Annotated in this window: 69 protein-coding genes, 7 tRNA genes and 1 other RNA gene; 21 read left to right on the top strand and 56 right to left on the bottom strand. The window is 67.1% G+C overall.

The window, feature by feature from the left end:
- Positions 1–10: 10 nt before the first annotated feature.
- Complete coding sequence (argA, locus tag AC3WRI_RS10095) at positions 11–1,366, top strand: amino-acid N-acetyltransferase (RefSeq protein WP_062804647.1); 1,356 nt, start codon at positions 11–13, stop codon at positions 1,364–1,366.
- 77 nt (positions 1,367–1,443) lie between these two features.
- The gene (locus AC3WRI_RS10090; RefSeq protein ID WP_010809445.1) at positions 1,444–1,716 is read left to right on the top strand and encodes an oxidative damage protection protein; all 273 of its coding nucleotides are present in this window, start codon (positions 1,444–1,446) and stop codon (positions 1,714–1,716) included.
- A gap of 68 nt (positions 1,717–1,784) precedes the next feature.
- Here AC3WRI_RS10090 and rpiA read toward each other — a convergent pair whose 3' ends face one another.
- Entirely contained in the window at positions 1,785–2,471 is a 687-nt protein-coding gene (gene rpiA, locus AC3WRI_RS10085) for a ribose-5-phosphate isomerase RpiA (protein ID WP_011615619.1), read from the bottom strand.
- Between the two features lie 158 nt (positions 2,472–2,629).
- On the opposite strand from rpiA, the gene tal reads away from it, so the two are divergent.
- On the top strand, positions 2,630–3,586 hold the full coding sequence (gene tal, locus AC3WRI_RS10080; protein ID WP_010809443.1) for a transaldolase: 957 nt from the start codon (positions 2,630–2,632) through the stop codon (positions 3,584–3,586).
- 33 nt (positions 3,587–3,619) lie between these two features.
- Here the strand turns inward: tal and AC3WRI_RS10075 are convergent, their stop codons facing one another.
- The 3 genes from AC3WRI_RS10075 to rnr form a co-directional block, all read right to left on the bottom strand.
- Positions 3,620–4,390, bottom strand: a complete 771-nt coding sequence (locus AC3WRI_RS10075; RefSeq protein WP_051398485.1) for an SIR2 family NAD-dependent protein deacylase — start codon at positions 4,388–4,390, stop codon at positions 3,620–3,622.
- Between the two features lie 4 nt (positions 4,391–4,394).
- A complete protein-coding gene (gene rlmB, locus AC3WRI_RS10070) occupies positions 4,395–5,138 on the bottom strand; it encodes a 23S rRNA (guanosine(2251)-2'-O)-methyltransferase RlmB (protein WP_010809441.1) in 744 nt (247 codons plus the stop codon).
- A gap of 78 nt (positions 5,139–5,216) precedes the next feature.
- Positions 5,217–7,820 carry a ribonuclease R gene (gene rnr, locus AC3WRI_RS10065; RefSeq protein ID WP_010809440.1) on the bottom strand — a complete coding sequence of 868 codons (2,604 nt, stop codon included), beginning with the start codon at positions 7,818–7,820 and terminating at the stop codon, positions 5,217–5,219.
- 70 nt (positions 7,821–7,890) lie between these two features.
- Between rnr and AC3WRI_RS10060 the strand changes: the two genes are divergently transcribed.
- From AC3WRI_RS10060 to AC3WRI_RS10050, 3 genes are all read left to right on the top strand, one after another.
- A tRNA-Leu gene (locus AC3WRI_RS10060) sits at positions 7,891–7,977 on the top strand.
- A gap of 389 nt (positions 7,978–8,366) precedes the next feature.
- Positions 8,367–8,801, top strand: coding sequence for an Rrf2 family transcriptional regulator (locus AC3WRI_RS10055; RefSeq protein ID WP_010809439.1), 435 nt, complete (start codon positions 8,367–8,369; stop codon positions 8,799–8,801).
- Positions 8,802–8,866: 65 nt separating this feature from the next.
- Positions 8,867–9,478 carry an NAD(P)-dependent oxidoreductase gene (locus AC3WRI_RS10050; RefSeq protein ID WP_010809438.1) on the top strand — a complete coding sequence of 204 codons (612 nt, stop codon included), beginning with the start codon at positions 8,867–8,869 and terminating at the stop codon, positions 9,476–9,478.
- A gap of 48 nt (positions 9,479–9,526) precedes the next feature.
- On the opposite strand, the gene AC3WRI_RS10045 is transcribed toward AC3WRI_RS10050, so the two are convergent.
- The 16 genes from AC3WRI_RS10045 to ndk all read right to left on the bottom strand — a co-directional run bounded on the left by AC3WRI_RS10045 (position 9,527) and on the right by ndk (position 26,985).
- Positions 9,527–10,093 (bottom strand): phosphoribosyltransferase, encoded by a 567-nt coding sequence (locus AC3WRI_RS10045; RefSeq protein ID WP_010809437.1) that lies wholly within the window; start codon positions 10,091–10,093, stop codon positions 9,527–9,529.
- Positions 10,094–10,218: 125 nt separating this feature from the next.
- Entirely contained in the window at positions 10,219–11,559 is a 1,341-nt protein-coding gene (locus AC3WRI_RS10040; protein WP_010809436.1) for an adenylosuccinate synthase, read from the bottom strand.
- Positions 11,560–11,644: 85 nt separating this feature from the next.
- Positions 11,645–12,796, bottom strand: coding sequence for an ATP phosphoribosyltransferase regulatory subunit (locus tag AC3WRI_RS10035; RefSeq protein WP_010809435.1), 1,152 nt, complete (start codon positions 12,794–12,796; stop codon positions 11,645–11,647).
- Positions 12,797–12,996: 200 nt separating this feature from the next.
- Entirely contained in the window at positions 12,997–13,905 is a 909-nt protein-coding gene (gene hflC, locus AC3WRI_RS10030) for a protease modulator HflC (protein ID WP_010809434.1), read from the bottom strand.
- Between the two features lie 10 nt (positions 13,906–13,915).
- A complete protein-coding gene (hflK, locus tag AC3WRI_RS10025) occupies positions 13,916–15,277 on the bottom strand; it encodes an FtsH protease activity modulator HflK (RefSeq protein ID WP_010809433.1) in 1,362 nt (453 codons plus the stop codon).
- A 152-nt stretch (positions 15,278–15,429) separates the two neighbouring features.
- On the bottom strand, positions 15,430–16,692 hold the full coding sequence (gene hflX, locus AC3WRI_RS10020; RefSeq protein WP_010809432.1) for a GTPase HflX: 1,263 nt from the start codon (positions 16,690–16,692) through the stop codon (positions 15,430–15,432).
- Positions 16,693–16,917: 225 nt separating this feature from the next.
- A complete protein-coding gene (hfq, locus tag AC3WRI_RS10015) occupies positions 16,918–17,157 on the bottom strand; it encodes an RNA chaperone Hfq (RefSeq protein WP_010809431.1) in 240 nt (79 codons plus the stop codon).
- A 210-nt stretch (positions 17,158–17,367) separates the two neighbouring features.
- The gene (der, locus tag AC3WRI_RS10010; protein WP_010809430.1) at positions 17,368–18,711 is read right to left on the bottom strand and encodes a ribosome biogenesis GTPase Der; all 1,344 of its coding nucleotides are present in this window, start codon (positions 18,709–18,711) and stop codon (positions 17,368–17,370) included.
- Between the two features lie 220 nt (positions 18,712–18,931).
- Positions 18,932–20,107 (bottom strand): outer membrane protein assembly factor BamB, encoded by a 1,176-nt coding sequence (gene bamB, locus AC3WRI_RS10005; protein WP_011615625.1) that lies wholly within the window; start codon positions 20,105–20,107, stop codon positions 18,932–18,934.
- A 68-nt stretch (positions 20,108–20,175) separates the two neighbouring features.
- Positions 20,176–20,808 (bottom strand): tetratricopeptide repeat protein, encoded by a 633-nt coding sequence (locus AC3WRI_RS10000; protein WP_010809428.1) that lies wholly within the window; start codon positions 20,806–20,808, stop codon positions 20,176–20,178.
- A gap of 68 nt (positions 20,809–20,876) precedes the next feature.
- A complete protein-coding gene (gene hisS, locus AC3WRI_RS09995; protein WP_010809427.1) occupies positions 20,877–22,247 on the bottom strand; it encodes a histidine--tRNA ligase in 1,371 nt (456 codons plus the stop codon).
- A 39-nt stretch (positions 22,248–22,286) separates the two neighbouring features.
- A complete protein-coding gene (gene ispG / locus AC3WRI_RS09990; protein WP_010809426.1) occupies positions 22,287–23,579 on the bottom strand; it encodes a flavodoxin-dependent (E)-4-hydroxy-3-methylbut-2-enyl-diphosphate synthase in 1,293 nt (430 codons plus the stop codon).
- Between the two features lie 38 nt (positions 23,580–23,617).
- Positions 23,618–24,583, bottom strand: a complete 966-nt coding sequence (locus AC3WRI_RS09985) for a RodZ domain-containing protein (protein WP_010809425.1) — start codon at positions 24,581–24,583, stop codon at positions 23,618–23,620.
- The gene (gene pilW / locus AC3WRI_RS09980) at positions 24,576–25,355 is read right to left on the bottom strand and encodes a type IV pilus biogenesis/stability protein PilW (protein ID WP_010809424.1); all 780 of its coding nucleotides are present in this window, start codon (positions 25,353–25,355) and stop codon (positions 24,576–24,578) included. The genes AC3WRI_RS09985 and pilW overlap by 8 nt, the downstream gene beginning before the upstream one ends.
- Entirely contained in the window at positions 25,352–26,506 is a 1,155-nt protein-coding gene (gene rlmN, locus AC3WRI_RS09975) for a dual-specificity RNA methyltransferase RlmN (RefSeq protein ID WP_010809423.1), read from the bottom strand. The genes pilW and rlmN overlap by 4 nt, the downstream gene beginning before the upstream one ends.
- Before the next feature lie 53 nt (positions 26,507–26,559).
- The gene (gene ndk / locus AC3WRI_RS09970) at positions 26,560–26,985 is read right to left on the bottom strand and encodes a nucleoside-diphosphate kinase (protein WP_010809422.1); all 426 of its coding nucleotides are present in this window, start codon (positions 26,983–26,985) and stop codon (positions 26,560–26,562) included.
- Between the two features lie 372 nt (positions 26,986–27,357).
- On the opposite strand from ndk, the gene AC3WRI_RS09965 reads away from it, so the two are divergent.
- Complete coding sequence (locus AC3WRI_RS09965; RefSeq protein WP_010809421.1) at positions 27,358–28,062, top strand: Bax inhibitor-1/YccA family protein; 705 nt, start codon at positions 27,358–27,360, stop codon at positions 28,060–28,062.
- A gap of 69 nt (positions 28,063–28,131) precedes the next feature.
- Here the strand turns inward: AC3WRI_RS09965 and rlmD are convergent, their stop codons facing one another.
- Positions 28,132–29,457, bottom strand: coding sequence for a 23S rRNA (uracil(1939)-C(5))-methyltransferase RlmD (gene rlmD / locus AC3WRI_RS09960; protein ID WP_010809420.1), 1,326 nt, complete (start codon positions 29,455–29,457; stop codon positions 28,132–28,134).
- Positions 29,458–29,687: 230 nt separating this feature from the next.
- On the opposite strand from rlmD, the gene AC3WRI_RS09955 reads away from it, so the two are divergent.
- Positions 29,688–30,542, top strand: coding sequence for an endonuclease/exonuclease/phosphatase family protein (locus tag AC3WRI_RS09955; protein ID WP_058697187.1), 855 nt, complete (start codon positions 29,688–29,690; stop codon positions 30,540–30,542).
- 30 nt (positions 30,543–30,572) lie between these two features.
- Here the strand turns inward: AC3WRI_RS09955 and AC3WRI_RS09950 are convergent, their stop codons facing one another.
- The 5 genes from AC3WRI_RS09950 to surE are packed head-to-tail and all read right to left on the bottom strand — an operon-like array spanning position 30,573 to position 35,161.
- Entirely contained in the window at positions 30,573–31,409 is an 837-nt protein-coding gene (locus AC3WRI_RS09950; RefSeq protein WP_011615627.1) for a 3'-5' exonuclease, read from the bottom strand.
- Entirely contained in the window at positions 31,406–32,584 is a 1,179-nt protein-coding gene (gene rpoS, locus AC3WRI_RS09945; protein ID WP_011615628.1) for an RNA polymerase sigma factor RpoS, read from the bottom strand. The genes AC3WRI_RS09950 and rpoS overlap by 4 nt, the downstream gene beginning before the upstream one ends.
- Before the next feature lie 6 nt (positions 32,585–32,590).
- Positions 32,591–33,451, bottom strand: a complete 861-nt coding sequence (locus tag AC3WRI_RS09940; protein WP_058697189.1) for a peptidoglycan DD-metalloendopeptidase family protein — start codon at positions 33,449–33,451, stop codon at positions 32,591–32,593.
- 8 nt (positions 33,452–33,459) lie between these two features.
- Positions 33,460–34,380 (bottom strand): protein-L-isoaspartate(D-aspartate) O-methyltransferase, encoded by a 921-nt coding sequence (locus AC3WRI_RS09935; RefSeq protein WP_011615630.1) that lies wholly within the window; start codon positions 34,378–34,380, stop codon positions 33,460–33,462.
- Positions 34,381–34,408: 28 nt separating this feature from the next.
- Positions 34,409–35,161, bottom strand: coding sequence for a 5'/3'-nucleotidase SurE (surE, locus tag AC3WRI_RS09930; protein WP_010814245.1), 753 nt, complete (start codon positions 35,159–35,161; stop codon positions 34,409–34,411).
- Positions 35,162–35,368: 207 nt separating this feature from the next.
- Between surE and AC3WRI_RS09925 the strand changes: the two genes are divergently transcribed.
- Complete coding sequence (locus AC3WRI_RS09925; protein ID WP_010814246.1) at positions 35,369–36,343, top strand: NADPH:quinone oxidoreductase family protein; 975 nt, start codon at positions 35,369–35,371, stop codon at positions 36,341–36,343.
- Between the two features lie 205 nt (positions 36,344–36,548).
- Here the strand turns inward: AC3WRI_RS09925 and AC3WRI_RS09920 are convergent, their stop codons facing one another.
- Positions 36,549–37,607 carry a porin gene (locus AC3WRI_RS09920; RefSeq protein ID WP_492293277.1) on the bottom strand — a complete coding sequence of 353 codons (1,059 nt, stop codon included), beginning with the start codon at positions 37,605–37,607 and terminating at the stop codon, positions 36,549–36,551.
- A gap of 220 nt (positions 37,608–37,827) precedes the next feature.
- Here AC3WRI_RS09920 and AC3WRI_RS09915 point away from each other — a divergent pair, with 220 nt between their 5' ends.
- Entirely contained in the window at positions 37,828–38,502 is a 675-nt protein-coding gene (locus tag AC3WRI_RS09915) for a response regulator (protein WP_439668040.1), read from the top strand.
- Positions 38,499–39,917, top strand: coding sequence for a sensor histidine kinase (locus AC3WRI_RS09910; RefSeq protein WP_010814249.1), 1,419 nt, complete (start codon positions 38,499–38,501; stop codon positions 39,915–39,917). Before AC3WRI_RS09915 ends, AC3WRI_RS09910 begins: the two co-directional genes overlap by 4 nt.
- A 78-nt stretch (positions 39,918–39,995) precedes the next feature.
- Here the strand turns inward: AC3WRI_RS09910 and AC3WRI_RS09905 are convergent, their stop codons facing one another.
- From AC3WRI_RS09905 to AC3WRI_RS09855, 11 genes are all read right to left on the bottom strand, one after another.
- Positions 39,996–40,787 carry an ABC transporter permease gene (locus AC3WRI_RS09905; RefSeq protein ID WP_010814250.1) on the bottom strand — a complete coding sequence of 264 codons (792 nt, stop codon included), beginning with the start codon at positions 40,785–40,787 and terminating at the stop codon, positions 39,996–39,998.
- Between the two features lie 30 nt (positions 40,788–40,817).
- Positions 40,818–41,630 carry an ABC transporter ATP-binding protein gene (locus AC3WRI_RS09900; RefSeq protein WP_010814251.1) on the bottom strand — a complete coding sequence of 271 codons (813 nt, stop codon included), beginning with the start codon at positions 41,628–41,630 and terminating at the stop codon, positions 40,818–40,820.
- 133 nt (positions 41,631–41,763) lie between these two features.
- Positions 41,764–42,807, bottom strand: a complete 1,044-nt coding sequence (locus AC3WRI_RS09895; protein ID WP_010814252.1) for an ABC transporter substrate-binding protein — start codon at positions 42,805–42,807, stop codon at positions 41,764–41,766.
- A 180-nt stretch (positions 42,808–42,987) separates the two neighbouring features.
- Positions 42,988–44,004, bottom strand: a complete 1,017-nt coding sequence (locus tag AC3WRI_RS09890; RefSeq protein WP_492293275.1) for a Bug family tripartite tricarboxylate transporter substrate binding protein — start codon at positions 44,002–44,004, stop codon at positions 42,988–42,990.
- Positions 44,005–44,052: 48 nt separating this feature from the next.
- A complete protein-coding gene (locus AC3WRI_RS09885) occupies positions 44,053–45,021 on the bottom strand; it encodes a hydroxymethylglutaryl-CoA lyase (protein ID WP_010814254.1) in 969 nt (322 codons plus the stop codon).
- Positions 45,018–46,214, bottom strand: coding sequence for a CaiB/BaiF CoA transferase family protein (locus AC3WRI_RS09880; RefSeq protein WP_010814255.1), 1,197 nt, complete (start codon positions 46,212–46,214; stop codon positions 45,018–45,020). Before AC3WRI_RS09880 ends, AC3WRI_RS09885 begins: the two co-directional genes overlap by 4 nt.
- A 177-nt stretch (positions 46,215–46,391) precedes the next feature.
- A complete protein-coding gene (locus tag AC3WRI_RS09875; RefSeq protein ID WP_010814256.1) occupies positions 46,392–47,297 on the bottom strand; it encodes a LysR family transcriptional regulator in 906 nt (301 codons plus the stop codon).
- A gap of 76 nt (positions 47,298–47,373) precedes the next feature.
- Positions 47,374–47,988, bottom strand: a complete 615-nt coding sequence (recR, locus tag AC3WRI_RS09870; protein WP_010814257.1) for a recombination mediator RecR — start codon at positions 47,986–47,988, stop codon at positions 47,374–47,376.
- Between the two features lie 8 nt (positions 47,989–47,996).
- Positions 47,997–48,329 carry a YbaB/EbfC family nucleoid-associated protein gene (locus tag AC3WRI_RS09865; protein ID WP_010814258.1) on the bottom strand — a complete coding sequence of 111 codons (333 nt, stop codon included), beginning with the start codon at positions 48,327–48,329 and terminating at the stop codon, positions 47,997–47,999.
- Between the two features lie 70 nt (positions 48,330–48,399).
- Entirely contained in the window at positions 48,400–50,682 is a 2,283-nt protein-coding gene (locus tag AC3WRI_RS09860; protein WP_041687440.1) for a DNA polymerase III subunit gamma/tau, read from the bottom strand.
- 120 nt (positions 50,683–50,802) lie between these two features.
- Entirely contained in the window at positions 50,803–53,286 is a 2,484-nt protein-coding gene (locus AC3WRI_RS09855; protein ID WP_010814261.1) for an adenosylcobalamin-dependent ribonucleoside-diphosphate reductase, read from the bottom strand.
- A 167-nt stretch (positions 53,287–53,453) separates the two neighbouring features.
- Between AC3WRI_RS09855 and ffs the strand changes: the two genes are divergently transcribed.
- Positions 53,454–53,552, top strand: an RNA gene (gene ffs / locus AC3WRI_RS09850) — signal recognition particle sRNA small type.
- Positions 53,553–53,711: 159 nt separating this feature from the next.
- On the opposite strand, the gene AC3WRI_RS09845 is transcribed toward ffs, so the two are convergent.
- From AC3WRI_RS09845 to AC3WRI_RS09835, 3 genes are all read right to left on the bottom strand, one after another.
- On the bottom strand, positions 53,712–57,314 hold the full coding sequence (locus AC3WRI_RS09845) for a UvrD-helicase domain-containing protein (protein ID WP_492293273.1): 3,603 nt from the start codon (positions 57,312–57,314) through the stop codon (positions 53,712–53,714).
- Positions 57,311–60,178 (bottom strand): PD-(D/E)XK nuclease family protein, encoded by a 2,868-nt coding sequence (locus AC3WRI_RS09840; protein ID WP_492293272.1) that lies wholly within the window; start codon positions 60,176–60,178, stop codon positions 57,311–57,313. The genes AC3WRI_RS09845 and AC3WRI_RS09840 overlap by 4 nt, the downstream gene beginning before the upstream one ends.
- Positions 60,179–60,316: 138 nt before the next feature.
- Positions 60,317–60,595, bottom strand: coding sequence for a hypothetical protein (locus tag AC3WRI_RS09835; RefSeq protein ID WP_010814264.1), 279 nt, complete (start codon positions 60,593–60,595; stop codon positions 60,317–60,319).
- A gap of 443 nt (positions 60,596–61,038) precedes the next feature.
- Between AC3WRI_RS09835 and trxA the strand changes: the two genes are divergently transcribed.
- The 6 genes from trxA to AC3WRI_RS09805 all read left to right on the top strand — a co-directional run bounded on the left by trxA (position 61,039) and on the right by AC3WRI_RS09805 (position 67,745).
- Positions 61,039–61,365 carry a thioredoxin TrxA gene (gene trxA, locus AC3WRI_RS09830; protein ID WP_010814265.1) on the top strand — a complete coding sequence of 109 codons (327 nt, stop codon included), beginning with the start codon at positions 61,039–61,041 and terminating at the stop codon, positions 61,363–61,365.
- Between the two features lie 179 nt (positions 61,366–61,544).
- The gene (gene rho / locus AC3WRI_RS09825) at positions 61,545–62,807 is read left to right on the top strand and encodes a transcription termination factor Rho (protein WP_010814266.1); all 1,263 of its coding nucleotides are present in this window, start codon (positions 61,545–61,547) and stop codon (positions 62,805–62,807) included.
- A 125-nt stretch (positions 62,808–62,932) separates the two neighbouring features.
- Positions 62,933–63,784, top strand: a complete 852-nt coding sequence (locus tag AC3WRI_RS09820) for a M90 family metallopeptidase (protein ID WP_010814267.1) — start codon at positions 62,933–62,935, stop codon at positions 63,782–63,784.
- A gap of 201 nt (positions 63,785–63,985) precedes the next feature.
- Entirely contained in the window at positions 63,986–64,246 is a 261-nt protein-coding gene (locus AC3WRI_RS09815; protein WP_010814268.1) for a type B 50S ribosomal protein L31, read from the top strand.
- Positions 64,247–64,492: 246 nt separating this feature from the next.
- Positions 64,493–66,280, top strand: coding sequence for an ArnT family glycosyltransferase (locus AC3WRI_RS09810; RefSeq protein ID WP_492293271.1), 1,788 nt, complete (start codon positions 64,493–64,495; stop codon positions 66,278–66,280).
- Positions 66,281–66,392: 112 nt separating this feature from the next.
- A complete protein-coding gene (locus tag AC3WRI_RS09805; protein ID WP_492293269.1) occupies positions 66,393–67,745 on the top strand; it encodes an MATE family efflux transporter in 1,353 nt (450 codons plus the stop codon).
- A 230-nt stretch (positions 67,746–67,975) separates the two neighbouring features.
- Here AC3WRI_RS09805 and AC3WRI_RS09800 read toward each other — a convergent pair.
- The 7 genes from AC3WRI_RS09800 to gltX all read right to left on the bottom strand — a co-directional run bounded on the left by AC3WRI_RS09800 (position 67,976) and on the right by gltX (position 70,599).
- Positions 67,976–68,052: transfer RNA gene (locus AC3WRI_RS09800), tRNA-Asp, on the bottom strand.
- A gap of 63 nt (positions 68,053–68,115) precedes the next feature.
- Positions 68,116–68,191: transfer RNA gene (locus tag AC3WRI_RS09795), tRNA-Glu, on the bottom strand.
- A 102-nt stretch (positions 68,192–68,293) separates the two neighbouring features.
- Positions 68,294–68,369, bottom strand: a tRNA-Ala gene (locus AC3WRI_RS09790).
- Between the two features lie 198 nt (positions 68,370–68,567).
- Positions 68,568–68,644, bottom strand: a tRNA-Asp gene (locus AC3WRI_RS09785).
- Between the two features lie 63 nt (positions 68,645–68,707).
- Positions 68,708–68,783 (bottom strand) — tRNA-Glu (locus tag AC3WRI_RS09780).
- 66 nt (positions 68,784–68,849) lie between these two features.
- Positions 68,850–68,925, bottom strand: a tRNA-Ala gene (locus AC3WRI_RS09775).
- 273 nt (positions 68,926–69,198) lie between these two features.
- Complete coding sequence (gene gltX / locus AC3WRI_RS09770; RefSeq protein WP_011615640.1) at positions 69,199–70,599, bottom strand: glutamate--tRNA ligase; 1,401 nt, start codon at positions 70,597–70,599, stop codon at positions 69,199–69,201.
- A 246-nt stretch (positions 70,600–70,845) separates the two neighbouring features.
- Between gltX and AC3WRI_RS09765 the strand changes: the two genes are divergently transcribed.
- A complete protein-coding gene (locus AC3WRI_RS09765) occupies positions 70,846–71,766 on the top strand; it encodes a patatin-like phospholipase family protein (RefSeq protein WP_058697198.1) in 921 nt (306 codons plus the stop codon).
- 73 nt (positions 71,767–71,839) lie between these two features.
- Here AC3WRI_RS09765 and AC3WRI_RS09760 read toward each other — a convergent pair whose 3' ends face one another.
- The 5 genes from AC3WRI_RS09760 to AC3WRI_RS09740 form a co-directional block, all read right to left on the bottom strand.
- Positions 71,840–72,520: a C40 family peptidase gene (locus tag AC3WRI_RS09760; protein ID WP_010814273.1), complete on the bottom strand. Its 681-nt coding sequence runs from the start codon at positions 72,518–72,520 to the stop codon at positions 71,840–71,842.
- Positions 72,521–72,909: 389 nt separating this feature from the next.
- Positions 72,910–74,571, bottom strand: coding sequence for an ABC transporter ATP-binding protein (locus tag AC3WRI_RS09755; protein WP_011615642.1), 1,662 nt, complete (start codon positions 74,569–74,571; stop codon positions 72,910–72,912).
- Entirely contained in the window at positions 74,568–75,704 is a 1,137-nt protein-coding gene (locus tag AC3WRI_RS09750) for an ABC transporter permease (protein WP_010814275.1), read from the bottom strand. The genes AC3WRI_RS09755 and AC3WRI_RS09750 overlap by 4 nt, the downstream gene beginning before the upstream one ends.
- Complete coding sequence (locus tag AC3WRI_RS09745; protein WP_010814276.1) at positions 75,701–76,750, bottom strand: microcin C ABC transporter permease YejB; 1,050 nt, start codon at positions 76,748–76,750, stop codon at positions 75,701–75,703. The genes AC3WRI_RS09750 and AC3WRI_RS09745 overlap by 4 nt, the downstream gene beginning before the upstream one ends.
- Positions 76,751–76,789: 39 nt before the next feature.
- On the bottom strand, positions 76,790–78,691 hold the full coding sequence (locus AC3WRI_RS09740; protein ID WP_011615643.1) for an extracellular solute-binding protein: 1,902 nt from the start codon (positions 78,689–78,691) through the stop codon (positions 76,790–76,792).
- Positions 78,692–78,902: 211 nt separating this feature from the next.
- On the opposite strand from AC3WRI_RS09740, the gene fabI reads away from it, so the two are divergent.
- Positions 78,903–79,691 carry an enoyl-ACP reductase FabI gene (fabI, locus tag AC3WRI_RS09735; RefSeq protein ID WP_010814278.1) on the top strand — a complete coding sequence of 263 codons (789 nt, stop codon included), beginning with the start codon at positions 78,903–78,905 and terminating at the stop codon, positions 79,689–79,691.
- A 103-nt stretch (positions 79,692–79,794) separates the two neighbouring features.
- On the opposite strand, the gene AC3WRI_RS09730 is transcribed toward fabI, so the two are convergent.
- From AC3WRI_RS09730 to AC3WRI_RS09720, 3 genes are all read right to left on the bottom strand, one after another.
- Complete coding sequence (locus tag AC3WRI_RS09730; RefSeq protein ID WP_010814279.1) at positions 79,795–81,045, bottom strand: MFS transporter; 1,251 nt, start codon at positions 81,043–81,045, stop codon at positions 79,795–79,797.
- Positions 81,046–81,205: 160 nt separating this feature from the next.
- The gene (locus AC3WRI_RS09725) at positions 81,206–81,376 is read right to left on the bottom strand and encodes a hypothetical protein (protein WP_010814280.1); all 171 of its coding nucleotides are present in this window, start codon (positions 81,374–81,376) and stop codon (positions 81,206–81,208) included.
- Positions 81,373–81,507, bottom strand: a complete 135-nt coding sequence (locus AC3WRI_RS09720) for a hypothetical protein (RefSeq protein ID WP_013957262.1) — start codon at positions 81,505–81,507, stop codon at positions 81,373–81,375. The genes AC3WRI_RS09725 and AC3WRI_RS09720 overlap by 4 nt, the downstream gene beginning before the upstream one ends.
- Before the next feature lie 225 nt (positions 81,508–81,732).
- Here AC3WRI_RS09720 and AC3WRI_RS09715 point away from each other — a divergent pair, with 225 nt between their 5' ends.
- On the top strand, positions 81,733–81,984 hold the full coding sequence (locus AC3WRI_RS09715) for a DUF1488 family protein (RefSeq protein WP_010814281.1): 252 nt from the start codon (positions 81,733–81,735) through the stop codon (positions 81,982–81,984).
- Positions 81,985–82,033: the final 49 nt, after the last annotated feature.

The following is an 82,033-nucleotide window of genomic DNA, read 5'->3' as shown; positions in this document are numbered from 1 at the left end:
GACCTCCCCCGTGCCCGCCGCCCCGGCGCCCACGGCGGCCGAGCCCGAGCGCAGCGGCCCCGACCACCAGCAGTTCGTCGACTGGCTGCGCATGGTGGCGCCGTATATCCATGCCTTCCGCGGCAAGACCTTTGTGATCGCCTTCGCCGGAGAACTGGTCAAGTCGGGCGTGCTCAATGCGCTGGTCAACGACGTCGCGCTGCTGCACGCCATGGGCATGCAGATCGTGCTGGTGCACGGCTCGCGCCCGCAGGTGGAAGAACAGCTGGCGCTGCGCCATGTCGAGTCACAGTTCGTCGATGGCGTGCGCGTCACCGACAACGCCGCGCTCGAATGCGCCAAGGAAGCCGCCGGCGAACTGCGCCTGGACATCGAGGCCGCCTTCAGCCAGGGCCTGCCCAATACGCCGATGGCCGGCGCCCAGCTGTCGGTGATCTCCGGCAACTTCGTGACTGCCCGCCCGGTCGGCATCGTCAACGGCACCGACTACCAGCACACCGGCCTGGTGCGCAAGATCGACGCCGAGTCCGTGCGCATGTCGCTGTCGCACGGCAAGGTGGTGCTGCTGTCGCCGCTGGGCTTCTCGCCCACCGGCCAGGCCTTCAACCTGTCGATGGAAGACGTGGCCAGCGCCACCGCCACGGCGCTCAAGGCCGACAAGCTGATCTTCATCACCGAGGTGCCGGGCGTGCCCGATCCGGTCGGCAAGATGATGCAGGAAATGTCCCTGCGCACCGCCGTGGAGCGCCTGCAAAACAACCATCTGCCGCCGGACGTGGCCAACTACCTGCAGCACCTGGTCAAGGCGCTCAAGGGCGGTGTGCCGCGTGCGCACCTGATCCCCTATTCGCTCGACGGTGCGGTGCTGCTGGAACTGTTCCTGCACGACGGCGTCGGCACCATGCTGTCCGACACCGACCTGGAAAGCCTGCGCGAAGCCACGCTCGACGACGTCGGCGGCATCGTCCAGCTGATCGCCCCGCTGGAGCAGGATGGCACGCTGGTGCCGCGCGGACGCCACCTGATCGAGCGCGATATCTCCAACTTCTCGGTGATCGAGCACGACGGCGTGCTGTTCGGCTGCGCGGCGCTCTACGACTACCCGCGCGAGAACATGGGCGAGATGGCCTGCCTGACGGTATCGCAGGAAGCCCAGGGCACCGGCGACGGCGAGCGCCTGCTCAAGCGCATCGAGCGCCGCGCCCGCGCGCTCGGCCTGGAGAAGCTGTTCGTGCTCACCACCCGGACCGAACACTGGTTCCTGAAGCGCGGTTTCGTCCACGCCAACGTCGACGACCTGCCCGAGGACAAGCGCAAGCTCTACAACTGGCAGCGCAAGTCCATGGTGCTGATGAAAAAGCTCTGAAGCCGTAGGGGCAGGTGCCCCGCTTGGCTACAATAGCGCCAGCGCCGAAGCTCTAACGAACATACCAAGGAGTCCCCATGGCCCGCATGGTCCAATGCATCAAGCTGAACAAGGAAGCCGAAGGCCTCGACTTCCCGCCGCTGCCCGGCGAACTGGGCAAGAAGATCTGGCAAAGCGTGTCGAAGGAAGCCTGGGCTGGCTGGCTCAAGCACCAGACCATGCTGATCAACGAAAACCGCCTGAACATGGCCGATGCGCGCGCGCGCCAGTACCTGCTCAAGCAGACCGAGAAGTACTTCTTCGGCGAGGGCGCCGACCAGGCGCAGGGCTACGTGCCGCCGCAGTCCTGAACCGGACCGGCCAATGACAAAAGGGGTGCCTCAGGCACCCCTTTTTGCTTGGCAGCGGACGACTTTGCTCAGTAGTCAGTGCGCTGCACGCCGTCGCCGGTGCCCAGCAGCAACACATCCGCGCCGCGCAACGCGAACAGGCCCACCGTGACCACGCCCGGCACCTGGTTGACGGCCTGTTCCAGGCCGCGCGGATCGTCGATCTTCAGGCCGGCCACGTCCAGGATCACATTGCCGTTGTCGGTCTTGTAGATGCCGCCTTCCTTGGTCATGCGCAGACGCGGCTGGCCACCCAGGGCCTGCAGCTTGCGCGCCACCGCTGCACGTGCCATCGGAATCACCTCGACCGGCAGCGGGAAGGTGCCCATGGTCTGGACCAGCTTGCTGCCGTCGGCGATGCAGACAAAGCGCTTCGCGACCGAAGCCACGATCTTCTCGCGCGTGAGCGCCCCGCCGCCGCCCTTGATCATGGCGCCGCTGGCGTCGATCTCGTCGGCGCCGTCGACATACACCGGGATCTCGTCGACTTCGTTCAGGTCCAGCACCTTGAAGCCGTGCTGCTGCAGGCGGCGCGTGGAGGCCTCGGAGCTCGACACCGCACCGGCGAAGCGCTCCTTGAATGCCGCCACGGCGTCAATGAAGAGATTGGCAGTGGAGCCAGTGCCCACCCCGAGCACTGCCCCTTCGGGCACTTCCTGCTTCACGTAGTCGGCGGCAGCTTGCGCGACCAGCGCCTTGAGTTCATCCTGAGTCATGACAACAGCCAGATTGCGTTGGGGGAAACGCGTAGTGTAGCGGATTGCGGCGGCAGGTCACGCGGGCGACGGTACAATGGACCGGACCGGGTGCCGTACGCGCACCCCTGATGCCCGCGAACGATTTTGCAGACGCACAAGCAGACGACCAAGCGACCATGAACCAGCTCGAACAACTCAGGCAGTTCACCACGGTAGTGGCCGATACCGGCGACTTCCAGCTGATGAAGCAGTACACCCCGCAGGACGCGACCACCAATCCGTCGCTGATCCTGAAGGCCGTGCAAAAGCCCGAATACCGGCACCTGCTGGAGAAGGCGGTACAGGACCACCACGGCAACGGCGGCGTCGATGCGGTGATGGACGAAGTGCTGATCGCCTTCGGCTGCGAGATCCTGGCGATCGTGCCAGGCCGCGTCTCGACCGAAGTCGATGCGCGCCTGTCCTTCGACACCGAGGCCAGCGTGGCCAAGGCGCGCCACCTGATCCAGCTGTATGAGCAGCGCGGCATTGCGCGCGAACGCGTGCTGATCAAGATTGCCTCCACCTGGGAAGGCATCCGCGCAGCCGAGATCCTGCAGCGCGACGGCATCCGCTGCAACATGACGCTGCTGTTCTCGCTGGTGCAGGCGGTGGCGTGCGCCGAGGCCGGCGCGCAGCTGATCTCGCCCTTCGTCGGCCGCATCTTCGACTGGTACAAGAAGCAGGCCGGCGAGCAATGGGACGCGGCCGCCAATGGCGGCGACAACGACCCCGGCGTGCGCTCGGTGCGCCAGATCTACGACTACTACAAGAAGTTCGGCTACCCGACCGAGGTGATGGGCGCCAGCTTCCGCAGCACCACGCAGATCCTGTCGCTGGCCGGCTGCGACCTGCTCACCATCAGCCCCGAGCTGCTCGAGCAGCTCGCGGCCGGCCAGGGCCCGGTGGCGCACAAGCTGTCGGTGGACCAGGCCCAGGCCGCCAATATCGCCCGCATCGCGGCCGACGAGCCGGCCTTCCGCTGGCAGTTGAATGAGGATGCGATGGCGACCGAGAAGCTGGCCGAAGGCATCCGCCTGTTTGCGGCGGATGCGGTCAAGCTGGAGAAGCTGATCGGCGAGATTGCGAAGTAAGGATGGTCCGGGCGGCAACGCCCGGATCCAGGCTCAGCCGGCCGAGGGCGCCGGCTGCGGCGGCCACAGCAATGGCAGACATGCCCCCGCCGCGGCGGACAGCACGATATCCGCGGTCTGGTCCAGCGCCGACGGCTGCGGATTGACCACGATCACCGGCGCGCCATGCTCGCGCGCCAGGCCCGGCAGCCCCGCCGCCGGATAGACCAGCCCCGAGGTGCCGACCACCAGGCACAGGTCGCAGTGCTGCGCCGCATGCTCGGCGCGGTAGCGCGCCACGCGCGGCAGGTCCTCGCCGAACCACACCACGCCCGGACGCATCAGCGCGCCGCACAGGTTGCAGCGCGGCGGCATGCCGGGCAGCGCGGTCGCCTCGTTGCAGCGTCCGCACCCGTCCAGCCATTTGTTGGCGAACAGGTTGCCATGCAGTTCGATCACGCCCGCGCTGCCGGCGCGCTGGTGCAGGCCGTCCACGTTCTGCGTGACCAGCGTGAAAGGTCTCTGCGCAGCCAGCGCGACCAGCGCATGGTGCGCCGGGTTGGGATGCACGGCTGCGACCAGCTCGCGCCGATGCAGGTACCACTCCCAGACCAGCGCCGGCTGGCGGCGGTAGGCGTCCTCGCTGGCCAGCTCTTCCGGGTCGAACTGCTGCCACAGCCCGGTCATCGCGTCGCGGAAGGTCGGCACGCCGGATTCGGCGGAAATGCCGGCGCCGGTCAGCACGAAGATATTGCCGGCGGCCGCGATCAGCCGGCGTGCTTCCTCAAGCCCCGGCATGTCAAGGAGACCGTAATCAGCGGCCATGGACTTATCGCGGCAGGCGCCGCTGGCGCACGGCTTCGTACAGGCATACGCCGCTGGCGACCGAGACGTTCAGGCTTTCCACACCGCCCGCCATCGGGATGCCGACCAGCTCGTCGCAGGTCTCGCGCGTCAGGCGGCGCATGCCCTCGCCCTCGGCGCCCATCACGATCGCGGTCGGCCCCTTGAAGTCGATGTCATACAGCGATTTTTCGGTGCCGTCGGCGGTGCCGATGACCCAGATGCCGCGTTCCTGCAGCTCACGCAGGGTGCGGGCCAGGTTGGTGACGGTGATATAGGGCACGGTCTCGGCGGCGCCGCTGGCGACCTTGGCCACGGTGGCATTGAGGCCGACGCTGCGGTCCTTGGGGGCGATCACGGCATGCGCGCCGGCGCCGTCGGCCACGCGCAGGCAGGCACCCAGGTTGTGGGGGTCGGTGACGCCGTCCAGCACCAGCAGCAGCGGCGTGCCTTCGATGCCGTCGAGCAGTTCATCCAGGTTCAGCGCCAGTGCCACGTCTTCGGCACGTGCCACCACGCCCTGGTGGCGGTCGGTGCCGGCCATGCCGCGCAGGCGCTCGGCATCGACCGGATGCAGGCGCACGCCCAGGCTTTCGGCCAGGCGCACGAAGTCCTGCATGCGCCGGTCGCGGCGCGCGGATTCGATATAGACATCGGTCACGCCCTTGGCATCTTGGCGCAGGCGTGCGGTGACGGCGTGAAAGCCGATCAGGAGTTTGTTTTTAGCCATGGCGCGATTGTACTCGCCCTCTCGCCCCCGGCAGCAGGCCGGGGGCGAGAGGCGGCGGCATGGCAGCCCCCGCAAGCTTCAGCGCTTGCGCGGGGTGCGCGGGCTCTTGGCCGGCGTCTTGCCCGCGGGCTTGGCCTGGTGCGACTTGGAGGCCGGCTTGTGCGGCTTCTCCAGGTGCGCGGGCTTGGGCTTGGCCGCGCGCTTGGCCGGCTTGCCGCCGGTCTTCACGTGCGGCCTGAGCGGCGTGATCACGGCCTCGAACACCGGCTGCTCCTCGATCACGCGGTCCAGCGTCTCGTCGAACGACTCTTCCGGCTTGGACGAGCCGCCCAGCAGCGCCGCCAGCTGGCGGCCCTTCTTGCGTGCTGGCACCGCATGGGCGGCGGGCACGCGCGGCTGGGTCTCGGTGCCCCCCGCGCGGGCGCGCAGGGTTTTCGCCGACGGCTCCTGCACCAGGCGGAAGTCGATCTTGCGCGCATCCAGGTCCACGCGCGATACCTGCACGCGCACGCGGTCGGTCAGGCGGTAGCGGATGCCGGTGCGCTCGCCGCGCAGTTCGTTGCGGGCCTCGTCGTACTGGAAGTAGTCGCTGCCCAGCTCGGTCACGTGGACCAGGCCTTCCACGTACAGCTCGTCGAGCTGCACGAAGATGCCGAACGAGGTCACGGCGCTGACGGTGCCGGCGTAGTCGCTGCCCAGCTTGTCGCGCATGAAGTAGCACTTGAGCCAGGCCTCGACATCGCGCGAAGCCTCGTCCGCGCGGCGCTCATTGGCCGAGCAGTGCAGGCCAAGCTCGTCCCAGATGGCCTCGTTGCGCCTGGCGCGCGCCGCGGTCAGTTCTGCCTTCTGCTCGGCGTCCTTGGCCTGCAGCCGGCGCGCCTTGGGCGAGATCGCGGTATTCAGCTCGGTCCCGTGCGCAAACGCCGGCTGGTACTTGGTATGTGCCAGCACCGCCTTGATCGCGCGGTGCACCAGCAGGTCGGGGTAGCGGCGGATCGGGCTGGTGAAGTGCGCGTAGGCCTCGTACGACAGGCCGAAGTGGCCGATATTGTCCGGGCTGTACACCGCCTGCTGCATCGAGCGCAGCAGCATGGTCTGCAGCATCGGCGCGTCGGGACGGGACTTGATCTTGTCCATCACCTCGGCGTAGTCCGATGCCTGCGGCTTGTCGCCGCCGCCCAGCGACAGGCCGGCGGTGCGCAGGAAGTCGCGCAGGTTCTTCAGCTTCTCTTCGCTGGGGCCCGCGTGGATGCGGTACAGCGCCGGGTGCTTGAAGCGTTCGAGGAAGTCGGCCGCGCAGACGTTGGCGGTCAGCATGCACTCCTCGATCAGCCGGTGCGCATCGTTGCGCGTGCGCGGCAGGATCTGCTCGATCTTGCCCTGCGCGTTGCAGACGATATAGGTCTCGGTGGTGTCGAAGTCGATCGCGCCGCGCGCGCGCCGTGCCTTGAGCAGGACCTGGAACAACTCATACAGGTTCTGCAGGTGCGGCACCAGCTCGCCGCGCTTGTGCGCCTCGGGGCCCTTGGTGTTGGACAGCACCGACCAGACCTCGTTGTAGGTCAGGCGCGCGGTCGAATGCATCACGGCCGGGTAGAACTGGTAGCCCTTGAGCTCGCCCTTGGCGGTGATCACGGCATCGCACACCATGCACAGCCGGTCCACGTGCGGATTGAGCGAGCACAGCCCGTTGGACAGCTTCTCCGGCAGCATCGGGATCACGCGGCGCGGGAAGTAGACCGAAGTGGCCCGGTCCAGCGCATCCGCATCCAGCGGGGTGCCGGGGCGCACATAGTGCGACACGTCGGCGATCGCCACGATCAGGCGCCAGCCCTTGGCGCGGCCGATCTTGACCGGCTCGCAATAGACCGCATCGTCGAAGTCGCGTGCGTCTTCGCCGTCGATGGTCACCAGCGGGATGTCGCGCAGGTCGATGCGGTGGTCCAGGTCGGCCTGGCGCACCTCGTCGGGCAGCGCGGAGGCTTCCTGGGCAGCGGCCGGCGAGAACGCATGTGGCACGCCGTACTTGCGCACGGCGATCTCGATCTCCATGCCGGGATCGTCGATTTCGCCCAGCACCTCCACCACGCGGCCCACCGGCTGCACGTAGCGGTCGGGGAATTCGATCAGCTCGACGCTGACCACCTGCCCCACCCGTGCCTTGCCCTGCGCCTTGGGCGGGATCAGGATGTCCTGGCTGATGCGCTTGTCTTCAGGCGCCACCACCAGCACGCCGCCTTCACTGAGCAGACGGCCGATGACAAAACGGTTGGCGCGCTCGATGATCTCGACGATCTGCCCTTCAGGGCGCCCGCGCCGGTCGTAGCCCACCACGCGCACCTGCGCGCGGTCGTTGTGCATGGCCTTCTGCAGCTCGCGCTCGGGCAGGAAGATGTCGTCTTCGCCGTCGTCGCGGATCAGGAAGCCGAAGCCGTCGCGGTGACCTTGCACCCGGCCGGTGACGAAGTTCGGCTGATGGGCAAGCTCATAGCGGCCCTTGCGGTTCAGCTCGATCTGGCCGTCGCGCTCCATGGCCGCCAGGCGCTTCTGGAAACCGTCATGCTCTTTGCGCGTGACGGAGAGGGCCTTGGCAATATCGCCGGCCGACTGGGGGGATCCCGACGTTCTCAGCACGCCCAGGATTTCTTCCCGGCTGGGGATCGGATAGTTGTTCTGATTCAATTTTTTCTGGAAACTATTTGACAAAATTCTCGCGCTCTCTATAATGAGCGCTTCGGTTGTTTCGACACCTGCCCAGGTGGCGGAATTGGTAGACGCACTAGGTTCAGGTCCTAGCGGTGGCAACACTGTGGAGGTTCGAGTCCTCTCCTGGGCACCAAGTTACCGGAAAAACCCGCAGCGCTTTCGAGCCCTGCGGGTTTTTTGTTTTTGACGCCTGTTTCGCGCATCAGATCCGGCAACTTGCACTCCTTGCTTGGCGGCCATGCCGCGATGTCATACCTGCGAGCGTACGGGTTTTTTCCCGTCCGTGAAACCGCGCACCGTACCCCGCGCGACAGCCGAACCACAACGGTACGGCAATGTCGAGGAGTGTAACAGCTTCAGTGGCGATTCCGGCATTCCACCGGCCATTGGCTGCCACATCGGCGTATTACCTCCTTCCCTCCCGGTACTCCGCCCTCCTTGCGCTCCTGTCCGTGCTTGACATGCCCGACCATGTGTAACTATCATGGTTTCACATTGCACCTGACATCCCGAGCACAAGCGTTGAGCACAAGCAGCCGGTTCGCCGTGGCAGTCCACATCCTTACCCTGCTCGCCAGTTCGGCCGAGCCGGTGCCCTCGTCGCTGATCGCCGCCAGCGTGGGCACCAACCCGGCGCTGATCCGGCGGCTGGTCGGTCAACTGGCTGAAGCCGGGCTGGTGGCGACCACCATGGGCAGCACCGGCGGCGCCACGCTGGCGCGCCCGGCTGCGTCAATCACGCTGCTCGACGTGTTCCGCGTGGTGGAAACCACCGCGCTGATCACGCTGCACCAGAGCGCGCCCAACCCGGCCTGCCCGGTCGGGCGCGAGATCACCGGTGCGCTGCGCAAGGTCGCGGACCGTGCGCAGGCGGCCATGGACGATACCCTTGCCGGCGCCACCATCGCCAGCATGCTCGCCGATGTCGAAGGCAACAGCCAGCGCCGCAAGCGCTGAATTTTTTTGCCCCGATATGTAACCACAATGGTTTCATATCAACCTGACCGAAAGAAGGAGTGACCATGAAGATCGCAATCATCGGCGCCACCGGCCGTGTTGGCACGCGCCTGACCGACGAAGCCCTGCGCCGCGGCCACCAGGTGACCGCCATTGCGCGCCAGGCCAGCAAACTGCCCGCACGCGACGGCGTGACCACCGCGGACGTGGACGGCGCCGACGGCGCCGCACTGGCTGCCGCCCTGGCCGGCAACGACGTGGTCATCAGCAGCGCGCGCTTTGCGCAGCTGAACGCGCAGCAGGTGACCTCGGCCGTGCGCCAGGCCGGCGTGCCGCGCCTGCTGGTGGTGGGTGGCGCCGGCAGCCTCCATGTCGCGCCGGGGGTGCAATTGGTCGACACCCCGAACTTCCCCGATGCCTACAAGCCCGAAGCCCTCGCAGGCCGCGACTTCCTCAACGCGCTGCGCGGCGAACAACAGATCGACTGGACCTTCCTGTCGCCGTCGGCACTGTTCGAGCCGGGCGAGCGTACCGGAAAGTTCCGCGTTGGCGAGGAAAACCTGCTGAGCGACGCAGCAGGCAAGAGCTGGATCTCGATGGAAGACTATGCCATCGCGATGCTCGATGAGATCGAAAAGCCGGCGCATTCGCGCCAGCGTTTCACGGTCGGCTATTAAGCCGGCCGCCGGGGGCCGCCCGTAGCGGCAGGCCCCGGCACAAGCGCATCAGGCCTGCGCGCCGTCGTCCTGGCTGGCGCGCTTGCCGCGCTTGAGCCAGGCGGCCAGGTTGTGCGGGCGCAGCGTGTCGTACTCTTCGAACGGCTGGTGGATCCACGGGTTCGACGGCAGGAAGGTCACGTGGTAGTCCGGCTCGACCTTCGAGCACGCCTTGTACCACAGCACGGCCGAACGCACCTCGGTCACGGCCGGATAGCGTTCCTTCAGGTGGCGGCCCACACGTTCCAGCGTGATGCCCGAATCCACCAGGTCGTCGACCAGCAGCACCCTGCCCGTCAGTTCGCCGCGGGTCATGGTGATGTACTGAGCGATGTCCAGGTTGCCCTGCTGCGTGCCCGCGGCCTCGCGGTAGCTGCTGGTGGCCAGGATGGCCAGCGGCACGTCGAAGATGCGCGACATCTGGTCGCCCACGCGCAGCCCGCCGCGCGCCAGGCACAGGATCTTGTCGAACTTCCAGCCCGACTCATGCACGTTCAGCGACAGGCGTGCGATCAGGCGATGGTATTCGTCCCAGGAGACCCACAGGTTCTCGTCATCGTTCGTTGGCAGGTTCATCGTTTTACTCTTTGTATCGTCGGGTCGGTTGACCGATATGGCTCGGCCCGCTTGCGCGGGCCGATTTATTTCTGGCGGGCCGCAGCGCTCGTGGCGCCGCAGCCTGGTGGTGGGCTGCTGCCGGGTCAGGCCTTGTACGGATGACGCAGCAGGATGGTCTCGTCGCGGTCCGGGCCGGTCGAGATCATGTCGATCGGAATGCCGACCACTTCTTCCACGCGCTTCAGGTAGACGCGGGCCTGCTCGGGCAGCGCGTCCCACGTCTTCACGCCGAAGGTCGACTCGTTCCAGCCGGGGAATTCCTCGTAGACCGGCACGCAGCGAGCCACGGCATCAGAGCCGCGCGGCAGGATGTCGACGGTCTTGCCGTCGAGCTCGTAGCCCACGCACAGCTTGATGGTTTCCAGGCCATCGAGCACGTCCAGCTTGGTCATGCACAGGCCCGACACGCCGTTGATCTGCACCGAGCGCTTGAGCGCGGCGGCATCCAGCCAGCCGGTGCGGCGCGGACGGCCGGTGACCGAACCGAATTCCTTGCCGACGTTGGCCAGGCGCACGCCGACCGGGTCCTGGCGCGACGGGTTGTCGTTGTCGTACAGCTCGCTCGGGAACGGGCCCGCGCCCACGCGCGTGCAGTAGGCCTTGGTGATGCCCAGGATGTAGTTCAGGCGGCCCGGGCCGACGCCGGCGCCCGCCGCGGCAGCACCGGCCACGCAGTTGCTCGAGGTCACGAACGGATAGGTGCCGTGGTCCACGTCCAGCAGCGTGCCTTGCGCGCCTTCGAACATCAGGTTGCCGCCGGCGGCATTGACCGCGTACAGCTCGGCCGACACGTCGGCCACCATCGGCGCCAGGCGCGGCGCGTAGGCCAGCGCTTCGTCCAGGGTCTGCTGGAAGTCCACGGCTTCGGCGCCCAGGTACTGGGTCAGCATGAAGTTGTGGTAGTCCAGGTTCTCGCGCAGGCGCTCGGCGAACTGCTGCGGATCGAACAGGTCCTGCACGCGCAGCGCGCGGCGGGCCACCTTGTCTTCATAGGCCGGGCCAATGCCACGGCCGGTGGTGCCGATCTTGGCGGCGCCACGGCGCGCTTCGCGCGCCTTGTCGATGGCAACGTGGTACGGCAGGATCAGCGTGGCAGCCTCGGAAATGCGCAGGCGGCTCTGCACCTGCAGGCCTGCGCCTTCGAGCTCTTCGATTTCACGGAACAAAGCTTCGGGCGACAGCACCACACCGTTGCCGATGTAGCAGACCGTGCCGTCGCGCATGATCCCGGACGGGATCAGGCGGAGAATGGTCTTCTTGCCACCGATGATCAGCGTGTGGCCAGCGTTGTGGCCACCCTGGAACCGCACCACACCCTGTGCCTGGTCGGTAAGCCAATCGACGATTTTTCCTTTGCCTTCGTCACCCCATTGGGTGCCGATCACGACGACATTGCGTCCCTGGCCTACTGCGGATGCGGACATATTGCTTTGGTCAATAGGTTAAAAACGTATTCTACTCTTGTTGCCGGGCGATTCTCGATTTTTGGGCACGCCCGGCGCCCAAGCGTCAGCGCGGCACCACGGCCCAGCCGGCATCCTGGCGCACCAGCTGCCGGTCGCAGTTGAATTCATCGAGCTCGTGGGTATGGCCGGGCAGCGACTGGATCACGATCTCGCCGGCCGCGCGCAGCGCGGAAATCGCGGCCCGGAGTGCCGGATCCGCATCCCAGGGCGCAAAAATCGCCTGGGCGCGCACTTCCACGGGCGACAGCGCCGCCACTTCTCGCAGATCCAGCGAGAAACCCGTGGCCGGGCGCGCACGGCCGAAGGCCTCGCCCACCTTGTCGTAACGGCCGCCGCGCGCCACGTAATTGGGCAGGCCAGCAACATAGGCCGCGAACATCACGCCACTGTGATAGTGGTAACCGCGCAAATCCGACAGGTCGATATTCACGCTGGCTCCGCGCACCTGCACCGCCAGTGCCGCCAGTTCGTCCAGCGCGCGGCCGATGGCCGGGCTGGCCGGCAGCGTCGCGCGCGCGCGATCGATCACGTCCACGCCGCCGTACAGCGTCGGCAGCGCCAGCAGCGCATCGCGCTCGGTCTGCGGCATACCCACGGTCAGTTCGCGCAGGGCCGGCACATCCTTGGTTTCCAGCGCGGCAAAGAGCGCGTCCTCGATCTTGCGGATCGACGGCAGGCCCGCCAGCAGCGCTTCCAGGATGCCGGCATGGCACATGTCGATGCGGACATCGGACAACCCCGCCGCCTGCAGCGCGGCCAGCATCAGGTCCTGGATCTCGATGTCGGCTTCCAGGCCGGCATGGCCATAGATCTCGGCGCCGATCTGGATCGGCTCGCGCGTGGCGTGGAAGCCCGCCGGGCGCGCATGCAGCACGTTGCCCGCGTAGCACAGGCGGGTCACGCCCGGGCGGTTCAGCAGGTGCGCGTCGATGCGCGCCACCTGCGGCGTGATATCTGCACGCAGGCCCATGGTGCGGCCCGACAGCTGGTCCACCAGCTTGAGCGTGCGCAGGTCCAGGTCATGGCCGGTGCCGGTCAGCAGCGACTCCAGGTATTCCAGCATCGGCGGCATCACCAGCTCATAGCCGTAGGTGCGGAACAGGTCCAGCATGCGGCGGCGCAGTTCTTCGATCTTGCGCGCTTCCGACGGCAGCACGTCGGCAATGTTTTCTGGCAGCAGCCAATGGTTGGACATAGTGAATCTCTTCTCAGTCAATCTCTTCTCAGTCATTCGGACCACCTCGCGAGGCAATGCCCCAAGGCACCGGTCCTTGACCAGAAACGTCATCGCAGGCGCCACGCGCCCGCGCCATCACCCGGCGAGGATGGCTCCAGCCGGACAAAACCCCGGCAAGCCGGGGTTTCGTCAATTCGCCACACGGACAAGCGACGGTGCTAGCGCTTGCCTCCGGATCCGCCCGAGGCCGCCGCGGCGGCACCACCGCTGGAGCGCATGTAGCGGAAGAACTCGGAGTTGGGCTCAAGCACCAGCACGTCGCGCTTGTCGCGGAAGGTGTTGCGGTAAGCCTCCATGCTGCGCCAGAACTGCGCGAACTGCGGATCGCGGCCAAACGCGTCGGCATAGATCTGCGAGGCCTTGGCATCGCCCTGGCCCTTGATCACCTGGGCGTCGCGGTAGGCCTCGGCCAGCACCACTTCGCGCTGGCGGTCGGCATCGGCGCGGATCTTCTCGCCCTCGGCGGCGCCAGTTGAGCGCAGTTCGTTGGCCACGCGCTTGCGCTCGGCCTCCATGCGGCGGTACACCGATTCGCTGATCGCGGGCAGCAGGTCAACGCGCTTGAGGCGCACGTCCAGGATCTCGACGCCGACCGACTTGGCATATTCAGCCATGCCGTTGCGGATGGCCTGCATCACCTGCTCGCGCTCGCCGGCGACCACGTCGGCCACGGTGCGCTTGCCGAACTCCTCGCGCGCCACCGAGTCGATGCGCTGGGTCATGCGGTCCTGCGCGCCGCGCAGGTTGCCGCCGAAGGCCACGAAGAACTTGCGCGGATCGGTGATGCGCCATTTGACGAACCAGTCCACCACCATGCTCTTCTTCTCGGCGGTCAGGAAACGCTCGTTGGCGGCGACGTCGATGGTCTGCAGGCGGCGGTCCATGAACACCACGTTCTGGAACGGCGGCGGCAGCTTGAAGTGCAGGCCGGGCTCGCGCACCACCTGCTTGATCTGGCCGAAGGCGAACACCACGGCGTACTGGCGCTGGTCGACCACGAACAGCATGGACGAAACCACGGCCAGCAGGATGAAAAAGCCAATCGCGAAGGAAATCAGTCGGTTCATGACGGTCTCCTCAGCGCGAGTCGCGGTCGCGGTTGCGCAGCGCTTCGCGCGAGCGGGCGTCCGTCGATGCATCCGGCGCGGACGCCGGCGGGCTGGCCGCACCCGGTTGGCCCGGCTGCGGCGCAGCGCGGCCGTCGGCCTGTGCCATCAGCTTGTCCAGCGGCAGGTAGAGAAGATTGTTGCCCTGGCGCGCGTCCACCAGCACCTTGGTCGAATTGGTGTAGATCTGCTGCATGGTTTCCAGATAGATGCGGTCGCGCGTCACCTGCGGCGCCTTGGCGTATTCGGTCTGCACCGAACGGAAGCGCGAGGCATCGCCCTCGGCCTGCGCCACCACGCGGGAGCGGTAGGCTTCGGACTCTTCCTTCAGGCGCGCCGCGGTACCCTTGGCGCGCGGGAGGATGTCATTGGCATAGGCCTGGCCTTCGCTGATCGCGCGCTCGCGGTCCTGGCTGGCCTTGTTGACGTCGTCGAACGCGGCCTGCACCTGCTCGGGCGGCTGCACGCTCTGCACGTTCACGGACAGCACGCGGATGCCGGTCTTGTACGCCGTCAGGATGGCCTGGATCGACTTGGCCAGTTGCTGCGCGATCTGTTCGCGGCTCTCGTACAGCACCGCGTCCATCTTGTTGCGGCCGACGATCTCGCGCACCGAGGTCTCGGCGGCCTGCGTCACCAGCTCTTCATCGCCACCGCGGTCGGTCTTGTTGAAGAACAGGAATTCGCCGGCGTCCTGGATCACGTACTGCACGGTAAAGCGCACGTCGATGATGTTCTCGTCCTGCGTCAGCATCGACGAGTCCTTCAGGTTGCTGTCCTTGATCGAGGTGGAGCGCCCCACCTCGACCGAACGCACCGCCGACAGGTTGACGATCTCGGCCGACTGGACCGGCCAGGGCATGCGCCAGTTGATGCCGGGGCCGGTGGAGTACTTGAACTTGCCGAACTGCAGGATCACCGCGGTCTGGCCTTCCTGAACCATGAAGAAGCCGCTGGCCAGCCAGATGCCGACCACGGCCGCGACGATCACGCCAGCGCCCACCCCCGAGCCCTTGCCCGGCGTGCGCGGACCGCCAAAGCCCTGGTTGTTGCCGCCGCCGTTGTCCTTGCGGCCGAGCAGGCCGTTCAGGCGGCGGTTGAAGTCGCGCCACAGTTCGTCCAGGTCGGGCGGGCCGCCGTCCTGCTGCGGGCGCTGGTTCTGCTGGCGGTTGTCGTCGCGACCGTCCTTCTTGTCGTCGTCGTCCTGACCGTTGCGACCCCAGCGCGGATCGTTCAGCGAGAAGATGGCGCGCAGGCGCTGCCAGCCCGCGCGCAGCGCGAAGCGGCCGCCTGGTGTCAGGCTCGAATCAGCATTCCGGGGAAACTGGGGCATGAAGTGCACGGGTCCGGGGAAGTTTGTAACAGGGGGATTCTAGCAGTCATCCGAGCCACTTTTGGCCAATTCGCGCAATCCCGGCAGCAATCGCACCGGGATTGGGCAGAACGGCCGGAGCACTGGCGGCGAACTGACGGCAACTTGACAGGCTACAGCCTGTCCGAATCCCCCGCATCAGCGTCGTCGCTGCCGTCAGCCACGCCGCCCTCATCTGCACTGCCATCATCGCCGGCATCGGCGTACTGGGGCACGTCGGCCAGGCGCGGGTCATAGGGTTGCGGCTCGGGCGGGCGGCTGGCCAGCCATTGCGCCACCTCGACCACGGCCTCGCGCAGCGCATCCAGGCCCATGCCCTCGCGCGCGCTCAGGAACACGCGGGTGGGGATGCCGTCCTCGTCGCGCTCCAGGCGCGGGCCCTGCTCCAGCAGCTCGGGCGCGGCATCGATCTTGTTCATCACCACGATCTGCGGGATGTCCAGCGCGTTGATTTCCGCCAGCACGCGGTTGACCTGCTCGATCTGCTCGTGGCGCACCGGGCTCGATGCATCCACCACATGCAGCAGCAGGTCGGCATGCACGGTCTCGTCCAGCGTGGCGCGGAATGCCGCCACCAGTTGCGTGGGCAGGTCGCGGATAAAGCCGACCGTGTCGGACAGCACCACGTTGCCCAGCCCGTCCAGGAACAGGCGGCGCGAGGTGGTGTCGAGCGTGGCGAACAGCTGGTCGGCCGCATAGGCGCCAGCCTTGGTCAGCGCATTGAACAGCGTCGACTTGCCCGCGTTGGTATAGCCCACCAGCGAAATGCTGAGCGTGTCATTGCGCGCGCGCGCGCGCCGCTGCGTGCTGTGCTGGCGCTGCAGCCGCGACAGATCGGACTTGAGCCGCTTGGCGCGCTCGTCCAGCATGCGCCGGTCCAGCTCGAGCTGGCGCTCGCCGGGGCCGCCGCGCATGCCGATGCCGCCCTTCTGCCGCTCCAGGTGGCTCCACGCGCGGACCAGCCGCGACGCGCGGTACTGGACCTGCGCCAGCTCCACCTGCACCTTGCCCACGTGGCTCTGCGCGCGCTGCCCGAAGATGTCCAGGATCAGGCCGGTGCGGTCGATCACGTGGCGGTTCAGGAAGCGCTCCAGGTTGCGCTGCTGTGCCGGGCTCAGGGCGTGGTTGAACACCACCACGTCGGCATCCAGCGCGTCGGCGGCCTCCTTCAGCTCCTCGGCCTTGCCCGAGCCGATGAACAGCGCCGGATCCGGCCGCGAGCGGCGGCCCGTCAACGTATGCACCGGCACAGAGCCAGCGGTAGAGGTCAGCAGCGCCAGTTCGCTGAGGCTTTCCTGGAAATCATGCTTGCCGAAGTCGACGCCGACCAGAATGGCGCGCGAAGGGGCGGTATTTGAAGTGGCTCTGGGGTCCAAGGGCGGGCGCGAAAGCGCAGGGAAAAACGGGTTCAGGGGGAAGGCGGGCGGATGTCGGACACTGTCCCGGCCCCTGCCGGGACAGGCCGCCGCATGATGCGGAACGTGGCGGCAGCGGTGGCGGCATTGGCAACCGCCAGGCCGCGCGGCACCGGGCGCAATGGCGCACCGGCGCCGGGCATCGGTGCGGCGCCGCGGGGCGCCCGCACGATGCCCGCAAGGAGATCAGGCCTCGGCGGCGTCATCCACGCGGAAATTGACCGCGCGCGCAGGAACGACAGTGGAAATCGCATGCTTGTAGACCATCTGCGTCACGGTGTTGCGCAGCAGGACGACATACTGGTCGAACGATTCGATATTGCCTTGCAGCTTGATGCCATTGACGAGGTAGATGGAAACCGGCACGTGCTCTTTGCGCAGCGCGTTCAGGAACGGGTCTTGTAGCAGTTGCCCTTTGTTGCTCATGGCACACTCCAAATTTATAGGTTTAGTGGTGAATGATGGGGATGGAAATCCCCGGTTCAAGTCAGGCGGCGCAAAAACGCGCCAGAAAAAAGATCAAAAACGGTACCAAGTCGGCGTCAATGCACAGGGAACCCCTGCTACCGCAAATTTAGCCGCAGTTCCAAACGAACGCAAACGAAAACTTGCCCCGCCAGGAATCCGATTCCGGACTCAATCCTTCGAGTCCGCGTACGGATTTTTGTTCGTACGAAATTCGATGCGAAGAGGGGTGCCCTTTAGCTTGAATGCCGTACGGAAACGATTTTCCAGGTAGCGCCGGTAGGTTTCCGCAACGCCCGAGAGCGCATTGCCGTGGATCACGATAATGGGCGGATTCGAGCCGCCCTGGTGCGCGTAGCGCAGCTTGGGCCGCGACGCGCCGACCCGCTTGGGCTGCTGGAATTCCACCGCTTCCTGCAGCACACGCGTGAGCTGCGGCGTCGGCAGCTTGACCATGGCCGCGGCGAACGCGTCATCGACCGAACGCATCAGCGCGCCAATGCCGGTACGCTCGCGTGCCGAGACAAAATGGAAATTCGCGAAGCTAAGGAATTGCAGCTTGCGTTCCAGGTCATGCTTGATGCGGTCGCGGGTATGGCCGTCCAGCCCATCCCATTTATTGACGCCCACCACCAGTGCGCGGCCCGATTCCACGATAAAGCCGGCGATATGCGCGTCCTGGTCGGAAATATCCTGTTGCGCATCGAGCAGCAGGATCACCACATTGGCATCGGCGATCGACTGCAGCGTCTTGACCACCGAGAACTTCTCGATCGCCTCGAACACCTTGCCGCGCCGGCGCAAGCCTGCCGTGTCGATCAGCGTGTAGGGCTTGCCGCCGCGCTCGAACTCCACGTAGATGGCATCCCGGGTGGTGCCGGGCATGTCGAACGCGATCACGCGCTCTTCGCCGATCAGCGTGTTGACCAGCGTGGATTTCCCCACATTGGGGCGCCCGACGATGGCGATCTTGACGCCCTTGCCTTCGTCCGGAATCTCTTCGCCCAGCTCGGGGCGCTCCTGGACCGCGAGTTCGATGGCTTCGTCGACCAGTTCGCTCACGCCGTCGCCGTGGGCAGCGGAGATCGCGTACGGATCGCCCATGCCCAGCTCATAGAAGTCGGCCGCCACCGAGGTGTACTTCATGCCCTCGGCCTTGTTGACCGCCAGCATGATGCGCCGTCCGGTCTTGCGCAGGTAGTCGGCGATGGCGCGGTCCTGCGGCGCCAGGCCCAGGCGGCCGTCGACGATGAAGATCACCACGTCAGCCTCGACCACGGCCTGCTTGGTCTGCTTGGCCATCTCGGCGACGATGCCTTCCTTGACCACCGGCTCGAAGCCGCCAGTATCGATGGCGATGAACGGACGTTCGCCGATGCGCCCTTCCCCGTAATGGCGGTCGCGCGTCAGGCCCGGCAGGTCGGCGACAAGGGCGTCGCGCGATCGGGTCATGCGGTTAAATAGCGTCGACTTGCCCACATTGGGGCGGCCGACAAGTGCGATAACTGGTTTCATGCAATAAACGGAAACGGGGGCCGGCACGCCGCCCCCCGGTAACTCCGGAGTCAATGGATCCGACGGCACGCCGCGCCACCTAGGGCGCGGTCTGCCGCTTGTCCTGTCGGGCGCGGCGCCGGGTCAACGGACCCGCTGCAATTGCCGCGCTAAGGATCATGCTACCGGATTCGGCGCTGGCCGTACCGACAGGTGTACGGCAGCGCGCATTGGATTCCTGTCAGCCAGGCTGGAAACCGTAGACGTCGCCGTCGCGGGTCTGGATTACCAGGGTCTGCCCCGCCACCACGGGCGCGGCGGTGATGGCACTGCCATCGGTCTTCATGCGTGCGATGACCTGGCCGTCTTCGCGCGACAGGAAGTGTACATAACCTTCAAAGTCGCCCATTACCACCGAGCGGCCCAGGGCCAGCGGCGCGCCCAGGCGGCGATTGCGCAGGTCGTTGTTCTTCCAGCGCTCGTTGCCGTTCTGGCGGTCGAACGCATGCACGACCGACTGCTCGTCGCTGGCGTAAATTGCATTGTCATCCTGCGCCGGGCCGCTCGGCGACGAGAAATCCTTGCCCCACTGCGGCTGCCCGCTGGCCAGTTCCAGGCAGGCCACCCGGCCCTGGAAGGTGGTGGCGCAGACCTGGCGCCCGCTCACCATCGGCAGGCCGGTGACGTCGTTCAGGCGCTCGATCTCCGACACGCCCTTCGGGTACGAGACCGCACTCTCCCAGCGCAGCACGCCGTTGCCCGGCGTCAGCACGCCCAGCTTGCCGCCGGGGAAGCCCATCACGATGCCGTCGCCGGCAAACACCATCCCCATCGCCGCGCGCAGGTTCAGCGGCGTCTGCGAACGCTGGTAGATCCAGCGGCGCTCGCCGGTCTCGGCGTCCAGGCCGAATACGCGCGTGTCGGTGGTGCGCACCACCACCAGGCCATTGCCGACCAGCGGCGCCGACAGCACCTCGCCGTTGACCTGCTTCTTCCAGATCTGCTTGCCGCTGGCGTCAAAGGCATAGATGGCGCCCTTCTCGCCGGCGACCGCCGTCACCGAGCCATCACTGCCCGGACCCGAGGTCAGGTCCAGGTCGGCCTTGGACTTCCACAGCACGCGCCCGCTGGCGCCTTCCAGCGCCATCACGTTGCCGTTATTGGACGACACGTAGACGTTGTTGCCCGCCGCGGCCGGCTGCATCGAATAGGGGCCGCTCTTGCCCACGTCGGCCTTCCAGGCCTGGCGCACCGACAGCGTGCCCGAGACCGGCTTGAGCTCGGCGGGCGGGTGCTTGTTTTCCTTGCTGAACAGCGAGCAGCCGCCCAGTGTGGCCAGGCAGGCAACCGCCACCAGCGCACGGGTCATGGCGCGGGCGGGCTGGCGATGTACGGCACGGGAAAGCACTGACGTCATAGGGTTACGGTCCTGTTTATACGATCCGCTGGATATGCGGTGTTTGCATGCGTTCGGGCGCGGCCGGATCAGGCCGTGCCCAGCGCATCAAGCTTGAACTGGATGATCTGGCGCATCGCCGGCTCTTCCTGGCCCAGCTTGTCCAGCGCCTTGCGATAGGCCGTGCGCGCATCGTCGCGCTTGTCCTGCGCGGCGAGCAGGTCGCCGCGGCGGTCGGCATACAGCGCCACGAACGCTGCCGGCGGTTCATCCTTGAGCAGCGCCAGGCCCTTGTCGTAGGCCTTCTCGTCGAGCAGCACGCCGGCCAGGCGCACGCGCGCCAGGTGCGAATACTCCTGGTCGCCATGGTCGATGGCCCATTGCAGCTGGCTCTTGGCCGCGGCGAGGTCGCCCGCATCGTACAGCACGCGGCCCGCGACCAGCGCGCTCATCTGGCCATAGGCGGTGCGGCCGTACTTGTCTTCCAGGTCGGTCGCGGCGCGCTTGATGCGCTCGATGTCGCGCGCCTCGGCGGCCTTGAGCACCTGCTCGTACAGCACCGCGGCCTCGCCGGCCTGCTTGCGTTCCCAGTACTTCCAGCCGTTCCAGCCGGCGAACGCCAGCAGCGCGACGATCAGCACCCAGGTCAGCGCATTGCCGTACTGGCGCCACCAGGCCTTCAGATTCTCAAGCTGTTCCTGTTCTTCTAGATCGTAAGCCATGTCGAGGCAATCACCTGCGTTGGGTTAGGTACTCGTGTACTGGGTTTTCCGGGTGGCCGGTGCGCGATTTATTCGCTGGCGCCGACCATGGCGTCGATCAGGTAATCGACCAGTCCCTCGGCCGGCACGGTGGCCTGTTGTCCACCGCCTTCGGCCTGCTCGCGCTGGCGAAGTTCCTTGACCTGGACCACGCCGGCAGCCACTTCGTCGTCGCCAATGATAACGGCATAGGCCGCGCCGCTTGTGTCGGCGCGCTTCATCTGCGACTTGAAGCTGCCGCCCTTGCCGTCGGGGCTGGCGTGCAGCACCACGTCCAGGCCTGCGTCGCGCAGCCGTTCCGCGGCGATCATCGCCTGCTGCGCGGCGGCTTCGCCCTGGTGCACCAGGTAGACGTCGCAGCCCGCCGCGTCGGGCACCACGCCCTCTTCGCGGATCAGCTCGATGATGCGCTCGATGCCCATGGCCCAGCCGCAGGCCGGCGCCGGCTTGCCGCCCATCTGCGCGATCAGCGGGTCATAGCGCCCGCCGCCGGCGATGGTGCCCTGCGCACCCAGCTTGTCGGTGATCCACTCGAACACCGTCAGGTTGTAGTAGTCCAGGCCACGCACCAGGCGCGGATTGATCTTGAACGGGATGTTGTTGGCCTTGAGCAGGCGCTGCACGCCCTCGAAGTGCGCCAGCGACTCCTCGCCCAGGAAATCGATCAGCTTGGGCGCGTTCGCCGCCATCTCCTGCAGCGCCGGGTTCTTGGTGTCCAGCACGCGCAGCGGATTGGTGTACAGGCGGCGCTTGCTGTCGTCGTCCAGGATGTCCTGGAAGCCTTCCAGGTACTTGATCAGCTGTTCGCGGTGCGCGGCGCGTTCATGGGCCTGCCCCAGCGAATTGAGCTCCAGGCGCACGCCAACCAGGCCCAGGTCGTCCCACAGGCGCTGGCACATCAGGATGATTTCGGCATCCACGTCCGGGCCGGCAAAGCCCAGCGCCTCGGCGCCGAGCTGGTGGAACTGGCGGTAGCGGCCGCGCTGCGGACGCTCGTGGCGGAACATCGGGCCGGTGTACCACAGGCGCTTGGGGCCGTCGTACAGCAGATTGTGCTCGATGGTGGCGCGCACGGCCGCGGCGGTGCCTTCGGGGCGCAGCGTCAGCTGCTCGCCGTTGAGCGAATCGGTGAAGGAGTACATCTCCTTCTCGACGATGTCAGTGACCTCGCCGATGCCGCGCACGAACAGCTGCGTATGCTCGACGATCGGCGTGCGGATCTGCTGGTAGCCGTAGGCACGCAGCATGGCGCGTGCGGCATTCTCGAAATGCTCCCACAGCGGCGCGTCCGCCGGCAGCATGTCGTTCATGCCCTTCACGCCCTGCAGGGCCTTGGCGGGGCGCACCTTCGGTTCGGTCTTGGCACCGCCTGCGGCGGCAACGTTCTCGGATTGCGTCATTCTGTTCTTGTCAGGCTGCTGGCACCCGGCCGGTCCGGCTCAGGCTGCCACTTCTTTGTCGGCCCGCGCAGCGCCCGGGCCGTAATGTGTGCGAACGTATTCATCTACGATCGCCTGGAATTCTTCTGCAATGCGCTCGCCGCGCAGCGTCTTCACCTTGACGCCGTCGACGAACACCGGCGCCGCCGGCGATTCACCCGAGCCCGGCAGCGAGATGCCGATGTTGGCGTGCTTGCTCTCGCCCGGGCCATTGACGATGCAGCCCATCACGGCCACATCCATTTCCTCGACGCCCGGGTAGGCGGTCTTCCATTGCGGCATCTGCTCGCGCAGATAGGCCTGGATGCTTGCCGCCAGCTCCTGGAAAACGGTGCTGGTGGTGCGGCCACAGCCCGGGCACGCAATCACCATCGGGGTGAAGTTGCGCATGCCCATGGTCTGCAGGATCTCCTGCCCCACGTACACCTCTTTCTCGCGCGGCGCGCCGGGTTCAGGCGTCAGCGAGATGCGGATGGTGTCGCCGATGCCTTCCTGCAGCAGCACCGACAGCGCCGCGGTCGACGCCACGATGCCCTTGCTGCCCATCCCGGCCTCGGTCAGCCCGAGGTGCAGCGCGTAGTCGCAGCGGCGTGCCAGCTCGCGGTACACCGCGACCAGTTCCTGCACCTGCGACACCTTGCACGACAGGATGATCTGGTCGCCCGGCAGGCCGATTTCCTCGGCCTTCTTGGCCGAGTCGATGGCCGAGGTGATCAGCGCCTCGATCATCACGCTCTGCGCCGGCCACGGCTCGGCGCGCCCGGCGTTCTCGTCCATGATCCGTGCCAGCAGGTCCTGGTCCAGGCTGCCCCAGTTCACGCCGATGCGCACCGGCTTGTGGTAGCGGCACGCCATCTCGATCATCTGCGCGAACTGCGTGTCGCGCTTGGCGCCCTGGCCGACATTGCCGGGGTTGATCCGGTACTTGGACAGCGCCTCGGCACAGGCCGGATAGTCCTGCAGCAGCTTGTGGCCGTTGTAGTGGAAGTCGCCCACCAGCGGCACGTCCACGCCCATGCGGTCGAGCTGCTCGCGGATCGACGGCACCGCGGCGGCGGCCTCGGGCGTGTTCACCGTGATGCGCACGATCTCCGAGCCCGCACGCGCCAGTTCCTTGACCTGGATGGCCGTGCCGATGGCGTCGACCGTATCCGTGTTGGTCATCGACTGCACGCGCACCGGCGCACCGCCGCCAATGGTCACCACATTGTCGCCCCACGCAACGCGCGCCTGGCGCGTCTGGCGGCGCGGCAGCGGACCGGGCAGGACCGGGAGACAGAGCTGTTGGTTCATAGCGTTACCACCTTGCAAAGACGCACCTCGCGCCCGCGTCAGGGCAGCGTCAGGCGCGCCACGTTGTTGCGGTTGGCTGCCTTCAGGTCGACCGGCGTGCCATTGCGCGTCAGCGACTCGACGCCCTTGACGTTGCCGATCACCACCTTGTATGGGGCCGTGCCGCCACCGGCCACGGTCTGGCCAGCCTTGGCGGTACCGCCCATGACGATCTTGCCGCTATTGTCCCGGATCTCATACCAGGTATCGGCGGCAAAACGGATCTGCAGTTCGCCCTCTCCTGCTGGCGCAGCCGGTGCCGCGGCAGCTGCAGGCGCGGAAGCGGCTGCGGGCGCCAGCGCGGCCACGGGGGCCGCGGCGGCACTGGCCGGAGCGGTTTCGGCAGACGGCGCCGGCGAATCGCTGGCGGCCATGACCGGCGGCAGCACCGCCGTCACGGTGCCGGCTTCCGTGCTCTGGATCACGGCAGGCGCTTCAGCCGTTACGGTCTCGGCAGCGCTGCTGCGCGCATCGATCCATGCGCGGATATGGTCAAGCCCGAACCAGCCGCCCGCGGCCACCAGCACGGCCACCAGCGCCAGCCAGACCCAGCGGCCGCCGTTGCCGCCCGAGCGGAAGCGGTTGCGGTCGTCGAAGGCCGCATTGATGCCACCTTCGCGCTGCCGGGCAATTTCCGCCACCTGCGCCACCGGGCGCGGCTGGAAGCGTGCCAGCAGCGGGTCGATGTCGACGTGCAGCATGCGCGCATAGGCACGCATCACGCCCTTGGCGAAGGTCACGTCGGGCAGTGCCTGCAGGTTGCCGGCCTCGATCGCGCGCAGCTTGCCTGCAGCCACCTTCAGGCGCGCGCTGACGTCTTCCACCGACATGCGCTGCGCCTCGCGCTCGCGCGCCAGCGCTGCGCCGATCTCGCGTGCGGCAGCTTCGCGTTCTCCTTCGTGCGCGCCCCCGCCGACTTGTTGCGTCGGTACGGCCTGGCCTGCGGCGCGGTCGTGCTCACTCATCCCATGCTCCTTGTTCGTAGGCGGTCAACTCACGCGAGTCGGGGAAGCGGCTGCGCAGTTGCGCCCCAAGCGCATCCTGCGTGCGGCTGTCGCCCTGACGGTGGGCAATGCGCGCTCCCAGCCAGAGGGATTGCGCATTGACATATTGGCTGTTGTTGACGCGCTGGATATATTGCCGGGCCTGCGCGAAGTCGCCGCGCCGGTAGAAGACCAGCGCGAGGTTGGTGTTGGCCACCGGGTTGTTGCGGTCGTAGCCGAGCGCGGCCTTCAGGTTCTTTTCCGCTTCGGCGCTGTGGCCCTGGCGCAGTTCGCACGCGCCCAGGCTGATCAGCGGCTTGGCGGGGCCGCCTGCTGACGGCGCCGCCATCGCGCGCTGCAGCATCGGCACGGCCTCGCCGTAGCGCCCTTCCTGGCACAGGAACCAGCCGTAGTTGTTGAGCAGGTCGCCGTCGTTGGCACGCATCGACACCGCCGTGCGGAAGCTGTCGTCGGCCAGCGTGCGCTCATTCATGTTCATGTAGATCAGCGCGCGCACATGGTAGGCATCGGCAAGCGCCGGATCGATGGCAATGGCCTGCTTGATCTCGTCAAGGGCGACCGCGTTCTGGCCGGCCTCCAGATAGTTGGTGGCGAGCTGCAGCCGGATGCCGGCACGGCGCCTTGCATCGGTCTGGTCGGAAGCGGTCTGGGGATCCTGCGCCGGCGCATGCGGCAGCTGGCAGCCGGACAACATCAGCAGCCCCAGCAGGGCCGCAGCGATCAGACGGATCATGCAGGGCGAACCTCCCGAGGCTGGCCGGAAGCAGCGACCGGCACCAGTGGCGTGATCTTGCCGAACTTGCCGCGCTCGGCCAGGCGCGTGCGGTCCTTCACCTCACCGGCAAGCTGGCCGCAGGCGGCGTCGATATCGTCGCCGCGGGTCTTGCGGATGGTGGTCACGATCCCTGCGTCCATCAGCACCTGCGCAAAGCGCCGGATCTGATCGTTGTTGGAGCGCTTCAGGCCCGATTCGGGGAAGGGATTGAACGGGATCAGGTTGAACTTGCACGGCACGTCGGCCACAAGCTTCAGCAGTTCCCGCGCATGCTCGACGCCGTCGTTGACGCCGTCCAGCATGCAGTATTCGAAAGTAATGAAATCGCGCGGCGCGAATTCCAGGTAGCGGCGGCATGCCGCCATCAGTTCGGCCAGCGGGTACTTCTTGTTCAGCGGCACCAGCACGTCGCGCAAGGCGTCATTGGACGCGTGCAGCGACACGGCGAGAGCCACCGGGAGATCCTTGGACAGCCGGTCCATCATCGGCACCACGCCGGAGGTGGACAGCGTCACGCGGCGGCGCGACAGGCCGTAGGCGTTGTCGTCGAGCATCAGGCGCATGGCCGGCACGACAGCATCGTAGTTCAGCAGCGGCTCGCCCATGCCCATCATCACCACGTTGGAGATGACGCGGTCGTCCTTGGGGCCGCGGCCCAGTTGTTCGCGCATGGCGAACTCCGCCATCCACAGCTGGCCGATGATTTCACCGGTGCTGAGGTTGCGCGAGAAGCCTTGCTTGCCGGTGGAACAGAAGCGGCAGTTGACGGCGCACCCTGCTTGCGAGGAAACGCACAGCGTGCCGCGCGTTTCCTCGGGGATGTAGACCGTTTCCACCGCGTTGCCCTGGCCCACGTCGAGCAGCCACTTGCGCGTGCCGTCGGCCGACAGGTGGTCGGTAATGGCGGCAGGCGCGCGGATCTCGGCCCGCGTCGCGAGCTTTTCGCGCAGCGACTTGGCGAGATCCGACATGGCGTCGAAGCGGCTGGCACCGTAGTGGTGGATCCAGCGTTGCAGTTGCCGCGCACGGAACGGCTTCTCGCCGAGCTCGCCGCAATAAGCGGTGAGCGCGTCCGCGTCGAGGTCGAGCAGGTTGACGAGAGCGTTCATGGCGGCAAACTCAGCTTCGGTGTCAGTCTAGTCCTGGCAGCAGCGCCGGACAATCAGCGGCTGTAGACGTTCATGCCCGGGAAGAAGAACGACACTTCCACGGCAGCCGTTTCAGCGGCGTCCGAGCCGTGCACGGCGTTGGCGTCGATGCTGTCGGCGAAATCGGCGCGGATGGTGCCCTTCTCGGCCTTCTTCGGGTCGGTGGCGCCCATCAGGTCACGGTTCTTGGCGATGGCGTTCTCGCCTTCCAGGGCCTGGATCATGACCGGGCCGGAAACCATGAAATCCACCAGGTCCTTGAAGAACGGACGCTCCTTGTGGACAGCGTAGAACTGCTCGGCTTCGCCGCGCGACAGGTGCACCATCTTGGCAGCAACGATCTTCAGGCCGGCGGCCTCGAAACGGGCGTAGATCTGGCCAATGACATTCTTGGCCACGGCATCCGGCTTGATAATCGACAGGGTGCGTTCGATCGCCATGAAAAACTCCGAAAAATGAAGGGGTTACAAATGGATTAAACGTGCGATTCTAGCACGAAGACTATGACCCTTTCGAGGGTCTTCCCTGCTCTGCCGTGTGTCGGGCCGCCCTTGCCGCACAACCGGGCGCAAAGTGCGCCAATGAGCGCATTACAAGCTTGTCATGCCAGGAACACGCCGCCCCGGCTAACATCCAATGTGAGCGGCACCGAACGGCGCAAAGCATGCAATAGGTGACTCATGGGTTACCTCGCCCTTGCAATTTAGCCTCCCAGGTGCCACATTGACGATGGTTCCGTCCGGGTTCCATACGAATCTTCGCATCCGAAGCCTCGCAGCCCGGCGCCTCACCGTTTTGAGACAGGAGTCACCATGGATAACAAGCTGAACACCTACGGTTTCGGCAACAGTGCGTCGACCGTCACTGACGTCGTCGTTCGCAACCGGGTCTTGCGCAACACTTACTGGCTGCTGGCCCTCTCGATGATCCCCACCGTGCTCGGCGCGTGGATCGGCGTGGCCACCGGCTTCAGCTTCATGGCGGGCAACCCGTTCCTGTCGCTGATCCTGTTCCTGGGCATTGCGTTCGGGTTCTTCTACGGTATCGAGAAGACCAAGAACAGCAGCATGGGCGTGGTCCTGCTGCTGGCCTTCACGTTCTTCATGGGGCTAATGCTGTCGCGGTTGATCGGCGTGACGCTGCAGTTCTCCAACGGGCCGGCGCTGATCATGTATGCCTTTGGCGGCACGGCGGCGGTATTCGGCGCAATGGCGACCATCGCCACGGTCAGCAAGCGTGATTTCTCCGGCCTGGGCAAGTTCCTGTTCGTCGGCGTGATCCTGCTGATCCTGGCCAGCGTCGCCAATATCTGGCTGCAGCTGCCCTCGCTGATGATCACGGTGTCGGTGATCGCCATCGGTATCTTCTCGGCGTACATCCTGTTCGATGTGCAGCGCGTGGTAAACGGCGGCGAGACCAACTACATCACCGCCACGCTGGCAATCTACCTGGACGTGTACAATGTCTTCGTCAACCTGCTGGCGCTGCTGGGCATCTTCGGCGGCAGCCGCGAGTGACGGCAACCTCCCCTGCAGCATGAAAAAACCGGCCTGATGGCCGGTTTTTCTTTGGTGCGACTTGCGCGATCAGCCGCGCTCGAACACCGCGATCGACTCCACGTGCGAGGTGTGCGGGAACATGTTGACCACGCCCGCGCCGGCGAGCCGGTAGCCCGCCCCGTGCACCAGCAGGCCGGCGTCGCGCGCCAGCGTGGCTGGGCTGCACGAGACGTAGACGATGCGCTGCGGCAGCACGTTGCTGCCCTGCTGCGCCAGTTCGCCCAGCGCCTTGCACACGGCCAGCGCGCCTTCGCGCGGCGGATCGACCAGCCAGCGGTCAAAGCGGCCCAGCGCGGCAATGTCCTCGGCCGTGACCTCGAACAGGTTTCGGCATGCAAACTCGGTCCTGGCCGCCAGCCCGTTGTATTCGGCGTTGGCCAGCGCACGCGTGGTCAGCGCCTCGCTGCCTTCGATGCCCATCACCGACTTGCCCTGCGTGGCCAGCGGCAGCGTGAAGTTGCCGATGCCGCAGAACAGGTCGAGCAGGCGGTCCTGCGGCTGCGCATCCAGCAAGCGCAGCGCGCGGCCGATCAGCACACGGTTGATCTGGTGATTCACCTGGGTGAAATCGGTCGGCTTGAACGGCATGCGGATGCCGAATTCCGGCAGCGTATAGGCCAGCTCGGCATCGGCCGGGTAGAACGGGTAGACCGTATCCGGACCCTTGGGCTGCAGCCAGAACTGCACCTTGTGCTGGTCGGCGAAGGCGCGCAGCAGGTCCTTGTCGGCATCGGTCAGCGGCTCCAGGATGCGCAGCACCAGCGCGGTGACTTCCTGCCCCACGGCCAGCTCGATCTGCGGCATGCGGTCGCGGATCGACAGGCCGCCGACCAGCTCGCGCAGCGGCACCAGCATGGCCGACACGTGCGGCGGCAGGATCTCGCAACGGGTCATGTCGGCCACATAGCTGCTCTTGCGCTCATGGAAGCCGACCAGCACCCCACCCTTCTTGGCCACATGGCGCACAGTCAGCCGCGCGCGGTAGCGATAGCCCCAGTCCGGCCCGGCGATGGGACGGAACACCACGTCGGGCTTCACCTTGGACAGGTGCCACAGGTTGTCTTCCAGCACGCGCTGCTTGATCGCCAGCTGGGCACGCGAATCGAGATGCTGCATCGAGCACCCGCCGCAGACCCCGAAATGCTGGCAGCCGGGCTTCACGCGCATCACCGATTCCTGCCGGACCTCGACCAGGTGTGCCTGCTCGTAGCTGGGCTTGCGGCGAAAGCTGCGGTAGCTGACGGTCTCGCCGGGCAGCGCGCCTTCGACGAAGATCACCTTGCCGGGCGTGCCGTCCTCATTCAGCAGGCGGCCAACGCCGCGGGCCTCCATGTCGAGGCTGTCGATCGACACCGCGGGATCGGCCGCGGGGGCGCCAGCGTCGGCGCGGACACGGGACTCTTTTGCGACGGGAGCAGCACCTTGATCGGCAACAGCGGCCGGGGCTGCCGGCGTTTCTTGTGGGGAGGACACGGCTTGGGACACCAGACGAAACCTGACGTATTGTTTTGTGAAAGCGGGATTGTATGCCAGACCGGGCCGGCATCGGCGGCTGCTTCCCGGCGACGTGACGGAGACGGCAAATGGAACTGATTTCCTGGAATATCCAATGGGGTCGCGGCGCCGACGGGCATGTCGACCTGGGCCGGCAGGTCGACACCTTGCGCGGCATTGCCGATGCCGACGTCATCTGCCTGCAGGAGGTCACGCGCGGCTTCGGTGAACTGCGCGGCAGCCCGGGGGAAGACCAGGTGACGGAGTTGACTGCCCTGCTGCCCGGCTACCACCTGCTCTACGCGCCTGGTGTCGACCGGCGCACCGCCACCGGAGGACGCAAGCAGTTCGGCAACCTCATCGCCACGCGCCTGCCGGTGCGCGAAGTCTTCCGCCACGCCCTGCCCTGGCCGGCGGACCCGCAGGTGGCCTCGATGCCGCGCGTGGCGCTGGAAGCCTCGGTCGAAGTCAGCACCCGGCGGCTGCGCGTGATCTGCACGCACCTGGAGTATTACTCATCACACCAGCGCGCCGCCCAGGCCGAAGCCTTGCGCACCTGGCACGCCGAAGCCTGCGACCATGCGCGCCGCCCCGGCCGCAGCGAGAAATGGCCGGGCCCGTTCACGCCGGAGCCGCGCCCGGCCGAGGCCGTCCTGTGCGGCGACTTCAATAGCAAGCCTGACGATATCGCCTACCGCCGTGTGCTCGAGCCCTTTGACGATGCCACGCCGCCCTGGCGCGATGCCTGGCTGCACACACACCCAGGCCAGCCGCATGCGCCGACCTGCGCCCTGTACGACAAGGAGCAATGGCCGGAGCCGCCGTTCGCCTGCGATTTCATGTTCGTGACCGAGAATCTCGCCGGGCGGATCCGGCGCTGCGAGGTCGATGCCGATACGGCCAACTCGGACCACCAGCCGATCCTGCTGTCGCTGGATTTGTGAATTCGTGTCGGCGGCGCGTCGCCGCCGTGCTCAGTCGAGGTCTTCGGCTTCGGGCGTGAGACGCTGCAGCCGGAATGCCTGCAGGTATTCCATCCACTGCTCGCCGGGCAGTTCGGCCAATGACTCCTGGACGAACTCCATCTCGATGTCGAACTCGCGCGGCGACATGCCGCCGCGCATCAGCTGGAAGCGGCAGTACATCAGGTAGGTGTTGACGACGTCGGTCTCGCAATAGGCGCGGATCTCGTCGAGCTGGCCGGCCTGGAACGCCTGCCAGACCTTGCTGCCGTCCATCCCCAGCTTGCCCGGGAAGCCGCACAGCTTGGCCAGGTCATCCAGCGGCGCGCTGGCGCGGGGCTGGTACATCGCCAGCAGGTCCATCAGGTCCAGGTGCCGCATGTGGTAGCGGCTGATGTAGTTGTTCCACTTGAAGTCGCGGCTGTCGTCGTCGCGGCCCTCGCCCATCTCCCAGTAGCGCGGCGCGGTGACGCCGTTGACCAGGCCGCGATAATGCAGCACCGGCAGGTCAAAGCCGCCGCCGTTCCATGAAACCAGTTGCGGGCTGTAGCGCGCGATCAGTTCATAGAACTTCTGGATCAGCGTGGCCTCGCCGTCTTCCGGCGTGCCGAGCGAGCCGACGTGGAACACCGCCGAGCCGTCGCGGTGCGTGCGGCGCAGCACGCAGGAAATCGCGGCGATGCGCTGCAGGTAGTGCGGGAGAAAATCGCTGCCGGTCTTTTCGCGGCGGGCGGCAAACGCATGCTCGGCGACTTCGGCGTCGCTCATCGCATCGGGATGGTCATGCAAACGGCGCAGGCCGGCAACATCGGGAATGGTCTCGATGTCGAATACCAGCACAGGGGTCATAGAACAGCGTCCTTCCTGACACCTTGCGAAGCGAAATGCCGCTTGAGCTTGACCAGCGCCTCCTGCTGGATCTGGCGCACGCGCTCGCGCGTGAGGCCCATTTCCTCGGCCAGCTCTTCCAGCGTGGCGGGCTCGATATGGTTGAGGCCGAAGCGGCGCTCCACCACATAGCGATGCTTTTCCGACAGGCGCGCCAGCCAGAGCTTCATCAGCCCTTCCAGCTCGCGGTGCGCCACCTCCTGGTCGGGGGCGGCGTTGTGCTCGTCGGAGAGGAAATCCAGGAGGCTCGAGCCGGGATCGAGATCGAACGGCGTATCGAGCGAGGTGGTATGTTCGTTGAGTGCCAGGACGTCCTGCACTTCGTCCGGCGTCTTGCCCAGCAGGTGGGCGATGTCTTCAAGGCTGGCGTCGCGCCCGTCGGTGCCGCCCTTCTCCAGATGGCGCTTGGCGCGCAGCACCTGGTTGAGTTCGCGGATCACGTGGACCGGCAGGCGGACCGTGCGCGCCTGGTTCATGATGGCGCGCTCGATGCTCTGGCGGATCCACCAGGTCGCGTACGTCGAGAAGCGGAAACCGCGCGACGGATCGAATTTTTCAATCGCGTGCATCAGGCCCAGGTTGCCTTCCTCGATCAGATCGAGCAGCGGCACGCCGCGATTGAGGTAGCCCTTGGCGATACTGACCACCAGCCGCAGGTTGCGCTCGATCATGACCTGGCGCGCGGCAAAGTCGCCGTCCTTGGCCAGCGTGGAGAAATGCAGCTCTTCCGGGGCCGACAGCAGCGGCTTGATGCTGATGCGGTTCAGGTAGTGCTGGACGGTGTCCGCAGCCAGCTCGGTATGCAGCACGGTGCGGAAATCATCATGCTCGGGGGCGGCACTGTCGGTGCCATTTTCCGCGCTCTCTTCTTCCTCGTCTTCCGACTCGTCCTCGTCGTCGTCGCGCACGATGCGCTCACTGTCGTCGGCAAGCAGGTCGGCCTCGCGCAGGCCCACCGAAGTGGACGTGGCGATGGGCTCGTCGGTCACGGGAATCAGTTCGGCGGCGAGATCAGGCTCGAAGCCTTCAGCATCGGCGCGCGCGTCGGGATGTGCCACACCAGCCTTCACTTCCGGCTGCTTGGGACGGCGAGCCCTGCTTACGGTTCCGGAGGAGACAGTTTTCTGGCGTGGCATGAACCCTCACTGTGGCGGCAGGTACCGCATCGGATCAACCGGTTTTCCGTTCTTGCGGACTTCGAAGTGAAGCTTTACCCGGTCGGTATCGCTGTTGCCCATCTCCGCAATCTTCTGGCCTTTTCGGACCGCGGATTGCTCAGCCACGAGCACCTTGTCGTTGTGCCCGTAAGCAGTAAGAAATGTCTCATTGTGTTTGATGATGACAAGATTCCCGTAGCCGCGCAAGGGGCCAACGTGAATCACCCGACCATCGTCCGCGGCCAGCACCGCATCGCCCTTCTTGCCCGCAATATCGATGCCTTTATTGCCCTTGTCGTCGAATTTCCCGACCGTCTGGCCGGTTGCCGGCCAGGCCAGCTTCATCGAGCCATCGGTGACCGGCGCGGCGGCCGCGGCGGGCGCGGCGGGCGTTGCCGCAGGCGCCGAAGCGGCCGCGGCCGGAGGCACCGGCGTGGCGGCCGGGCGGGCCTGGTCGATCGGCTGCGCCTGCACCGTGCCCGGCGCCACCGGCATGGTGGCCACGCCGGGCGCAGTGTTGACGTCGGCACCCGGCGGCACGATGCGCAGCAGCTGGCCGACCTCGATCTGGTTCACATTGGTCAGGTTGTTCCACGTTGCCACATCGCGATACGACTGGCCGTTCTCCAGCGCGATTCGGTAAAGGGTATCGCCTCGCTTGACCCGATAGTATCCGGGGGGTGCCGGTTCCAGCGTCGCGGCCGTGGTACCGGAAGTGGAGGTACGGTCAACCACAGGTGCCGGCATCGGCGAATTGGCGCAGGCGGCCAGCAGGGCCGTCAGCGCCGAGGCCGCAAAAAGTTGTCCGGCGCGTGCGAAATATTGCGATTTCACGATGTTGTGCATAGTTCGACTCAGATGGTGCCCGATTTTAAGGGCACAAAGAAAACGGCTTCAAGCGCGGTTCTGTGAAATCGATGGCGGTTGCGCCGCTCGATCAGCAACAGCTGCTGCGTGACGGTCTGGCCTGGCACGCCCGCCGGCGGCATCACCGCCACCGGGGCGATCAGGCGCCCACCGATGGCCAGCTGCTCCAGCAGCGCCTCGGGCACCTCCATGCCGGCCGCGGCCAGGATGATGGCCGAAAACGGCGCCGCCTGGGGCAGCCCCAGCATGCCGTCGCCGTAGTGCAGGCGCAGGTTGGGCACGCGCAGCGGCCGCAGGTTGGCCTTGGCCTGCTCGTGCAGCGGGCGGATGCGCTCGATCGAGAAGACCTCGCGCGCGACCTGGCTCAGCACCGCGGCCTGGTAGCCGCAGCCGGTGCCGATCTCGAGCACGCGCTCCAGCGGCGCGTCGGCGGCCAGGCCCTCGCGCAGCAGCTCGATCATGCGCGCCACCACCGACGGCTTGGAAATGGTCTGCTGGTGGCCGATCGGCAGCGCGGCGTCCTCATACGCCTGCGATGCCAGTCCCGGCTCGACGAACAGGTGGCGCGGCACGGTGGCAATGGCCGACAGCACGCGCTCGTCGCGGATGCCCGCGGCACGCAGCCGCGCCGCCAGCGCCGCGCGCGCGCGTGCCGAGGCCATGCCGCCGCCGCCCGCGGTGGCCGCCGAGGCGCGTTGCTCGACCGCGCTTGCAGGCACCGGCGCGGGCGCCGGTGCGGCGGTGCGCGGCAGGCGCGGCTTGGCCGGCTTGGCTGGCGCCGGTGTGGGCGCGGCCGGCCGCGGCGTGCCCACGGCAGGCAAGCCGGCGGTGCGGGCCGGTGCGGGCTTGCGCTCGACTACCGCATCGAGCGGCAGCGGAAACTTGTTGCGAGGGGGCGTGGTGCTCATCGGGGGCGCGACACTGCGGATCGGTGGCCTACTTCAACCACTGGTCGAGCGCGTCGAGCTGCCCGCGGTGCGTCAGGTCGAGCTGCAACGGCGTGAGCGAGACATAGCCCGCCGCAGCTGCATGGAAATCGGTACCCTCGCTGGCATCGCGCGCATCGCCCGCCGGACCGATCCAGTAGTTGGTGTCGCCGCGCGGATTGACCTGCGTGATCACCGGCTGCGACGGATGGCGCTTGCCCAGGCGCGTGGCACGGTAGCCCTTGATATGTTCGAACGGCAGGTTCGGGATATTGACGTTGAGCAGGAACGGCTCGGCCGGCGGCGTGCCGATGATGCGCTCCACCACGGTGCGCGCCACGCGTGCCGCGGCGTCCAGGTGCTCCCAGCCCTTGTCCACCTGCGAGAAGGCGACCGACGGAATGCCCAGCAGGTAGCCCTCGATGGCGGCGGCGACGGTGCCGGAGTACAGCACGTCTTCGCCCATGTTCTGGCCCTGGTTGATGCCGGACACCACCAGGTCGGGTTTCTCTTCCAGCAGGCCCGTCAGCGCGATATGCACGCAGTCGGTCGGTGTTCCGTTGACGAAGCGAAAACCTTTTTGCACGCCTTCGCGCGCTTCGTAGATCGACAGCGGCCGCTGCAGGGTCAGGGAGTTGGAGGCACCGCTATGGTTCTGCTCCGGCGCGATGACCGTGATCCGGCCCAGCGGCGCGAGCGCGGCATGCAAAACGGCCAGTCCCGGCGCGAGATAACCGTCGTCGTTGGCGAGAAGGATATGCATGGCGCGATTGTACCTGAGCGCGCGCGCGCAAGCGGCCCGTGCGCCGCCCTGAAAGCACGTTTCTGGCGCTGTATGCAGGCCGCAAATAACCACCTCCATAGCTTGGACATGGAACAGAACGACCGTGCTATTTCTACGCTACACTTGCCCTGCCCGCCCGCATAAGCTTGACTGGCGTGAAATGCCACCAACATCACCGGAGACAAGATGAAAGCCGTACTGTGCAAAGCCTGGGGCCCGCCCGATTCGCTGACCATCGAAACCCTGCCTGACCTGGTGCCGGCCAAGGGCGAAGTGGTCATCGACGTCAAGGCGGCCGCCGTCAACTTCCCGGATGTGCTCATCATCCAGAACAAATACCAGGCCAAGCCTGCCCTGCCGTTCAGCCCGGGCTCGGAGCTGGCCGGCGTGGTCAATGCGGTCGGCGAAGGCGTCACCCACGTCAAGCCCGGCGACAAGGTGATCGCCTACCTGGGCAACGGCGCGTTCGCCAGCCAGGCCAAGGCGCCTGCGGCGTCGGTGGTGCCGATGCCGCCCGGCATCGACTTCGAGACCGCGGCGGCGTTCACGCTGACCTACGGCACCTCACACCACGCGGTCATCGACCGGGGCGAGCTGAAGGCCGGCCAGACCATGCTGGTGCTGGGCGCGGCCGGCGGCGTGGGCCTGGCGGCGATCGAGATCGGCAAGGCCATCGGCGCGCGCGTGATCGCCGCCGCCTCGACCGACGAGAAGCTGGCGGTGTGCAAGGAGCACGGCGCCGACGCGCTGATCAACTACAGCACCGAGGACCTGCGCGAACGCATCAAGGCGCTGACCGACGGCAAGGGTCCGGACGTGATCTATGACCCGGTGGGCGGCATCTATGCCGAACCGGCCTTCCGTTCGATCGGCTGGCGCGGCCGCTACCTGGTAGTGGGTTTTGCCAACGGCGAGATCCCCAAGCTGCCGCTGAACCTGGCGCTGCTCAAGGGCGCCTCGCTGGTGGGCGTGTTCTGGGGCGACTTCGTGCGGCGCGAGCCCAAGGCCAACCAGGCCAATATGGCGCAGATGCTGGGCTGGATGAAGGAAGGCAAGATCCGCCCGCATATCTCGGCGCGCTATCCGCTGGAGCAGGCTCCGCAGGCGCTCAAGGACATGGAAGCGCGCAAGGTCACCGGCAAGATCGTGATCGTGCCCTGAGCGGCACGCAGGCCGGCGGCGCGCCCTGCCCGCCGGTAAAAGAAGGGCGCAAGGCGTGCGGCTACGCCCTGCGCCCGGCTGAGGCAACGCGCCTCAAGCTGCCAGCCGCCCTCGATGGCGCACACCCATGCGCCAGGCGGCCGGCAGTTCCCAACAGGCCGATGAGGCCATTCCGGCCATTCAGGCCATTCAGGCCGCCCCTTCCTCAGAAGCGGTGCTGCAGGCCGGCCATGACGCCGGTCTGGTTGTTGGCGAAGCCGACCAGGTCGCGCGAGACGCTGACGTTCTGCCCGTTGCGCGCATCGGCATAGCCCACTGACAGGTAGGCCAGCGTGCGCTTGGACAGCGCGTACTGGCCGCGCAGCGAGAACAGGATCGGGTCGGCGTTGTTGCCGCCCTTGATGTTCTGCTTGTAGACCGCGCCGTACAGCGTGAAGGCCGGCGTGAAGTCATAGCTGGCGCCGCCCCAGTACATGTCGCTGCGGTCCGTCGCCGCGCCGGTGGTGAAGGTGCGCTTGTAGTTGCGGTAGCCGGCAAACAGCTTCAGGTCGCCGAAGTCATAGCTGGCGCCGGCATGGATGCCCTGGATGTAGTCGGTGCTGTCGGCCGGCGTGGTGCTGCGGCCGGCGCCGTTCTGGCGGTCCCAGGTGGCGGCCGCGGCAAACTTGCCGGCGCTGTAGCCCACCCCCAGCGCGTACTTGGACGAGCTCTTGAAGTCCCCCGCCACCTCGCCCATGGCCACGGTGGCGCCCAGCTTCAGGCCGCCGAAGCTGCCGTCATAGCGGACCGCGTTCGAGGCGCGCGAGAACAGGCCGTCCTTGCGGCCGCCGGTGGCGGTCGACGAAGTAGCCCACGAATAGGCCGGCGCGTAGCCCATCGGGTCGAACGGCAGCATGAAGTCGTAGGTCGTGGTAAAGGTGCGGCCCAGCACCACCTGGCCGTAGCGGCTTGCCAGGCCCACCGTGGCACGGCGATCGAACAGCGTGTTGTCGGTGTCCAGCCTGCCGGTGTCGATGGCGATGCCGCTTTCCAGGGCGAAGATCGCCTTCAGGCCGCCGCCCAGGTCTTCGCTGCCGCGGATGCCCCAGCGCGAGGTGTTCTTGCCGCCCGAGGTCAGCTTGACCGCCGAGCCGTCCGGACCCGCGTGGCTGACATATTCGATGCCGGCGTCCACCAGGCCATACATGGTCACGCTCGATTGGGCGGATGCCGATCCGGCCGCAGCCAGACCCATCGCTGCGAATGCCATTGCCCTACGCTTCATGCTATCTCCTTGCTTGTGCTTGTTGTGTGAATCATTAGCCGGCCGGATGGTAGGGGACGCGCACTTTCAGTTCGCTTTCGGAATGCAGGCTTTTCGCGGGCACGGCGCCGCTGCGGGATTGGGGGTTTCCCTAGCTTCTAAGCCGGCGCACTTCCCTGTATCTGTCTGGCCTCGGCCGTTCCGGCCGGATTTCCGTATTGCCGCCTGACTGCCCTGCCCCATGCGTATCCTGCTTGCCGAAGACAATGTGATGCTGGCCAATTCCCTGAGCCAGGCCCTGGGCCAGGCCGGCTTCACGGTCGACTGCATGCACGACGGCCGCAGCGCCGACAACCTGCTCAGCACGCAGGACTACGCGCTGCTGATCCTGGACCTGGGCCTGCCCGGACTGGACGGCCTGGAAGTGCTGCGCCGCCTGCGCAAGCGCCGCAACCCGCTGCCGGTGCTGATCCTGACCGCGCACGGCTCGGTCGAAGACCGCGTCCGCGGCCTGGACCTGGGCGCCGACGACTACCTGGCCAAGCCCTTCGACCTGTCCGAACTGGAAGCGCGCGCCCGCGCGCTGATCCGCCGTGCCCACGGGCATGAGAGCACGCAGATCGCCTGCGGCCCGCTGCACTACGACAGCGTCAGCCGTGCCGTCCTGCTGCACGGCGAGCTGCTGCCGCTGACCGGGCGCGAACGCGCCGTGCTCGAGGTGCTGCTGCTGCGCGATGGGCGCGCGGTGAACAAGGCGGCGCTGTCGGAGAAGATCTTCGGCATCGACGAATCGGTCAACCCGGATGCGATCGAGATCTACGTGCACCGGCTGCGCAAGAAGCTCGACGGCAGCGGCGTGGCCATCGTCACGCTGCGCGGGCTGGGCTATCTGCTCGAAGCGCGGCCGGCGGCATGAGGCTTCCACGACAGGCGCCCAGCCTGCGCCTGCAGCTGTCGCTATGGCTGCTGCTGCCGCTGATGGCCCTGCTCGCCTTCGATGCGTGGCTGACCTATGAGCGCGCCATGTCTGCCGCGCATATCGCCTTCGACCGCACGCTGGAGGCGTCGCTGCGCGCAATGCGCGAAGGCATCCGCCTGCGCGAGGGGCGGCTCCAGGTCGACGTGCCAAACCTCGCGCTGGAACTCTTCGACGACCAGGCCGGCCCGCGCATCTTCTACCGCATCCGCGACGAGGACGGCGCAACCGTGACCGGCTACGACGACCTGCCGATGCCGGCCGAGGCGCCGCTGCGGCTGTACCGCACCGAGTTCTACGACACTGTCTTCCGCGAGCACCCGCTGCGCATGGCGGCCCAGGCGCTGCCGGTGCACGACGTGGGCTCGGCACGCACGCGCCTGGTGTGGGTGCTGGTGGGCGAAACCATCGAGCCGCGCCAGCTGCTGGCGCGCGACATCCTGATCGGCTCGCTGCTGCAGGAGCTGATGCTGGTGACGCTGGCGCTGGGCATCGTCTGGCTCGGCGTGCGGCGCGGGCTGCGGCCGCTGAACCGGCTCTCCGACACGGTGGCGCGACGCGGCACGCAGCTCGACCCGATCGAGCAGAAGGACCTGCCCGCCGAGATGAAGCCGCTGGTGCAGGCGCTGAACCAGTACATGGACCGGCTCCACGGCATGGTGCAGGCGCGCAAGCGCTTCTTTGCCGATGCTGCGCACCAGCTCAAGACGCCGCTGGCGATCATCCAGGCGCAGTCCGAGCTGGCGCTGCGCGAGCGCGACGCTGAACGCGTGCGCGAGCATATGCGGCTGCTGCACGGCACCGTGCGCCATGCCTCCAAGGGGGTACAGCAGCTGCTGTCGCTGTCGCGGCTGGAGCCTGATGCGGGCTATATGCCCACGCTCGGGCCGCTGCGGCTCGATGCGCTGGCGCAAGGCGTGGCACTGGACTGGGCGCCGGTGGCGCGTGGCAGCGAGGTCGACCTGGGCTTCGAGCAGGAAGGGTCGGTGGAGGTCGCCGGGCAGGCGGAGCTGCTGCAGGAGCTGACGGGCAATCTGATCGACAACGCGATCCGCTATGCGGGGCGCGGTGCGGTGGTCACGGTGCGCGTGGCGCTGCACGGCGGCGTGCCGCGGCTGCAGGTGATCGACAACGGCCCCGGCATTGCTCCGGCAGAGCGCGATGCGGTGTTCCGGCGCTTCTATCGCGGCGAGAGCGGACAGTCCGTGGAAGGGACCGGGCTGGGGCTGTCGATCGTGCGCGAGATCGCGCGGCTGCATGGTGCAGCGGTGGAGCTTGCGGATACGCCCGGAGGCGGGCTAACGGTGTCTGTAAACTTCAGCGCTGCCGGCCACAAACCCGAGACTTGCTCTTGACCGCTTGGGCGCCCCCTCTCCCGCAAGCGGGAGAGGGGGCAAACCGCCGGCCAGCAACGCTTACCGGCAAGTCCTGCATCAAAGCTTCTCCGTCTCCCCGCTCTTCGGCTGCCACTTCATCAGCCGCTTCTCACCCATGCCGACCATCCAGTCCAGCACCAGCGCAAACGCCGTCAGCACCACGATGCCGGCAAACACGGTATTGATGTCGAAGGTGCCTTCGGCCTGCAGGATCAGGTAGCCCACGCCGCGCGCCGAGCCCAGGTATTCGCCCACCACCGCGCCCACGAAGGCCAGGCCCACCGAGGTATGCAGCGACGAGAACACCCAGCTGGTGGCGCTGGGCAGGTAGACATGGCGCAGCAGCTGCTTCTGGTTGGCGCCCAGCATGCGCGCGTTGGCCAGCACCACCGGGCTCACTTCCTTGACGCCCTGGTAGACGTTGAAGAAGACGATGAAGAACACCAGCGTCACCGCCAGCGCCACCTTCGACCAGATGCCCAGGCCGAACCAGACCGCGAAGATCGGTGCCAGGATCACGCGCGGCATCGAGTTCATGGCCTTGACGTAGGGGTCGAGGATGGCCGAGGTCATCGGGCTCAGCGCCAGCCACAGGCCCACGCCCAGCCCCGCCACCGTGCCGATGCCGAAGGCCAGCACGGTTTCGATCAGCGTCACGCCCAGGTGCAGGTAGATATCGCGCTCGACGATAAACCAGCTCCAGATGCGCTGCGCCACCATCAGCGGTTCGCCGAAGAAAAAGGCAACCTGCTGCGAGCGCGTGGCCATATGCCACACGCCGAGGATCACCACCAGGACGAGCAGCTGCCAGACGCGCAACATGCCCTTGGAATCAGTACGGAATGCCATCGGGATTCAGGTCTTGTTAGGTTGGAGGGCTCACGCCACCTTGCGCTGCTGGGCGTAGCCCTTGAGCACTTCCTCGCGCAGCACGTCCCAGATCGCGGCGTGCAGCTCGACAAAACGCGGATGGTTGCGGATCTCGGCCACGTCGCGCGGGCGCGGCAGGTCGATCTCGAACTCGCCGATCGGGTGTGTGCCGGGGCCGGCCGACAGCACCACCACACGGTCGCTCATGGCAATGGCCTCGTCCAGGTCGTGGGTGATGAAGAGCACGGCCTTGCGCTTGGCGGCCCACAGCTCCAGCACCTCGTTCTCCATCAGCTGGCGGGTCTGGATATCCAGCGCCGAGAACGGTTCGTCCATCAGGATGATGTCCGGGTCCAGCACCAGCGTCTGCGCCAGCGCAACACGCTTGCGCATGCCGCCCGAGAGCTGGTGCGGATAGCGGTCGCCAAAGCCGCCCAGGCCCACGCGGCGCAGCCATTCCTCGCCCTGCTGCACGGCCTCGGCGCGCGCCACGCCGCGGAACTCCAGGCCGGCGACGACGTTGTCCAGCGCGCTGCGCCAGGGCATCAGCGCCTCGGTCTGGAACATATAGCCGGCGCGGCGGTTGATGCCGCGCAGGGGCTCGCCGAACACGCGAATCTCGCCGCTGGAGGGTTCCAGCAGGCCGGCGCCGACGTTGAGCAGCGTGGATTTGCCGCAGCCGGTGGGGCCGACCACGGAGACGAATTCGCCGGGCTGGATCGACAGCGTGACGTCCTGGACCGCGGTATAGCGCTGGCTGCGGTCATCGCGCGAGACAAAAGTGCAGGTGACCTTGTCGAGGGAAAGTGCGGGAGTGCTCATGGTGAACCGTCTCGGTCCCGCCGTGGCGGCGCCGGGGGGCGCGGCGCGGGCGGGTGATGATGGATTGGCCGTCAAGGATTCAAAGCAAAGGCCCGCTGCGGACAGCGGGCCGATGGCATCGACGGCGAGGGTCTTACTTGTACTTGGCGTTGGCCTTCTGCACGAAGGCGTTGGTGTAGGTCTCTTCCAGCTTGACCGGCTTGCCCTTGAGCTCGGCGTCGAACTGGCTCAGCGCGTTGAACGCGGTGCGCGGGCCGTCGGCCGGCATGGTGCCGTCCGGCGAGATCGCTTCCTTGACCTTTTCCCACGCGGCCAGGTACAGCGCGCGGTCACCCAGCAGGTAGCTTTCCGGCACAGTCTTGACGATGTCCGACGGGCCCGCCTTCTGCAGCCACTTGAGCGCGCGCACCATGGCATTGGTCAGCGCCTGCGTGGTGTTGGGGTTCTGCTGGATAAACGCCTGCGACGCATACAGGCAGCCCGACGGCATGTTGCCGCCGAACACGGCCTGGGTGTCCTTGAGCGTGCGGGTGTCCGAGGCGATGCGCACTTCGTTCTTCTGCGTCAGCATCGAGATCACCGGGTCCAGGTTGGCCATCGCATCGATCTGGCCCGAGCGCATCGCTGCCACCGCACCGGCGCTGGCGCCCACGCCGATGAACGACACGTCCGAAGGCTTCAGCCCGGACTTGGCCAGCACGAAGTTGGCCATCATGTTGGTCGACGAACCCGGCGCGGTCACGCCGATCTTCTTGCCCTTCAGGTCGGCGATCGACTTGAAGTTGGGCATGGTCTTGTTCGACACCACCAGCACGATCTGCGGGGCGCGGCCCTGCAGCACGAATTCCTGGTAGCGCTGGCCCTTGGCCTGCAGGTTGATGGTGTGCTCGTAGGCGCCCGAGACCACGTCGGCGCTGCCGCCCACCACGGCCTGCAGCGCCTTGGCACCGCCGGCGAAGTCGACGATCTCGACGTCCAGCCCTTCTTCCTTGAAGTAGCCGAGGCGCTCGGCAATGGTCAGCGGCAGGTAATAGAACAGGTTCTTGCCGCCCACCGCGATGGTGACCTTGGTCTTCTCGGGCTTGCCCTGTGCCTGCGCCTGGCCGAAGGTGAACCAGCCGGCCAGGAACAGCGCCAGCGCGATCAGGAATTGCTTCCAGAATTTCTTGTTATACATGCGAGATCTCCTACCCGTGTGGACTGGCGCTGCGGCGACATGCGCTCGAAGGGGGCGCGCCGCGGTGCGGCAAATTGCGATGCTACCGGACGGTGCGATGCACCGCATCGGTATCAACACCTAGCAAACCCGCCAGCATAACGCCCTTACCTTTCGATCACCTTGCCGCAGCCCGCGCCATCATTCCGCGTGGATGTCGGCGGACTTGATCACCTTGCCCCAGCGCGCGAGTTCCGCCTTCTGGTACTGACCCAGCTGCTGCGGGTTCATGTACTTGGCCTCGGCGCCCAGGTCCTCGGCCTTCTTGCGGAAGGCTTCGGTGCGCATGATCTTGTCGATTTCGCCAGTCAGCTTGTCGATCACCGGCTTGGGCGTGCCTGCCGGTGCGTACATCGCGAACCACGACGACACGTCCAGGTCGGGGTAGCCGGCCTCGGGCGCCGACGGCACGTCCTTCAGGCTGGGCAGGCGGGTCTTGCTGGTCACCACCAGCGGACGCAGCTTGCCGGCGGCGATATGGGCCATCAGCGGCGGCGGCGTGGTGATGGTCAGGTCCACCGAGCCGCCCAGCAGGTCGGTCATGGCCGGACCGGTACCCTTGTAGGGCACGTGCGTGATTTTCGTGCCGGCCATCTGGTTCAGCAGCTCGGTCGAGACGTGCTGCAGCGAGCCGTTGCCCGACGAGGCGTAGTTGAGCTTGTCCGGATTGGCCTTGGCGTAGGCCACCAGTTCCTTCAGCGACTTGACCGGCAGGCTCGGGCGCACCACCAGCACCTGCGGCGCCGACAGGATGTTGGCCACCGGCGCAAAGTCCTTGACCGGGTCCCACGACAGGTTCTTGACCAGCAGCGGCGTGATCACGTGGAAGCCCGAGTACTGCAGCATCAGCGTGTAGCCGTCCGGCTTGGCCCGCGCCACCAGTTGCGCGGCGATGCTGCCGTTGCCGCCGGGACGGTTGTCCACCACCACCGGCTGGCCGAGCGCCTTGGACAGCGGTTCCGCAATCATGCGCGCCGCGATGTCGGTGGTGCCACCGGCCGCGGCCGATACCACCAGCGTCACCGGACGGGCGGGATAGGTACCGTCCTGCGCCAGGGCGACGGGCGCGAACCATGCCGCACCGAGTGCCGCCAGCGTGGCGGCTACGGCCTTGCGCCGTGCGAGCATGGCGGACTTGCGTTGAAGGGCTTGCTTCATGAGGGTCTCCGTTATCTGTTGGATGTGTTGTTCTTGTCTGGGTGCCGGCTATGCCTGCCCGGCGAAATGCTCCGCCATCCAGGCCGGCGGCTGGTGCGTGCGCAGGCGCGGGCCGGCGCTCAGCAGCTGGCTGTGGAGGTCGCGCCCGACCAGCGCCGGCATGCCGGCCACCACCTCGAGCAGCGCGCCCAGGTCGACGCCGGTCTTGACGCCCATGCAGTCGAACATGTGGACCAGGTCTTCGGTGCTGACGTTGCCACTGGCACCGGGGGCGTAAGGGCAGCCACCCAGGCCGCCGGCGGCCGCGTCGAAGCGCGTCACGCCGGTCTGCCAGGCAGCCAGGGCATTGGCCAGGCCCATGCCGCGGGTGTTGTGCAGGTGGATGGTCAGGCCGGTATCGGGCAGCGCGGCCTGGAAGGCCTCGCACAGCGCCGCGACCTGGTCCGGATAGGCCATGCCGGTGGTGTCGCACAGCGTGATGCCGTCCGCGCCGGCCTCGGCGAAGCGGGTGGCCAGTGCCATCACCGCGGCGCTGTCGACCTCGCCCTCGAAGGGACAGCCGAACACGGTCGACAGCGAAATATTGACCGGCACTCCGGCGCCGCGCGCCGCCTCGATCATCGCCAGCAATTGCGCTTGCGACTGCTCGCGCGTCATGCGCAGGTTGGCGCGGTTGTGGGTCTCGCTGGCCGACATCACCAGGTTGACCTCGTCCGGCCGGCACGACAGCGCACGCTCCAGCCCGCGCAGATTGGGCACCAGCGCGGTGTAGCGAACGCCCGGGTGGCGCCGCATGCGGTGCATCAGTGCCTCGGCGTCGGCCAGCGCCGGGATGGCGCGGGCCGAGGTGAACGAGGTGGCTTCGATGCGGGCAAAGCCGCAGGCCGACAGCGCGTCGAGAAAGGCGACCTTGGCATCGGTCGGCACCACCACCGGCTCGATCTGCAGGCCGTCGCGCGGCGCGACTTCGTTGATCTCGACGCGGGCGGGACCGCTCAGTTTGGTGGCGGCGCTCATGCGATCACCTTGCGCGCACGCAGGTCGGCGATGGCGGCGTCGTCGAAGCCTGCCTGCTTCAGCACCGTATCGGTATGCTCGCCGAGCGTCGGCGCGCGGTCATGGATCTCGCCGGGGCTGGCCGACAGCTTGGGCACCACGCCCGGCACTTCCACCGTGAGTCCGCCGGCCGAGGTCACCGACTCGATCACGCCGCGGGCGCGGTAGTGCGGGTCTTCGGCAATGTCCTTGACGGTATAGATGCGGCCCGACGGCACCTGCGCGTCGCGCAGCAGGGCCAGCGCCGAGTCCACCGTCTGCGTGCGGGTCCAGTCGGCGATGGCGGCATCGATCTCGTCGACGCGCTTCACGCGGCCATCGTTCTGCGCCAGCGACGGATCGTCGGCCAGGTCGGGCCGGCCGATGGCCAGCATCATGCGCTTGAAGATGGCGTCGCCATTGGCCGCCACCAGCACGTATTCGCCGCTGGCACAGGGGTACGCGTTGGACGGCGCGATCCCCGGCAGCGCGCCGCCGGCGGGCTGCCGCACCGCGCCAAAAGCCGAGTATTCCGGCAGCAGACTTTCGCTCAGGTTGAACAGCGACTCGTACAGCGCCACGTCGATGACCTGGCCTTCGCCGCCGCGCGCGTCGCGCTGGTACAGCGCCAGCAGCACGCCCATGGCGCCGTGCAGGCCGGCGATGGTGTCGCCCAGCGACAGGCCGGCGCGCACCGGCGCGCGGCCGGGCTCGCCGGTCAGGTGGCGCAGGCCGGCCATGGCTTCGGCCACCGCGGCAAAGCCGGGCTCATCCTTCTTCGGCCCGGTCTGGCCATAGCCCGACACGCGCAGCATGATCAGGCGCGGGTTGTCGGCATGCAGCACGTCCCAGCCCAGGCCCCACTTCTCCATGGTGCCGGGGCGGAAGTTCTCGATCAGCACGTCGGCCTCGGCGGCCAGCTTGCGCACCAGTGCCTGGCCTTCCGGCTGGCGCAGGTCGATGCAGATCGACTCCTTGTTGCGCGACTGCGCCTCCCACCAGACCGAGGTGCCTTCATGCAGCATGCGCCATTTGCGCAGCGGGTCGCCCTGCCCCGGCGGCTCCACCTTGATGATGTGGGCGCCAAAGTCGGCCAGGGTCTTGGCGGCAAAGGGGCCGGCGATGAGTTGTCCGAGTTCGAGGACGCGAATGCCCTCGAGGATCTGTTGCGCCATGGGGTGTCTCCGTGCGATGCGGTGTCTTGTTGCAGTGCGGCAAGCCCAATGACTGGCTTGTCATACATTGCGTTCGAACGGAGTGTGCCCCAGCAGGGGGCCTGCCAGGAATCGGCAATCGGAGAAGCGGGCTTTCTCGGAACGCGAAAGGCTGCGGAGCCGCTCAGCGCGGGCGCGTCAGAACGGCGCCCGGTCCCCGCACAGGTGGGTGATCAGCAGACGGGCCGAGACTGTCAGCCCGGCCGGGTCGCGCAGCCCGATCAGCAGCGAGCGGCGCGCCCAGGCGTCTTGCAGCGACACCAGCGACAGCCCCATCGACTTGACGTGCGGCTCGGCAGCGATGCGCGGCAGCACGCCCACGCCCAGACCGGCCATCACCATGCGGCACATGGCATCGAAGCTGCGCACCTGGATGCGCAGCCGGAACGGCCGGTCGAGCCGGCTGCTCTCCTCGAGCAGGCGCGCGGCCAGCGAGGTTTCCTGCGGCAGGCTGACGAAGTCGAATTCCAGCGTATCGGCATAGTGCACCGGGCCGCGCGCGGCCAGCGGATGGTTGGGCGGCGTGATGATGACCAGCTCGTCCTGCCGGTACTCGATCGTCATCAGCCCGGCCGCGGGGGTGCGGTCGGCAAAGATGCCCACGTCGGCGCGGTTCTCGACCAGCGCGGCGACGATATCGCGGCTGTTCTGCTCTTCCAGCTCGATGCGGATGGTGGGATGACGCTGCATGAACGACGCCAGGTCGTCGGGCAGGAACTGCGTGATCGCCGAGGTGTTGGCGCACACCCGCACCTGCCCGCGCACGCCCGAGGCGTAGTCCGACATCACGCCGGCCATGCGTTCGACGTCCTGCAGGATGGTCAGCGCATGGTGGAAGCAGGCCTGGCCGGCCTCGGTCAGCTGCACGCCGGCGGCATGGCGGAAGAACAGCGGCGCGCCGACCGCGGTTTCCAGGTCGGAGATGCGCTTGCTGGCGGCGGCCACGGCCAGGTGCGACTGGCGCGCGCCGGCCGAGATGCTGCCCTGCCGGGCCACGGCGACGAACAAGCCAAGCGTGACGAGATCGAAGCGGGCCAGGTTCATGGGAGAGGCAGGCGACTGAAGAAGGCGGAAGAACGCGGTGACCGGCGCGCGGGCAATCGGCCCCGCGCGATCGTGCTCAGAGGTTGCGGCGGTCCATCACCGCACGCGCGATGGTGCCGGCATCGACGTACTCCAGCTCGCCGCCCACCGGCACGCCGCGCGCCAGGCGCGACACCTTGAGGCCGCGCGCCTTGAGCATTTCGCCGATGTAGTGCGCGGTGGCCTCGCCTTCGCTGGTGAAGTTGGTGGCGACGATGACTTCGCCGACCGGGCCGCCCAGCTCGGGCTCGGTGGCGCGCGCGAGCAGCCGGTCAAGATGGATCTCGCGCGGGCCGATGCCGTCCAGCGGCGAGAGCCGGCCCATCAGCACGAAGTACTTGCCGCGGTAGGTCAGGGTCTGCTCGATCATGACCTGGTCGGCCGGGGTTTCCACCACGCACAGCACCGAGGCGTCGCGGCGGTCGTCCAGGCAGGTCTCGCAGATCTCCTGCTCGGTGAAGGTATTGCAGCGCTGGCAATGGCGGATATGGTCCGCCGCGCCGCGCAGCGCATCGCCCAGCTTGCGCGCGCCCTCGCGGTCGTGCTGCAGCAGGTGGTAGGCCATGCGCTGGGCGGACTTGGGCCCGACGCCGGGCAGCACCCGCAGCGCTTCGACCAGTGCCTGCAGCGAGGTCGGGGACGATGCCTTCACAGTGGCGTTCAGAACGGCAGCTTGAAGCCCGGGGGCAGCGGCAGGCCCGAGGTCATCGAGCCCATCTTTTCCTGCGAGGTGGCTTCGGCCTTGCGCACGGCGTCATTGAAGGCGGCGGCGACCAGGTCTTCCAGCAGGTCCTTGTCTTCGCCCTCGGCCAGCAGGCTGGGGTCGATGGTGACGCGCTTGACGTCGTTCTTGCAGGTCATGACCACCTTGACGAGACCGGCGCCGGACTGGCCCTCGACCTCGATCTGGGCCAGCTGCTCCTGCATCTTCTTCATGTTTTCCTGCATCTGCTGGGCTTGCTTCATCAGCCCGGCGAGTTGACCTTTCATCATGATGGAATGCTCCTGGATTCGGTAAGAAATTCGGTGAAGTAAGTTCGGTAAAGCAAACGCAGGCCGCGGATCAGGCGGCGCGCGGCTGGATCGAGCCCGGCACGATCTGGCCGCCAAAATCGCGCAGCAGGCCCTGGACAAAGGGATCGGCCTCGATCACGGCCTCGGCTTGGCGCTGGCGCTCGGCGCGCGCCTCGGCATCGGCGGCCGCGGCCGTGATGGAAACCCCGCCGACTTCGCAGACCACGCGCACCGGCTCGCCGAAGTGGTCGCACAGCGCCTGCTGCAGCCGCTCGGACACGCCGTTCTCGCCCAGGGCCGCGACCGGGATGCGCAGGTGGAAGGTACGTCCGACCACCTGGGTCAGTTCGCTCTGGTAGGCCAGCTGCTGCGCCAGGCCCTTCAAGGGCAGGCCGGCGGCCAGCACCGGCCATTCGCCGGTGAAGGCCGGCGGGGTGCCATCCTCGCCCGCTGCTGGCGGGCGCGGGGCGACGAACTTGGCGGACTCTGCCGGCGCCGCGGCTGGCTGCACCGGAGCGGTCTCGCGCGCCGGCTCGGCCTCGCGCGCGGGCGCCCGGCGCGGCCCGGCGGCACGCGCTGCCGGTTCGTTGAAACCGTTGTCGCGGTAGCCAGGATCGCTGTCATAGGGGCCGATGACCGGCAGGTCAGGCGGCAGCTCTTCCCACGGCGGCACATCGCTGCCACCCGCCAGCTCCCAGGGCGGCACGGATTCCGGCTCCGCCTGGCGCGCGGCGGGCCGTGCCGGCGCTGCCGGCGACTGCATGGGCGCCTTCGCAACCGGTGCCGGCGGCCGACTCACGGCTGCCGCGCCGGGCGCGCGCAAGGGTTGGGCCGGCGGGCGCTGCGCGGCAGCCGGCGCTGGCGCCATGGCCGGCGGCGGCGCCTTGCGGCCGCCCCCACGGGCAGCGGAAGCCTGGCGGGCGGCCGCCAGCGCGGCGGCGGCGGGCGACATGGCCCCGTTGCCGGCGCCAGCGGCCGGCCGTGCCGGCGCAGCTTCAGGGGATGCAGGGACAGCGGCAGGTGCGGCAGCGGGTTCAGCCACTGCCACGGGCTGGACCGCCCGTGCGGGCATAGGGGCAGGGACCGGGGCCGCCGCAGCACCGGCCTTGGCCTGTTCGGCGGCATTGGCCACAGCCGTCGCATGGCGGGTATCAACGGTTTGCGCGGCTTCGGCACCACGCTGGCGCGCAGGCGCGGCACCACCGCCCTGCCCTTGCGCCGTAGTGGGTTCAGACGACGGCCGGAACGCCAGCATGCGCAGCAGCGTCATGGTGAAGCCGGCGTACTCGTCCGGCGCGAGCGCCAGCTCGCTGCGGCCGAGGTTGGCGATCTGGTAGAACAGCTGCACTTCCTGCGCGTCGAACACCCCGGCCAGGCGCCGCACCTCATCGGCTTCGGGCCATTCGTCCTGCACCGAGGCCGGCACGGCCTGCGCCAGCGCCACCTTGTGCAGCAGCGAGCCCAGGTCCTGCAGCGCGCCGGCAAACGACAGGCTGCGGTCGGCCATGGCATCGGCAATCGCCAGCATGGCGGCGCCGTCCTCGGCGGCCAGCGCATCGAGCAACTGCACCAGGTAGCCCTGGTCGATCGCGCCCAGCATGCCGCGCACCGCGTCTTCCGAGACCTGGCCCGCGCTGTAGGCGATGGCCTGGTCGGTCAGCGACAGCGCATCGCGCATCGAGCCGTGCGCGGCCTGGGCCAGCAGGCGCAGCGCATTGCCGTCGTGGCCGATGCCTTCCTGCGCCAGAATATGGTCCAGGTGCGAGACGATATGCCCCGGCGGCATCTGCTTGAGGTTGAACTGCAGGCAGCGCGACAGCACCGTGACCGGAATCTTCTGCGGATCGGTGGTGGCGAGAATGAACTTGACGTGCCCGGGCGGCTCTTCCAGCGTCTTCAGCATGGCGTTGAAGGCGTGGTTGGTGAGCATATGCACTTCGTCGATCATGTAGACCTTGAAGCGCCCGGAGGTCGGGGCGTAGACCGCCTTGTCCAGCAGCTGCGCCATCTCGTCGACGCCGCGGTTGGAGGCGGCGTCCATCTCGATGTAGTCGACGAAGCGGCCGCTGTCGATCTCCTGGCAGGCCTTGCACTGCCCGCACGGCTGGGCGGTGATGCCGCCGTTGCCGTCAGGGCCGGTGCAGTTCAGGGCCTTGGCCAGGATCCGCGACAGCGTGGTCTTGCCGACCCCGCGCGTGCCGGTGAACAGGTAGGCATGGTGCAGCCGCTGCTGTTCCAGCGCGTGCGTGAGCGCGCGGACCACGTGCTCCTGGCCGACCAGCGTGGTGAAATCCCTGGGGCGCCATTTGCGCGCTAGAACTTGATAACTCATGGCGGCGATTGTAGCAAAATGCAGCCCCCCTCCGGCCGCCGCCGCCCCGACCTCGCGGTCTTTATTCGCCACGCGCCGCGCGGGCTGGCTCCGGTGGCCGCAACCAGCCCGCGGCGTGGCTCAGCCGCACTCGCCCACGTAGCCGCAATTAGCGCATTTGGCGCATCCGTCGACCTTGTGCAGGGCGTGCGCGCCACACTCCGGACACGGCTTGCCGGTGCCGACACCGGGGGTGCCGGGGGCTCGGACCGGGCTGGCGAGATCCGCCCCGGCATCCGGCGCCTGCCCCCCGCCTTCGCGCTGGGCCAGCCTGGCCGCCAGCGCGGCTACCGGCACCTGGCCGCCCTCGGCATCCAGGAAGCCGCGCTTGATCAGGATGCGCTGCAGCGCGTAGCTGAGCGCGGCCACTTCGGAATCATGGAAGCGCGGCACCTCGGTACCGTCCTGGCGCAGCAGCGTACCGTAGCGCACCGTGCCCTTGTCCCACACCACGTTGCGCATATCCGCCAATGCCTTGGCCACCGAGCCGCCAGAGCGCGCCACCATCGACAACAGCCGCATGGTCGAGGTGATCCACTGCTGGCCCTCGCTGCGCTGCCCCGCCGGCATGAAGAACTCCACCGGGCGCTCGATCTCCACCGGCTTGCCGTCGGCAACGCCGGCGACGCGCATGAAGTTGACGGTCAGGTAGACGGTCTTGTGGCCCTCGTAGGTCAGGTATTCGACCTTGGACGTCACCCCCTCCAGGTCGCCCACCGGCCGGCTGCCGAAGGGGCGAACCAACGGATTATCGTCGGCCACGGCAGCGGGAGCCACCGCCGGCGCCTCTACTGACAGCACGGCCCCCAGTACCGAATTGGGGCGATAGGTCGCCAGCCCCTTCAGGCCGGCCTTCCACGCCTCCAGGTACAAGTTGCGGAAGGCTTCGTACGGATAATCCTCCGGCACGTTGACGGTCTTGCTGATGCTGGTGTCGATATACGGCTGCACCGCTTCCAGCATCCGCATATGGTCCAGCGCCGACATCTGCAGCGCGGTGACGAAGGCATCCGGCAACTGGGCCATGTCGGCCCCCATGTGACGGTAAAGCCGCCAGGCATGATCCGCCACCTCGAAGCTGCGGTAGCTGTTGTCCGGCATCCGCTTCTTGCGGTTATAGGTCCACGAGAAGGCGGGCTCGATGCCATTGGACGCATTGTCGGCAAAGGCCAGCGTGATGGTGCCGGTGGGTGCGATCGACAGCAGGTGCGAATTGCGCAGCCCGTTGCGCGCAATGGCATCGCGCAAGCGTTCCGGCAGCCGGCCGGCAAACCCGCTCTGCAGGTAGGCGTTGGCATCGAACAGGGGGAAGGCGCCCTTCTCCACCGCCAGTTCGGTCGACGCCAGGTAGGCATCGTCGCGCATGCGTTCCGAGATCCGCGCCGCCAGCTGCCGCGCCGGCTCGGTGTCATAGCGCAGGCCCAGCATCACCAGCGCGCTGCCCAGCCCCAGGAAGCCCAGCCCGACGCGGCGCTTGGCGTGGGCCTCGGCCTGTTGTTCGGGCAACGGCCAGAAGGTCACGTCGAGCACGTTGTCGAGCATGCGCGTGGCCACGCGCACCACTTCGGCAAAGGCATCGAAATCGAATTCGGCCTGCGGCGAGAACGGCTGGCGCACGAAGCGCGTCAGGTTGATCGAGCCCAGGCAGCAGCAGCCATAGGACGGCAGCGGCTGCTCGGCGCACGGGTTGGTGGCCTCGATGCGCTCGCAGTAATAAAGGTTGTTGTCGGCGTTGATCTGCGACAGGAACAGGATGCCCGGCTCGGCATGGTCGTAGGTGGCCTGCATGACCTGGTCCCACAGGTTGCGCGCTGGCACGCGCCGGTACACCCACTGGCCGTCGTCGCGGCGATAGGCGCCCGCGGCGATCATGTCGGCACCCGGCTCGGCCTCATGCACCAGTTCGACCTCGCCGTCGGCCTGCACGGCCTGCATGAAGGCATCAGTGACGCCGATGGAGATATTGAAGTTGCTGAGGTCGCCCTTGTCCTTGGCGTGGATAAAGCTCTCGATATCCGGATGGTCGCAGCGCAGCACGCCCATCTGCGCGCCGCGGCGCGCGCCGGCGGATTCCACGGTGGCGCACGATGCATCGAACACCTTCATGAACGACACCGGCCCCGAGGCGCGCGAATGCGTGGCCCGCACCAGCGCGCCGGCCGGTCGGATCGCCGAGAAGTCATAGCCCACGCCGCCGCCGCGGCGCATGGTTTCGGCGGCCTGCGCCACCGCCGTGTAGATGCTGGGGCGGCCTTCGCGCGGCTCCGACACCGAATCGCCCACCGGCTGCACGAAACAGTTGATCAGCGTGGCCTGGATGCCGGTGCCCGCCGCCGAGTTGATGCGTCCGGCCGGCACGAAGCCGTTTTCCTGCGCCCACAGGAAGCGCGCGCTCCAGGCCTCGCGCTGGTCCTCGGGTTCGGCCTGGGCCAGCGCGCGCGCCACGCGTTGCCTGACATCGGCAATGCTGCGCTCTTCGCCCTTGGCGTATTTCTCGATCAGGACTTCGGTGGAGATTTCCTGCGGCGCCAGGGCGCCGCGAATGATCTGGTCGTTTGCGTTCATGTATTGGCTCACCACGGTCTGGGTCGGTGAATGGTCGGGCCGCCGCGGCCCGCGTTACCTGCGCCAGATCAAGCCGACGCATTTGCCGCGGGCAATGACCCACCACTGCAAAGGGCATTCAACGCAATTTCTCCGCGGTATCGCGGTCTGGGGTACAATGCCGCTCGGACGGGCCTCCTCGCATGGTGGCGCGGTCAACCTGGTCAGGTCGGGAACGAAGCAGCCACAGCCGTTTTCCGCCAGTGCCGAGGGTCAGGCTCGTCCACCTCACACCCCTCCTGCCGTACCCCTCCCGCTATCTCCGCACGCACGAGTCGTTCGCAGCGCAGTCCCTGTCACTTTAGTACAGCCGGGCCACGAGCGCGCGCGCCGCACATCCCATTTTGCGCCGATTCTGGCACCCTGTCCGGGTGCCACGCCAGCCGTCAGAACAGCGAGCCCTGCTGCGGCATCGGCGGCGCCAGACGCTCGGCGGGAATCCATTCGCCGTCCGCGGTGGCCACGCCGGCCTCGATACGCTTGCCCGGGAACATCGGCGCAAGCGCGGCCGCATAGCGGCCCAGCTGCGCGCGGTAGGCTTCATGCTCCTGCGGCAGGAGCCGCAGCTTGTAGTCGACGATCACCACGCGGTCGTCGAACTCCACCAGCCGGTCGATACGCAGCAGCCTGCCGCGCGCGTCATAGAGTTCGACTTCATTGCGCGCGCTGCGGGCGTCCCCCGCCCCCAGCAACGGCGCCAGTGCCGGCGCGCACAGCATCGCAGCCACCGCCTCCAGCGCTTGCGCCACCTGTTGCCGCCACGCCTGCCGTGCCGCCCCGGTGTGCGCGCCCGTCAGCGGGAACCAGCGCAATACGGTGTCGATCCCCGGCACGCCGGCAAAGGCTTCGGGATAGCGCGTCAGGCGTTCCAGCAAGGCATGCACCAGCTCGCCGTGGCGGGCGGCCGCAGCGTTGAAGACGATGCCGTCGGGCTCGTCTTCGGCCTCGCCCTCTTCTTCAAACCCGATCCCCTGCCGCGCATCCACCGCATCGCGATAGCGCAGCCGGAAGTCGGTAAAGCGCACCGGCTCGCTCAGGCGCGCGGGCATCGGAGCCTGGTCCTGCGCATCGGCCAGCTCGCCCGGATAGGCCGGCACCATCTCGCCGACGCCTGCGGCCTGCAGCCGCACATACCAACTGCCGGCGATCTCGGCATTGCCCTCGCCCGAACCGCTGCGGCTGGCACGGCCCTTGACCCCGCTGACCAGCAGGCCCTGCTGCGCGCGCGTCATGGCCACGTACAGCAGGTTCCAGTTCTCGCGCTCGCCCAGCGCCGCCTCCGCCTCGAACAACGGCGCCCGCGCCAGCCCGCGCTCGCTGCGCTTGCCGTAGGCCGAGAAATGCCGAGGCACCGGCGACGACGGCGGCCAGTCGACCAGGATGCCGCCCCGGTCCGCGGCCGGCTCACTGTGGTTGGCATCGAGCAGCACCACGAACGGCGCCTCCAGGCCCTTGGCCGCATGCACGGTCAGGATATGGACCGCGTCGAGGCCGGCAAACGCCGGATCGTCCTCGGCCGGCTCCACGTCTTCGGCGCTCTCGCCCATGCCGCCTTCATCGGGGCTTTCGCCCTCGTCGCCGCGGCGGATTTCCTGCAGCTCGTCGATAAATTTCGGCAGGCTCGGATAGCGCCCGCCGTCGAGGTCAAGCGACAGCTTCAGGAAGGCGTCGAGGTTGGCCAGCACCTGTTCGCGGATATCCGGCGGCGCGGCCTCGGCATAACGGCGCCGCACTTCGCCGCCGTGGAAGATCTGGTCAATCAGGTCATGCACCGGCCGGTGCGGCGCGACGCGCAACCACTGGCGCAAGCGCTGCACGCCTTCGCGCAGCGCATCGGATACGTGTTCGGGCAGGCCGCCTGACTCGATGCGTGCCCACCAGCCGCCCTCGCCTTCGATCCGGGCCAGCGCCAGCAGGTCGTCGTCTGTCGCTCCCACCAGCGGGCTCTTCAGCACGTGCGCGAGATCCAGGTCCGATTCCGGCGTCATCAGGAACGCCAGCAACGCCGACAGGTCCAGCGCCTCGAGCGTGGCCAGCAGGCCGCCGCGGCGCGGGCTCAGGCACGGGATGCCGGCCTCGCGCAGCGCGCGCTCATAGTCAGCCAGATGGGTCTTGCGGCGCACCAGCAGATGCATGTCGCTCCAGCGCGCGGGGCGCTGTTCGCCGCCCTCATGGACCGGCACGGTGTCGCGCACCAGGCGCAGCCACGCGGCCACGCGCCGGCCCTCTTCCAGCCGCAGCGAATCGCCGGCCTGCCGGCGTGGCTGCAGCAGCGTGTCGCGATGGGCGGAGGCGGCTTCGGCGGACTTGTCCTCTGCACCATCGTCAACGGCGTCTTCGGCCTTGTCCTCGGGCTCCACCAGCGGCAGCAGCCAGACCGGCCCGTTGCCTCCGGCCAGTGCCGTGGTCTGGGTCGCGTACAGCGGATAGCGGCCCTCGGCGCGTGCGGTGTCGAACACGGCGTTGACCCAGTCCAGCACTTCGGCACGGTTGCGCCGGGTGCGGTTGGTGCGCAGCACGGTGGCGCCGAACGTATCGCGCAGCATCTCGCCGGCCGCGCCGAACAGCCGTGCATCGGCGCGCCGGAAGCGGTAGATCGACTGCTTGGGATCGCCCACCAGGAACACCGTCGGGCGCTCGCCCAGGCCCGCATAGCCGGCCAGCCAGCCCTGCAGGATGCGCCACTGCAGCGGGTTGGTGTCCTGGAACTCGTCGAGCAGCAGATGGCGGTAACGCGCGTCCAGCCGCACCTGCAGGTACGTGGCGGTCTCTTCGTCCGACATCAGGCGCGCGGCCTGCCATTCCAGGTCGGCGAAGTCCATCGCGCGCTGCTCGTCCTTGTGCCGCTGGTAGCGCGTCAGCAAGGCATCGCCGATGCAGAACAGCGCGCGGTTGATCGCCAGCACCGCGGCTTCGCAACAACGCGCGCTGATGTCGTCAAGCATGGCGCAGATCGAGGCATGCTCGTCCAGCAACGCATCGACCATGCCTTCGCCGCCGGCGGCCTTGACCAGCGCCGCGGTGCGCCGCAGCGAACGCGGGCCGCCGGTGGTGGTGAAGAACGCGGCGCGCAACTGCGCGAACGCCCGTTCGGCGGGCTTGCCGGGCGCCGCGCCCGCTTCGCGCCACGCGGTGATCGCCATCAGCGCATCGGTGATGCGGGCGGCGTGGGTCTGCTCGGTCTTGCCGGCCGCGCCCAGGCGCAGCGCCAGCGACTCGCAGGCATCGCGCCAGCCTTCGTCGGACAGCGCCTGCAGCAGCACGTCGCCCCGGGCGTCTTCGCCCAGGCAGTCGGACAGCGCCTGCAGCGGGTCGCCGCCCTCCTGCATCGCCCACCATTCGCTGCGGGCATGGAACATCGCGTCCAGCAGCGCGCGTGCCTGGAAGTCGCCCACGGCATCGACCAGCGTTTCCCACGCGGCGCGCAAGTCGGTGTATTGCTCCGTGGCCAGCGCGCGCCAGACCGGGGCCCAGGCTTCGCGTTTCATGCGCAGCGCATCTTCGCGCAGCGCCGCGCCCGGCACGATGCCCGAGGCCAGCGGCGCGCCACGCAGCAGCGTGCCGAACCAGCCGTGGAAGGTATCGATGGCCATGCGCCCGGGCGCGGCCAGCACCTGCGCATGCAGGCGCCGCGCACGCGGCAGCGCCTCGCGCGCGGCGTCATGCGTCAGGCCGCGCTGCACCAGCGCTGCGACCACGTCTTCATCGCTGTCGCGCGACATCTGTGCCAGCACCTCCAGCAGGCGGTCGCGCATTTCTTCGGCGGCCTTGCGCGTGAAGGTGATGGCCAGGATCTCGTGCGGCGCGGCGCCGGCCAGCAGCAGGCGCACCAGCCGCGCCACCAGCAGCCAGGTCTTGCCGCTGCCGGCACAGGCCTCTACCACCACCGAGCGCGCGGGATCGCAGGCGGCGCGCGTGAACTCGGCCTCGGAAACGGGCTCGCCGTCGCGCTGGTAAGGCTGGACGTGGTGCGGATCGTGGGGCGTCATGATGTCAGCGCCGGCACGGCGGTGGATTCCCAGAAGCCCTTGCGGCACAGGCCGCGGGCGGTGCAATACAGGCAGGCGGAGGCATCGCCGAAGGCCGGCAGCCTGGCACCCTGGCGCAGGCGCATGACGTCGTCGCGCATCTGCCGTTCCAGCCAGATGACGGCGGCTTCAAAATCGGGCAGGCCGACTTCGCGCTGCGCCGCCGCTGCGCCCTCGCGCGCGCCTTCGAGCGATACCCAGCTGCCCGCTGCCGCATCGGCGCGCAGCAGGCCGTAGAACGGCAGCTGGCAGTCTTCCCCGACCTCGGCCAGCTTGCGCTTGAGGCGGGTGGCGCTCTGCGTCTTGTAGTCGAGCACGGCATGCGCCCCGCCCGGGCCCTGGTCAAGCCGGTCGATGCGCCCGGTCAGGCGCAGCGGCTGGCCGTCGGGCATCGGCAGGTCGATGCCGGCGTCGAGCTCGCCGCCGCGCCAGAACCAGCCCTCGGCCTCGCGCGCGGATTGCCAGGCGACATACGACGGCATCACCTCGCGCCAGCGCCGGTAGTAGGCAATGGCATTGCCGTCCTCGGCCATCAGCGCGCCGAACACGCCTTCGGAAATCTCGGCCAGGCGGGCCAGGCGCCGGTCTTCCGCCAGCGTCTCGCCACGCTCGCGGCGCGCCTGCAGGTCCTTGTGGTAGCGCAGCAGCACGTGGTGCAGGTGTTCGCCGATCTCGCGTTTCTCCAGCTCGTCGCTGACTGTCTCCAACCCGGCCAGGCCCAGCATGCGGCCGGCGAAGAACTGGTAGGGGCAGCGGCGCAGCATGTTGTAGGCCTGCGCGCTCCAGCGCACCGGCACCAGCGCGGGCTCCGCCGCCGGCGCCGGCATGCCCTGCGGATCGGCAAAGGTCTCGTGCGCCTGTGCTGCGGCGGAAGCTTCGATGCTGACGCCCGCGCGCGCGCAGCACGCCGCCAGGCGCTCGATCCAGCCCGACACATGATGCGGCTCGCCGCGGCTGCCGTAGCGTTGCCAGGTCAGCACCACGTCGTCGTTGTTCAGCAGCACCTCGGCCAGGTCGCGCGCCTGTTGCGCAAAGCGGGCCTCGCGGTCTTCCAGGTCCAGCTCGCGCCGCATCTGGTTGGAGAAGAACATCAGCTCGGCGGCGCTGGACGGCAGTTGCGCGTCATCGCAGCCGACGATCACCACGCCCTCGAAGCGGCGCATGCGCGCGCCGTTCAGCGGCAGGATGGTGATGCGCGCCGGGCCGCTGGCCGAGGGCTCCTTGTAGGCGACCGATTCCAGCAGCGCCGACAGCATCGCGCGGAACTCGCCCTGCGACAGCGTGGCATGGCCGCCGGTCTCGTCCAGCGGCAACTCCTGCAGCCGCGCCAGCGCATCGAGCAGCTGGCTGCCGGCATCGTCCGCGGCCAGCGCTGCGCGCATGCCGAGGCCGTCGAGCATGCCGTCGAGCCGTTCCAGCCAGGTTGCCAGCGGATGCTGCGCGAGGCCGCGCGGCCAGCGCGCCGCCTCGTCGGCGAGCACGGCGATGAGCGCGTGCGCGGCGTGGCGCGGCGCTTCGGCGGCATCCTCGTCTTCCGTGGCAGCTTGCTGCGCCGCGGTCGGTGCGTGGCCGAACAGCTGGCGCAGGCGCGCCCAGCCGCCGGTGATGCCCTCGCGCCGCACCTGGCGCTCCAGCAGCGCGATGGCCGCGCCGCGCCCGGCAACCTCCGGCAGGCAGAACGGGCTCTTGAGCAGGTCCAGCAGCGCGGCGGTGTCGCCGTCGCGCACCAACAGGTCGAACCAGCGCATCAGCGCGGCGGCCGCGCGCGTGGTGGAAAGCTTCCAGCCGGTCTCGTCGCGCACCGGTGCGCCGGCGCGCGCCAGCAGGGCACGGGCGCGCCGCGCCACCACGCGGTCGTGCGCGACCAGCGCCACCTGGCGGCGGCCTTCATTGAGCCACTGCACCAGCTGCGCGGCTGCCGCGGCGGCTTCATCCTCGAAGCGCGCGCTGCCGACCACGCGGATCGACGGACGCTGCGGCGGCAGCGCAGGCATGGCCGGCGCGGGGGCGACGGCTTCGGCATCATCGACGATCCTTGCTTCCGGCCATAGCGCCAGCAGGGTCTGGTACCAGTCGGCATCGCTCCCGCCCTGCCCGGTCCAGTCATAGCCGACCTGCAGCACCGGCACCAGCTCGGCGGCATCGCGCAGGAACGCGGCTTCAAGCGGCGTGGGCGGGGTCGGGGCAATCCAGATCACCGGGCCGCGCAGCTGCTGCGACAGCTCGCGCAAGGCGCGGCGCCGCGCCGGCAGCGGATCGTCCGGGCCGGACAGCGCCTGCCAGAATGCCAGCACGATGCGCGCCTCTTCGCCGAGGAAGCGCTCGGACAGATGCGAATAGGTCCGTTCCAGCGCGCCCTGCAGCAGGCCGGCGCGATCGTCGCCGTCGATCTCGTCATCGTCGCGGATGGCGGCGTCTTCGAGCCAGCGCGCGTTAAGCTCGTCGCAGATCGACAGCAGCGTCTGCGACAGGCCCCATGCGGCGGTCTCGTTCTGGGCGCCGAAGGCGCGGCGCAGCCAATCCTGCCCGCGCACCGCCTGCTGCACGGCCAGCAGGCGTGCGGCCGGGCTGCGCACCGGGGCGCCCTCGGGCGGCAGGTCGAGCAGCCAGTGGCCCAGCGTCAGCACGCGCGGCAGCAGCCGCGGGCTGCCCGACGCGCGCGCGGCGGCGTCCAGTGCCTGGCGCACGCCCGGGATCTGCGCCGCGGTGGGCACGACCACGTGCGCGCCCGCCTCCGGCGCGCCGCAGCGGTCGAGGAAATACCAGGCAGCCGTGGCCGCCTGGTCAAGGAAATCAGGGCCAGGGCGGAAACGTAGCGACGTCATGGGCGCGTGGGGCGCAGCCCGGAATGGCTGCGCGAACTGCGTCGGTCGGCGAAAGCGTCAGGATGCAACGGAAACAATACGGGCGCCGCCGGCCTGGGCGGCTGGCGGCAAGTGTGATGCAGGGCAGGCGGAACCGGCTCAGTCCGAACCGCCTTCCAGCCGGGCGCGGATTTCGCGCGCGGTCTCGAGCAGGCCCTCATAGCCGGAGCGCGCATGCTCGGGCAGGTCCGGGTCGCCCACCAGGGTACCGAGGGTCTCGATGATGCTGTAGACCAGGCCGCGTGCGGCACCGCTGGCGATGCTGTTGGTCTCCACGGCGCTGCTGATATGGTCCAGCGCATCGCTCAGGTGGTCCACGTCCGGCGCCTGGCCGGGCTCGGGCTCGGGCTGCGAAGGCTTGCGGGGATCGGTGTTCATGTCGATGACCTAGTCAGTGGCGCAGGATGCAAGATTGGTCCGCTGGCGCCGCCTGCGGACCGCTTTCTATTCTACGCGCACGCCACACTCAATCGGCACCGCGCGGCGCGCACAAGTGCATTCTATGACACACCCTCCCGCACGCCGCAAGCGATTACCCGAATCTCTCGGCGCCATAGAAAATAAGCATTTCAATGAATCCTCCGATTGCAGCAGAATCATTTCCGTGCCGGCGCGCTTTCGAGTGTTTGCCAGGCCGGTCTTGAAAATCGGCAAACTGGTAACATATCGGCAGCACCGGGCGCGGCAGCGGCCCCCACAGCCTGTTTGCGGGCTGCGGAGGCAGCCCGACGGGTCCGCGCAATCTCGTGTAAGGTAACGGTTCGGCCCTCCGAAGTCTCCAGCCTTCAACATAAACAGAGCGAAACCAGAGGTTTTCCGCCATGAGCGAACAAATCAAGTATGTGAGCGACGCCTCCTTCGATGCTGACGTCCTCCAGTCCGACAAACCCGTCCTGCTCGACTTCTGGGCGGAATGGTGCGGCCCCTGCAAGATGATCGCGCCGATCCTGGACGAAGTCGCCAAGGACTATGGCGACAAGCTGCAGATCGCCAAGATCAATGTCGATGAAAACCAGCAGGTGCCGGCCAAGTTCGGCATCCGCGGCATCCCGACGCTGATCCTGTTCAAGAACGGCGCGGTCGCGGCCCAGAAGGTCGGCGCGCTGTCCAAGTCGCAACTGACCGCCTTCCTCGACGGCAACCTGTAAGCTGCGCGCCGGGACCTGACCCACGGTCCCGGTTTTGTCACGATCCGACGTGCGTGCGCCACATCCTGGCGGCCCGGTCGGATTGTGCTAAGATGCCACCAACAACTCCCCGAGCGTTCGCTCATTTCCCCCCTTCCCTTTAGGTCTCGCCCGTCCGGGCCCATCTGTACCCCTCGTCTATGCACCTGACAGAACTCAAATCGCTTCACGTGTCTGCGCTTCTCGAAATGGCGGCTACGCTCGAGATCGACAACGCACAACGGATGCGCAAACAGGAACTGATGTTTGCGATCCTGAAGAAGCGCGCCAAGATGGGCGAAACCATCTTTGGAGACGGCACGCTGGAGGTGCTGCCCGACGGCTTCGGCTTCCTGCGCTCGCCCGAAACCTCGTATCTGGCCAGCACGGATGACATCTACATCAGTCCGTCCCAGATCCGCCGCTTCAACCTGCACACCGGCGATTCGATCGAGGGTGAAGTGCGTACGCCCAAGGACGGCGAACGCTACTTTGCACTGGTCAAGGTGGACAAGGTCAACGGGCAGCCGCCCGAAGCGGTCAAGAACCGCATCATGTTCGAGAACCTGACGCCGCTGCACCCGAACCGGCCGCTCACGCTCGAACGCGATATCAAGGCTGAAGAGAACATCACCGGCCGCATCATCGACATGATCGCGCCGATCGGCCGCGGCCAGCGTGCGCTGCTGGTGGCGTCGCCCAAGTCCGGCAAGACCGTGATGCTGCAGCACATCGCCCACGCGATTGCCAACAACCATCCGGAAGCGGACCTGTTCGTGCTGCTGATCGACGAGCGCCCGGAAGAAGTGACCGAGATGATGCGTTCGGTGCGCGGCGAAGTGGTTGCGTCGACCTTCGACGAACCGGCCATCCGCCACGTTCAGGTTGCCGAAATGGTGATCGAGAAGGCCAAGCGCCTGGTCGAACTGAAGCGCGACGTCGTGATCCTGCTGGACTCGATCACCCGTCTGGCGCGTGCCTACAACACCGTGGTGCCGGCCTCGGGCAAAGTGCTGACCGGTGGTGTGGACGCCAACGCGCTGCAGCGCCCGAAGCGCTTCTTCGGTGCCGCGCGCAACCTGGAAGAAGGCGGTTCGCTGACCATCATCGCCACCGCGCTGATCGAAACCGGCAGCCGCATGGACGACGTGATCTATGAAGAGTTCAAGGGCACCGGCAATATGGAAGTGCACCTGGAACGCCGCCTGGCCGAGAAGCGCGTCTACCCGTCGATCAACCTGAACAAGTCGGGCACGCGCCGCGAAGAGCTGCTGATCAAGCCGGAAATCCTGCAGAAGATCTGGATCCTGCGCAAGTTCATCTCCGACATGGATGAAGTGCAGGCGATGGAATTCATCATGGACAAGATGAAGGCCACGAAGAACAACGCCGAGTTTTTCGATATGATGCGCAGAGGCGGCTGAGCCCTTGCTGCAGCGTCAACGCAGCATCGCCGCAAGGCGGACAGGAAGGCGTGCCACGGCACGCCTTTTTTGTTGCCCGACCTTTTTTGTTGCCGGACCATTTCACAGCGCACCGCGCTACGCCCATGCTCGGCAAACTGACCTCATTCCTGCGCACCCGCTCGCGGGCCCGCAAGCTGGAGCACTACGCCATCCCCGATGCGCTGTGGGCGCGCACGGTCGCCACGCTGCCGTTCGTGCAGCGCTACGGCAGCGAAGACCTGGCGGCGCTGCGCGAACTGGCCACGCTGTTCATCGCCGACAAGGAATACTCCACCGCGCACGACCTGCCGCTGGCCGACGACATGGTGGCCAGCGTTGCCGTGCAGGCCTGCGTGCCGATCCTGAAGCTGGGGCTGCCTTGGTACCGGGGCTGGCACGGCATCGTGCTCTACCCGGGCGAGTTCATCATCCGCCGGACCGTGCAGGACGAGATCGGCCTGGTGCACGGCGTGGTCGAGGAAGCCAGCGGCGAGGCCTGGGAGCACGGGCCGGTGATCCTGTCCTGGCCCGACGTGCACACCCCCGGGGCCGGCATCGACAGCGACCACGAACTGCCGGCCGATACCTACAACGTGGTCATCCACGAGTTCGCCCACAAGCTGGACATGCTCGACGGCGAGCCCGACGGCGTGCCGCCCTTCTCGCGCGTGCTGCACCCGGACATCGACGCGGAAGCCTGGGCCGAGACCTTCCTGACCGAGTACGACCGCTTTGCCGAGTCCTGGGAGGCACGCGACGAGGCCGACTGGGAGCACCCGGAGCGGCTGCCGCCGGCGCTGCGCATCATCGACCCATATGGGACCGAGGCGCCGAGCGAGTTCTTTGCCGTGACGTCAGAGGCATTTTTTGTCGAGCCGACCGGGCTGGCGCGGCACTGGCCGGTTGTATACCAGTCGCTGGCCGCCTTCTATCGCCAGGACCCGGCCTCCATGTGATTCTTTTGCCATATTCATGCACAACACTTTCTGTGCCTCGCGTGGCGCAGCCTCTTCCCCAAGTATTTGTTTTTCTGCCATAATCCCGGTTTGCCCGTTACCGGCAAGTGGTTCGTTCGTCGCCGCGCCATGCACGCTCTCGCCCTCGGCGGAGAACAGCGGATTGCAACGGACTGGCTACCCAACCAGAAAGGACTCATCATGAAAGAAGGCATTCACCCGAATTACCGCGAAGTCGTGTTCCAGGACATGTCCAGCGACTTCAGCTTCATCACCCGCTCGACCATCCAGACCAAGGACAAGATCGTGAAGGACGGCAAGGAATACCCGCTGGCCAAGATCGAAGTCTCGTCGGAATCGCACCCGTTCTACACCGGCACCCAGAAGATCATGGACACGGCCGGCCGCGTGGAAAAGTTCCGCCAGAAGTTCGGCAACAAGCTGGGCAAGGCTGCGAAGTAAATCGCTTTCAGCGAACCCCGCTTCGCAAGGCCTGCGGACAGATGCTCCGGGGCCTGTGCGAAACAGCAAAGAGGCAGCATCGGCTGCCTCTTTGCTTTTGTGCCGGACCACGACCGGTACCGCCGCATTCATTGGATTTACCCCACACCCCGTGAGGCTTCCACGCCATGCCACGGCCCGCGCGGCCGCCGCATGCGCGATACTGTGGCCTTCGCGCCATTGCGCCACGGCCCGACCTGAGCATCGATGCGTCAAGCCAATACCTCCCCCGTCCAGTTGACCGCTGCCGCGACCGGCGCCCTGCCGCGCGCGCTGCTGCTGGCGATCTGCATCATCTATGGCCTGGTCGGCCTGTTCGGCCGCGACCCGTGGAAGAACGAGGACGCCGCCGGCTTTGGCGTGATGTGGCAGCTGGCCACCGGCAACCTGCACGACTGGCTGATGCCGAATATCGTCGGCCGCCCGTACAGCGAGGACGGCCCGCTGGTGTTCTGGATCGGCGCGCTGATGATCCGCGGCTTCGGCAGCTGGCTGGGCGCGGCCGACGCCGCGCGGCTGGCCACGGCGCTGTTCTTCTTCGCGACCTGCGCCTGCATCTGGTACACCACCTACCTGCTGGGCCGGCGCGACGAGGTCCAGCCATTTGCCTATGCCTTCGGCGGCCAGCCCAACGCGCGCGATTACGGCCGCACGCTGGCCGACGGCGCGCTGCTGATCTTCCTGGCCTGCGTGGGCCTGGCCATGCGCGGGCACGAGACCACGCCGCAGGTCGGCCAGGTCGCCTTTATCGCACTGGCCCTGTACGGCATGGTGCGCAGCCTCGACAAGCCCATCCAGGGCAGCCTGGTCTATGGTGCCGCGCTGGGCGGGCTGGCGCTGGCCAGCGGGCCCCTGCTGCCGCTGGCGCTGCTGGGTGGCAGCGCGGTCTGCGCACTGGTGTGCAAGCCGCTGCCGTGGCGGCGCCTGGCCGCCATCGGCATTCCGCTGGCGCTGCTGATGGTGTCGGCGTGGCTGGCGGCCGCCTACTTCGGCGCGGCCGACCGCAACGAGGCGGTGACCTTCATCCGCGAATGGTCGCGCTATGACCGCCGCAGCTACGGCTCGCCCAATGTGGCGACCTTCGGCTTCAACGTGCGCAACCTGTTCCTGTACACGTGGCCGGTCTGGCCGATCGCGGGCTGGGCCTGGATCGCGTGGACCGGCATGCGCCGCGCCCCCCATGTGGCGGCGCCGCTGGCGCTGCTGCTGCCGGTGCTGGTGCTGCTGTTCCTGCAGCGCAGTGCCGGCGACGTGCAGTTCATCCTGCTGCTGCCGCCGATGGCCGTGCTGGCCGCATTCGCGCTGCCCACGCTGGCGCGCGGCGTGATCAACGCGATCGACTGGTTCGCGCTGCTGTTCTTCACCATCTTCGGTGGCACGGTCTGGTTCATGTGGATCGCCAAGACCACCGGCTGGCCGCAGCGCATCGCACGCAACGTCTTCCGCCAGCTGCCCGGCTACCAGCATGAGTTCACCATTGCCGCGGTGGTGTTCGCGCTGGCGGCCACGGTCGCGTGGGTGCTGATCGTGCGCTGGCGGCTGTCGCGCGCGCCCAAGCAGATCTGGCGCCCGGTGGTGATTTCCGCCGCCGGCACCACCCTGATGTGGGTCATGGCAATGACGCTGTGGCTGCCCTCGATCAACTATGGCAAGACCTACCGCGACGTGGCCCAGGCCGCGGCGATGGCGCTGCCGCCTGCCTACCAGTGCGTCCAGCCGATCCGCATGGGCGATGCGCAGCTGGCGTCGTTCGCCTATTTCGGCCATATCCGCTTTGGCGGCCCCAACGACGGCTGCGACGTGCTGCTGCGCCATGACGCGGTCGACTATGGCGAGCCGGGCAATATCTCGCATTTCGAGTGGCGGCTGATCTGGGAAGGCCGCCGCCCCGCGGACCGCGACGAGCGCTTCCGCATGTACCGGCTGGTCGATACCGCGCGCGCCGTCCATCCGCGCCCCGACCTGCCGCGGCGCCGCCTGCCGCGCCAGCCCTGAGCCCTTTCCGGCGTCACCACCACCGCAGCGCCTGTCGCGCCATCGAACCATTCCGGCCGCAGGCGGCTGCGGGGCTGACCATCCAGCCCTGACCAAGCCTGCCGAGCCCTGAATGACCCTGTTCCAAGACCTTCGCCGTATCGCCAGCCTGGCCGGCCCGGTGCTGGCCGGCCAGCTTGCCGTTATCGCCTTTGGCGTCATCGATACCGTGATGGCCGGGCGCGCCTCGGCGACCGACCTGGCCGCCGTGGGCCTGGGCGGCTCGATCTACGTCACCATCTATATCAGCCTGATGGGCGTATTGCAGGCGCTGTCGCCCATCGCCGGGCAACTCTATGGCGCCGGCCGCATCGAGGCGATCGGCGCCGAGGTCCGGCAGGCCGCATGGCTGGGCGCCGCACTGGCGATTCCGGGCGTGCTGCTGCTGGCCTTCCCGGCCCCGCTGCTCGCTTTCGCCAAGGCGCCGCCCGAACTGGTCGAGAAAGCCACCGCCTACCTGCATTTCGGTGCCTTCGGGCTGCCGGCGGCGCTGGCATTCCGCATCTACTCGGCGCTGAACAATGCGCTGTCGCGCCCGGTCATGGTGACGGTGCTGCAGATCGGCGGGCTGGCGCTGAAGGTGCCGCTCAATGCCTGGTTCATCCACGGCGGCCTGGGCGTGCCGGCGATGGGCGGCCCCGGCTGCGGCCTGGCCTCGACGCTGATCAGCTGGGCCTGGTGCATCGCCGGGCTGCTGATCCTGCGCTACGGCAGCGCCTATCACCCGCTGCGGATCTTCAGTATGTGGAGCTGGCCGGCTGCCGCCCCGCTGCGCGCGCTGCTGCGGCTGGGCGTGCCGATGGGCCTGACCTACCTGATCGAGATCACCTCGTTCACGCTGATGTCGATCTTCATCACGCGCCTGGGCACGGTCACGCTGGCCGGGCACCAGATCATCGCCAACCTGGGCGCGGTGGCCTACATGCTGCCGCTGTCGCTGGGGATTGCCACCTCGACGCTGGTGGCACAGCATCTCGGCGCGCGCGACCTGGCCGGCGCCAGCCGCCTTGCCTGGCGAGGTATCCGCATGGCGGTGACGCTGGCGGTGCTGACCGGTGCCCTGCTGTGGCTGCTGCGCAAGCCGGTGCTGCATGCCTACGCGAGCGATCCCGCGGTGGTCGCGGCAGCGCTGCCGCTGGTGCTGTTCGTGGCGTTCTACCAGGCCTTCGACGCGGTGCAGGTGATGACGGCGTTTATCCTGCGCGCGTACAAGATCGCGCTGATTCCGACGCTGATCTATGCCGGCTCGCTGTGGGGCATCGGACTGGGCGGGGGTTATGTGCTGGGCTTCGGGCTGATCGAGGGCATGCCCGACTTCACACGCGGCGCCAGCGGCTTCTGGCTGGCCAACAGCATCAGCCTGGCGATTGCAGGCGTGCTGCTGGTGCGGTATTTCAGCCGGGTCAGCAAGGATCCGGAAAACTGACTCTGGCACTGGCCGCTCTCAAGGGCGGCGGCCGCATCTTCAGTAACCGGAAAAGAAAAACGCTCGCTTGCGCGGGCGTTCTAATTTGGCGGAGTGGACGGGACTCGCCCACATGCCGCGGGCCGCGGCTGCGCTTGCAAGCGCAGCCCTTCGAGCCCCGCCGGAAGCCGCGCAGGCGGCTTCCTCCACTCCGGAAAAGAAAAACGCCCGCTTACGCGGGCGTTCTAATTTGGCGGAGTGGACGGGACTCGAACCCGCGACCCCCGGCGTGACAGGCCGGTATTCTAACCGACTGAACTACCACTCCTTAGTCGGCGTCTTCCGAAGCTTCGCTTCAGTCGACTGGGCGTCTGATTACGCCCTGTTGTTATGGCGTCCCCTAGGGGATTCGAACCCCTGTACTCACCGTGAAAGGGTGATGTCCTAGGCCTCTAGACGAAGGGGACAGAAACTTGTTTTACAACGCTTCTGTCTTGCGCTGGAAAGTCCGCCATCATAGCAGGCTTTTTCGCGGCTGGGAAGCTTCTTTTCAGACGCATCCCAAATTCTGGTGGAGCTAAGCGGGATCGAACCGCTGACCTCTTGCATGCCATGCAAGCGCTCTCCCAGCTGAGCTATAGCCCCGTATCCGATACTGCTGGACGGTTACTGCTGGAACCACCTTCGCTGCCTGCCGCTTACCGCAGCATTTGCAGCGAAGACAGGATTATATAGCGAATTTCGCAACGAATGCAACATTTTTTATTGCGTTTGCGGCGATTAACGACATAATGCCTCACCCAAAGAAAAACCCGCATGGCGCAAACCATGCGGGTTCAGTTTTGGCGGAGTGGACGGGACTCGAACCCGCGACCCCCGGCGTGACAGGCCGGTATTCTAACCGACTGAACTACCACTCCTTAGTCGGCGTCTTCCGAAGCTTCGCTTCAGTCGACTGGGCGTCTGATTACGCCCTGTTGTTATGGCGTCCCCTAGGGGATTCGAACCCCTGTACTCACCGTGAAAGGGTGATGTCCTAGGCCTCTAGACGAAGGGGACAGAAACTTGTCTTTCAACACGTTCCGTCTGGCGCCACCCTAAACAACCTGGATGACACCTAAATCTTGGTGGAGCTAAGCGGGATCGAACCGCTGACCTCTTGCATGCCATGCAAGCGCTCTCCCAGCTGAGCTATAGCCCCATGGTACTGCTCTTTACTGCAACTTGCTGCGTTTTCGCCTGAATTAACTACCGTTTCAAGCGAAGCCAAGATTATATATCAACTATTAATCTTTGCAAGCTCCCGTTTCAGCTTTTTTCGCTTTCCCGTCACTTCAAAAATCAGTTCGGAGATTGCGAAGATCCTTGCGGATCCGCCAGCCCGCTTGGTCAGGGACCGCGCCGCAAGGAGAAAGAGATTATGCGCAAGTCCGGCCCGGAGCGCAAGCCCCCGGCGCGGACTTTTTGCGACTTTTTATGCAGCTGCCGCCAGGCGGCGCAGCACCGTGTCGCGGCCGAACAGTTCCAGCACCGCATCGATGCCTGGCGTCTGCAGCTGGCCGGCCACCAGCAGGCGCACCGGCATGGCCAGCTTGGGCATCTTCAGGCCGAACTCGGCCAGCACGGCCTTGAAGGTGGCGCTGATGGCTTCGCGCTTCCATTCCGGCAGCGCGGCCAGCTGGTTGGCCAGCGCCGCCAGCGCGGGCTGGATTTCCGGGGTCAGGTGCTCGGCCTTGAGCGCGGCATCCGCCTGCGGCTCGCCGCGATAGAACAGCAGCGCCGCCTGCGCGACCTCCTTCAGCGTATTGGCGCGGTCCTTCACCAGCGCCACCACGCCGGCCAGGTCCGCCCCTTCCACCTTGCCGCCGAGCGCCTCGATAAACGGCTGCGTCAGCGTGGCCAGGCGCTGGTTGTCGCCGACCTTGATGTAGTGGTTGTTCAGCCAGGCCAGCTTCTCGGGGTTGTACTGGGCGGGCGACTTGCCCAGGTGCTCCAGGTCGAACCATTCAACGAACTGCTCGCGCGAGAAGATCTCGGCGTCGCCGTGGGCCCAGCCCAGGCGCGCCAGGTAGTTCAGCACGGCTTCGGGCAGATAGCCCTCGTCGCGGTAGCCGGTCACGGCCATGGCGCCATGGCGCTTGCTCATCTTCTCGCCCTGCTCGTTGAGCACGGTCGGCAGGTGGGCGTAGACCGGCGGCGTGCCGCCCAGCGCGCGGATGATGTTGATCTGACGCGGGGTGTTGTTGACGTGGTCGTCGCCGCGAATCACGTGGGTGATCTTCATATCGAGGTCGTCCACCACCACGCAGAAGTTGTACGTGGGGGTGCCGTCCGGGCGCGCGATCACCAGGTCGTCGAGTTCGTCGTTGGAGATCTCGATGCGGCCCTTGACCGCGTCATCCCACACCACGCTGCCGCCGATTGGATTCTTGAAGCGGATCACCGGATCGACCCCTGCCGGCGGCTCGGGCAGGACCTTGCCCGGCTCGGGACGCCAGAAGCCGTTGTAGCGCGGCTTCTCGCCGCGCTCGCGCTGGGCTTCGCGCAGGGCATCCAGCTCTTCGGTGCTCATGTAGCAGCGGTAGGCCAGGCCGGACTCAACCATCTGCGCGACCACTTCACGATAGCGGTCCATGCGCTGCATCTGGTAGAACGGACCTTCGTCGATATCCATCTCCAGCCAGGCCATGCTCTCGAGAATCACGTCGACCGCTTCCTGCGACGAACGCTCGACGTCGGTGTCTTCGATGCGCAGGATAAAGTCGCCCTTCATGCGGCGGGCGAAGGCCCAGGGATAGAGCGCGGAGCGGATATTGCCGAGGTGGATAAAACCGGTCGGGCTCGGCGCAAAGCGGGTGCGGACGCGTTGGGTCATGGTCAGGGGCAAAAACAAGAAAGCCCGCGCGCAGCGGCGCGCAGGCTGGTGTATGTGCAGATCTTACATTATACCAACGCGCATCCCTCGCCCCGCCCGGCGTGCCACCGCCGTGCGGAATCATTTATGCTTGCGCCGGTCTGAGGTGATGCCGCTGATCCAGGCAATTCGATGCCAGCCCCATTGAGGAGCGCCCGCATCACATCCCTGTATCCGCCGGTCCCACCTGGCTACTGATCTCGCTTCATGCAACGACGTCATTTCCTCGGTATCTCCGCGGCCGCCCTGCTGGCGGGCTGCTCGTTCGGCCCGCGTCCCGCGCCGCCGCTCGCCACCACCCCGCCCGCGCCGCGGCCCGTCAAGATCGGCCTGGCGCTGGGCGGCGGCGCGGCGCGCGGCTTTGCCCATATCGGCGTGATCAAGGCGCTCGAAGCGCAAGGCATCCATGCCGACCTGGTCACCGGCACCAGCGCCGGCGCGGTCGTGGCGGCGCTTTACGCCAGCGGACTGAATGGCTTCCAGCTGAACAAGCTGGCGCTGACCATGGACGAGGCTGCCATCGCCGACTGGGCCCTGCCCTTCGGCACCCGCTTCGGCGGCTGGCTCAAGGGCGAGGCGCTGCAGAACTACATCAACCGGCTGGTGCAGAACCGGACCATCGAGGCCATGAAGCTGCCGCTGGGCATTGTCGCCACCGATCTCAAGAGCGGCGAGAAAATCCTGTTCCGCCGCGGCAACACAGGCCAGGCCGTGCGCGCGTCGAGCAGCGTGCCCGGGGTGTTCCAGCCGGTGTCGATCCAGGGTCACGACTATGTCGACGGCGGCCTGGTCGAGCCGGTGCCGGTGGATTCCGCGCGCGGCATGGGCGCGGACTTTGTCATCGCGGTCAACATCTCGGCCGACCCGTCGGCGCAGAAGAACGCGGGCCAGAGCGGCGTGCTGCTGCAGACCACCGCGATCATGGGCCAGTCGATCAACAAGATGGCACTGGCGCGCGCCGACGTGGTGATCCGCCCCGAGCTGCCCGATATGGGCGGCAGCGACTTCAACGCCCGCAACCGAGCCATACTGGCCGGCGAACAGGCCACCACGGCGGTGATGGCAACGCTGCGGCAGCGGCTGGAACAGGCCCGCCTGGCACCGGCCGGAACGGTCGCAGTGCAATAGCCCGGGGAGCACGCCCCGCCAAAGAAAAAAGGACTGTCGCAGCAGTCCTTTTTGCTTGTAGCGCGCCGGAAACTCAGCCGCCGTACATCGATGCGCGGACAACCTTGGGGTCATAGCGCTTGAGCGTCTCGACCATGTCGCCGAGGCCATCGGCGCCGCCCTCCTTGCCATCCTCGATGCGGCGGGCGCCGTTGTAGCGGGTCACCCAGTAAGACGCACGCATGTCGTCGACTCGGATCTTGCTGCCCGTGGACGGGGCATGCACGAACTTGTTGTCGCCGATATAGATGCCGACGTGCGAGAAGGTCTGGCGCATGGTGTTGAAGAACACCAGGTCGCCCGGACGCAGGTCGGTGGCCGCCACGGTGGTGCCGACACGGCTGATTTCGACAGAGCGGCGCGGCAGCATGAAGCCGAAGGTGTCCTGGAACACGTAGCGGACGAAGCCGCTGCAGTCCAGGCCGGATTCGGGGCTGTTGCCGCCGAAGCGGTAACGCACGCCAATCAGGCCCAGCGCATTCATGACCAGGTCGCCAGCCTTGCTGGCAACGTTGCTGGTGGAATTCACCACCGACGACAGCAAGCCGCGCTTGCCTTCCGCATGCGAATCCGCGGCGTGGGCCGTGGCATCGATACGGGCGTCGGCATCCTTGAATACCGTATCCGCCAGCACTCCATTCGACACAGTCGCACCGCAGACAATGGCAATTCCGACGGCGGCACGCGCCAGGGAATGAAGTACCGATCGCTGCATTGGTTCTCCCGTTGATCGTTCCAAAGCAAGCCCCGGCACAAGTCCGGGGCAGCTGGTTATATGTGAAATTCGCGTGAACTTCGCGAGAAATTCATGTGAACCTGCGGGGTGAACCCTATGCAACATCCGCACCAGGCTTTCCGGGCCTGTCTTGCACCGCAAACGTGCTATGCACGATCCAATGCGTCGGACGGACCACCCCCAAAACTAGTTCTCGCGGGATGGTAAAGGGTTGTCATTCACATGTCAAAGTTCGTTACAAATTCGCCGGATTTGACTGGCGAATCAAGGATATAGGCGGGAATTCGCACCTTGTTTATCGGATTGATCCGAACAACCGGATGCTAGCCAGGCGGGGCCGCGGCGTTGCTGCGCCGCACACCTCCGGGTCAGCCAGCGCCGACCTGCGCCGCCGCCATCAGCTTGCGCGTATAGGGGTGCTGGGGTGCGCCCAGCACCGCTTCGGTGTCGCCGGCCTCGACCACCTCCCCTGCCTTCATCACGAAAACCCGATGCGCCATGGCCCGGATCACCGCCAGGTCATGGCTGATGAACAGGTAGGTGAGGTTGTACTTGTGCTGCAGCTGGGACAGCAGCGCCAGCACCTGCTGCTGGATCGACACGTCCAGCGCCGAGGTGGGCTCGTCCAGCACCAGGATCTGCGGCTTGAGGATCAGCACCCGGGCAATGGCGATGCGCTGCCGCTGCCCGCCCGAGAATTCATGCGGATAGCGGCCCAGCGCGGTGCGGTCCAGGCCGACCTCGCGCAGGGCTTCGATCACGCGCTGGCGCGTGCCCTCGTGCGACAGCCCGGGCTGGTGCAGCGCCAGGCCTTCGCCGACGATCTGCTCGATGGTCATGCGCGGCGCCAGCGAGCCGAACGGGTCCTGGAACACCACCTGCATGCGCGCGCGCAACTGGCGGCGATCGTCGCGCGTGGCGGTGTCGAAGCTGCGGCCGAGGAAATGGATGGTGCCGCCGCTCTTGCGCTGCAGCGCCAGCACGGTATGCGCCAGCGTGGTCTTGCCCGAACCGGACTCGCCGACGATGCCGACGGTCTCGCCCTCGCGCAGCTGGAAGTCCACGTCCTTGACCGCCGCAAACTGGTCCTTGCCGAACCAGCCGGCCAGCCCGCGGCGCTTGCGCGCGTAGTTGACGCTCAGCTTGCGCGCTTCCAGCAGCACCGGCGCCAGCGGCACCAGCGGCAGCACCTCGCGCCTGGGGCGGCTGTCGATCAGCTTGCGGGTGTAGGGGTGCTGGGGGGCGGCAAACACCTGCGCGGTCTCGCCGGTCTCGACCAGCACGCCCTTCTCCATCACGCCCACGCGCTGGGCAAAGGAACGCACCAGGTTGAGGTCATGGGTGATCAGCATCACCGCCATGCCGAACTCGGCCTGCAGGTCACGCAGCAGGTCCATGATCTGGGCGCGGATGGTCACGTCCAGCGCCGTGGTCGGCTCGTCGGCGAGCAGCAGCTTGGGGCGGCAGGCCAGCGCCATGGCGATCATGGCGCGCTGGCGCTGGCCGCCCGAGAGCTGGTGCGGGAAGCTGTCGAAGCGGTGCGCGGCGTCGCTAATGCCGGTGCGCTCCAGCAGCGCGATGGCGCGCTCGCGCGCGGCGCGGCGGTCCAGGCCCTCGTGCAGCGCCAGCGTCTCGACGATCTGGTTGCCGATGGTGTACAGCGGGTTGAGCGCCGTCATCGGCTCCTGGAAAATCATCGCGATCTCGGCGCCGCGGATGCCGCGCATCTCGCGGTCCGACACCTCCAGCAGGTTCTTGCCCTCGAAGCGGATCGCGCCGTCGTAGTAGGCGTCTTCCACCAGCCGCAGCATCGCCAGCGCGGTCACGGTCTTGCCCGAGCCCGACTCGCCCACCAGCGCGTAGCGCTCGCCCGCGCGCAGGTCGAAGCTGACTTCACGCACGGCACGGGTGGCATGCTCGCCGTGGCCGAAGGTGACGGAAAGTTTGTCGACGCACATCAGCGTGGAACCGGGCGCCGGCGTCGCGGCCGGCGCCACGGCCGGCTGGATCACGGGAGACACCGCGGTCATGGCGTGGCCTCCGGTGCCGCCCCGGTCGGCGCGCCGGCCGGGATCTTGGGTTCGACCCGGCCGCGCAGCGCCGCCAGGCCCAGGCGGGTATCGAAGGCATCGCGCAGCGCGTCGCCCATGAAGGTCAGCAGCAGCAGCGTGACCACCAGCACCGCGAAGGTCGACAGCGAAATCCACCACGCATCCAGGTTGGCCTTGCCCTGCGCCAGCAGCTCGCCCAGGCTGGGCGTGGTCGGCGGCACGCCCATGCCGAGGAAGTCCAGGCTGGTCAGCGCCAGGATCGCGGCGCTCATGCGGAACGGCAGGAAGGTGATCACCGGGGTCAGGCTGTTGGGCAGGATATGGCGCCACATGATCTGCACGTTGGACAGGCCCAGCGCGCGCGCGGCCTTGACGTAGTCGAGCGAGCGGTTGCGGTAGAACTCGGCGCGCACGTAGTCGGACAGGCCCATCCAGCCGAACAGCGACAGCAGGATGATCAGCAGCGCCAGGCTGGGCTCGAAGATCGAGGCAAAGATGATCAGCAGGTACAGCTCCGGCATCGAGCTCCAGATCTCGATGGCACGCTGCGAGAACAGGTCGAAGCGCCCGCCGAAGAAGCCCATCAGCGCCCCGGTCAGCGTGCCCACCAGCACCCCGATCACGGTCAGCGCCAGGCTGAACAGCACCGACACGCGGAAGCCATACAGCAGCCGGGCCAGGATGTCGCGGCCGCGGTCGTCGGTGCCCAGCCAGTTCTCTGCCGACGGCGGCGCCGGGTTGGGCTCCTTGGCAAAGTAGTTGAGCGAGTCGTACGAATAATGGTTCAGCGGGAACACCGCGAAGTTGCCGTTGGTGGTGATGCGGTCGCGGATATACGGATCGAGGTAGTCCGCGGGCGTGGCGAAATCGCCGTCGAAGGTGGTTTCCGGGTAGACCTTGACGATGGGGAAATACCATTCGCCCTTGTAGTGCACCACCAGCGGCCGGTTGCTGGACAGCAGCTCGGCGCCCAGGCTCAGCACGAAGATGACCACGAAGATCACCAGGCTCCAGTAGCCGCGCCGGTTGCGGCGAAAGCGCTGCCAGGCGCGCTGGCGCGGCGAAGGCGAATGCGGCAGCCCGTTGGGGGCCGCGTGCGTGAACAGTTTCATCGGTGCAAGCCCTCGAAATGGATGCGCGGGTCCACCAGCACGTAGCAGACATCGGAGATCAGGCGCGTGACCAGCCCGATCAGCGTGAACAGGTAGAGCGTGCCCAGCACCACCGGATAGTCGCGCCGCAGCACCGCCTCATAAGACAGCAGGCCCAGCCCGTCGAGCGAGAACAGCGTCTCGATCAGCAGCGAGCCGGTGAAGAAGGCGCCGATGAACGCGGCCGGGAATCCCGTCACCAGCGGGATCAGCGCGTTGCGGAACACGTGCTTCCACAGCACGCGGCGCTCGCCCAGGCCCTTGGCGCGCGCGGTCAGCACGTATTGCTTGCGGATTTCCTCAAGGAAGGCATTCTTGGTCAGCATGGTGACCACCGCGAAGCTGCCCACCACCGATGCCGTGATCGGCAGCACCAGGTGCCACAGGTAGTCCATCACCTTGCCCATCAGCGAGAGCTGCTCCCAGTTGTCGGAGGTCAGCCCGCGCAGCGGGAACCACTGCACGAAGGTGCCGCCGCCGAACAGCACCAGCAGCAGCACGCCCAGCACGAAGCCGGGGATGGCATAGCCCACCAGCACGATGATGCTGGTCACCACGTCAAAGCGGCTGCCCGCGCGGATGGCCTTGGAAATGCCCAGCGGCACCGATATCAGGTAGGTCAGGAAGAAGGTCCACAAACCCAGGCTGACCGACACCGGCAGCTTGGACTTGACCAGCTCCCACACGCTGCGGTGCTGGAAATAGCTCTGGCCCAGGTCGAACTGGGCAAAGCGCTTGAGCATCAGGAAGTAGCGCTCCAGCGGCGGTTTGTCAAAGCCATACAGGGCCTGGATCTCCTTGATCTTCTCGGGGTCGACGCCGCGCCGCCCGCGGTATTCGGCGCCACCGCCGCTGGCTTCGCCGGCACCGCCCCGCCCTTTCAGTTCCATCATCATCTGCTCGACCGGGCCACCCGGCACGAACTGGATCACCACGAAGGTCAGCGTGATGACCCCGATCAACGTCGGGATCATCAGCAGAATGCGCTTGAGCAGGTAGGCAAGCATCGGCCGGTCCTCTTCCTTGTCTTGTTCGCGGCGGGCGCGTCAGCGTGCCTGCGGCTGCAGGTCCGTGCGCCACCATTGGCTCAGGATCCAGCCTTCGGCCGTGTAGTAATAGGGAAGGCGCTCCGGGTAGGCCAGCGTCTTGCGGTAGGACACGCGGTGCGATGCGCTGTACCAGTTCGGCACGATGTAGTAGCCATGCATCAGCACCCGGTCCAGCGCCCGCCCGGCGGTGACCAGTTCCTGCCGGGTATGGGCGTGCAAGACGTTATCCACCAGCTTGTCGACCACGGGCGACTTCAGCCCGAACAGGTTGTCCGAGCCCGGCGTGCCGGCCGCCTCGCTGGAAAAGCGGTCGCGCAGCTCGTTGCCGGGGCTTTGCGAGTCGGGAAAGCGGATCGACACCATGTCGAAGTCGAAATCCTCCAGCCGCTTCTGGTACAGCGCAAAGTCCGTGGTGCGCTGGTTCACCTGGATACCAAGCTTCTCCAGGTTGCGCACATAGGTGGTGATGACGCGGCTCATGGCGCCGCCGTCGTCGAGGAACTCGAACACCAGCGTCTCGCCCTTGGCGTTGCGCAGCGCGCCATCCGTATAGGTCCAGCCGGCCTGGGCCAGCAGGCGCCGTGCCTGGCGCAGGTTGTCGCGCAGCGAACGCGGCGCCGCAGTGCTGGGCTGGACCACGTCCGGGCCGAACACCTCCGGCGGCAATTCCGCACGCAGCGGCTCAAGCAACGCCAGCTCGCCCGGGCTGGGTCGGCCATCGAAGGTGGCGCTGGCGGCCAGCTCGCTGTTGGAGAACCAGCTGTCCAGCCGCCTGTAGGCGCCGTAGAACAACTGCCGGTTCAGCCATTCGAAGTCCAGCGCAAGGATCAGGGCCTGGCGCACGCGCACGTCCTGGAACACCGGCTTGCGCATATTCATCACGAAGCCCTGCATGCCTGCACCGTTGCGGTGCGGGAACTCGGTCTTCAGCAGCTCGCCGTTGCGAAAGCGGGTGCCCTGGTAGCTCTTGGCCCAGTTCTTGGCCTTGTATTCGACGATGGCGTCGAACTCCCCTGCCTTGAATGCCTCGAGCTTGGCGGTCTCGTCCTTGTACAGGCGGTAGGCCACGCGCGCGAAATTGAAGGTGCCGCGGCGCACCGCGAGATCCTTGCCCCAGTACTTCGGGTCGCGCTGGAAGATGATGCCGCGGCCGGCGTCATAGCGCTCGATCAGGTAGGGGCCACTGGTGACCGGCGGCTCGAAGGTCAGCTTCTCGAACGGAACCTTGGCCGTCCATTTCTTCGAGAACACCGGCAGCGAGCCTACGATCAGCGGCAGCTCGCGGTTGCGCTGCTTGAATTCGAAGCGCACTGTGCGCTCGCCGGCGACGATCACCGCCTTCACATCGGTACACATGCTGCGATAGCCCGGACTCGAGGCCTTGCTCATCAGCATGTCATAAGAATATTTGACATCCGACGCCAGCACCGGGTCGCCATTGGAGAAGCGCGCCTGGGGCCGGATGGTGAACGTGACCGACAGCTCGTCCGGCGCCACCGTGACATCCTCGGCGAGCAAGCCATAGGCGCTCGCGCTCTCGTCGGCGCTGCTGATCAGCAGCGACTCGAACATCAGCGCGTTCAGGCCGGGCGCCGACGTGCCCTTCAGCGTGAACGGATTGAACTTGTCGAAACTGGTGCGCCGGTCCGGATTGGCGAGTGTCAGCGTGCCGCCGGCGGGTGCATTGGGATTGGCATAGTCGAAATGCCGGAAATCCGCCTGGTACTTCAGGTCCCCGTGCAGCGCGAAGCCATGCGCCGCCAGCGCCGGATTGGAAAAGAGAGAGACCCCCGCCGCCAGCGCCATCGCCAGCCCGCTTGCGACCCAACCGCGCAGTACCGCATCCCGCCGGAAGCACTGCCATGCCGCCTGAAGCGGCCAACGTGCTTGAATAGGCATCCCGTTGGATTCCTCCACTATGACCTGTGGGGCCCGGCATTCTGTGGCCGGGCCAAGTATGAGACAATTTTACATGCGTCCGGGGTGGCGCCAGCCATCCGGACATTCCCTCTGCGCGGCGCAATAAAAACGACCGCAAGACAGCAAAGGCACGCACACGGCCGCACGGCGGACGCACGAAGCGTGCCTGATACACCACCTTGGAGAACTTATGGGATTTCTGGCAGGTAAGCGGATCCTGATCACCGGCTTGCTCTCTAACCGGTCGATCGCCTATGGCATCGCATCGGCGTGCAAACGCGAAGGCGCCGAACTGGCCTTCACCTATGTCGGCGAACGGTTCAAGGACCGGATCAGCGACTTTGCCAAGGAATTCGGCAGCGACCTGGTGTTCGAATGCGACGTCGGCAGCGACGAGCAGATCGCCGCGACCTTCGCCGCGCTGGGCCAGCGCTGGGATAAGTTCGACGGCCTGGTGCACTCGATCGGCTTCGCGCCGCGCGAGGCGATCGCCGGCGACTTCCTGGAAGGCCTGTCGCGCGAAGGTTTCCGCATCGCCCATGACATCTCCGCCTACAGCTTCCCGGCGCTGGCCAAGGCCGCGCTGCCGCTGCTATCGGACAAGGCCTCGCTGCTGACGCTGACCTACCTGGGCGCAGAGCGCGTGGTTCCCAACTACAACACCATGGGCCTGGCCAAGGCCTCGCTGGAAGCCAGCGTGCGCTACCTGGCCTCGTCGGTCGGTCCGCGTGGCATCCGCGCCAACGGCATCTCCGCCGGCCCGATCAAGACCCTGGCCGCCTCGGGCATCAAGGGCTTCGGCAAGCTGCTCGGCCACTTCGAGCAGGCCGCGCCGCTGCGCCGCAACGTCACCATCGAAGAAGTCGGCAACGTGGCCGCCTTCCTGCTGTCCGACCTGGCCAGCGGCGTGACCGGTGAGATCACCTATGTCGACGGCGGCTTCAACGTGGTCGGCGCCAGCGTCGCGGACGCAGAGTAAGCCCGTCCCGCCAGCGGACCGCGGATGAAAAAGGGGTGCCCGATGAGGCACCCCTTTTTTGTTCCTTGCAGACCTGTGCGCGCACCCACCAGGTCCGCCTGCATCACGCCTGCGCCGCGACTGGCGCGCCCTGCCGGCCCATGCTCAGCATCGACCACGCATAGACCACCAGGCCGCCCAGCGCCAGCAGCAGGCCGACCCAGCCGGTGGACTCCCAGCCGTAGCCGGCGGCAATGGTCACCCCGCCCAGCCACGCGCCGAGCGCGTTGGCCATGTTGAAGGCCGAGTGGTTGAGGGCCGCGGCCAGCGTCTGCGCGTCGCCGGAGACATCCATCAGCCGGATCTGCAAGGCCGGGCCCAGTGCCACCGTGGTGCCCACCAGCAGCACATTGATGGCAGCCAGCCAGGGATGCGACGCGGTCAAGGCGAAGGCGCCCAGCACCAGCGCCGCCCACACCAGCACGCCGCCGATGGTCGGCATCAATGCCTTGTCGGCCAGCTTCGCGCCGGCAAGGTTGCCCGCCACCGTGCCGATGCCGAACAAGGCCAGCACCACCGGGATACCCGCCGCCGGCATATGCGCCAGCTCGAGCATGGTCGGCTTGATATAGCTGAACACCGAGAACATGCCGCCGAAGCCGATCGCGCCGATACCGAGCGTCAGCCAGACCTGCTTGCGCTTGAGCGCCGACAGCTCGCGCAGCGGGCTGGCACGCCGGTCGGCCGGCACGAACGGGACCCACCGCCACACCAGCAGCGCCGTCAGTGCACCGAGGGCACCGACAATCACGAAGGCCGAGCGCCAGCCCAGCCAGGTGCCGACCGTGGCGGCGATCGGCACGCCCACCAGCGTGGCAGTGGTCAGGCCCAGCATCACCAGCCCCACCGCCTGCGCGCGCCGTTCGCGCGGGACCAGGCTGGCGGCCACCAGCGCCGCCACGCCAAAGTACGTGCCATGCGGAAAACCCGTGAGCAGGCGCGCCACCATCATCGACAGATAGGATGGCGCCAGCGCGCTGGCGATATTGCCGGCGGCAAACACCGCCATCAGCGCGATCAGCAGGTTGCGCCGCGGCCAGCGCGCGCCCAGCACCGCCAGCAGCGGCGCGCCGATGACCACGCCCAGCGCATAGGCGCTGATCAGGTGGCCGGCTTGCGGGATGGAGATGGCGAGGTCGCTGGCGGCATCGGGCAGCAGGCCCATGATGACGAATTCGCCGGTGCCGATGCCGAAGCTGCCGACCCCGAGCGCCAGCAGCGGCAGGCGGCCGGATGGATTGCTATCGCGGAAAGAAACGGAAGTGTCTGCGCCGCGGACGGGATCCGCGGCGGAATGTGCATGTGGGGCGGCCATGTACAGGATTGCAGGATGTTCAACAAAATGCCGCCCGCTGACGGGCGAGGTCAGTGCCCTCGCCTCTGATCGATCCAGCGTGCTCCTGTGCGGCGCGCAGGCTGTATTGTGCGGCAAAACCGCAAATCTTGCCCGCGCCGGCCTGACTGGCCGGCGTTGCTTACTTGGTCACGTGGACCAGCCGGTGCCACCAGTACCGAAGCGAGTGCTTCGCTATGCCGAACACCGGCTTGTGGTGGATGCCCACCCGGATGATGTAGCCGTAGACCCCGACCAACGCGGCCAGGAACACAAGGGACCAGACGACCCCTGCACTGTCGGTCTCAGTCATTTCTTCTTCTTGGCGACCTCATCGTGCCCGCGAAACTGGACCGTGCTGAAGGGTGAGGCCGGCACGGATGGCTTTTTCGGTTGCTTGGGTTTCTTGGCTTCGCGGCTGCTGCGTAGTTGACTCTTGGCCATGATGGGCTCCTGAATGGCTTGCCTGGAGATAATGGCAATCCCAGCATACGCGCTAAATCGCCGGCGAAGGAAATATCTTTCGCGAAGAACGCGCCATGCGCTCCAGCAGGCCGCAGGGACACATGCCCAGCTTGCGGGAAACAGGCGCATACTGGGGGCGGCAGCACCGGCTGGCGCCAGCAAGCCCAACACGCACGGCGTACCGTGACCGGACAGGAGTCTGCAATGGCACTGAATTTTCCCAATCCCAGCCGCAGCTACGATGCGGCGCGGCACTGCGTTTGCTTCTGGGGCTACGACAACGCGCGCGAAGTGGCCTTTCAGGTCACTGACGAAATCCTTCTGCGCCTGAGCCACCAGGGTGCCGCGGAAGAATCCGCCCTTCTCGCCACCTTCGACCATCATCGGGACCAGATCCTGCAACTGGCCAGGGACCTCTACAACCCCGGGGAACGTACCACCTACACGATTTCCTGACCGGAAAAACACAGCGCGGGGGGGGGGGGGGGGGGGGGGGGGGGGGGGG

The sequence above is a fragment of the Cupriavidus sp. FW305-27 genome (assembly GCF_058787995.1).
This window is presented reverse-complemented; position numbering and strand designations above follow the sequence as displayed.

Excerpts from the sequence above, each read along its gene's own strand:
- AC3WRI_RS10090 (WP_010809445.1), top strand. The coding sequence starts at position 1,444 with ATGGCCCGCATGGTCCAATGCATCAAGCTGAACAAGGAAGCCGAAGGC.
- rpiA (WP_011615619.1), bottom strand. The coding sequence starts at position 2,471 with ATGACTCAGGATGAACTCAAGGCGCTGGTCGCGCAAGCTGCCGCCGAC.
- tal (WP_010809443.1), top strand. The coding sequence starts at position 2,630 with ATGAACCAGCTCGAACAACTCAGGCAGTTCACCACGGTAGTGGCCGAT.
- AC3WRI_RS10075 (WP_051398485.1), bottom strand. The coding sequence starts at position 4,390 with ATGGCCGCTGATTACGGTCTCCTTGACATGCCGGGGCTTGAGGAAGCA.
- rlmB (WP_010809441.1), bottom strand. The coding sequence starts at position 5,138 with ATGGCTAAAAACAAACTCCTGATCGGCTTTCACGCCGTCACCGCACGC.
- AC3WRI_RS10050 (WP_010809438.1), top strand. The coding sequence starts at position 8,867 with ATGAAGATCGCAATCATCGGCGCCACCGGCCGTGTTGGCACGCGCCTG.
- AC3WRI_RS10045 (WP_010809437.1), bottom strand. The coding sequence starts at position 10,093 with ATGAACCTGCCAACGAACGATGACGAGAACCTGTGGGTCTCCTGGGAC.
- AC3WRI_RS10040 (WP_010809436.1), bottom strand. The coding sequence starts at position 11,559 with ATGTCCGCATCCGCAGTAGGCCAGGGACGCAATGTCGTCGTGATCGGC.
- AC3WRI_RS10035 (WP_010809435.1), bottom strand. The coding sequence starts at position 12,796 with ATGTCCAACCATTGGCTGCTGCCAGAAAACATTGCCGACGTGCTGCCG.
- hflC (WP_010809434.1), bottom strand. The coding sequence starts at position 13,905 with ATGAACCGACTGATTTCCTTCGCGATTGGCTTTTTCATCCTGCTGGCC.
- hflK (WP_010809433.1), bottom strand. The coding sequence starts at position 15,277 with ATGCCCCAGTTTCCCCGGAATGCTGATTCGAGCCTGACACCAGGCGGC.
- hfq (WP_010809431.1), bottom strand. The coding sequence starts at position 17,157 with ATGAGCAACAAAGGGCAACTGCTACAAGACCCGTTCCTGAACGCGCTG.
- der (WP_010809430.1), bottom strand. The coding sequence starts at position 18,711 with ATGAAACCAGTTATCGCACTTGTCGGCCGCCCCAATGTGGGCAAGTCG.
- bamB (WP_011615625.1), bottom strand. The coding sequence starts at position 20,107 with ATGACGTCAGTGCTTTCCCGTGCCGTACATCGCCAGCCCGCCCGCGCC.
- AC3WRI_RS10000 (WP_010809428.1), bottom strand. The coding sequence starts at position 20,808 with ATGGCTTACGATCTAGAAGAACAGGAACAGCTTGAGAATCTGAAGGCC.
- hisS (WP_010809427.1), bottom strand. The coding sequence starts at position 22,247 with ATGACGCAATCCGAGAACGTTGCCGCCGCAGGCGGTGCCAAGACCGAA.
- ispG (WP_010809426.1), bottom strand. The coding sequence starts at position 23,579 with ATGAACCAACAGCTCTGTCTCCCGGTCCTGCCCGGTCCGCTGCCGCGC.
- AC3WRI_RS09985 (WP_010809425.1), bottom strand. The coding sequence starts at position 24,583 with ATGAGTGAGCACGACCGCGCCGCAGGCCAGGCCGTACCGACGCAACAA.
- pilW (WP_010809424.1), bottom strand. The coding sequence starts at position 25,355 with ATGATCCGTCTGATCGCTGCGGCCCTGCTGGGGCTGCTGATGTTGTCC.
- rlmN (WP_010809423.1), bottom strand. The coding sequence starts at position 26,506 with ATGAACGCTCTCGTCAACCTGCTCGACCTCGACGCGGACGCGCTCACC.
- ndk (WP_010809422.1), bottom strand. The coding sequence starts at position 26,985 with ATGGCGATCGAACGCACCCTGTCGATTATCAAGCCGGATGCCGTGGCC.
- AC3WRI_RS09965 (WP_010809421.1), top strand. The coding sequence starts at position 27,358 with ATGGATAACAAGCTGAACACCTACGGTTTCGGCAACAGTGCGTCGACC.
- AC3WRI_RS09955 (WP_058697187.1), top strand. The coding sequence starts at position 29,688 with ATGGAACTGATTTCCTGGAATATCCAATGGGGTCGCGGCGCCGACGGG.
- AC3WRI_RS09950 (WP_011615627.1), bottom strand. The coding sequence starts at position 31,409 with ATGACCCCTGTGCTGGTATTCGACATCGAGACCATTCCCGATGTTGCC.
- rpoS (WP_011615628.1), bottom strand. The coding sequence starts at position 32,584 with ATGCCACGCCAGAAAACTGTCTCCTCCGGAACCGTAAGCAGGGCTCGC.
- AC3WRI_RS09940 (WP_058697189.1), bottom strand. The coding sequence starts at position 33,451 with ATGCACAACATCGTGAAATCGCAATATTTCGCACGCGCCGGACAACTT.
- AC3WRI_RS09935 (WP_011615630.1), bottom strand. The coding sequence starts at position 34,380 with ATGAGCACCACGCCCCCTCGCAACAAGTTTCCGCTGCCGCTCGATGCG.
- surE (WP_010814245.1), bottom strand. The coding sequence starts at position 35,161 with ATGCATATCCTTCTCGCCAACGACGACGGTTATCTCGCGCCGGGACTG.
- AC3WRI_RS09925 (WP_010814246.1), top strand. The coding sequence starts at position 35,369 with ATGAAAGCCGTACTGTGCAAAGCCTGGGGCCCGCCCGATTCGCTGACC.
- AC3WRI_RS09920 (WP_492293277.1), bottom strand. The coding sequence starts at position 37,607 with ATGAAGCGTAGGGCAATGGCATTCGCAGCGATGGGTCTGGCTGCGGCC.
- AC3WRI_RS09915 (WP_439668040.1), top strand. The coding sequence starts at position 37,828 with ATGCGTATCCTGCTTGCCGAAGACAATGTGATGCTGGCCAATTCCCTG.
- AC3WRI_RS09910 (WP_010814249.1), top strand. The coding sequence starts at position 38,499 with ATGAGGCTTCCACGACAGGCGCCCAGCCTGCGCCTGCAGCTGTCGCTA.
- AC3WRI_RS09905 (WP_010814250.1), bottom strand. The coding sequence starts at position 40,787 with ATGGCATTCCGTACTGATTCCAAGGGCATGTTGCGCGTCTGGCAGCTG.
- AC3WRI_RS09900 (WP_010814251.1), bottom strand. The coding sequence starts at position 41,630 with ATGAGCACTCCCGCACTTTCCCTCGACAAGGTCACCTGCACTTTTGTC.
- AC3WRI_RS09895 (WP_010814252.1), bottom strand. The coding sequence starts at position 42,807 with ATGTATAACAAGAAATTCTGGAAGCAATTCCTGATCGCGCTGGCGCTG.
- AC3WRI_RS09890 (WP_492293275.1), bottom strand. The coding sequence starts at position 44,004 with ATGAAGCAAGCCCTTCAACGCAAGTCCGCCATGCTCGCACGGCGCAAG.
- AC3WRI_RS09885 (WP_010814254.1), bottom strand. The coding sequence starts at position 45,021 with ATGAGCGCCGCCACCAAACTGAGCGGTCCCGCCCGCGTCGAGATCAAC.
- AC3WRI_RS09880 (WP_010814255.1), bottom strand. The coding sequence starts at position 46,214 with ATGGCGCAACAGATCCTCGAGGGCATTCGCGTCCTCGAACTCGGACAA.
- AC3WRI_RS09875 (WP_010814256.1), bottom strand. The coding sequence starts at position 47,297 with ATGAACCTGGCCCGCTTCGATCTCGTCACGCTTGGCTTGTTCGTCGCC.
- AC3WRI_RS09865 (WP_010814258.1), bottom strand. The coding sequence starts at position 48,329 with ATGATGAAAGGTCAACTCGCCGGGCTGATGAAGCAAGCCCAGCAGATG.
- AC3WRI_RS09860 (WP_041687440.1), bottom strand. The coding sequence starts at position 50,682 with ATGAGTTATCAAGTTCTAGCGCGCAAATGGCGCCCCAGGGATTTCACC.
- AC3WRI_RS09855 (WP_010814261.1), bottom strand. The coding sequence starts at position 53,286 with ATGAACGCAAACGACCAGATCATTCGCGGCGCCCTGGCGCCGCAGGAA.
- AC3WRI_RS09845 (WP_492293273.1), bottom strand. The coding sequence starts at position 57,314 with ATGACGCCCCACGATCCGCACCACGTCCAGCCTTACCAGCGCGACGGC.
- AC3WRI_RS09840 (WP_492293272.1), bottom strand. The coding sequence starts at position 60,178 with ATGACGTCGCTACGTTTCCGCCCTGGCCCTGATTTCCTTGACCAGGCG.
- AC3WRI_RS09835 (WP_010814264.1), bottom strand. The coding sequence starts at position 60,595 with ATGAACACCGATCCCCGCAAGCCTTCGCAGCCCGAGCCCGAGCCCGGC.
- trxA (WP_010814265.1), top strand. The coding sequence starts at position 61,039 with ATGAGCGAACAAATCAAGTATGTGAGCGACGCCTCCTTCGATGCTGAC.
- rho (WP_010814266.1), top strand. The coding sequence starts at position 61,545 with ATGCACCTGACAGAACTCAAATCGCTTCACGTGTCTGCGCTTCTCGAA.
- AC3WRI_RS09820 (WP_010814267.1), top strand. The coding sequence starts at position 62,933 with ATGCTCGGCAAACTGACCTCATTCCTGCGCACCCGCTCGCGGGCCCGC.
- AC3WRI_RS09815 (WP_010814268.1), top strand. The coding sequence starts at position 63,986 with ATGAAAGAAGGCATTCACCCGAATTACCGCGAAGTCGTGTTCCAGGAC.
- AC3WRI_RS09810 (WP_492293271.1), top strand. The coding sequence starts at position 64,493 with ATGCGTCAAGCCAATACCTCCCCCGTCCAGTTGACCGCTGCCGCGACC.
- AC3WRI_RS09805 (WP_492293269.1), top strand. The coding sequence starts at position 66,393 with ATGACCCTGTTCCAAGACCTTCGCCGTATCGCCAGCCTGGCCGGCCCG.
- gltX (WP_011615640.1), bottom strand. The coding sequence starts at position 70,599 with ATGACCCAACGCGTCCGCACCCGCTTTGCGCCGAGCCCGACCGGTTTT.
- AC3WRI_RS09765 (WP_058697198.1), top strand. The coding sequence starts at position 70,846 with ATGCAACGACGTCATTTCCTCGGTATCTCCGCGGCCGCCCTGCTGGCG.
- AC3WRI_RS09760 (WP_010814273.1), bottom strand. The coding sequence starts at position 72,520 with ATGCAGCGATCGGTACTTCATTCCCTGGCGCGTGCCGCCGTCGGAATT.
- AC3WRI_RS09755 (WP_011615642.1), bottom strand. The coding sequence starts at position 74,571 with ATGACCGCGGTGTCTCCCGTGATCCAGCCGGCCGTGGCGCCGGCCGCG.
- AC3WRI_RS09750 (WP_010814275.1), bottom strand. The coding sequence starts at position 75,704 with ATGAAACTGTTCACGCACGCGGCCCCCAACGGGCTGCCGCATTCGCCT.
- AC3WRI_RS09745 (WP_010814276.1), bottom strand. The coding sequence starts at position 76,750 with ATGCTTGCCTACCTGCTCAAGCGCATTCTGCTGATGATCCCGACGTTG.
- AC3WRI_RS09740 (WP_011615643.1), bottom strand. The coding sequence starts at position 78,691 with ATGCCTATTCAAGCACGTTGGCCGCTTCAGGCGGCATGGCAGTGCTTC.
- fabI (WP_010814278.1), top strand. The coding sequence starts at position 78,903 with ATGGGATTTCTGGCAGGTAAGCGGATCCTGATCACCGGCTTGCTCTCT.
- AC3WRI_RS09730 (WP_010814279.1), bottom strand. The coding sequence starts at position 81,045 with ATGGCCGCCCCACATGCACATTCCGCCGCGGATCCCGTCCGCGGCGCA.
- AC3WRI_RS09725 (WP_010814280.1), bottom strand. The coding sequence starts at position 81,376 with ATGACTGAGACCGACAGTGCAGGGGTCGTCTGGTCCCTTGTGTTCCTG.
- AC3WRI_RS09720 (WP_013957262.1), bottom strand. The coding sequence starts at position 81,507 with ATGGCCAAGAGTCAACTACGCAGCAGCCGCGAAGCCAAGAAACCCAAG.
- AC3WRI_RS09715 (WP_010814281.1), top strand. The coding sequence starts at position 81,733 with ATGGCACTGAATTTTCCCAATCCCAGCCGCAGCTACGATGCGGCGCGG.